The 115,343-nt window shown below is 29.3% G+C and carries 102 protein-coding genes, 6 tRNA genes and 2 pseudogenes (2 of these 110 only partly in view); 57 read left to right on the forward strand and 53 right to left on the reverse strand.

Translation table 4 applies throughout. The features are described from left to right. The 4 genes in view from infB to KQ878_RS00975 are tightly spaced (at most 8 nt apart) and all read right to left on the reverse strand, a layout consistent with a single transcriptional unit that may run on beyond the window. Positions 1–1,264, reverse strand: the 5' portion of a protein-coding gene (gene infB, locus KQ878_RS00960; protein ID WP_216567760.1) for a translation initiation factor IF-2. 539 nt of this gene lie to the left of the window's left edge; 1,264 of the gene's 1,803 nt are visible here — the first part of the coding sequence; its start codon is at positions 1,262–1,264; its stop codon lies beyond the left edge, outside the window. Beyond that, the gene (locus KQ878_RS00965; RefSeq protein WP_216505257.1) at positions 1,243–1,524 is read right to left on the reverse strand and encodes a YlxR family protein; all 282 of its coding nucleotides are present in this window, start codon (positions 1,522–1,524) and stop codon (positions 1,243–1,245) included. Before KQ878_RS00965 ends, infB begins: the two co-directional genes overlap by 22 nt. Positions 1,525–1,527: 3 nt before the next feature. After that, positions 1,528–3,165 (reverse strand): hypothetical protein, encoded by a 1,638-nt coding sequence (locus tag KQ878_RS04340; protein WP_216505258.1) that lies wholly within the window; start codon positions 3,163–3,165, stop codon positions 1,528–1,530. 8 nt (positions 3,166–3,173) lie between these two features. Next, complete coding sequence (locus KQ878_RS00975; RefSeq protein ID WP_216505259.1) at positions 3,174–3,695, reverse strand: LSm family protein; 522 nt, start codon at positions 3,693–3,695, stop codon at positions 3,174–3,176. Between the two features lie 623 nt (positions 3,696–4,318). Between KQ878_RS00975 and rpsT the strand changes: the two genes are divergently transcribed. Further along, a complete protein-coding gene (gene rpsT, locus KQ878_RS00980) occupies positions 4,319–4,594 on the forward strand; it encodes a 30S ribosomal protein S20 (protein ID WP_216505260.1) in 276 nt (91 codons plus the stop codon). A 101-nt stretch (positions 4,595–4,695) separates the two neighbouring features. Here rpsT and KQ878_RS00985 read toward each other — a convergent pair whose 3' ends face one another. From KQ878_RS00985 to lpdA, 4 genes are all read right to left on the reverse strand, one after another. Further along, on the reverse strand, positions 4,696–5,682 hold the full coding sequence (locus KQ878_RS00985) for an alpha-ketoacid dehydrogenase subunit beta (RefSeq protein WP_216505261.1): 987 nt from the start codon (positions 5,680–5,682) through the stop codon (positions 4,696–4,698). 25 nt (positions 5,683–5,707) lie between these two features. Next, positions 5,708–6,793, reverse strand: a complete 1,086-nt coding sequence (locus KQ878_RS00990; RefSeq protein WP_216505262.1) for a thiamine pyrophosphate-dependent enzyme — start codon at positions 6,791–6,793, stop codon at positions 5,708–5,710. Between the two features lie 412 nt (positions 6,794–7,205). Next, a complete protein-coding gene (locus KQ878_RS00995) occupies positions 7,206–8,636 on the reverse strand; it encodes a hypothetical protein (protein WP_216567761.1) in 1,431 nt (476 codons plus the stop codon). Positions 8,637–8,752: 116 nt separating this feature from the next. Further along, a complete protein-coding gene (lpdA, locus tag KQ878_RS01000; RefSeq protein WP_216505264.1) occupies positions 8,753–10,213 on the reverse strand; it encodes a dihydrolipoyl dehydrogenase in 1,461 nt (486 codons plus the stop codon). Between the two features lie 158 nt (positions 10,214–10,371). On the opposite strand from lpdA, the gene KQ878_RS01005 reads away from it, so the two are divergent. Further along, positions 10,372–10,929 carry an inorganic diphosphatase gene (locus KQ878_RS01005; protein ID WP_216505265.1) on the forward strand — a complete coding sequence of 186 codons (558 nt, stop codon included), beginning with the start codon at positions 10,372–10,374 and terminating at the stop codon, positions 10,927–10,929. A 159-nt stretch (positions 10,930–11,088) separates the two neighbouring features. Beyond that, positions 11,089–11,430, forward strand: coding sequence for a 30S ribosome-binding factor RbfA (gene rbfA, locus KQ878_RS01010; RefSeq protein WP_216505266.1), 342 nt, complete (start codon positions 11,089–11,091; stop codon positions 11,428–11,430). 42 nt (positions 11,431–11,472) lie between these two features. On the opposite strand, the gene KQ878_RS01015 is transcribed toward rbfA, so the two are convergent. From KQ878_RS01015 to KQ878_RS01025, 3 genes are read right to left on the reverse strand one after another with little or no spacing between them, the layout of a single operon-like run. Continuing rightward, positions 11,473–12,246 carry an MAG0920 family protein gene (locus KQ878_RS01015; RefSeq protein WP_216567762.1) on the reverse strand — a complete coding sequence of 258 codons (774 nt, stop codon included), beginning with the start codon at positions 12,244–12,246 and terminating at the stop codon, positions 11,473–11,475. Next, complete coding sequence (locus KQ878_RS01020) at positions 12,233–12,529, reverse strand: hypothetical protein (protein WP_216567763.1); 297 nt, start codon at positions 12,527–12,529, stop codon at positions 12,233–12,235. The genes KQ878_RS01015 and KQ878_RS01020 overlap by 14 nt, the downstream gene beginning before the upstream one ends. Before the next feature lie 38 nt (positions 12,530–12,567). Further along, on the reverse strand, positions 12,568–12,969 hold the full coding sequence (locus KQ878_RS01025) for a hypothetical protein (RefSeq protein WP_216505269.1): 402 nt from the start codon (positions 12,967–12,969) through the stop codon (positions 12,568–12,570). Between the two features lie 1,305 nt (positions 12,970–14,274). Here KQ878_RS01025 and KQ878_RS04510 point away from each other — a divergent pair. Next, a complete protein-coding gene (locus KQ878_RS04510) occupies positions 14,275–14,502 on the forward strand; it encodes a hypothetical protein (RefSeq protein ID WP_444850762.1) in 228 nt (75 codons plus the stop codon). Between the two features lie 1,404 nt (positions 14,503–15,906). Here the strand turns inward: KQ878_RS04510 and KQ878_RS01035 are convergent. Further along, a complete protein-coding gene (locus KQ878_RS01035; protein ID WP_216567764.1) occupies positions 15,907–17,316 on the reverse strand; it encodes an MATE family Na+-driven efflux transporter in 1,410 nt (469 codons plus the stop codon). Between the two features lie 321 nt (positions 17,317–17,637). Here KQ878_RS01035 and KQ878_RS01040 point away from each other — a divergent pair, with 321 nt between their 5' ends. Continuing rightward, positions 17,638–18,852, forward strand: coding sequence for a PDDEXK-like family protein (locus KQ878_RS01040; RefSeq protein WP_216567765.1), 1,215 nt, complete (start codon positions 17,638–17,640; stop codon positions 18,850–18,852). 287 nt (positions 18,853–19,139) lie between these two features. Here KQ878_RS01040 and parC read toward each other — a convergent pair whose 3' ends face one another. Both parC and parE read right to left on the reverse strand, forming a co-directional pair. Continuing rightward, positions 19,140–21,719, reverse strand: coding sequence for a DNA topoisomerase IV subunit A (gene parC, locus KQ878_RS01045; RefSeq protein WP_216567766.1), 2,580 nt, complete (start codon positions 21,717–21,719; stop codon positions 19,140–19,142). Positions 21,720–21,727: 8 nt separating this feature from the next. After that, positions 21,728–23,641 carry a DNA topoisomerase IV subunit B gene (parE, locus tag KQ878_RS01050; protein WP_216505273.1) on the reverse strand — a complete coding sequence of 638 codons (1,914 nt, stop codon included), beginning with the start codon at positions 23,639–23,641 and terminating at the stop codon, positions 21,728–21,730. 294 nt (positions 23,642–23,935) lie between these two features. Here parE and KQ878_RS01055 point away from each other — a divergent pair, with 294 nt between their 5' ends. The 6 genes from KQ878_RS01055 to nusG all read left to right on the forward strand — a co-directional run bounded on the left by KQ878_RS01055 (position 23,936) and on the right by nusG (position 27,537). After that, positions 23,936–25,168, forward strand: a complete 1,233-nt coding sequence (locus KQ878_RS01055) for a class I tRNA ligase family protein (RefSeq protein ID WP_216505274.1) — start codon at positions 23,936–23,938, stop codon at positions 25,166–25,168. Positions 25,169–25,212: 44 nt separating this feature from the next. Next, positions 25,213–25,908, forward strand: coding sequence for a 23S rRNA (guanosine(2251)-2'-O)-methyltransferase RlmB (gene rlmB, locus KQ878_RS01060; protein WP_216567767.1), 696 nt, complete (start codon positions 25,213–25,215; stop codon positions 25,906–25,908). Positions 25,909–25,911: 3 nt separating this feature from the next. Next, positions 25,912–26,496, forward strand: coding sequence for a hypothetical protein (locus tag KQ878_RS01065; RefSeq protein WP_216505276.1), 585 nt, complete (start codon positions 25,912–25,914; stop codon positions 26,494–26,496). Between the two features lie 63 nt (positions 26,497–26,559). Beyond that, positions 26,560–26,709, forward strand: coding sequence for a 50S ribosomal protein L33 (rpmG, locus tag KQ878_RS01070; RefSeq protein ID WP_216567768.1), 150 nt, complete (start codon positions 26,560–26,562; stop codon positions 26,707–26,709). Then, positions 26,709–26,912 carry a preprotein translocase subunit SecE gene (gene secE, locus KQ878_RS01075; protein WP_216567769.1) on the forward strand — a complete coding sequence of 68 codons (204 nt, stop codon included), beginning with the start codon at positions 26,709–26,711 and terminating at the stop codon, positions 26,910–26,912. Before rpmG ends, secE begins: the two co-directional genes overlap by 1 nt. A gap of 19 nt (positions 26,913–26,931) precedes the next feature. After that, entirely contained in the window at positions 26,932–27,537 is a 606-nt protein-coding gene (gene nusG / locus KQ878_RS01080) for a transcription termination/antitermination protein NusG (protein WP_216505278.1), read from the forward strand. Positions 27,538–27,580: 43 nt separating this feature from the next. Here the strand turns inward: nusG and serS are convergent, their stop codons facing one another. Then, positions 27,581–28,846: a serine--tRNA ligase gene (serS, locus tag KQ878_RS01085; RefSeq protein WP_216505279.1), complete on the reverse strand. Its 1,266-nt coding sequence runs from the start codon at positions 28,844–28,846 to the stop codon at positions 27,581–27,583. A gap of 356 nt (positions 28,847–29,202) precedes the next feature. Between serS and rpmH the strand changes: the two genes are divergently transcribed. The 6 genes from rpmH (at position 29,203) to KQ878_RS01115 (ending at position 34,263) form a co-directional block, all read left to right on the forward strand. Beyond that, complete coding sequence (rpmH, locus tag KQ878_RS01090; RefSeq protein ID WP_171111374.1) at positions 29,203–29,352, forward strand: 50S ribosomal protein L34; 150 nt, start codon at positions 29,203–29,205, stop codon at positions 29,350–29,352. Between the two features lie 21 nt (positions 29,353–29,373). Next, positions 29,374–29,700 (forward strand): ribonuclease P protein component, encoded by a 327-nt coding sequence (gene rnpA / locus KQ878_RS01095; RefSeq protein WP_216567770.1) that lies wholly within the window; start codon positions 29,374–29,376, stop codon positions 29,698–29,700. Next, positions 29,690–31,600, forward strand: a complete 1,911-nt coding sequence (gene yidC, locus KQ878_RS04345) for a membrane protein insertase YidC (protein WP_216567771.1) — start codon at positions 29,690–29,692, stop codon at positions 31,598–31,600. The genes rnpA and yidC overlap by 11 nt, the downstream gene beginning before the upstream one ends. 102 nt (positions 31,601–31,702) lie before the next feature. After that, entirely contained in the window at positions 31,703–32,683 is a 981-nt protein-coding gene (lplA, locus tag KQ878_RS01105) for a lipoate--protein ligase (protein WP_216505282.1), read from the forward strand. 3 nt (positions 32,684–32,686) lie between these two features. Beyond that, the gene (locus KQ878_RS01110) at positions 32,687–33,514 is read left to right on the forward strand and encodes an alpha/beta fold hydrolase (protein WP_216505283.1); all 828 of its coding nucleotides are present in this window, start codon (positions 32,687–32,689) and stop codon (positions 33,512–33,514) included. Next, positions 33,514–34,263: a PQ-loop repeat-containing protein gene (locus tag KQ878_RS01115; protein ID WP_216505284.1), complete on the forward strand. Its 750-nt coding sequence runs from the start codon at positions 33,514–33,516 to the stop codon at positions 34,261–34,263. The genes KQ878_RS01110 and KQ878_RS01115 overlap by 1 nt, the downstream gene beginning before the upstream one ends. Positions 34,264–34,315: 52 nt before the next feature. Here the strand turns inward: KQ878_RS01115 and KQ878_RS01120 are convergent, their stop codons facing one another. From KQ878_RS01120 to dnaA, 4 genes are all read right to left on the reverse strand, one after another. Then, a complete protein-coding gene (locus KQ878_RS01120; protein ID WP_373422570.1) occupies positions 34,316–35,650 on the reverse strand; it encodes an IdeS/Mac family cysteine endopeptidase in 1,335 nt (444 codons plus the stop codon). Between the two features lie 84 nt (positions 35,651–35,734). Continuing rightward, positions 35,735–35,950, reverse strand: coding sequence for an RNA-binding S4 domain-containing protein (locus KQ878_RS01125; protein ID WP_216505286.1), 216 nt, complete (start codon positions 35,948–35,950; stop codon positions 35,735–35,737). A gap of 1 nt (position 35,951) precedes the next feature. After that, the gene (locus KQ878_RS01130; protein WP_216567773.1) at positions 35,952–37,058 is read right to left on the reverse strand and encodes a DNA polymerase III subunit beta; all 1,107 of its coding nucleotides are present in this window, start codon (positions 37,056–37,058) and stop codon (positions 35,952–35,954) included. 129 nt (positions 37,059–37,187) lie between these two features. Continuing rightward, complete coding sequence (gene dnaA, locus KQ878_RS01135) at positions 37,188–38,603, reverse strand: chromosomal replication initiator protein DnaA (protein WP_216505288.1); 1,416 nt, start codon at positions 38,601–38,603, stop codon at positions 37,188–37,190. A gap of 266 nt (positions 38,604–38,869) precedes the next feature. Between dnaA and KQ878_RS04350 the strand changes: the two genes are divergently transcribed. Genes KQ878_RS04350 through ftsH form a run of 4 tightly spaced genes read left to right on the forward strand, consistent with a single transcriptional unit; the run spans position 38,870 to position 44,569 of the window. Next, on the forward strand, positions 38,870–41,032 hold the full coding sequence (locus tag KQ878_RS04350; RefSeq protein WP_216505289.1) for an ATP-dependent DNA helicase: 2,163 nt from the start codon (positions 38,870–38,872) through the stop codon (positions 41,030–41,032). After that, complete coding sequence (gene pth / locus KQ878_RS01145) at positions 41,032–41,589, forward strand: aminoacyl-tRNA hydrolase (protein ID WP_216505290.1); 558 nt, start codon at positions 41,032–41,034, stop codon at positions 41,587–41,589. Before KQ878_RS04350 ends, pth begins: the two co-directional genes overlap by 1 nt. Then, on the forward strand, positions 41,573–42,460 hold the full coding sequence (gene tilS, locus KQ878_RS01150; protein ID WP_216505291.1) for a tRNA lysidine(34) synthetase TilS: 888 nt from the start codon (positions 41,573–41,575) through the stop codon (positions 42,458–42,460). Before pth ends, tilS begins: the two co-directional genes overlap by 17 nt. Before the next feature lie 42 nt (positions 42,461–42,502). Beyond that, positions 42,503–44,569: an ATP-dependent zinc metalloprotease FtsH gene (gene ftsH / locus KQ878_RS01155; protein ID WP_216567774.1), complete on the forward strand. Its 2,067-nt coding sequence runs from the start codon at positions 42,503–42,505 to the stop codon at positions 44,567–44,569. Between the two features lie 50 nt (positions 44,570–44,619). On the opposite strand, the gene KQ878_RS01160 is transcribed toward ftsH, so the two are convergent. Further along, the gene (locus KQ878_RS01160; RefSeq protein ID WP_216567775.1) at positions 44,620–45,813 is read right to left on the reverse strand and encodes an AEC family transporter; all 1,194 of its coding nucleotides are present in this window, start codon (positions 45,811–45,813) and stop codon (positions 44,620–44,622) included. A 410-nt stretch (positions 45,814–46,223) separates the two neighbouring features. Between KQ878_RS01160 and KQ878_RS01165 the strand changes: the two genes are divergently transcribed. Continuing rightward, positions 46,224–47,147 (forward strand): Cof-type HAD-IIB family hydrolase, encoded by a 924-nt coding sequence (locus KQ878_RS01165; protein WP_216505294.1) that lies wholly within the window; start codon positions 46,224–46,226, stop codon positions 47,145–47,147. Continuing rightward, positions 47,147–47,836: a ribonuclease HIII gene (rnhC, locus tag KQ878_RS01170; protein WP_216505295.1), complete on the forward strand. Its 690-nt coding sequence runs from the start codon at positions 47,147–47,149 to the stop codon at positions 47,834–47,836. The genes KQ878_RS01165 and rnhC overlap by 1 nt, the downstream gene beginning before the upstream one ends. Before the next feature lie 88 nt (positions 47,837–47,924). On the opposite strand, the gene KQ878_RS01175 is transcribed toward rnhC, so the two are convergent. After that, positions 47,925–49,355 (reverse strand): hexose phosphate transporter, encoded by a 1,431-nt coding sequence (locus KQ878_RS01175; protein WP_216505296.1) that lies wholly within the window; start codon positions 49,353–49,355, stop codon positions 47,925–47,927. Between the two features lie 250 nt (positions 49,356–49,605). Continuing rightward, positions 49,606–52,521 (reverse strand): lysylphosphatidylglycerol synthase transmembrane domain-containing protein, encoded by a 2,916-nt coding sequence (locus tag KQ878_RS01180; protein ID WP_216567776.1) that lies wholly within the window; start codon positions 52,519–52,521, stop codon positions 49,606–49,608. A gap of 91 nt (positions 52,522–52,612) precedes the next feature. Between KQ878_RS01180 and fmt the strand changes: the two genes are divergently transcribed. Then, positions 52,613–53,452 carry a methionyl-tRNA formyltransferase gene (fmt, locus tag KQ878_RS01185; protein WP_216567777.1) on the forward strand — a complete coding sequence of 280 codons (840 nt, stop codon included), beginning with the start codon at positions 52,613–52,615 and terminating at the stop codon, positions 53,450–53,452. A gap of 19 nt (positions 53,453–53,471) precedes the next feature. Here the strand turns inward: fmt and KQ878_RS01190 are convergent. The 5 genes from KQ878_RS01190 to KQ878_RS01210 all read right to left on the reverse strand — a co-directional run bounded on the left by KQ878_RS01190 (position 53,472) and on the right by KQ878_RS01210 (position 57,046). Next, positions 53,472–53,547: transfer RNA gene (locus KQ878_RS01190), tRNA-Thr, on the reverse strand. A 77-nt stretch (positions 53,548–53,624) separates the two neighbouring features. Next, positions 53,625–53,915, reverse strand: coding sequence for a hypothetical protein (locus tag KQ878_RS01195; protein WP_216505299.1), 291 nt, complete (start codon positions 53,913–53,915; stop codon positions 53,625–53,627). Further along, positions 53,908–55,614, reverse strand: a complete 1,707-nt coding sequence (locus tag KQ878_RS01200) for an ATP-binding protein (protein ID WP_216505300.1) — start codon at positions 55,612–55,614, stop codon at positions 53,908–53,910. Before KQ878_RS01200 ends, KQ878_RS01195 begins: the two co-directional genes overlap by 8 nt. Then, complete coding sequence (locus tag KQ878_RS01205; RefSeq protein WP_216505301.1) at positions 55,614–56,309, reverse strand: PHP domain-containing protein; 696 nt, start codon at positions 56,307–56,309, stop codon at positions 55,614–55,616. Before KQ878_RS01205 ends, KQ878_RS01200 begins: the two co-directional genes overlap by 1 nt. 95 nt (positions 56,310–56,404) lie before the next feature. Continuing rightward, entirely contained in the window at positions 56,405–57,046 is a 642-nt protein-coding gene (locus KQ878_RS01210) for a hypothetical protein (RefSeq protein WP_216505302.1), read from the reverse strand. Positions 57,047–57,122: 76 nt separating this feature from the next. Here KQ878_RS01210 and KQ878_RS01215 point away from each other — a divergent pair. Beyond that, positions 57,123–57,197, forward strand: a tRNA-Trp gene (locus KQ878_RS01215). A 36-nt stretch (positions 57,198–57,233) separates the two neighbouring features. Here the strand turns inward: KQ878_RS01215 and KQ878_RS01220 are convergent. Beyond that, on the reverse strand, positions 57,234–58,133 hold the full coding sequence (locus tag KQ878_RS01220) for a DegV family protein (RefSeq protein ID WP_216505303.1): 900 nt from the start codon (positions 58,131–58,133) through the stop codon (positions 57,234–57,236). Positions 58,134–58,249: 116 nt separating this feature from the next. Between KQ878_RS01220 and tapR the strand changes: the two genes are divergently transcribed. From tapR to KQ878_RS01235, 3 genes are all read left to right on the forward strand, one after another. Beyond that, entirely contained in the window at positions 58,250–58,900 is a 651-nt protein-coding gene (gene tapR / locus KQ878_RS01225; RefSeq protein WP_216567778.1) for a TyrS-associated PheT N-terminal domain-related protein TapR, read from the forward strand. Positions 58,901–58,914: 14 nt separating this feature from the next. After that, positions 58,915–60,150 carry a tyrosine--tRNA ligase gene (gene tyrS / locus KQ878_RS01230; protein WP_216567779.1) on the forward strand — a complete coding sequence of 412 codons (1,236 nt, stop codon included), beginning with the start codon at positions 58,915–58,917 and terminating at the stop codon, positions 60,148–60,150. 11 nt (positions 60,151–60,161) lie between these two features. Beyond that, positions 60,162–60,235, forward strand: a tRNA-Thr gene (locus tag KQ878_RS01235). 33 nt (positions 60,236–60,268) lie between these two features. On the opposite strand, the gene KQ878_RS01240 is transcribed toward KQ878_RS01235, so the two are convergent. The 3 genes from KQ878_RS01240 to KQ878_RS01250 all read right to left on the reverse strand — a co-directional run bounded on the left by KQ878_RS01240 (position 60,269) and on the right by KQ878_RS01250 (position 63,395). Then, positions 60,269–61,150, reverse strand: a complete 882-nt coding sequence (locus tag KQ878_RS01240; protein WP_216567780.1) for an ion transporter — start codon at positions 61,148–61,150, stop codon at positions 60,269–60,271. A gap of 87 nt (positions 61,151–61,237) precedes the next feature. Continuing rightward, positions 61,238–62,428, reverse strand: coding sequence for an acetate/propionate family kinase (locus KQ878_RS01245; protein WP_216567781.1), 1,191 nt, complete (start codon positions 62,426–62,428; stop codon positions 61,238–61,240). A gap of 1 nt (position 62,429) precedes the next feature. Further along, complete coding sequence (locus tag KQ878_RS01250) at positions 62,430–63,395, reverse strand: phosphate acyltransferase (RefSeq protein WP_216505308.1); 966 nt, start codon at positions 63,393–63,395, stop codon at positions 62,430–62,432. 521 nt (positions 63,396–63,916) lie between these two features. Between KQ878_RS01250 and KQ878_RS01255 the strand changes: the two genes are divergently transcribed. From KQ878_RS01255 to KQ878_RS01275, 5 genes and pseudogenes are all read left to right on the forward strand, one after another. After that, entirely contained in the window at positions 63,917–64,114 is a 198-nt protein-coding gene (locus KQ878_RS01255; protein ID WP_171111435.1) for a hypothetical protein, read from the forward strand. Positions 64,115–64,119: 5 nt separating this feature from the next. Then, positions 64,120–64,851, forward strand: coding sequence for a 2-oxo acid dehydrogenase subunit E2 (locus tag KQ878_RS01260; RefSeq protein ID WP_216567782.1), 732 nt, complete (start codon positions 64,120–64,122; stop codon positions 64,849–64,851). A gap of 2 nt (positions 64,852–64,853) precedes the next feature. Next, positions 64,854–65,084, forward strand: a pseudogene (locus tag KQ878_RS01265) (biotin/lipoyl-containing protein); the annotation flags it as partial. A gap of 153 nt (positions 65,085–65,237) precedes the next feature. After that, positions 65,238–73,247: an ABC transporter permease gene (locus KQ878_RS01270; protein ID WP_216567783.1), complete on the forward strand. Its 8,010-nt coding sequence runs from the start codon at positions 65,238–65,240 to the stop codon at positions 73,245–73,247. Continuing rightward, positions 73,247–74,221: an ABC transporter ATP-binding protein gene (locus tag KQ878_RS01275; protein ID WP_216505312.1), complete on the forward strand. Its 975-nt coding sequence runs from the start codon at positions 73,247–73,249 to the stop codon at positions 74,219–74,221. The genes KQ878_RS01270 and KQ878_RS01275 overlap by 1 nt, the downstream gene beginning before the upstream one ends. Positions 74,222–74,273: 52 nt before the next feature. On the opposite strand, the gene KQ878_RS01280 is transcribed toward KQ878_RS01275, so the two are convergent. The 10 genes from KQ878_RS01280 to mnmG form a co-directional block, all read right to left on the reverse strand. Continuing rightward, on the reverse strand, positions 74,274–74,837 hold the full coding sequence (locus KQ878_RS01280) for a cytochrome b family protein (protein WP_216505313.1): 564 nt from the start codon (positions 74,835–74,837) through the stop codon (positions 74,274–74,276). 12 nt (positions 74,838–74,849) lie between these two features. Continuing rightward, a complete protein-coding gene (ylqF, locus tag KQ878_RS01285; protein WP_216505314.1) occupies positions 74,850–75,710 on the reverse strand; it encodes a ribosome biogenesis GTPase YlqF in 861 nt (286 codons plus the stop codon). Beyond that, positions 75,710–75,946: an MAG0865 family DivIVA-related protein gene (locus KQ878_RS01290; protein ID WP_216505315.1), complete on the reverse strand. Its 237-nt coding sequence runs from the start codon at positions 75,944–75,946 to the stop codon at positions 75,710–75,712. Before KQ878_RS01290 ends, ylqF begins: the two co-directional genes overlap by 1 nt. After that, complete coding sequence (locus KQ878_RS01295) at positions 75,939–76,655, reverse strand: TrmH family RNA methyltransferase (protein WP_216567784.1); 717 nt, start codon at positions 76,653–76,655, stop codon at positions 75,939–75,941. The genes KQ878_RS01290 and KQ878_RS01295 overlap by 8 nt, the downstream gene beginning before the upstream one ends. After that, entirely contained in the window at positions 76,639–77,178 is a 540-nt protein-coding gene (locus KQ878_RS01300; RefSeq protein ID WP_216505317.1) for a tRNA (cytidine(34)-2'-O)-methyltransferase, read from the reverse strand. Before KQ878_RS01300 ends, KQ878_RS01295 begins: the two co-directional genes overlap by 17 nt. Positions 77,179–77,234: 56 nt before the next feature. After that, positions 77,235–78,743, reverse strand: a complete 1,509-nt coding sequence (gene tig, locus KQ878_RS01305; protein ID WP_216505318.1) for a trigger factor — start codon at positions 78,741–78,743, stop codon at positions 77,235–77,237. Between the two features lie 137 nt (positions 78,744–78,880). Further along, positions 78,881–80,149, reverse strand: a complete 1,269-nt coding sequence (locus KQ878_RS01310; protein ID WP_216567785.1) for an HAD family acid phosphatase — start codon at positions 80,147–80,149, stop codon at positions 78,881–78,883. Between the two features lie 182 nt (positions 80,150–80,331). After that, positions 80,332–81,693, reverse strand: coding sequence for an HAD family acid phosphatase (locus KQ878_RS01315; protein ID WP_216567786.1), 1,362 nt, complete (start codon positions 81,691–81,693; stop codon positions 80,332–80,334). 204 nt (positions 81,694–81,897) lie between these two features. Further along, on the reverse strand, positions 81,898–82,344 hold the full coding sequence (locus KQ878_RS01320; protein WP_216505321.1) for a 23S rRNA (pseudouridine(1915)-N(3))-methyltransferase RlmH: 447 nt from the start codon (positions 82,342–82,344) through the stop codon (positions 81,898–81,900). Continuing rightward, positions 82,331–84,169 carry a tRNA uridine-5-carboxymethylaminomethyl(34) synthesis enzyme MnmG gene (mnmG, locus tag KQ878_RS01325; RefSeq protein ID WP_216567787.1) on the reverse strand — a complete coding sequence of 613 codons (1,839 nt, stop codon included), beginning with the start codon at positions 84,167–84,169 and terminating at the stop codon, positions 82,331–82,333. Before mnmG ends, KQ878_RS01320 begins: the two co-directional genes overlap by 14 nt. Positions 84,170–84,353: 184 nt before the next feature. On the opposite strand from mnmG, the gene KQ878_RS01330 reads away from it, so the two are divergent. The 11 genes from KQ878_RS01330 to rplS all read left to right on the forward strand — a co-directional run bounded on the left by KQ878_RS01330 (position 84,354) and on the right by rplS (position 94,392). Beyond that, positions 84,354–85,571 carry an ATP-binding cassette domain-containing protein gene (locus KQ878_RS01330; RefSeq protein WP_216505323.1) on the forward strand — a complete coding sequence of 406 codons (1,218 nt, stop codon included), beginning with the start codon at positions 84,354–84,356 and terminating at the stop codon, positions 85,569–85,571. Next, positions 85,558–86,517, forward strand: coding sequence for a carbohydrate ABC transporter permease (locus KQ878_RS01335; RefSeq protein ID WP_216567788.1), 960 nt, complete (start codon positions 85,558–85,560; stop codon positions 86,515–86,517). Before KQ878_RS01330 ends, KQ878_RS01335 begins: the two co-directional genes overlap by 14 nt. Further along, complete coding sequence (locus KQ878_RS01340; RefSeq protein WP_216505325.1) at positions 86,510–87,313, forward strand: ABC transporter permease subunit; 804 nt, start codon at positions 86,510–86,512, stop codon at positions 87,311–87,313. Before KQ878_RS01335 ends, KQ878_RS01340 begins: the two co-directional genes overlap by 8 nt. Positions 87,314–87,506: 193 nt before the next feature. Beyond that, the gene (locus KQ878_RS01345; RefSeq protein WP_216505326.1) at positions 87,507–89,324 is read left to right on the forward strand and encodes a P68 family surface lipoprotein; all 1,818 of its coding nucleotides are present in this window, start codon (positions 87,507–87,509) and stop codon (positions 89,322–89,324) included. A gap of 74 nt (positions 89,325–89,398) precedes the next feature. Beyond that, the gene (locus tag KQ878_RS01350; protein ID WP_216505327.1) at positions 89,399–90,208 is read left to right on the forward strand and encodes a Cof-type HAD-IIB family hydrolase; all 810 of its coding nucleotides are present in this window, start codon (positions 89,399–89,401) and stop codon (positions 90,206–90,208) included. Between the two features lie 8 nt (positions 90,209–90,216). Further along, the gene (locus tag KQ878_RS01355) at positions 90,217–91,539 is read left to right on the forward strand and encodes a C1 family peptidase (RefSeq protein ID WP_216567789.1); all 1,323 of its coding nucleotides are present in this window, start codon (positions 90,217–90,219) and stop codon (positions 91,537–91,539) included. 99 nt (positions 91,540–91,638) lie between these two features. Next, positions 91,639–92,457 (forward strand): HAD-IIB family hydrolase, encoded by an 819-nt coding sequence (locus KQ878_RS01360; protein WP_216505329.1) that lies wholly within the window; start codon positions 91,639–91,641, stop codon positions 92,455–92,457. Positions 92,458–92,694: 237 nt separating this feature from the next. Continuing rightward, a complete protein-coding gene (locus tag KQ878_RS04515) occupies positions 92,695–92,871 on the forward strand; it encodes a TM2 domain-containing protein (RefSeq protein WP_373422548.1) in 177 nt (58 codons plus the stop codon). A 222-nt stretch (positions 92,872–93,093) separates the two neighbouring features. After that, the gene (rpsP, locus tag KQ878_RS01365; RefSeq protein ID WP_216505330.1) at positions 93,094–93,363 is read left to right on the forward strand and encodes a 30S ribosomal protein S16; all 270 of its coding nucleotides are present in this window, start codon (positions 93,094–93,096) and stop codon (positions 93,361–93,363) included. After that, entirely contained in the window at positions 93,363–94,046 is a 684-nt protein-coding gene (trmD, locus tag KQ878_RS01370; protein WP_216505331.1) for a tRNA (guanosine(37)-N1)-methyltransferase TrmD, read from the forward strand. Before rpsP ends, trmD begins: the two co-directional genes overlap by 1 nt. Further along, on the forward strand, positions 94,036–94,392 hold the full coding sequence (gene rplS, locus KQ878_RS01375) for a 50S ribosomal protein L19 (RefSeq protein ID WP_171111485.1): 357 nt from the start codon (positions 94,036–94,038) through the stop codon (positions 94,390–94,392). The genes trmD and rplS overlap by 11 nt, the downstream gene beginning before the upstream one ends. 60 nt (positions 94,393–94,452) lie before the next feature. On the opposite strand, the gene KQ878_RS01380 is transcribed toward rplS, so the two are convergent. Together KQ878_RS01380 and KQ878_RS01385 are read right to left on the reverse strand one after the other, a co-directional pair. Beyond that, positions 94,453–95,241 (reverse strand): MAGa3780 family membrane protein, encoded by a 789-nt coding sequence (locus tag KQ878_RS01380; protein WP_216505332.1) that lies wholly within the window; start codon positions 95,239–95,241, stop codon positions 94,453–94,455. A gap of 57 nt (positions 95,242–95,298) precedes the next feature. Continuing rightward, positions 95,299–95,889, reverse strand: coding sequence for a hypothetical protein (locus KQ878_RS01385; RefSeq protein WP_216505333.1), 591 nt, complete (start codon positions 95,887–95,889; stop codon positions 95,299–95,301). A gap of 104 nt (positions 95,890–95,993) precedes the next feature. Between KQ878_RS01385 and KQ878_RS01390 the strand changes: the two genes are divergently transcribed. The 3 genes from KQ878_RS01390 to hinT are packed head-to-tail and all read left to right on the forward strand — an operon-like array spanning position 95,994 to position 99,857. Continuing rightward, positions 95,994–98,222, forward strand: coding sequence for a HinT-interacting membrane complex protein P80 (locus tag KQ878_RS01390; RefSeq protein ID WP_216567790.1), 2,229 nt, complete (start codon positions 95,994–95,996; stop codon positions 98,220–98,222). A 10-nt stretch (positions 98,223–98,232) separates the two neighbouring features. Next, entirely contained in the window at positions 98,233–99,540 is a 1,308-nt protein-coding gene (locus KQ878_RS01395) for a HinT-interacting membrane complex lipoprotein P60 (protein ID WP_216505335.1), read from the forward strand. Next, positions 99,540–99,857: a histidine triad protein HinT gene (gene hinT, locus KQ878_RS01400; RefSeq protein ID WP_216505336.1), complete on the forward strand. Its 318-nt coding sequence runs from the start codon at positions 99,540–99,542 to the stop codon at positions 99,855–99,857. Before KQ878_RS01395 ends, hinT begins: the two co-directional genes overlap by 1 nt. Positions 99,858–99,946: 89 nt before the next feature. Here the strand turns inward: hinT and KQ878_RS01405 are convergent, their stop codons facing one another. After that, positions 99,947–100,525, reverse strand: a complete 579-nt coding sequence (locus tag KQ878_RS01405) for a thymidine kinase (protein ID WP_216505337.1) — start codon at positions 100,523–100,525, stop codon at positions 99,947–99,949. A 160-nt stretch (positions 100,526–100,685) separates the two neighbouring features. On the opposite strand from KQ878_RS01405, the gene KQ878_RS01410 reads away from it, so the two are divergent. From KQ878_RS01410 to KQ878_RS01420, 3 genes are all read left to right on the forward strand, one after another. Further along, entirely contained in the window at positions 100,686–100,874 is a 189-nt protein-coding gene (locus tag KQ878_RS01410) for a hypothetical protein (RefSeq protein ID WP_216567791.1), read from the forward strand. 111 nt (positions 100,875–100,985) lie between these two features. Beyond that, positions 100,986–101,321: a hypothetical protein gene (locus KQ878_RS01415; RefSeq protein ID WP_216567792.1), complete on the forward strand. Its 336-nt coding sequence runs from the start codon at positions 100,986–100,988 to the stop codon at positions 101,319–101,321. Next, positions 101,273–101,950, forward strand: coding sequence for an AEC family transporter (locus KQ878_RS01420; RefSeq protein WP_216505339.1), 678 nt, complete (start codon positions 101,273–101,275; stop codon positions 101,948–101,950). The genes KQ878_RS01415 and KQ878_RS01420 overlap by 49 nt, the downstream gene beginning before the upstream one ends. A gap of 88 nt (positions 101,951–102,038) precedes the next feature. Here KQ878_RS01420 and KQ878_RS01425 read toward each other — a convergent pair whose 3' ends face one another. The 6 genes and pseudogenes from KQ878_RS01425 to KQ878_RS04355 all read right to left on the reverse strand — a co-directional run bounded on the left by KQ878_RS01425 (position 102,039) and on the right by KQ878_RS04355 (position 107,454). Beyond that, the gene (locus KQ878_RS01425) at positions 102,039–102,266 is read right to left on the reverse strand and encodes a TM2 domain-containing protein (RefSeq protein WP_246526025.1); all 228 of its coding nucleotides are present in this window, start codon (positions 102,264–102,266) and stop codon (positions 102,039–102,041) included. Positions 102,267–102,416: 150 nt separating this feature from the next. After that, positions 102,417–102,605: pseudogene (locus KQ878_RS01430) on the reverse strand (leucyl aminopeptidase family protein); the annotation flags it as partial. A gap of 225 nt (positions 102,606–102,830) precedes the next feature. Continuing rightward, entirely contained in the window at positions 102,831–103,280 is a 450-nt protein-coding gene (locus KQ878_RS01435) for a hypothetical protein (RefSeq protein ID WP_216567793.1), read from the reverse strand. A 151-nt stretch (positions 103,281–103,431) separates the two neighbouring features. Beyond that, the gene (locus KQ878_RS01440) at positions 103,432–104,796 is read right to left on the reverse strand and encodes a M17 family metallopeptidase (protein ID WP_216505340.1); all 1,365 of its coding nucleotides are present in this window, start codon (positions 104,794–104,796) and stop codon (positions 103,432–103,434) included. Between the two features lie 107 nt (positions 104,797–104,903). Beyond that, positions 104,904–105,854 (reverse strand): DMT family transporter, encoded by a 951-nt coding sequence (locus tag KQ878_RS01445; protein WP_216505341.1) that lies wholly within the window; start codon positions 105,852–105,854, stop codon positions 104,904–104,906. Continuing rightward, the gene (locus KQ878_RS04355) at positions 105,841–107,454 is read right to left on the reverse strand and encodes a phosphotransferase (protein WP_216505342.1); all 1,614 of its coding nucleotides are present in this window, start codon (positions 107,452–107,454) and stop codon (positions 105,841–105,843) included. Before KQ878_RS04355 ends, KQ878_RS01445 begins: the two co-directional genes overlap by 14 nt. Positions 107,455–107,631: 177 nt before the next feature. Between KQ878_RS04355 and KQ878_RS04360 the strand changes: the two genes are divergently transcribed. The 3 genes from KQ878_RS04360 (at position 107,632) to KQ878_RS01465 (ending at position 110,789) form a co-directional block, all read left to right on the forward strand. Further along, entirely contained in the window at positions 107,632–108,627 is a 996-nt protein-coding gene (locus tag KQ878_RS04360) for an ECF transporter S component (protein WP_216505343.1), read from the forward strand. 53 nt (positions 108,628–108,680) lie between these two features. After that, complete coding sequence (locus KQ878_RS04365) at positions 108,681–110,477, forward strand: S41 family peptidase (RefSeq protein ID WP_216505344.1); 1,797 nt, start codon at positions 108,681–108,683, stop codon at positions 110,475–110,477. A gap of 235 nt (positions 110,478–110,712) precedes the next feature. Beyond that, positions 110,713–110,789, forward strand: a tRNA-Arg gene (locus KQ878_RS01465). A 70-nt stretch (positions 110,790–110,859) separates the two neighbouring features. Here KQ878_RS01465 and KQ878_RS01470 read toward each other — a convergent pair. From KQ878_RS01470 to KQ878_RS01480, 3 genes are all read right to left on the reverse strand, one after another. Further along, positions 110,860–111,570 (reverse strand): MAG0110 family membrane protein, encoded by a 711-nt coding sequence (locus KQ878_RS01470; protein WP_216505345.1) that lies wholly within the window; start codon positions 111,568–111,570, stop codon positions 110,860–110,862. A 50-nt stretch (positions 111,571–111,620) separates the two neighbouring features. Then, positions 111,621–111,695 (reverse strand) — tRNA-Gln (locus tag KQ878_RS01475). Between the two features lie 3 nt (positions 111,696–111,698). Next, positions 111,699–111,782, reverse strand: a tRNA-Tyr gene (locus KQ878_RS01480). A gap of 370 nt (positions 111,783–112,152) precedes the next feature. Between KQ878_RS01480 and KQ878_RS01485 the strand changes: the two genes are divergently transcribed. The 4 genes from KQ878_RS01485 to KQ878_RS01500 form a co-directional block, all read left to right on the forward strand. Then, positions 112,153–113,124: a ribose-phosphate pyrophosphokinase gene (locus tag KQ878_RS01485; protein WP_216505346.1), complete on the forward strand. Its 972-nt coding sequence runs from the start codon at positions 112,153–112,155 to the stop codon at positions 113,122–113,124. Then, positions 113,124–113,768, forward strand: a complete 645-nt coding sequence (gene rsmG, locus KQ878_RS01490) for a 16S rRNA (guanine(527)-N(7))-methyltransferase RsmG (protein ID WP_258451675.1) — start codon at positions 113,124–113,126, stop codon at positions 113,766–113,768. Before KQ878_RS01485 ends, rsmG begins: the two co-directional genes overlap by 1 nt. A gap of 116 nt (positions 113,769–113,884) precedes the next feature. Beyond that, positions 113,885–114,223 (forward strand): MG284/MPN403 family protein, encoded by a 339-nt coding sequence (locus KQ878_RS01495; protein ID WP_216505347.1) that lies wholly within the window; start codon positions 113,885–113,887, stop codon positions 114,221–114,223. A gap of 37 nt (positions 114,224–114,260) precedes the next feature. After that, positions 114,261–115,343, forward strand: the 5' portion of a protein-coding gene (locus tag KQ878_RS01500) for an MHO_1580 family protein (RefSeq protein WP_216567795.1). It continues 225 nt past the right edge of the window; 1,083 of the gene's 1,308 nt are visible here — the first part of the coding sequence; the start codon lies at positions 114,261–114,263; the stop codon falls past the right edge of the window.

Here is a 115,343-nt window from a genome sequence, read left to right on the forward strand (position 1 = left end):
CTAATTTAGATTTTAGAGCTTCAGAAGTTCCTTGAACATCCGACCGAATAATTACGTTTAATATTTTCTTGCCATCTTCGTCAGAAGTTTGAGCACGATTAAATAAATCAAATTTCTTATCCATTTGTTGTTTTTCTTGTGCTATTTTTTTAGCAAATTTTTCATCCTCAAAAGAAATAAATCTGTCTCCAGCTAACGGAGAGGTGTTTAAACCAGAAACAACAACAGGCATACCAGGAGTAGCGCTTTCTAATGTTTTACCGGTTGTTGACTTAATTGATTTTATTCTACCGTATGATGAACCAGCCACCATAAAGTCGCCTTTATATAAGGTTCCATTAGCAATAATTAAGGTAGCAACGACACCCACACCTTTATCAGCTCTTGATTCTAAAACAATTCCTGATGGGTAACGGTTTTTGTTCGCTTTTAAATCCATCAAATCTGAAAGAGTAATAATATTGTCTAATAATTCGTCAATACCTTCACCAGTTTTAGCTGATCCGGTAATCATTGGTACGTCTCCACCGTATTCTTCGATAATAACATCGTTTTCAGCTAATTCGCGTTTAACACGTTCTAAATCTTTAGTTTGTTTGTCTATTTTATTAACAAAAACAATCATTGGAGCATTAGCTGCTCTTGTATGTTGGATTGCTTCTTTTGTTTGTGGCATAACGCCATCATCGGCAGCAACAACTAGAATGACAATGTCGGTAACTTGAGCACCACGCGAACGCATTTCAGTAAATACTTCATGTCCAGGCGTATCAATAAATGTTATTGTGCCTTTATCATGAAATACTTGATATGCACCAACGTGTTGTGTGATACCACTAGATTCACTTTCGGCCACCTTGCTTTCACGAATATAATCCAATAGAGTTGTTTTACCATGGTCTACATGTCCCATAATTGTGATTACAGGAGGTCTTTTAGACAGCAATTTTTCGTCATCTATAAATTCGACAGTGTTTAAAAAGTTTGAAGCATCAACACTTTGTTCTTTTTTAAAGTCTAAATTTTGTTCTAAACATACCTCAGCAATTTCTTCTTCTTCAAGAATGTGGTTGATTTGGTACATTTTTCCTTTCATCATAAAACTTTTAATTAAGTCATTTGGGTTCATTCCAATTTTTGTAGCAAATTCCCCTAATGGAAGTGTATTTGTAAAAATAAACACACCGTTTTTGACTTCTGTTTTAATGTCGTTCAATTGAGCTTGAACGTCATCTTGATTTGTTAATCTATTCTTTTTAGACATTTTGCCTCCTTTAATTCTTTTTCGATTGCCTCATAAATGTTTTTAGTGACATTTGTGCGAAAACTTTTGTTTAATGCTTTTGTTTTTAAAATTAAATTTCAATTTTCATTGTTTGCAACAAAATAACAACCACGACCTTTTTTTGTTTTTTCAAGGTCAAGACTTATTATTCCGGTTTTCTTGTCATAGTCTACTCGCGTTAAACAATTGACAGGTAAAATTTGACCGGTTACAATACATTTTCTATTGGTATGGTTCATTTATTAATCTTCTCAATCCTCGTCATCTAAAAACTCATCTAGGTCGAACTCGTCAAGTCCATAGCTTGATAAATCGTCATCTACCTTGAAATCTTTCAGGGCTTCTTTAACTTTTTTATAATCTTCAACATCATTTCTTACTTGATGTTGATTTTTGCTTTCTTCTTCTAATTGTTGTGCGATTTCATCAACTGTTTGAGGTTGTTCCGCCTTAATCTCTTCAGGTGTTGTGTGTTTTTTAAATAATTCCTCAAAATCTAGGTCAAAACTTGATGTATCAATGTCAGCAAATTCTTGTTCTTGAAAATTTAGCACGTCGGTATCAAATGAATCGGCACTAACTTTAATTTTGTCAAGGTCAACATCAAAGCCAAATGCTTTTTTGTTGTTTCTTGCATTTCTACGAATTGGACTTCTTTTTATTTCCTCTGCATTAGAATAGTCAAATTTAATTCCTTGTTCTAAAGCATCTTTTTCAGAAATGACATCTAAATTACATTTTGTTAAGTTTGAAGCTAACGATACATTAATCCCTCTACGACCAATAGCTGGTGTAAGCCCATCCTTAGCAACTATTACTCAGTAAACGTTGCGCGAAGGATTTTGGCCTTCTCCTGTTTTTTCAACAACATCGATAATTCTTGCTGGCGACATTGCATTTCTGATGAATTTCTTAGGATCTTCATCATATAGAATGACATCAATTTTTTCGCCAATTTCTTGATTAATAGCTGTAATTCTTTGCCCATTTGGACCAATAATTGAACCGAAAACATCAAAATCAGCAGGGGCCAACAAGCTAGCTTTAAATGCAACCTTAGTTCTTTCACCCGGTTGACGTACGGTTTCTACAATTTCGATAATACCTTCATTTATTTCTGGGATCGAACGTTTTAACAATTCTTCAACATTTTCCTTAGAATCCATCGAAACTTGCACTTGACTTAATTTCGCTTCTTCTTCCACACTCAAAATTGTTGCAAAGGCATATTGACCAGCTTTAATTTCTCTTCTTGAACTTATATGGTTTGATGGGAGATAAGCTGTTGTTGGCGCATCGTGTTCATCTGTAATCTGAACATTTCATGAACCATCAGCGTTTCTGGCATTAAATTGAATTCTAACTCTTTCGCCAATTTTATCTTTGAATGTTTCGAAAACTTTTTGTTTTCTAAGCGATGACATTCCTTGTTTAATTGACGAGTGAATGGTTTTTAACAAATTAGGGTATTTTGTATTTTTTACCGCTTCAGATAAACGTTCAAGATCCAATACACGTTCAACAGTATCTCCTTCTTCAAGAGATTTATCAATTGCTTTTGCATCAGAAAGTGAAATGTATGTGATGTGCATTAACAACACATCGCTTTCTCTACCAGGGGTCATACTTGAATTTATATACCCTTGAGCTTCCTCATCGCTAATTACAATCATTGATTTGATTACTGGTGTTAATGTTTGATTTTCTTCGTTTAAAATATATTCAACTTCTACTTCGGGGTCGATTTTAGATAAAATCTTTGTTGTTTCTTCACTGAATACATTGACAATATCACTCAAGTTTAGTTTTTGATTTTCTTCAAAAGATTTTACAATTTCGTAAAAGCTGTGTGACATACTAACTTTTTCTGTTTTTGACATAATAACTCCTAAAATTTAATGAATTTTTCAACACTTAAAATGTTTGATTTATCCACTTTAATTTTTCTTATATTTCCTTTTTGATTTCACTTAATAATAATATCTGCATCATTAAACTGTAATAATGTACAGATATATTCATTTACTTTGTTTTCAGTTTTATGAAGTTTTATTAATAAATTTTCACCAATATGATTATTTAATTCATTAACTTCATAACTCAAGTTAATACCAGGCGAATGAACTTCGAGGCCGTCAAAACGATCGATGTTTTCATTATCAAATCACTCATTTATTTTGCAACTTAGTTCATTAACTTTTTGCATATCTGTGTACTTTACAGTAACTTCCAGCAAAATAAATCCATCACTAGATGTTTCTTTGGCTGATAAAATATCATCACCAAATACTTCTTTTAGTTTTAAATCTCAATTCAAATTTTTCTCCTTAAAAACAACAAAGAGTTGCGGGCGCAACTCAATATTATTTGACTTGATGTTAACATTATATCACAATACGAAGTTTTTCATTTTTACTCATTAAATTTTATTCAACTTTTTTAATTTGTTTAATTCAGATATTTACCTACTTTTTAGTGCTTTTGTAAAAGTATAGTGCATGAACAAAAAGTCAAAAAATAATCTTCCATTTTTTTTCATTAAAAAATATTTTGTGGCGAATAAAAAAGTTGTAACATAATATGAAAATAATTATCAAAACACCGTTAATGACTGAACGTTAAGTGTATCGGCGCACAAGCTTAGAATTGGGTCATTTAACGGGCGCCGTATTCCAGTCAAAATTAATTCTTTTGAGTCTCGCATTGCTCCTTTTATTAAACATTGTTTTAAGTTTATGTTTTTTTCTTATAACGGTTAGGTCTTTGTGTATTATTAATAAAAGCGGTTCGCTTACGCCTTAATATAATAATAATGCAACCTAACACTAAGTATCATTTTGTACTATTTTTGTTTCTTCCATTTCATCATAGTACTTATAATAAATAATGCGAAACAAGAGGTCCCCCCTCTTGTTTTCTTTATAAAATAATGAATATTAATAAAATTTTTGATTATCAAGATTTTATAATATAATAATTAGGATTTTTTCAGTTCGTTAGATAGAACTAAACACGAAAAAAGAGGAGGCTTATATGGCAAATATTAAATCAAAAGTTAAACACATCGCTAAATCTGAACAAAACAGAGTAAAAAATGCAGCGATGAAAACAAGAGTGCGTAAAGCAATTAGAGCTGCAAGAGAAGCTGTTTTAGCAAAAGCTGAAAACGCAAGTGAACTTGTAAATAATGCACACTCAATTATTGCTACTGCAGTACAAAAAGGTGTTTTCCACCCAAACAAAGGTTCTAGAAAATCATCACGTTTAGACAAATTTGTTAACTTGCAAAACGCTATTGTTGAGGCATAATAAGCATCCATTCATTTAAAACGGGAAACCGTTTTTTTATTTTTATAAACATAAAAATTTTAAAGAAAAAAACCCGTGTGGGTTTTTTCATTATTGTTAAATTATTTTAGAATTTCTTTAATAACTGTAGCAATTTTGTCTTTGTTTACCATGAATAAACCTTCTAATGCAGGTAGAGGCATAGTAACATCCGGTCCGTTTAGACGAACTGGGGCAACTTTCAAGTCGTCAAATGCTTTTTCGTTAACACGAGCGATAACTTCAGCTGTAATTGAACCTGATTGTACAGATTCTGAAATAGCTAATAGACGTCCTGTTTTCTTAACTGAGTTGACAACAGTTTCAGTGTCTAAAGGTTTTAAGGTTCTTAAGTCAACTACTTCGATTGAGTAATCTTTTCCTTCAGCTGCTAATTGTTTAATAGCTGCGAACGTTTCGTGAACCATGTGACCGTAAGTAACAATTGTTAAATCATCACCTTCAGCTTTAACATCTGCTTTACCAATTGGTACTGTATAGTATCCAGCAGGAATTTCTTGTTTAAATGCACGGTAGTCGTGTTTGTGTTCCAAGAATACAACTGGGTCATTATCTTCAATAGCTGAAATTAATAAACCTTTTGAGTCGTAAGGTGTAGCTGGCATAACTACTTTAAGTCCTGGAATGTGGCAGAACAATGCTTCGATTGATTCTGAGTGGTGTTCTAGAGCTCTAACTCCTCCACCACAAGGCATTCTTAACACCATTGGTACTGATAATTTACCACGTGAACGGTTTCTTAAACGTGCTGCATTACCAAATAATTGACCCAACCCATAAAACACGAATCCTGAAAATTGAATTTCTGCTACTGGTCTTAGACCTGCAACGGCTGAACCTATTGCTGAACCAACGATTGCCGATTCCGCAATTGGAGCGTCAAAACATCTATCTACACCATATTTCTTTTGTAGTCCTTGCGTTGCACGGAATACACCACCTTCGAACCCTGCGTCTTCACCATAAACGATAACTGATTTATCTCTCTCCATCATAATGTCTAATGCATTAGTGATGGCTGCGATGTTATTTACTTGAATTTTTTCCATAATATTATCTCCTTGAATGTGAATCCTATTTAATAAATCTTCTGAATGATTCTTGTTGTTCAACTAGTTCTTCAGGTAGAGTTTCGTAGGTGTATTTGAATATGTCGTCGTAGCCTTCTGTGGCAATAATTTCAGTAGATTTATCGTATGCAAGTTTAGCAGCTTCAGTTGCTTCTTCAGTTCAGGTTTCTTTTTCTTTTTCAGTAACAATTCCATTGTCAAATAAGTATTTTTCAATACGGTGGAATGGTTCTCATTTTTCGTGTTCAATTTCTTCTTCTCTTGTACGGTATACACGTGGATCATCACTTGTAGTGTGTTGTCCTTGACGTCATGTAACCATTTCAATTAGAACTGGACCGTGTCCTTCTCTTGCTCATTCTGCAGCTTCTGCTAGAACTTCGTGAGCAGCCAACAAGTCGTTACCATCAACACGTAGTCCTGGTAATCCGTAACTCATAGCTCTTTGTGAAAGTGTTTTAACTTTGTAGCTATTATGTTCAGGAACAGAAATAGCTCATCTGTTGTTTGAGATTACAAATACAACTGGTAAATTGAATAGTGATGCTCAGTTTAATCCTTCGTGGAATTCACCCTCATTTGTACCACCATTACCGATAGTTGTGAAAGCAACTTGTCCTTTTCCAGCAACCTTAAGAGCTTTAGCAACACCAGCTGCTTGAGAAATTTGTGAACCAATGATAACTTGCATTGGAACGATGTTTGATTTGAATTTAGAACCTAATTCTGAACCTCTTCAGTATAGGTAAACTGATTCTAATGATTCTCCACGTGCTAGTAATGTAGCTAACACACGGTAGTGAGGAATGAATCAGTCATCTTTTTTCATAACAAAACCTAAAGCTGTTAAGAAAGCTTCTTCCCCTAGCATAGGAGCAAATGTTCCTAAACGTCCGGTTTTTTGTAGTGTTAGTGCATAGTTGTCTCATGAACGTGAGCGGATCATGTTTTTATACATGTCTCTTAGCAGTTCTTTTGACGCTGTTGGTTTGTATGATTTATCAATTAGATCACCATTGATGTCTAAGTGACGAATCATTGCATCTGGGCAATTCATTACTTTGCCCTCTTCGATGAATTTAAATTTCATATGCGTATCCTTTCATAGATTTGTATATTTCATACGTTTATATTATATATAAATAACTTTTTGGTAAAAAAAATATATTTTTAAATGTGAAAATTAAAAAAATGGTTTTTTATGGTAAAAAAACAATAAAATCCTACTTTTTGGTAAAAAAACAGTACTTATACACAAAAAAAATACGTTAAATATCTCAAATTTTGTGAAATTGTTTTTCTATATACTTATATTATGAGTCATTTTCCTTTATCTCCTTGTCTAACGTCTTTTTCGTAAAATTAGGTATAAATATAGAGTAAAAAATTTTTTAAAAAATGTGTAAAGATTTCCATAAATAATAGTATTTAAAAATAATATTGGAACAAATATTGTTTAAATTAAGCGCTCTTTCTTGTTTTAATAAAAATGTAGCCTTTTGCTACATAGTTTTAGATTTATATAAATCTATAAATTCAATTAATGGATCAACAGTTTTTAGTAAGTATTCAGACATGTTTGCTCCAAAGATAGATAAATCGTATGCAGCGCACAATAATTGGAACAAGTTAATATTTATTTCTTGAATGTCTGTTAATTTAGTTTCCTCAAATTCCAATGTTGTTTTATTGGTTTGAGCGTTATATAAAGGTACAGCCTTATTGAAATCTAATGCGTGTTGAACCGGTATTTTTTTATCTGGGTATGACAAAATTGCATACATTTTATTTTGAATAGATCAAATAGACGAACTTTCGATACTGTAATGTTCACCAAACAAAACATTGTTTCTTAATGCATTTAAAGATTTTCCCAATAGACTTACGGTATGAGACGGAACATCCATTGTCTTCAACTTGAAAGTTAAATCGAAGTCGTTGTCTTGAAATTTTCGATCTTTAAAATTACGTTTGTTCGTGTTAGCAATTTCGTTAAAGTAGTTAAATATTACAAAATCGGGCATTCTAACTGTTGCCGTTGAAAGGTGTGCTCCAAAATCAAATGTAATATATTTTAACCATTGAATCTCATCAGAAATTTTAGGTTTCAAGATTTGACGAGAGTCATTAGTTAATTTTTGTTTGTCTAATGCCGAATATGTTGAAGTTTTATCTAAGACATCAACGTCTTGAAGTTCCATTGTGTAACCATTAACTTTATATTCATAACAAAAACCGACGTCTTGCAATGTTTTATCGTGCGAAATATCTGGATAACTAAATCTATTCAAAATCTTTTTAGAAGCTTTTGTTGAAATATATTTAACATTAAATGTACCATCTAATATAGTTTTTTTAATAGACTCATTGTCAAATTTAATATTTGTGAAATGATCATAGATAGAAATGTAAATTTCATTGTTTAAGTATACTAATGATTTATTTGCTTTTTGTTTCAATGAAACGCCGACCAATATAAAAATCAACCCCAAACCACACAACCCGCCTAATGTTGGATATGCGATATTTGTGTACTTCACAAATATCGTTTTCAATGGATTATCAACAAAAACTAGCAAAATGAATGCTATTAAAACCAAGGTAAATAACACAAATATTACAGATGAAATACTTGTTAGTATAGAAAATGACTTATTCTTTTTATTCAGGTTTTTTCTCTGTGATGAAAATTCTGCAGCTTTTCCGTGATTGAAACTTCCAACAGTTTTAGTTAACAAGTTAAAATAAATTTTTTCAGCAAGTAAGTTTTCTTCGGACTTGTTTTTGGAATATTTTTTTAATTTGTGTCATTCAGGTATACTACCTTGATAATTTTGACACGTTTCTATCATGTCCTCATTAATTTCTTTATTAATTGTTTCGTACATTAATTTACCAATTGACGTTTTTTGTTTTAGTAATTCTTTTTCCATTCTTTTCTCCTTAACAATAGTATATGAATTATAGTTGATAATCAGAATAATAATACAAATGAAGCTGTTTAAAGTGCAAAAAAAGCTGATATACAGCTTTTTTCAACATGATTTTTTTAGTGTTTTGCTTTTTCTAATTCTAGTTTTAGATGTGCATTACGTGCAGCTTCTCAAACAATTTCATTAAATGTTGGGTGTGGATGAGTTGTAAATGTAACATCTGACACAGTCAATTTATGTTGCATTGCCATCCCGATTTCAGTGATATAATCAGTTGCATTCGCCCCAATAATCGATGCTCCTAAAATGTATCCTGTAGCACGATCAACAACAATTTTACAGAAACCTGCAGTATCTTTTGTTGCGATTGATTTTCCCAAGTATCCAAATGAGTATTTTGATGAAAAAGCATCATATCCTAGCTCTTTAGCTTTTTCTTCAGTAATACCGACTATCGAAATTTCAGGGTGTGTATAAATACATCCTGGAACTGGTTTGGTCAATTCATATTTAACATCGTGACCCATAATATGTGCAACTGCTGTTAAAGCGTGTTGGTAAGCAACGTGTGCCAACATATTTTGTGCTGTAATATCACCAATAGCATAAACATTTTCAACATTAGTACGCATAAATTCATCAACAAGAATTTCTTTTCTTGCTCCTAATTCAACACCTGTATTTTCAAGGTTTTCAGTTGCTGGAATACGTCCAACAGCAATCAAGTAAACATCACTTAAAATGGTTCTTTGTTCACCATTCATTTCGTACATTAGTTCTTTTTTGTCGTTTAAACCATTTGTTGATGCACCATAAATGATTTCAATTCCGGCTGCAACTAGATGTTTAGTAATTTCTTTAATAACATCTTTGTCCATACCTGTTAGTAATGAGTCGGTGTTTTGAATAATTGTAACTTTCGAACCTGCAGCAGCAAATACTTGTGCAAATTCAACCCCAATAACACCACCACCAACGATGGTAATTGTTTCAGGTAGTTCTTTGTCATAGTTAATCGCTTCACGAGATGATAACAATTTAAAATCTTTATATCCTTGTTCGAAACCATTTAATTGTTTCAATCTACGAGCGTGGCTACCCATTGCCATAATAATGCTTTGTCCTTTATAAACTTTACCATTTACCTTAACAACGTGCGAACCAAGTCATTCAGCCTCACCTTCTTCGATAGCAGCTTTTGAACCTTTCATAAGCATTTTTACCCCGCCTGAAATTTGTTTAACTACAGCAGCTTTTCTTTCATGCATTTTCTTTCAAGTGGCTTGACTATCAACTTTGATGTCTTCTAAGTTTGCAACAACTCCATAACTTGCAGCATTTTTTAATGTTTCAAGAACATGAACTGAAGCTAGCATTGCTTTAGTTGGAATACATCCAATGTTCAAGCAAACACCACCTCAGAATTCTTTTTCAATAATTAAAACTTTTTTGCCAGATTTACCTAATTCTTCGGCCGCTAAATATCCCCCAGGACCAGCACCTACTACGATTACGTCAAATTCAGCGTCAATTTGTCCGGTGTATACAACACCTTTTTCGCTAAAAGCTTTTTTCATAAATTTATTTCCCTTCATTATTTCAACATTTGTTGATTTTGATATTGATATTATAAAAAAAGAAATTATTTCTATAATTAAATTTAAATTTTTTTTATTAATTGAAGCTAATTTATGAAATAAAAATGCAAACAGCGTTTTATGCTTATAATTAAGATATGTCAAATAATATAGTAGAAATTAAAATTGAGATTCAAAAAGGATCAAATATTAAATATGAATATGACCGTGCTGATGGTCAAATACACGTGGATAGAATATTAAGAGGAGATTTTGTCTATCCAGCAAACTACGGATTTATTCCAAACGCTTTAGACTGAGATGGAGATGAATTAGACGTTTTACTTTATTCTCAAGAAAAATTCGTTCCTGGCGTACTATTAAACGCGCGTATTATTGGAGCAATGAAAATGATAGACTCTGGAGAAACTGACACTAAGTTAATTGCGGTTCACGCAGATGATTACAGATTAGACTCAATCACTTCTATTGAACAGTTGCCAGAACCATTTTTAAAAGATGTTGAAACTTTCTTCAATAATTATAAAAATTGAAAAAAACCTGGAGCATCAAAAGTTACTGGTTTTGAAGGCTTAAAATGAGCTTTAGATGAGCTAGAAGAATGCAAAAACTTAATGATTGAATATGGCAAAATGCCTAAAAAAGAATTTGTTGCATTAATGATGAAAAAACACCCAGAAAAATACGAAGAATAAGGTATTGCCTTATTTTTCTTTTTTTACACATATTCAATATATTTCGCAAAAATCAAATGAATGAAAATTTATATATACTCTTGTATTTTTAAAATATAGGTAAAATAAGATTTATAATTATAATAGGAGATAAAAACTTGCTCCTTGAAAGGAAGAATTATGAATAAAAGCATTAATACATTAAGAAAAGAAAGTCAGTTAAAAACAATGATCGCACAAATTGTTACGACAGAATTAACAAACACAAACATTATTAATCCGACCGTTATAGACTGCGAACTTTCTGCAGATTCTTCACACGCAAAGGTTTTTGTCACATTCAGTGAAAAATCAGATGATGGAATTGAAGCAATCAGAAACGCTTCAGGTTTCATTAGAAAATCACTATCAAAAAATTTAAATTGAAGAAAAGTTCCTGAAATACACTTTGAACTAGACCACGTTATCGATGACGCTATGAAAATTGAAAAAATTCTAGCAAAAATCAAAACTGATGAATAATTCAAATTAAAAACTTAATAAAAAATTAACATTTCGCAAATGTTAATTTTTTTCATTTAGCAACGAATCTTTATTCTGAAATATGAATGCATAATCATTAAGTTTATAAAATGCTTCGTTAAGCGGAATCTCTTCATAATTAAATATTAATAAATAATAAAACTCATCGATTAACTTTTGATTATTAAATTTTAAAATTTTCTTTTTTCAATTCCGATAGAGAAATTTAACAACACTAGCTTCTTGATATTTGAATTTCCCCTTAGGTGCAACAGTAATAATAAACATAAGATGTTCGTGGTCGTTAAATTCATTGTAAATTTGATTGTTTGGGGCTGTAATAATATTTTCAAATAGAGTGAAATTATTGTCTTGATTTTTTGCTCTCCATTCTTTGATTTCTTTGCCAATTTTTAACATTTTAATCGTAAGCATTGTAATTATTATTAAGAGAACAAAGGCCGTTAAAACGCTTAATTCGGGCACCATTAAGGAAATCAATCTATAGTAAAAACCATTATAGCCTCATTGTATTTGGGTTAAAAATGCAATATCAACAATAAAAGCAACAGAAAAAATAATAAGGAATGATATAAAAAATCTTAAAATTAAATTTTGTTTTTTAAAATAAAGATCAAAAAATGTTTCGTTAACCTTTACTTTGTTTTTTACAAATACTTGAGAAACACCTTTTTTAAGAATAATTTCTCTTCAAGGATATGAAAATACTGTAATATAAATTATGAAAAAAGCAATACCTAAAATAAAGGAAAAAAGTCAGGAAACGACATTAGCGATTTCACTATTGAATCTCATTGTTAACAATATCCTTAATTAAATTTACGTAACATTGTGGGTCATAAGTGACATTATTAATTTGGATTTCCGGATAATCCAAAAGTAGAAAATAAATAAATTCATCTTTATCTAATTGACCATTCTTATTGAACAAATTTTTAATTTTTGATAATTTCGTTTTTGCGAAAACTTTTTCTAAATTACGATTTCAAGTTAATTTAATGTCAAAATCTAGACTTAAAACAATGTTTTTAAATTCTGAATAATTCTCGGGTTCTTGTATTGTCTGGTCAACCAACATATCTTTATTTTCTTTATTTCATTGTTTAATTTGCGATTTTATTCGAATATTATTTTTGAATAATGTAACTTCCCTTTTATACCAAGTATTGATGCTAAAAATGGAAGTATTAATAAGATTGACTGTTCGTCAATGACGTTAACTTTTTGGGTAATAATAACAACTATTTGAATAATAATATAACTTAAATTAAATAAGGTGTAATAAACAATCAATATATAGCCTAAAATAAAAGCATTTTTTATGTCTTTATTAAATCGATTAAATACATATTCTGGAATTTTTACTTTCGAAAGTAAATATGTTTTAGATTGAAGTTTATGATTTTTAATATGCTCAAGATACTTATTTTTCTTAGGAATTAAGTAAACTTCCAAAACTAACGATATTGTTAAACTTATTGCTATGTAAACAATTGCAACAATTAAAAAAGTGTTCATATCACCCCCTTGTTTAAATATTCTGATCAATTTCATTAAACAAAACAAAAAACAATAATTATTGCCATAGTGTTAAATTTTATTTAAAAATCTGTTTATTTCGATAATATTGTGGCCATATTGAATACATTTAAATTATAAGGGTTAATTGACAAAACTGGAGAATTCTATTCAATCGATTAATAAACCACAAAAAATATACCGAAAGTTTAAACAAATTACAAAAAAATTATATCTGTTTAATGTTTAACATTGATATTTCATCTATTAATTGAATATAGTACTCATAAGTGTAATACGAACTATTTATTTTAGTTTTATCATAGTCGAAAAGCAAAAAATAAATCAACTCATCGGAATCTAAATTTCCATTGTTATAGAAAGATTTTGTTTCTTTAGTGTATTTTTTTTACAAAATTCTCTATATGATTTGTTACAGTTGAAAAACCTAAAGTGAATGTTTCATTAAGTATAATGTTTTTAAAACGCTCATAATCATCAAGGTCTATTTTTTTATTTCATTCAATTTCAATATTTTTATTTTGATTATTTCAAATATCAATCTGTTTTTTAACCGTAAATCCTTTATGTATTGAGGAAATTAGAATTCAAAGAATATAAATCAATAGGAAAATAGGAAGAGATATTAAAATTAATTCTAATTCAAATCAATAAAATTTGAGCTTAAATTTAAAATAAAGAGCAAACTCTGCTGCAATATATCCTATAAGCAAAAGAACCAAACAGCAAAGAGAAATAAATAAAAACTTTAAAATCTTATGAATGTTTTGACGAAATAATTGAAAAACCTTTGTGGGTAGTTTAATTTTACCTAATAAGTAAGATTTGGCTTTTAGTTTATTGTAGTTAATATAACTAATATCGTATCTAGTTTTTGGAATTAAACGAAATTTGAACACAAATCAAAGAATAGTTGTAAGTATTGCGCAAAAACTCGCTAATGAATAAAAAGCCCACATATTAACCTAATTTTACCTTAAAATATTTGATTTATAAACAAAATGCTTCTCAGTATTTTTACTAATTTACTCGTTTTTCAGTAGAATTAGTAAATAAAACAAAAATCAACAGTTAAGAAAGACATTTTTAAATGTTAGATTATCCAGTCGTTAAGAACAAAAATAAAAATTAACATCCTTTAAATGTTAATTGCTCACTTGAACTTTTTAATATAAAAAAAGGCCCACAAGTACTGAAGGGACCTATATTTATTATACAGTCGAAAAATATAAACATATTTCAAAAGAGGAAAGATTTTTTATTCAAAAATCATTTGAAAATCACATGTACGCGAGATTTATAGCAAGAGAATTAAAAAGAAGTGCTTCGTCAATATCAAGGGAAATTAAAAAAATTCCAGTTTTAACAACATTTATGAGCATGATAAAGCGGACAAAAAATCAAAAATTAGACATCACCATAAATGTATGTTTAGATTTAGTGTTAATTTTGAATATGAAGAATTTACGAAAATATTTAAAAAAATATATGACAAAATTTTTGTGGCGTTAAAGTCATTTACCATCATATTAAAGGCGTTAAAATGCCTGCCCTAAGAACGATTTTCAATTGAATTAAAAGAAATAAAATGAAAGGATAGACAAAGAAAATAGTTGGCAAAAGGCGAGCATTAGTATTAAAGAGATTTATAAAGAGCCGTCTATGTCTTCCCAATATGAATTAGGCAAAAGCACACAGATTTAAGATAAGAATACGGCCATTGAGAAGCTGATCCAATCCTAAAAAAGACTACTAGATACAAAAATATTTTGACTCACACCAAAAGGATGATTAGGATTAGTTTTGCCATATTTGTCTCTAGTAAAGGCTCATTTGAAATAAACGCTAAATTAAAAGAGTTAATTAAACATAATAACTTGCTTATAAACTATGACAATTGATAATGGACTTGAATTTGAAAAATAGGAATACCAGCCAACTAACAAGATATAAGAATTTACAGAGCAGAACCATATGTTACATTTCAAAGAAGTTCTTGATGCTGTCAAAATATCTTGTGGAAAAATAAAAAAATGGCAAGAGAACTGTTGTCATGAAGTCGTTCTGAAGATTTACTTATGGTAAAAACTTTGGTTTAATAAAAATAAAATGAATTTCAAAATGAAAAACGTAAATAAAAGTATTGGGAAATAGTTTTGGTTTTTAAGTTTTAATTCAACAACTCAAATTTACATTTTCTGACTTAGAATTCTTTCCTGCTCCCCATAAATTAAAAATTTTATTTGATTCATAGTATGTTTAATCTCACCCCAACTCCTGTTGTAAGACCTTTTAACTCCAACCCCAAAATCATTAGGGGAGATTTAATATTTTAAAAAATAAATTGTTATCACTTCTAAAAGATATTTCATTAAATTAGTTTTATTAAAGAAATATAATAAAAATACCAAACGTATTTGTGTTGCGCTTGATTTTTAGTTTTGTGAGGTAGCGGAAACGCTATCTTTTTAATATAATTAAATCATCAATAATATTAACAGTATGAAGATTAGGTCATATTGATTATAATAGATACAAAATATAAATTTAAAAATAGCAGTTTTGTTAAACTAAGCTTTACATTTTTAATTTGCATAAAACATCACATAAAAAGTTGTTTATAGGAACAACACAATTTTTAAAATTTATTTTCTTTTATTTTTTTTAAAAAAATGTTCTAGTCCATCAATTAATTTGTTTTGATAATAGTTGAATATATTCAAATATATTTGTTTAATGTTTAACATTGATATTTAATCCGTTAATTGAATATAATGCTCATAAATGTAATGTAAACTATTTATTTTGGTCTTATCATGGTGGAAAAGCAAAAAATAAATCAGCTCATCGGAATCTAAAATTCCATTCTTATAAAATGATTAGTTCATTAAGAATGGAATTTCTTTAATAATTTTATTATTGAGAATAACGACTAATAACTTGAGTATCGTCTTTATTTATAACTGTTTTATCATTCTCATCTCCTGATTTGTAATCCTTTTTTAATATTTTGAAAATATTTATTTTATTCTTTTTAAGCGTTACGGCAAATATAATATATGTCAATATTGAATCAATTGAAATTCCACCCGCAAACATTAAAGTAATTGAGTAAAGCGTTGGAGTTCATACTCCTGTTTTATAAAGAATAAACATAATAACAAAGAATGAACAATTCACTGCTATAGATTGGTATAACATATAATCCGTTCTACCCAGACCATAAAATATACCATCAATAATGGCGTTAAAAGCAAAGGTTATATAGAAAAATAAGCTAATTAATGCTAGTTTATATACAACATTATAAGTATCTAGTCCCATAACATTTTTTAAAAAAGGTTTTCATAAAGGTATTGTAATCAACCAAATCATTACAATAATTGTAACAATTGCAAAATATCCTAAGGTATTCTCCTTAATGGTTTTGTTTTTACCGATTCCTACTTCAGCTTTTACAACCTCTGCAAGTTGCAGTACAGGCAATAATAATCAACCTCAAATAAAATTATTGGTAACTCAAAATGTGCCTTGTTCACCAACCATATTAATCATTTTAACAATCATAAACATAAAAAACAAGTTTCTGATTAATGTTTCTAAACCTGAAATAGCACTAATCGGTAAAAAACGTTTAAATCATCTAAAGTCCATTTTTTCTAAAGTTCAAATATTAATTTTTTCAATTTCTAATAAAACTAAACTTATAATCAGCATTGCACTAGAAACAATAATATTAGATATAGCGATTCCATTTACACCCAATTTTAAAGACACACTCAAATTAGAAACAAAGAATATGTCAAGGATAATAGTCAATATCAATTGCAAAATTAATGGGATATAAATATTTTTGTCTTTTTTTATTGTTATGAGGGCAACCAAAATAAATTTAAACATAATATTTATTATGCTTGATATAGATTCTAATCTTATATAATAAACTGCCTTATCAATTATAGAAGGGCTGTTAGACATTAATATTGTGAGAGACTTTGCGGCTGAAATGATTACTATTGTTAATATTAAATAAATCGAAAAAGCAAAAATTATGCCGGTTCTCAATCTGTTTTCTAACTCTTTTTTGTTAGCAATAACGCCTCCCACAAAAAAGAAAAGAGGCAATATAAAAGATTCTTGTAATACTTCGTATAACAAGCCCACTCACTGCATTTGAGAAGCAATAGAAAAACTTCAGGTATCGGGTATTTGACCTATTCAATAAATTCTTATTGTAGTATAGACAGTCGGTAATGCTCCAAAAAATAATAAAGCCATAAACATTCTCATATCTATTTTCTTAAATATATTTTTAATGTTAATCATTGTAACTTCCTTATTTGATTATAATAATTATACTTAATACTGTTTATACTTTTTTGCTGATTTTTGCTTTATTTTTTTATAAAACAAGAATTATGCCACATATATTGAATATTAAGTATTTTAGTAAATCAACTCAAACCACAAAATTTTATCTCTTTTATAGGTGGCTATTTTGTTTAATATTTCATATGAACATTTAATTAAAATAATTACATTAATATGTCTATTTGAATTTAGTACAGTATGATGTAAAATACAAGTAAGTAAATAATTATTTTCAAGGGGTACTTGAGCATGTGCAAGCAAATTATTCTAAACAAAATGTACGTTGGAGATTTTTTACACGAAGACGGAAATATCGGGCATGAAATAATTAACTTATGCAAAGCTGATGATGGCAATAATTATATATACTTAGGTTCACGAGGGTATTTAAATAAGAATAGAACAAAATATGAAAGTACAATTTTATTAGTGAGACCAGCTGGTAAACATTTATATAAAGTTTTAGCAAAAGCACTAGGATTACATATATTGAGTGGCGTTATTAAAGAACATTATTCCGATGAAGTAGAAAGATATAAAGTTCAAAAAGAATTGAATATAAAATATGGAGAAGTTTCACTATCTGACATATTTTCCGATAACAAATACAAAAATTTTGCAGAAGGCAATCCAGGTACATACGCAACTTATAAAGCTGACGAAGTGTATTTACCAAACCAAGATATTTTCATAACCGATAAAGAAGAATTAAAAAAGGATAATATTTATTACATTAGAACCGATAAAGGTTTTAGCAAACAATCATTAAGACAATATTTTGAAAAAGAAATCAAATTAGAGTCCTATAAGGATTTAAATGGATTAATCAGTAATAAAGAGTTATGACATAGTGAAAACAAAACTTTGAAAATCAGTGATCTAAATGAAGAAATTAAAAAAAATAATGATAAAAATTCTTTTTTGAAAATAATCAAAAAAGAAAATGATGAATTAGTCTTTTCTAACTTAATTAGTCACTTTTTAAATATTAACCAAGATTTGTTTAAAAGTTTTGTCGAAAAAGTTTTAGAAATTAGGTCGGAAGGAAATTTTGTTTTATGGCGCGAATTTAAAAATATAGATATTTTAATAAAAGATAAAATGAATCTAATAATAATTGAAAACAAAATAAAATCCGATATTAACAGCAAAGATAAAAAAAGTGAAGTTGCAACATCTCAACTTTCAAAGTATTATGAAAATACTCAAAGCGATAATAGGTTCGACGGTCTTAACAAACATTATTATATTTTTGTTCCAAACTACAATCCAATAGATAAAAGCAAATTAAAGTTTGGTGATAAATACAAGATTGTTTATTATGATAAAATCCTTAAATTCTTTGAAGATAACCTCAATGTTTATTCAAAATATGATTACTTTAATGAATTTAAATTAGGTTTAGAAAAGCATGCGAGGGAATACGACAACGAACTTGAAGAAAAGATGAAAATTTTGTTTGTTAATAAAATTGATAATCTTAAGAAATAAAATTCGTTTAAATTTATTTAAATCGTGTTAATTAACTTTGTTATTAATTTTAATATTGTTGCATTTAAATAAGTTGGGCAAAGGTAATTGAGTAAATTTTATGTGCATTTTCATTTAAATCACAAGTTGTCGATAATAATATTGTTAACTTATTTATAATCTTATAAGACATGCCTTTGAATTTTTCCATTATGAAAATTCTTTATTTAACTTTTTTTAATGACGCTTGTATTGCCGGTCATTTGGTACAAAAAATTAACATTCACAAAAACGTTAATTTTTTTTATTTACTTAATTGAGTATTTTTTTAAAATTGCTTCAACATCCATATCCAATAAATTATCAACTTGTTTTTGGGCATTATCGATAATTTTTTCTTCTTTGTCAGTCGATTTTTCGTAAGATTTTTCAATATTTTGAATTTCATCAGATGTCTCGTCATTTGATTTAAATGATAAATTAGCAACATCTTCAACTTTAATTTTTGAAAAGCCTTCTTTAATTGTCGTTATAGGATACTCTGAAACTTTTTCCAAAGTTAATTCATTATTACTGTTCTTAACAAAAATTTCATTAGATAAATTTGTTGACATTGCATCAGTTACCACGTATGGTTTTGTTTTAAATTGATTGAATAGTGGCTTACCTAAATGTTTTTTACTTATTTTGGTTATGTCATTCACCTTTATTCTTTTAACAAATTTATCATTGGCCAGTAATGTGACCACATCATCAGATTCTACTGGACAAAATGCCACAATACTATCAATAGGTGGTAAAAAACAAGATTTAGTACCGTTCGCTTTGGTTCCATAAATTTGTACATCATTTTCAGTGTAAAGAGAAGCCAAACCACGTTCTGTAATAATTAAAATATCTTTGTAACCATTTGATAATTTTGCCCCAACTAGTTGATCTCCAGCACGCAATTTCATTGCGGTAAATGTTTTATTGTTTCTTGAAACATAAAAATCTTTTAATAAAACTCTTTTTCCTTGACCTTCTTTTGTAAATAAACAAACATAGTTAAGAGTTTCAAAGTCTTTTACGTTAATAACTGAAACCAATTCTTCACCCGATTGTAATTCAACAAATTCAGATAGATGCGAGCCGAACTCTTTTCACTTGCTTTCTTGAATTTTATAAACCGGAACTAACGCATAATTACCAAGATTGGTAAAAGTTAATATACTGTCTGTTGTATTAACCTTGCCATAAAATTGAATTCTGTCTTCTTCTTTAATGCCAAATGTTGTTCAGTCATTCGCTTCATTTACTCTTGTAGAGAATCTCTTGATATAGCCATGTTTGGTGATGCTTAAAATTACATCTTCGCTCACAACTAGGTCAGCTTCATCATATTTAATTTTAATTTCTTCTTGGTTTATAGTCGTTTTTCTAGGTATGCCGAATTCTTTTTTAATTTCCTTTAGAACCTCAATGATTCAATCATTAAATTGACCAGAATCACTCAAAAGTAACTCGCAACGCTTAATTAATTCCTCTAATTCTAATTTTTCTGACAGAAATGCTTCTTTATCAGTTTTTGACAATCTATATAATCTTAACTCTGCAATCGCCGTTGCTTGATTAATAGTAAAATCAAAAACACTTACTAAATTATCAATTACGCCTTGTTTACCATTTTCACTTTTTCTAATTACTTCAATAACTTTGTCAGTAATTTCTGAAACTTTAATAAAACCTTCTACAAGTTCTAATCTAGTTTTATATTTAGCAAGATCAAATTGTAAAGTTTTAGTTTTTATATCTTTAACATGGCCGACGTATTCATTCAAAAGTTGTTGTAAACCGCATAATCTAGGTGAATTATTTACGATAGCAACATTATTAATATTGTAGTATACTTGCATTTCAGTTTTTTGCAGTAAAAAGTTTAATATTGTTTCTTCATTAGCATTCAAATCAAGAGTTATTAAAATACTGATACCATCTCTGTCAGACATATCTTTTACTTCTAATAGCCCATTAATATTTTCATTAGTTATTAGTAAATCTATGTCTCTGACTAATTTTGATTTAATTACACCATAAGGTATTTCTGTAATTTCAATATATTTATTTTTCTTGTCTTCATAAACTTTATATCTTGATACAAGAGTGATACGACCTCTACCAAGCTCAAATGCTTCGTAAATTCCTTGATTCCCGTATACAATTCCACCGGTTGGGAAGTCAGGGCCTTGAATATATTTCATTAATTGTTTTAATGAAATTTCAGGATTTTTAATTTTTGCAATTGCGGCGTCTATAATTTCATTTAAATTGTGTGGTGGCATATCAGTAGCAAAACCAGAAGCAATACCTCTTGCTCCGTTTAATAATAAATTAGGAATTATAGATGGTAAAACAATTGGTTCTTTTTCACTATCGTCAAAGTTAGGGGCAAATTTAACAGTGTTTTTTTTCAAATCTCCTAAGATGTATTCGCTGATTTTAGCCAATCTAACTTCTGTGTAACGCATCGCGGCTGCTGGGTCATCATCAATACTACCAACATTACCGTGCATTTCAATTAACGTGTGGCCAATTTTTCAATCTTGTGCCATTCTAACCATTGCTTCATAAATTGAACTATCACCATGCGGGTGGTATTTACCAATAACATCACCAACAACTCTCGCTGATTTTTTGAATGGTTTATTGGAAAATAAACCTAATTCACTCATTGAATAAAGAATTCTACGTTGAACTGGTTTCAAACCATCTCTAACATCAGGTAGCGCTCTTTGTTGAATTATATATTTTGAATAACGACTAAAACGATCCGCCATAATTGAATCAATATTTTCAGCAACAATTTTTTCGACAATTTGGTCGATTTTAAGTTTATTTTTTGATGTCATTAGGCCTCCTAAATTTCATAGTCGTCTTCAAGACTAAATTCTACGTTTGCGTTAATTCATTCTTTTCTTGGTTCAGCATTGTCACCCATTAATGTTGAAACACGTCTTTCAGCTAAAGTAACGTCATTAATTTTTACTTGAATCAAAGTTCTAGTTTCGGGATTCATTGTTGTCTCTCAAATCTGGTCTGCATTCATTTCACCAAGACCTTTATAACGCTGTATTTCGGCATTTTTAAAGTTCGGTTGTTGCAGAATATCTTTTAGTTCTAATTCGTCTCAAGCATAAATAATTTCTTTTTTACCTCTAGTACTCGTAACTTTAAATAGAGGTGGCAATGCGATATAAACCATACCAGCATCTACAAGTTCTCTCATATGTCTGAAGAAAAATGTTAAAAGTAATATTTGTATGTGCGCCCCATCTGTGTCGGCGTCAGTCATAATTACTACTTTGCCATACTGAGCTTTTTTAATGTCAAAATCATCACCAACACCGGCCCCAATAGTATTTATAATTGTTGCAATTTCTTCATTTTTTAATATTTCATAAAGTCTAGCTTTTTCAGTGTTTAGAACTTTACCTCTTAAAGGCAAGATTGCCTGAAACTTGCGATCACGACCTTTTTTAGCGGTACCTCCAGCAGAATCGCCCTCAACTAAAAATAATTCTTTTTCGGATGCATTTCTTGATTGGGCGGGTGTTAATTTACCGCTTAAAATTTGTTTTTCTTTTAAAGCATTTTTGGTTGAACGAGCTTCGGCTCTTGCTTTACGTGCACTAGCTCGAGCTTCGGCAGCTTTTTTAATTTTGTCTAATATTTTTTTAACTAATGGTTTATTTTCTACCGATCAAATTTTAAGATGCTTAAGGGCGACTTCTTCGACAACACTTTTAGCTTCAGGGGTTCCAAGTTTATCTTTGGTTTGACTCACAAATTCAAGATATTTTTCAGGTATCTTAACACTGATTATAATTGTTAGACCTTCGCGAATATCATCTCCATCAAAAGTATTTTTACCTTTGATCATTTTTTCATCCATTGCTATCTCATTGAATGTTTTAGTTAATGCTGATTTCAATCCCGATTCATGCGTTCCACCGTCTTTAGTTTTAACATTGTTAACAAAAGACAGAATTGTTTCATTATAACTATCAGTATATTGAAAACCGCACTCTACCTCAATATCTCGTTTAGTTTCTCGGAATGTAAAAACATCTCCAATTGCGTTTTTAGAGTCGTTCATGAACTCTACAAACGCACTTATACCATTCTCGTACTGAAATTCGTCTCTTTGATCTCTTATCTCATCAATTAAAATAATTTTTAAACCAGCAATTAAAAAACTACTTTCTCTTAATCTTTCAGATATTTTTTCGTAACTCAATTTTGAGCGTTTAAATACTTCATAATTAGGTCAAAATTCAACTATTGTTCCATTTTCTTTTGTTTTACCAATTAGTTTAGTTTTTTGTGTTATTTCACCGCCATTTTCAAAAACAGTTTCATAAATTCCGCCGTCTTTATGAACTGTGGCTATTAACTTTGTACTCAATGCATTTACTACAGAAGCACCAACACCATGTAGACCCCCAGATGTCTTATAAGCGCTTTCATCAAATTTACCACCAGTGTGTAGTTCAGTAAATACTCTTTCAACTGCAGTTTTTCCCGTTTGGGTTTTACCGACCGGTACCCCACGACCATTATCTTTTACTATTACAGAACCTGATTTGGTTAAAATAACTGAAATTACATTGGCTGCACCAGCCAACGCCTCATCGATTGAGTTATCAACTATCTCTCAAACTAAGTGGTGTAATCCATTAACGTCAGTACTTCCAATGTACATACCAGGACGTTTACGCACCGCTTCTAAACCTTTTAATTGTTGAATACTATTTTCATCATATTTTTGCATATATCAATAATACTATTTTTTATACTTAATCTCTATATATAATTTAGTAATAAGGTAAAAAATTAGCCATTTTTTAATGATTTTTAATGCATCGCTACAAATACAAAGGAGTTACTTTACATTATTTTTTATTTCAGTAATTTTACCTATTCCATTGTAAAATGTGTGAATTAGCAATCAATTTTCTTAAAATTAATAATTGTGATTTATTTTTTTACAAAATAAAAAATTTTTTTCCTAGATTCAACATAACATATATATCAAATACAAATTTAAATATGTATAATTAATATCATGATTAAATTATATATTTGTGGACCGACAGTTTATAACAACCCTCATATCGGAAACTTAAGAGCAATAGTCACATTTGACCTAATTTTAAAAGCAATGCGTTTTTTAAAAAAAGATTTTTGTTTAGTTCATAACATAACTGACATCGATGACAAAATCATTAACAAAGCTATTGAATCAAATAAAACAGAGAAAGAAATTTCGGAAAAATATACCGCAGTTTATTTCGATTTATTAAAAATGTTAAATGTTGACACTATTACATGTGTTGAAAAAGTTACTGATAATATGGACGTAATTACAAAATATATTCAAAGACTGATTGATACTGGTAATGCATATTCTGATTCAGAAGGGAATGTTTGATTCGATGTTAAAAAAAATGCTGATTCTTATGGTAGTGTTTCGGGACAAAAAATTGAAAAAATGGCTTTTGAGGAACAAAACATCAATAAAAAATTCCCTGCCGATTTTGCCCTTTGAAAAAATACAAAAGTAGGTATAAAATACGATTCTCCATTTGGACAAGGTAGACCGGGCTGACATACTGAATGTTGTGCCCTAATAGATAAACATTTTTCTTCTCAAGGAGTTGATATTCATAGTGGCGGAATGGATTTAACATTTCCCCACCATGAAAATGAAAATATACAACATTTTGCATTGCATAATAAACACTTGGCAAGTGAATGATTGAGAACGGGACAAATTAATCTCGAAGGTGTAAAAATGTCAAAATCACTTGGAAACGTTATTTCTCCTGAAGAATTTTTTAATAAATATGGAGTTGAAATTTATAAATTAATGATTTTAACCGCTAAATTTAGTGCGCCAATAAATATCACGGAAGAATTATTTAAGAATCTTAAATCAGTTGAATCAAAATATATTAAAGTGATTTTTCAAATCTTTTTAAATCACGGCAATAATTTTGGCCAGTCATCTGCATCTGAAGAATCAATTAAAATTTTTGAAGCATTAGCTAATTATGATTTCGCAAAATATAATATGTTATTAAATGAAGAAATCAAAAAATATAATAAATATAAATCTTATGAAGTTGCGCAAACAATAATCACTGTTTTAAACATTTTGCACCCAACATTAACTAATTACAAAAACTATCTGGAATCAATAAAACTTTTTGACGAATGGCGTTCATTTGTAGAGAAAAAAGACTATTTAAATGCTGATATTTGTAGAGAAAAATTAATGAAAACAGGACATTATTAACACAAACTAAAACGGAAAAATTAATAATAATTAAAGGACATAATATGGAAAAATTAATATTGTGAGGAAGAAATTCTGTAAACGATGCAATAAACGCTAAATTGCCCATTATGGTTATTTATGTTAACAACGAAAATCTTGCTCAAAAAATAAAAACCCAAACAACTGTAAAAGTGGTCGTTGAAGATAATAAGTTTTTTGACCAAATTACAAGAGAAAATCACCAAGGAATTATTGCGGTTTTAAAAGATTTCCCTATTTATGATCTTGCAATAATCGAAAAAGAAAAACCAAATAACGTTTTGGTATTAGATAAAATTCAAGACCCCCATAATTTGGGAGCTATTTTAAGAACTGCTAACGCTTTAGGTATTAAACACATTATATTGTCCAAAGACAGATCAGCAGGAATTACTTCCACTGTATTAAAGGTAAGCTCTGGTGGTTTTGTTGGTGTTAAGGTCGTAAAAGTCAACAATCTTGTTGCTGCCTTGAAAAGACTTAAAAAAGCAGGATACTGAGTTTACTCATCAGCATTAAGCGAAAATGCTCAACACTTCGATAAAGTCGAATACAACAAACCAACTATTCTTCTTATAGGAAATGAAGGCTCGGGTGTATCACAACCAGTTTTAAATGAGTCTGATGTTATTATCTATATTCCACAAAAGGGAACGGTGCAATCTTTAAATGTTTCAGTTGCTGCAGGTTTATTAATAAATCAAATAACCAAGGAGTAGCCTATGAATTTAATTTCAAAATTCAACCAACTAAATCAAAGTGAAGTTGGTAGTTTTTTATCATCACTTAGTTTTAAAAAACAAGTATATTTAATTGATTGCTTATACAAACAAGAATTGATAATTACATTTAAATCAATTCTTAGCAGAAAATTCGATATCCCGCTTTCTTATGAAGATATCTATAATGAATTTTTACTAAAAATACCATTAATTATTAAGAATTTTAGAACAGATAAAGGAGCATCATTCAAAACTTTTTTGATTTCTTCTAGTAAATTTTTTTGCTTAACAAAAATAAATTACTGGCTAAGAAATAAAAGAAAAATAAATATTTCTCCAATACCTGTTGAAGAATTATTTAATCTTAAAGACGATTATGCAGAATTGAATTTTGATAATTTTATATACCAATACGATATAAAATTATTTATTAATAATAAACTGAAATTTGACGAAATATATAGAAATATGTGTAAATTAGAAAATGATAAAAATAAAATTATGTTTATGACCGGAAATAAAAAAAATGACTATTTGCATCATATTAAAAAATCTTTTAATTGCTACATAGATGGTGTAAAATAGTAGTTAGTGCGAGGCACTTTTTTATTTACCGTTAAATAAGGAGAATAAATTATAATTATAAATATGAAAAAAGTAAAAATTACCTTAAGTTGTTCGGAATGTCGTTCAATGAACTATTCAACAAACAAAGGGTCTGGGAACCCGGCAAGAATAGAAATCAAAAAACATTGTCCAAAATGTAAAACACACACATTACATAAAGAGGAAAAATAATGCCTGAGAACAAAACAAAAAAAGTTAAAAAGTACAGGGTTAGACGTTTTGTTAAAGAAATGAAACGAGTTAGATGACCTAGCCAAAAGACAAACTGAACATCATTTTTAAAGGTAGTAATTTTTACTTTATTATTCACGACAGTTGTGGTGCTTTTTGCAACATTAATCACTCTAATTTGAACTAAATTAGGATTAAATTAAATACACAGTAGGAGAAAATATGGAAGAAAAAAAATTTTTATGATACATGATCAGCACAGTATCTGGTAAAGAGGATTTGGTTGTTGAATCATTAAGAAATAGAATAATTAGTGAACAAGTCGACGACTGTTTCAACAACGAAGCTACAGAAGATGGTGCATTTAAAATCTTCAAAAAACCTAGCCTTACAGCCAAAGAGGCGGAAAAGAAACTTAACGGAGAACCTTATACAGTCAAAATGATCAACATGTACAGTGGTTATATTTTTATTAATATGTATATGAGTGATAAAGCTTGATTTGTTATCCGTAACACACAGTATGTAACAGGTTTAATCGGTTCATCTGGTAAAGGGGCAAAACCAACACCAGTAACAAGTCGTGAAATAAGAAAATGTTTTAAATCCGAAGAAAAAATGTTGAAAGATTTCTACGAAGGAAAGCTTGAAACAAAATTTTCTGTCGGCGAAATTGTAGAAATCATTGATGGGCCATTTAAAGGTCAAAGTGGTAAAGTTATTGAAGCAAGCGACACTAAAAAAATGGTTTCCGTTGAAGTTGAATATTTCGGAAGAAATGTTCCTACTGATTTCGACTATGATGTAATTAAAAGTCAAGAGAAATAATAATGCAAAAAAACATAATCGCCCGATTATGTTTTTTAAATCATTATTTGATAATTTCCGTCCCCATATATGGAACAAGTTTTTTAGGGACTGTTATAGTTCCGTCTGCGTTTTGATAATTTTCTAAAATAGAAGCTACAAGTCTATCAATAGCTAAACCAGAACCGTTCATAGTGTGTGCATATTGATTTGTGCCGTTTTCATCTTTGTATCTTATCATTGCTCTTCTTGCTTGAAAATCACCCATATATGAAACTGATGAAATTTCTCTGAATTGAATTTCTGAAGGTAGTCAAACTTCCAAATCAATAGTTTTTCTAGATGAAAAACCTGTGTCACCAGTACATAATAATAACTCTCTATATGGTAATTCTAACAATTCAAGTACTTTTTTTGCTTGCAAAAGCATTTGATCAAATTCTGCAATAGCATCTTTACCATTTGTGATTTTAACCAATTCAACTTTTTTAAATTGGTGCAATCTTATTATCCCCTTAGTGTCTTTACCGCCACTGCCCGCTTCAGATCTAAAACATTCAGTAAACGCCGTATAACGATGAGGTACTGATAAATCGACTATTTCATTATTCAATAAGTTTGTTAATGTAACCTCTGCTGTTGGTATTAAATATCAATCATTACCATCTACCGAGAATAAATCTTCTTTAAATTTAGGTAACTGCCCAGTTCCAAAAAGTATATTAGGCTTAGTAATTACAGGGGTTGAGAATTCAGTATAACCATCAGAGGTGTGAAGGTCAAGTAAAAAGTTTTGAATTGCTCTCGTTAATCTTGCTCCTAATCCTTTGTAAACAACAAATCTGGTACCAGAAAGTTTTACGCCACGTTCAAAATCAATAATGTCCAAGTCTTTAGCAATCTCATAATGTGGTTTTGCTTTAGCTACCAAACCTCTACCTAATTTATCGTGCGTAGCCAAAACAATATTTTGTTTGTCAGTTTCTCCAAAAGGGACCTCATCTAAACAAATATTGGGTATTGTTCACAATAATTCGTTTGTTTTTTGGTCGATTTCGTTAGCTTTTGCCTCAAGTTTGTTTTGTTCTGCTTTAATTTTCGCAGCTTCTTTCCTCAATTCATCTAATTTATTTTTATCATTTTTAGCTTCAGCAAATTCTTTACTAAATTTACTCAATTCTGCTTTTTTAGATTGAGATTGGTGCATTAACTTACCGCGTTTATCTAACAATACTATTAGTTCGTCATAAATTTCAATATTAAAATTACGCTTTTGCAATGCTTCACGTACTTTCATCTTATTTTCTTGAATATACTTTATGTTCAACATGTTAACTCCTAATTTAAGTATTAATTGTCTAATTATACCACTAATTAAATGGCAAATATTACTCACTATTAATTCCATATTAAAAATACTTTATTCATATATGTTTTACTCTTTATTTGAAACACCTATTTCAATTGTAAATCGTGTGTTTTCGTTAAAAAAACAGCTTTTATTTCACTTAATAAATAACCTAATATTATTGTTAATAAATTGTGGATAAACAATAAATTAGCAGTGCATATTATCTGTCAAGTAGTTTTTTTCTATTTTTTTTTGTTCAGTTGTATATAATAGAAAAGCGTTTTATTAATATATATTTATATATGATAGAACATTTAAACACACAGGAGGTTACAATGAGTTTAAGAACATACCAACCAAACAAAAGAAAACACGTTAAAACACATGGTTTTCGCGCAAGAATGGCTACAGCTAACGGACGTAAAGTTTTAGCCGCTAGAAGAGCTAAAGGTAGAGCTAGATTAACTGTATCGGACAATAACTAATTTATCTATTTAGGTTTTAAAATGAAAAAAGAATTTAGATTACAAAAGAGTTGAGAATTTGACAATGTCATCAAAGGTAAAAAGCAAATTATTAACAAATATTTAATAATTTACTATCAACCAGCCAATGACTTTAAAGTGGGAATTACTATTCCTAAGAAATTCTGCAATGCAGTATATAGAAACTTCTATAAGCGTCAATTAAAATCAGTAATTCATTCTTTGGGATTATATGATTGAAAGTATCACTTTGTTGTTATCTTACGTAAAGAATTTTTAAACCAAAAATATCAAACAAAATTAGAAACAACCGAAAGGTTATTTAAAAAAATAAATCATGAGAGATAGATCAAATAACTTTGATTTCTTCAAAGGCAAGAATAACAATCAAGGACCAAGCAAAAAGAAAGCAGTCTGAAAGAAAGTTTGACTTGTAATTAAAATCATCTTATACGTATTGTTGTTTGCATTAACCTTAACAGGTTGCATTCAAACTATGGTTATTAAAAGTTCAAATTATACAGGTGCTGGTACTGAATTTTATGATTCACAAGCTAAAATATCACCAACAGTTTCGACTTTTATCAAAAAAACCGCAAAAAATGACACCAACAATATGAAAACCGGAGAATACTATGAAATCACTTATTCTCCAGAGTCTAACTACCACTTGGCTTACAAAAACTACAGCGATGTTATCGAATCACTAAGAAAACAAGCAGTACAAGATGGCGGTAAATATGGTGAAAATGGGGAATTTTCTTCATCAATCAGATATGTTGATGAAAATTTAAATGAAACGCCTATTGTTACCGGTGAGACACCAAATAGATATCTATACATCAACAGTACCGCTAAAAATTATCAATCTATTTACAAAAATTGAACAAGCTTTAAATATTTAGATACCGATTTTTCTTTAAAGGCAATCATTGGTGAAAAACAAGAAGATGGATTATATCTAATTAATAATAAATCTTTAGCAATATACCACCCCGAAAATAAAAAACTAGTAGTTAAGAAAGCTTCGTTATTTACCGTATATAATGACCAAGAAGGATACCAAAACCTTCCATTCCAAAAATATGGACGTGATGTTTTGGAATTCTTATACCGTAATACTTTTGTAAACAACAAATACTATGATGATGCGTTTAATGGCAAAACATATGCTGAATTTATGCAATCTATTATTGATGGCAAAAAGACCACTCTAACTAAAAAAGAATATGTGGCTCTTACAAGATACCATAAAGTAATGGACTCATATTTAGATGCTACATTACTAAAACACACAAACACCAAATTACCATTAATTGATAAATTCGGTGTACAACTTTATGATGAAAATGGTCAAAAGAAAATTTCTAGTTTGAGTACGCCTGAATCTGTGATTGGCGCACCTTCGTATGCAGTTAAAAACACAATTCCATATGCTGCAGCTGAACCACAAATTTCTTTCTACTCATTTAAATCGACTTTAAGCTATGGTCCTTTCTTTTCATTTGTAATCTGGCCAATAGCCTGACTAACATTCTCTGTTAGAACCCCATTGCCTGACGCTCATGGGTGAAGTACATTCCTAGTGCTTTTAATTGCAGTTATTATCACACGTTTAATAGTTTTAGCAATTACATGAAAAGCAACAATGTCACAATCAATTCAAGAAGAATTACGTGTACGTAAAGCTAAAATTGATGCAAAATATGCCGAATTCAAAGGCAATAAAGAAATGAAAATGAGACAACAACAAGAAATATCAGAATTGTACAAGAAAAATGGCGTAAGCCCAATGGATGCAATATTATCTATGGTTATTTCATTCCCTATTTTTATTGCTATGTGACGTGTAATTCAGTCAGTGCCCGAGCTAAAATCAACACAATTTCTAGGTTTTGACTTTGCTGCAGTTTCATATAAGAGACTGTTCGCAGGTGAATATCTATATCTAATATTATTAATACTAACTGCCGGGACACAATTTATGTCAATGTTTGTTCCAAGGTTGTTAAACAAAAGAAAAACAAAACATTTAAGCATCGAACAACGAGCTGCGATGAAAAAAAGCGATAAAATGCAATGAATAATGATGGTTGTGTTTGTATTCATTACCTTAATCTTCACTGCTGGTGTTCAAATTTATTGATTCTTAACTAGTGCTTGGTCAATACTCCAAGCTGTTGCAATTCATTTCTTCAAGAAATCGAATTTCTATAAAAAAAGATACAATAAAAAAATAATTGCTTAAAAAACAAGCGTTTCAAATGCTTGTTTTTTTCTTAAATACTTAATTATCAGCACAAAACATTAAAAAATAGGTGGTAAAATTTACTTATAGAAAAGAGGAAAAATGAAAATTTATAGAATTAAAGAAACTAGTCCTTACATCACATTGCCTTTAGAAAATATTATTCTTAACGATCCTGATGTAACTGGAGATGTATTAATACTTTATCAACACGATAATGCGATAATAATCGGAAATAACCAAAATGCACACGAAGAAATTAATAGACAATATGTTATTGACAATAACATTAAATTAGCACGTCGTAAATCGGGTGGTGGCGCTGTTTACCACGATATGGGTAATATCAACTTTAGCTTTATTACTGATTACAATAATCAAGGTGGCTACGAACGTTTTTTAGCACCAATTATTGACTTTTTGAAATCGCTCGGTTTAAATGCTGAATTCCACGGTAGAAATGATGTTCATGTTAATGGTTGCAAAATAAGTGGAAACGCCCAATATTTAAGTAAAAATAGAATTGTGAGCCACGGAACAATACTTTACAATGTAGATTTGACTAAACTTTCAAATGCTCTAAACCCAGCTAGAATCAAATACGAGTCAAAAGGTATTCAATCAGTTCGAGCGCGTGTCACAAATGTTTATGATGAACTACAAGAAAAAATGGATGTTGAAACTTTCATAACTAAGTTAATTGATTATTTTGTTAAAAATTCTGGAGGTATTTTAATGGATATCCCTTATGATAAATACCAAAAACAATTAGATGAAATGTATGAAAAAGTAAGTTCAGAAGACTGAATTTTTAACAAAGCTGCTACTTTTACCTTTAGAAGCGGTAACAAATTTAAAGGCGGTATTGTAACCATTAAAGGAAATATCGAAAAAGGAATCATTAAAGAATTAAGATTCGAAGGTGATTTCTTGAGTAAAAAAGATATTCATGAGATTGAACCAAAATTCAATAATTTACCGCTAAAAGAAGAAGCAATAAGAAAAGTCTTTAACGAAATTGAATTTCAAGAGTACTTTGGCACCATAACTCCAGACGAAGTTATAAAACTAATCTTAGGATAAATAATGATTAGAAAATTTATTGAACTAGATAATGAAACAATTTCTTATTTAGTTGATGAAGAATTAACCAACATAGTTGTTTTATTTCTTCATGGTTTTGGAGATGAAGCACAGCGTGCTTTATCTCTTTTTAAAATTAAAAACAGAATGTACTCAATTATTGCTCCCGATATGCCCGGATGTGGTCAATCAACTAATAACATAGAAACACCAACTATGGAGTACTATTGCGAAATAGTACAAGAATTTATTGAAAAAACATTGAAAAATAAACACATTTACGTTGTCGCCCATTCATTAGGAACAGCGGCCGGTCTTTATAACGCAACTTTTAATGAAAATATAAAATTAGTTTTTGGTGTAACACCATTAATGCCTAGAGATGAGTCTCGAGAGTCAATAAAAATCAGATCTAAATGAATGCTTCCCTCTACTCCTAAAGAACTTTATGAATCACAATTAAACCTATTTTCTGAGTATGATGATACATGGATTAAAACCGAATCTGTTAAGCAAAAAATCCTCCAAACACCTCCTGAATTCTATATTGAACGAAAAAAAAGATTTACTGTTTTAGCTAACGAAATATTTGAAACTAGCAAAATTAAGAAGATTTACGAGAATTTTTATAATAAAAAATCAAATTTTATTGCAATTATCAGTAGAAATGACCATTATTTCGATTTTTCTAGGGCAGAAAAATATATAAATCTATATAATATTAACACGTATGAACTAAACGACTCCGGTCACGCTATGTTCTACAAAAATACGGACAAAATACACAAATATATCAATAATTTTATTATAAAGAAAGAAGGATTTTATTAATGGATCAAAACACAGTTTTAGGGTTTTTAAACCTGACTAGTGCAAAACCAATTTCAGCCTGATTCACATGGCTGTTTGGCATGACATCGCTAATTTTTACCGTCCTTATTGGGCTTCCTCAATTAATTCACTTAATTAAAACTAAGAAAACTAGTCCAGAGGTTAAATATTACTCATTCTGATTATTCTTTTCAGGAATTGTCGGGTGAATGATTTTAGGTTCTTGAGATGTAACGAACCCAAAAATGTTAGCCACAGCATATTCTAATATGGCTGCATCATATATATTCTCACTAACTTTATTCTTTTTATATTTATACTCTCCAGACAAGTCGAGAAGAAAACATGCTTGATTAGTGTTAGTTATTTCAATGGCGATTGCTATCGCATCAACTGTCTTATCATTATTCGGAATAATCCAAGATAGACACATGAATCCAAAACTAATGGTTGTTGCCGTTACGATATTTCCAATGTTGACAACATTTAGCTTTTTACCAAGTGTAATTAGATCATTTGAAAACAGAAAATTTGATGGTATGTCAGTTCCAATGTTAATTTGCATGGTATGCGTTAACTTCTTCTGATTATTATACTGAGTAACTCTAGCTATTAATAGAGGCGACTTAGATTCGAATATATTATCTGCAATGATGTGACAAACAATATCATTCTTGATTTACTTCTCACAATTTATGCTGGTTGTTATTTCACATTTTAAAAGTAAAAAAATAAAAGGGACTGTTTAGTTACAAATAAAAACATCTTTTTAAGCGAAGATGTTTTTATTTGTATTTAACATTAATTAACTTTTTTGAAAAAATCTTTTCAATAACTGTTTCCGTCTTGAATAGAGTATATATGTCAAATATCAACACCTTTTCCTTCTTCAGTATGACCACTTAATTTTGCATTACCGGAAGAATAATCAATTCTTAATCTGGTCATTCCAACTCTTTCGTATTCACCGTCTTTTGATACTCTCATCTTATCGTCTTTATTATCAGAATCGCTAATGTAAACAGCCAGAACATTGCCATCGTTATCGAAATCAGCACCTCAAATTGTAACTATGTGTCCCTTATTACCCGAACCAAATGAAATAGCTAATGCCCGGCCTTGCTTAATTCAACTTCTTATGTTCATTGATAGTGCTTCTTTCGAGCCAGATCTAACAAACGAAGTTAGGGTATGATATTTGAACACATCTTTAAAAAATCCTCTTGAGTCAGCAGGATTATAATTATTTTCATTATTAAAATAATAGTTATCAGAAATATATTTATAGCCATTTATAAACATATCTATTAATTTATTTGGAAATAACGTTTTATTTGGAAATAACTCAACGAAATAGTCAAAAATTCTACTTCTGTCATAGTAATTATTTTCATCTGGGAAGTTCACTTTAATATCTTTTAGTTTTTTTGTGATATCTCCCACTTTAATCACTGCTTTATCAGGAAATTCCTTGATATATCTATTTACATATTCTTGGTTTCTATCTAATCATCAGTGCAATCAATTTGTTGCAACAACAGCCGAACATAATGACCAATCTCCATTCTCTAAACGTTTATTTATATCGTATCAGCCTTCATTTTTAGAGTTTTTTAGTGAATATTCATAAATTTTTAATGACGGATCATTTTGTTTTCTGAAATTTTCAACATTTATATTAACACCATTAACCCATAGTGTTTCAGTAACCTTATTTCTTAAAGAAGGAATAATTTTGCTTGTATCTGCTTGAAATTTTGGTTCATTATCGTTTTTAATCAAATTATTATTTTTTATATCTTTGTCATTGTCGGTATTATTTTTATTAGTAGTTTTGATACCATTCTCCGATTTTAAGTTATTTTCAATAATGCTGGTATTTTTATTTATTGTAGAACTGTTCTCATTGACTGCTTCGCTTTTAGAATTTTTGATGTTTCTTTTTTCTGCTTCCGTTTGAACTAAACCGCTTTCTTTTTCTTGTTTTGAGTTCTTTGAAATTTTTATATTTAATTTTGTTTCGTGATTATCTTTTTTTGTCGAAGAGATGAAACTAGGATAGGAAACGAAGAGAAGGTTAATAATAAAGGTACTATTTTTTTTATTTTCATATGAACTATTGTACCAAAGAATTATCTTTTAAACTCAAATAGCGATATTTGAGTTTAATTTATTTATATGCATAAAAAAACTTCGATTTTGTACGAAGTTTAATTAAATTTATTTTTCTTTAATGTAATAAACTAAATTATTGACTCAAACTACATCACCAATAAAAACTTTTGTGTTCCGCCCTATCGGAGTTTTATCATTGATTTTTACTCGATTGTTTGTTAAATAATATTTAGCTTGACCTCCAGTATCAACCAAACCAACTTTCTTTAACAATTGGCCAATTGTTATAAAACCTTCATTTATAAAAACTATATTATTCATTTTATCTTCTTAATGGAGTAATCAATTGTTTTGAACTTACATTTGAAGGGGAAAGAATTAGAATTTTTTTAACTTGATCGTCAATTAAAATAGAGATATCATCTTCAAAAACTGAAATAGCGTCCTTTAGGAAATTAAAATTTAAATCAAATTCAACAGTTTTGCCTTCAAATTTAAAATTTTGTGTTTTTGCTACTGAGCTTCCAATTTCAGCAATATTATTTATTAATGTTAAATTATTGTTTGTCAATGATACTTCAATTCTATTTTGTTTATCTCCGTTACTTAGTCACACCTTATTCAATAATTCATTTAATTCTGCTTTTGAAATTTGTAAATTGTATTTAATATTCATATCAGCTAAAATTGGTTCAGTATCTCTAAATGGAACTGATACAATACGCGAAATAATAATTGTATTATCATACTTAATACCAACTTTTATATCGTTGTAGAAAAAAGTTATTTTTTTAGGTGCATCTGAAGGAATTAAATCTTTTAAATCTTTAGCATTTACTGAAATGTCAATATTTTCTTCTAGAGGTGTATTTGTTTTCATTTGATAAAGAGCCAATCTATAAGAGTCAGTCGCTGTAAAGTTAATACAATTATTTTTATAACGCATATTTATACATCTATAGATTAAGTTATTATCTGCACTCGATGCATGAATGACATTTTTAATTGCTTTTTTAAATTCATTTGTATCTAATTCAAATTGTTTTGTGTTGATTAAATTATCAATTACGGGAAATTGATTCGATTGTAGTGTTGAAAGTTGATACCTTGAATTTCCTTCAATTATTTCTAATAAAGCGTTTGGTGTTTGCTGTATAGTGATTTCCCCAGATAATTTTTTGATAATTGTTTTAAAAATGTTGGCTTGAATTAAAAATTCACCAGTTTGCTCTACTTTAATTAGTACATCGTCTACAGGCAGCTTTTTAACAATACTTGTTGCATCATTAGCTGCTTTTAAAGTGATAAATTCGTTGTCGACAATTATCATAATTCCTCTGAAACTATAAAAAGTACTAATTGGGTCAACGTATTTTGAAACAATTTCAATCGAATCATCGAGAATTTTTTTGTTTATATGTAATTTCATGATTCCTCCTTAAAAGTAAATATGATTAATATATTTTGTTGTTTTGTTGATAACAATTAAAAACAAAAATTTAATGTTATTTTTCAATTGTTTTTATGGTTTTTGGTTGATTTTGTTATGTTGATAACTTTAGGTTAACTTGTATATTTCTTCAGAAATAGCCGAAATAGCTCTGTTATACGATTGATCCGCTTCTTCGCATCCGCGTTCAATCTTCTTGATAGCGTTTATTATTGTTGAGTGATCTCTATTTCCGAATAATTGACCGATTTTTTCTAGTGGCAAACCCATTTCTTCTCTAATAATGAATATTGCTATATGTCTCGCCATAACAACATCACGCTGTCTACCTTTTCCTAAAATCTCTTTTTTAGAGACTTTGTAGTATTTTGCAACATATTCAATCACGGATTCAGGGGTAACAGATTCTTTATTTAGGGTCATTGATGAAAGTATTCTATTTACGACAACGAGCGAATATTTAGCATTGGCTTTACTTGCGATTTCTTTGTCATAAAAACTTAGTCTTGTAATTGCTCCTAATAAATTTCTTATTGAATTTTGGAAATTTCGAGCTATAAACTGTTTTGCTTCTAATTCTCAATTATTAGGATGCATATTCTTTATCTTTATAAAATAGTTAAGAACTTTTATAAGGTCATCTTGTCTCGGTTGTTTTATTTCTAATTGTAATCCCATTGTTAATCTGGTTATTAATCTGTGATCAAACATCGAATTTAATGCAGTAATTGATTTATCAGAAGTAAAAATTGTTAAATTATTATTATTTATTCTGCTATCTAATATTTGATTTATAACATGCAATGTAGATTTTTTGTTTCCTTGCCCATAATTTTGAAAATCGTCAAACATAACAACATCTGCATTTATTAAAGAATCAACTCTTTCTTTAATTTTAGATTGATTATTTTCTTGAAGTAACAATGAAATATCTGTAACGAAATCACCGGGGTTAATATACTGTACTGACCTACCTAATTTGACTAATTCATTACCAATTGCGTGTAATAAGTGGGTTTTACCCAATCCTGATTTAGAAAAAATAAACACAGGATTATATTCTTGACCCCCATCAGCAATATATCTTCCAATTCTGATTGCTTCTTTATTAAACTCACCTTCAACATAAGTATCAAATGTTAAATCATTTTTAAACACGGAAACATTTTTCTTTAATGTTTTTGTAATGTTTTTTTGAATTTGTTTTACTTTAGTATCCTGATTTAAATCAATTTGTTTAGTGCTTTCAGCAGTACTGATAAAAGTGTAAGTACAAGGATGTCCAAGAGTCTCCTCAAGTGCTTTGCTAACTTTATCGTTCATGCTTGCTCTTATGATGTTCATACTATCTTTACTTAAGTTTGATTCTATAGTAACATGATAATCAGAGTTAATTTTAGTTATTTTTAAAGGCAGAAAAAAATTTTTATACAACATTTTATCCGTAACTTCCAACATTAAGCAGTGTAAAAAAGTCTCAGTTAAAGCTAACAATTTGTTTTTTTCAATTTCTTGTTTCCTCATAAATCTCCTAATTAATAATTAAATCATAATTTAACTTATATTATAAGACAGTTAAATTGTTAAATAAACAAGTTATCCATAAGTTATTAACAATGTTATCAACAACTTATTACTCTTATTTAAAGTCTTAAAAGTTAAAATTAACAACTTATTTACACAGTATTTTAAAAATGTGTATAACTTGTTTGTGAAACTGGTTATCTTAGCCCAATTTCACCAAAAACAAAAACCTTAAAATAAATAGATAATTCAATATAATGTAATATATGAATGACATTTACAGTAAAAAGACATACACACAACATAAATTATTCAGAGCTCGTGGAAGATTTTTGAAAGTTTTAAGTGGCGGCGAGAAAGTAGATTGAAAATATACATTAGCGATTTTTGAAACTGATAATCGTGAAAATTTTTCAATTTTTATTACCGATAAAAAAATCAAATTACTATCTTTTTACGATATAGAGTATACAAATAACACAAACAGTAAGTATAATTCCAAAAAATTAATATCTCTAGCAATCAGTAAACCAAAAAATGATGAAGAGTTCGAAAGAGTATTAATTAACACGGTAAAAGGGGTTGGTAAAAGAACAATAGAAATTCTTAAAGAAAAGTTTGGTGACGATTGAGCCAAAAAATTCAAACAAGAACCTATGGTGTTTGAAGGTTTGGTTTCACCAAAACTTTTCAAATCTCTTAAAGAGTTTTTTGTTAGTTATGATGATGAGACATATAGTTTTTTTGTAAATAACGGACTTGAACGCCTTTATGATGTTCTTAAAATTGAATTTGGAGAAGAAGAGTTACTAAAAAAACTCAAGGAGATAAATCCCTACTCTTTGGTGTATGATTTTGATTACAAGTTTGAAATTATTGATAAATTAGGAATTTGTATGGACTTAGACGAGTCCGATAAAAGACTTTATGCTTTGATATATTACAACATAACGAAATTGATGAATAATAATTCAACATTAGTAGATTTTATTGAGCTATACGACGCTATTAAAAAAGACCGTAAAAGCTATTCAGAAATAATGGTTATTGAAGCTATACAAAAATTAGTGAACGAATCAATTTTGTTTTTTGATACAGTCCAAAATAGAATTTCAACTGCTAAAATGTTAATTAAAGAAAAATATATTGCTGACGAATTATTGAGATTAAATAGATATAAAAACAATAATTCTGTTACTCAAACTTCGTGTGTTTTATCACCGTTACAACAAGAAGCATTTAATAATGGAGTTAATAAAAAAGTATCTGTGATTTCAGGATTTCCGGGAACAGGTAAATCTTATGTAATTAAATATTTAATTGATTATTTTGTTGATAATAAAATATATAAAAAATCTGAAATTGCTGTTGTTGCACCGACAGGTCGAGCTTCAACAAATCTAAAAAATAAGCTAGATGTCGATGCGAAAACAATTCACTCTTTATTCAGAATTGCGCAAGAGCCATTTAAAAACATACAATTAGCAAGCTACACCGATTTAGATCATAAGGTTTTAATTGTTGATGAATTTTCAATGGTTACAGTTGATTTATTATTTATAATTCTCAACAATTTACCTAGACTTGAAAAAATCATCTTTGTTGGCGATGCCGATCAATTGCCTTGTATTGGTCCAGGGAACATGCTTGAAGACATAGTTAAATCTGGCAAAATAGCAACAACTATTCTTACAGATATATTTAGAACCGACAAAAAAGAAATTTGTGATCATTTTTTATCAATAAAAAATAAAAAAACACCTTCTTTAAAAACCGAATCAATTAAATGACATGAAATAAGTGAGGCAGAATTTACTGAAAAAATTGTTGAACAATACCAGCTTTCTGTTGAAAAGTATGGAATCGAAAATGTAGCAGTATTGATACCAATTCATAAAAGCGAAGTGGGTATAAAGGCAGTAAATGATATACTTCAACAATGAAATCTATTGAGAAACCAATTGAAAATGAAAAACATTGATTCAATTTCGTACGGCCACGGAGAAACTAGCAGGTTATTTTATGTTGGCGATCGAGTTGTACAATTAGAAAATGATTATGAGTTAGACGCCTATAATGGGGAAATTGGAACTATAACCAAAATTAATGGAAATAGCGAAGTTACAGTTGATTTTGGTTATAAATCAATTACATACTCTAGAGAAGAATTTGGTTCATATGTTTCATTAGGGTATGCGTTATCAATACATAAATTTCAGGGTTCGGAATCTATGTGTGTAATTATGCCTGTTTTTGACGCTTATGATTGAATGATGACGACTAAACTAATGTATACCGGAACATCAAGAGCAAAAGAAGAATTAATAATCATTGGAAATTTAAATTTTTATATTTGAAAAATAAAAAATAATAATCGAGATATAAAAGCTTATACTTCGTTCGGTGCTTTTATTGAAAAAGGAGAATAATGAAACTTATAGTTGGGTTAGGAAATATTGGGCAAGAATATAAATTTACACGCCATAATGCAGGCTTTTTAGTTATTGACAAAATATCTGAAAAAACTGGGATTAAGCTTAATAAAGACAAATTCAATGGTAAATTTGGAATTGGAGATGATTTTATTATTGCTAAACCTTCAACCTATATGAATCGTTCTGGGGAATTTATTCAGTCAATTTGCCACTTTTATAAAATTTCACCATCAGATGTAATGATAATTTACGATGAAAAAGATTTTAACTTAGGCCAAGCCTCAATAAAAATTGGTGGTTCAAGTGCGGGACATAACGGGGTGCAAAATGTAATCGATAATTTAATTTCTAACGACTTTAAAAGATTAAGAATTGGTATCGGTCGCGACAAAAATTATGAATTAAAAGACTGAGTTTTAAGTAATTTTAAACCTGATGAAATTGTCATTGTTGAACAAGTTGCTGATGTAGCAGCGGAAGCGGCATTATCGTTTGTATATAACGACATAAAGATTGTTATTGAGAAGTTTAATAGTGAAAACAAAAAATAAAAAATTAATTGCCGTGAGTGGCGGCCCAGATTCCATGTTTCTTTTAAAAAAAAGCATAGATAATTATGGCGCCGAAAATTTAGTTGTGGCTCACATAAACTACAAAACTCGTCCTGAAAGCGATTATGAAACAGAGTTAATTAAAAAATTTTGTGAGTTAAATAAAGTTTCGTTTTTCTTTAAAATTTGCGATTATACACAATGCAAAGGCAATTTCGAAAATTGAGCAAGAACAAAAAGGTATGAATTTTTTAAATCTGTTTATGACAGCGAAAATTGCGATTTACTAATTATGGGTCATCATAAGGATGATTTTTTAGAGACAGCCTTAATGCAAAAAAACTCTAATAGAGATGTGCTGTTTTTTGGTATAAAAGACAAAAATGTCAATTTTGGTATGAATATCTATAGACCTTTTATCAACCGATACTTTAAGGATGAAATACTTCACGAAATTAAGAATTTAGATATTACATATAGCGTTGATTCAACTAATTTATTGCCGGTTTGTGAAAGAAATAAAATTCGTCTCGAGTTACAAAAATACTCACTGGTGGAAAAAAGCGAATTAATTAGTAATTTTTACAAAAAAAATTCTTTTTTAAAGAAAACAGAAGAAAAAATACTTAATGAATTTGAAAGCTGGAAGGATTGTGAATATAGCCAAGATTGTTTTGAATTTTACAAGTATAAAGCACAAATAATCTATAAATTCATTCATGAAAACTTTTGTGCAATTAAACTTTCGAAAAATAAGATTGATTCAATTATTCAGTGATATTTGTCAAAAAACCGCACTTCCGAATACATTTTGAAAGACAATATTAAATTAATCAAAAAAAGAGGTAAATTAACGAATATTTCATATTAGTAATTAATATATAATTGAATTATTCAAACTGAAAGGAGTTTTATGAGAGACAATAAAACAAATCAACCAAAAAGATCGAAATTAACAGCAGTGTTATTAACTATATTAGGAGTTATTGTTGCAGCAGTACTGATATGGATGCTGTGAGAAAAATTCAAACCAACACCTGCAGAGGTTGATATTAATGCTTGACATGCTCATATATCTAAAGCTATAGCTAATACAGGCGATAACACATACATAAGATATGCAAATTGAGATACTTATAATGGACTTGTAAACTATGAATTTGTTGACAATGGAAAAAGTGCATTATACACTGCTAAGATAGGCCGCGAAAACATTGCTCAGTGATTTAGTCAAAATGAAACGATAGGTGCCTTGGCCCAAAATCATGCCGGGTTTGGTCCAGAAACAAAAACCTTTGCTTCATTGTTAAATGCCGCTACACAAGGTTCGGATTTTACAGCAAGCGGCAAAGCGCTTATTTATTCTGGACTGCCATCAAATAAAACATCTATTTTAGAAGTTGTTATTCGTTCAGCGTTACCATTAATTATTTTCATACTTATTGGTTGACTATTTACTAGATCCTTATTTAAAGGTGGTATGGTCGGAATGGCCGGCGAAGATAAAAGTGTAGCCCAAAAAGTTAAAAGTGATAAGAAATTTAAAGACATTGCAGGAAACAAAGAAGCAATTGAAGAAATTTCTGAGATTGTAGATTATTTAAAAGATCCTAAAAAATACGTTAAAGCTGGCGCAAGAATGCCACACGGAATTTTATTAGGTGGTCCTCCAGGAACAGGTAAAACATTGCTTGCTAAAGCGACTGCCGGTGAGGCAAATGTTCCATTCTACTTTATATCTGCATCAAATTTTGTTGAAATGTATGTTGGACTAGGTGCTAAACGTGTTAGAAATGTTGTTGCGGAAGCGCGTAAAAACGCACCAGCAATCATATTCATAGATGAACTTGATGCAATTGGGCGTACAAGAGGTGCTGGTCTAGGCGGTGGACACGATGAACGTGAACAAACATTAAACCAATTACTTGTTGAAATGGATGGTATGACAGAAAATACTGGTTTGTTATTCTTCGCTGCAACAAACCGTACTGATGTCTTAGACCCAGCTTTAATTAGACCAGGACGTTTTGACCGTCAAATTACTGTCGGTTTACCCGATGTTAAAGAAAGAGCTGAAATTCTAGAATTACACGCAAAAGGAAAAAGAATTGCACCAAATGTTAATTTAGCAAAAGTTGCTAAAAGAACTCCAGGATATTCGGGGGCTCAATTAGAAAACGTTATTAATGAAGCAAGTTTATTAGCTGTGCGTTTCAACCATGATGTTATTACATTAGAAGATATTGATGAGGCAATCGACAGAGTTATGTCGGGTCCTGCTAAAAAGAACAGAGTTATATCTGAGAAGGAATTAACAATGGTTGCTTACCACGAAGCTGGTCACGCGGTTGTAGGTATAAAAGTGCCCGGTGGTAATAAAGTTCAAAAAATTACAATTATCCCTAGAGGGCAAGCCGGTGGTTACAATTTAATGACTCCTGAAGAAGAAAAATACAACATGTCCAAACAAGAACTAATTTCAATGATTACTTCATTTATGGGTGGTAGAGCTGCCGAAGAAATAATATATGGAGCAGAAAATATTTCTACAGGTGCCAGTGACGATATTCAAAAAGCAACAAAAATAGCTAGAAAAATGGTTACGGAATGAGGAATGTCTGGTCTTGGACCAATTCAGTACGAAGCGGACGAAGGTTCTCCTTTCTTAGGAAGAGATTATTTAAAATCAGCTACTTTTTCACCTGAAGTTGGACGTGAGATAGATTTAGAAGTTAGAAAAATAGTATTAGAAGCTCAAAAAAGAGCTCATGAAGTTATCAACAATAATAGAGAACTTTTAGAGTTAATTAAAACAGCGCTACTAGATAAAGAAACAATAGTTGCAGAGGAAATTGAATATATAGCAGAACATATGCAACTTCCTCCAAAATCAGAAATCACTCACAACGAAACTATTACAAATCTTTCATTTGACGATTTATTAAATGAAACAAACATATCAGATAATAATTCAGATTAATAATAAAAAACTAAAATAGTCGCACATGCGACTATTTTAGTTTCCAAATATTAAGCAACTAATGCGTTGAAGATTCCATAGCTAGCAACAGTTCAAACTGGTAGAGCAATTAAACTCACCAATGTTGATAGAGATGAAACTTGTGCAGTATATGGTGTATGTTCGTGTTTGAACGCTACAGAGAAAATAATTGTAACTGCAGCAGGAGGACAAGCACCTAAGATAACTAATAATGTACCAGTAGATACTGAAAGTAATTCAAATTTAACGAATGGTAGACAAACTAGTAACATAACAACAGGAATTGTTAATGCTTTTCTAATTGTTGTAATTCAAACTTCTTTATCTTTAGCAGCTTCTTTTAAGTTTGATGTTGCCAATGAACCACCGATTACGATTCATGCTAATGGCGAAATAACACCTACCATTGATTTAATTGGTGTGAAAATCATTGGGATTTGTAAACCGAATGCGTGTCAGAATTGTAGTGTACCGTTTGTGGTATCTGAATATCATTTTCCGGCAGCGTTGAATTTAGGAATTGCTGGAATGAATTGTAATGCTCATAAAATTGCTGAGACATATAGACAAATCATCATTGGGTTGAAAATTGCATTTAAAATAGGTTTAATTTGATTTCTAGAGAATTTTTGTCCCGAGTAAGCCATTTTACAATATGTGAAAGCACCAATCATAAATGGTAAGTTCCATACTTGCAAAAGTGCTGTTGCGCTTTCATTGAAGACAACCTTGTCTAATACTGATACTAAAGGAACAGCAAAGAATTGCAATGATGCATATGATAACATCATTTGTGAAGTTAATAGTTTTTGTGCGTAGCTATTGATTTGCGCTTCTCTGAATTGAGCAGGTGATTGTGATTTATCTGATTGTTCATACATCTTTTCAGCTCGAGCTCTAATTTTTGCTGAAACCAGTCTTGATCTAGGTACTAACTTAATGATTAAGGTACTGTATACCGCAATTAAAATGTAGAATGCGGCAGATAGTCCAATTACAATACCAACTTCTTTAGCGACGTCTGCTTTGGCTGGAGCCATAAACGCAACTATACACAAGAAAGGCAGTGCTCATTGTAGTAAAAATGTTGATATTTTACCGTTAATTTCTTTAGTAAAAATACCTTTTTTAGTTACGAAGAAACCAACAAGAACAAAAAACATTGTTGCTATAACAGCACCATATAAGTTCTGTGATTTTAGTAATTTAACTAAATTTTCCATATTATCCTTTCGTAATATTTTATATTAATATAAATATTAATTGGCAACGATAACATTTTGAATATAGTTGTTATTGTGTACCGATTAAATTATATACTTTATATTACTTAATACTCTACATATGGTACTTATATGTAAATTATGATATAAAACAATTTAATAAATTTTTCGCTAATATTTTTACCAAAAAACACATTTCTAAGCTATTTTTGTCAAATTGTATCGTAATGTTTCCATATGGTTACATTACCACATTATGGAAATACAGTTCCACTATTGTTTATATTATAAGTAAAACACATATCAGACTGTTTTTCAATAGCAACGGTAAAATCAACTTATATTTGGACATTTTGAAATACTGGTAATTGGTTTATAATTGTTAATATATTAAATTCTTAAGGAGAATTATGCAAGAAAAAGAAAAATATTTGTTTGCAATTGATTTAGATGGTACACTTCTTTCATCTAGTTCAGAAGGAACTATTCATGAAGTTGCAATGAAAGCAATCGAAAGAGCAAAAAACGAGGGACATATAGTTTGTTTGGTAACCGGTAGACCATGAAGATCGACTCGTCCTATTTACAACATGTTAGGACTGGATACTGTAGTTACAAACTACAATGGTGCTCAAATTCATAACCCCAGTGACGAAAACTTCATTCCTTTAATTAAATATTTAAACTTGAACGAAATGCTTTACATTTTAGGTGATCCAAAAGTTAAACAAGAAATTAGCAATGTTGCTATTGAAGGACCTGGATGAGTTCAGTTACAAAGAAGAGATGAAGCACTTGAGAGAGTCTTTGGTTTTAAAGAAAACCCTAAATTTAAGGTGGGATTAGATTTTAATAAAATTCCATTGAGACCTACAGGAATTATATTTGATGTTAAAGAAACTACAGATCCAGATGATTTAAGAGATTATCTAAGAGCAAAATATGGAGATTTAGGTGAATTTTCATATTGGTCGAAAGGAGAAGGTTTAACACCTGTTTTCGATATCACTAATGTGTCAGTAAACAAAGGACGTGCTATTTCATTATTAAGTCGTTATTACGATATTCCACTAGAAAATATCGTAGCATTTGGTGACGGTCACAACGACATTTCAATGTTTAAGGTAGCTAAAACTGCTGTGGTTATGAAAAACGCTCCAGAACCAGTTAAAAAGCACGCAACTGTTAGAATTAATAAGAAAAATACTGAAGGGGCCGTAGGTTTCTACATCAATAAATTCCTTGATAACCCAGAAGAAGAAAAAGCAAAAAGTTTAAGAGTTCGTTCTAAAATGAAGAAGAATTCATATGTTAATACAGAAGCAGATGATTAATGAATTTTATAGAATTTAACTCATCGTTGAATGTTGTCGATAAAAGAGTTATCGGAGTTGACGAAGTAGGAGTTGGAGATTATTTTGGTCCACTAGTGTCAGCGGCGGTTTTAATACCGCAAGAAAATAAAGAAAAACTCATTAAATTGGGTGTTATTGATTCCAAAAAGATTAGCGACACCAAAATAAAGGTGTTAGCTCCCCAAATAAGAAAATTATGTGTTTATGGCGTTTATGTTTTGTCGCCTAAAGGTTTTAACAATATGAGCAAAATGCATAACGGAAATGAATTAAAAATGTTTACTCATTTAAGCTCCATTGATAAGGTTCTAGTTAAAAATAACGAATATGATTTTATTTTTATTGACAAATATTCAACAACTAATTGTATCCAAAAATACTATGACAAATTTATGAATAGTAACTTTTTTGTCAAATTTACGACAATCAAAAAGGATATTATATTAGCAAATAAAGCTGAAGATATTTCACTAGAAGTTGCCTGTGCTTCAATATTGGCAAGAGAGACCTTTTTGTATAAAATGGAAGAAATGAATCAAAAATATGGTATCCAATTTCCTTTTGGGGCTTCACAAAAAGTTAAAGAATTTGCGAAAGAACTATTTGAGAAACGTAGCGATATAGTTATTACTGATATCTGTAAAACAACATTTAAAATGGAAATATAATTTTCTAAAATACTCGTTTTGAGTATTTTAGAAAATTGACTAATGATTAAAAATAATAAAAATTCAAGGGTTTAACCTTGAATTTTTATTATTTTTTAGATCAACTTGGGAATGTCTTAGCATCGGGTGAAGGTTCTTTTATCAATAGAGCACCGATTACTGCTATTAATGACATTAGGACTATTAGACAAGTTCCAATTAATGCGTATGTAAAGTTATTGCCTGAATTTGTTGCGCCACCCACAAGAGGTACACATGATATTATGATTAAACATAATGTAAAGAACATATATCCAAATCCTCATATTAAACTAAACATTCAGCCAACTGTTTTTGGATTTGTATCTTTATATTCATGAGGTAGATTCAGGATTACACCTTGGATGCCTCATAAGCAAAGACCGGCCAAGAATCCAAACACATAAAAGAAAATGAAACTTGTAATACGAACAGCACTACCGTTAGGCTGCTTAGCGATACCAAAAATAAATATTATTGTTGATAGTACATAGAATAGTATTCCACCGCCGATGATAGTTGCGACAAATCATCTACGTTTTAAGTTATATCTAGATCATAAACCAACAGATATTGGTCCTATAAATACCGCCGCTAAAAACAAAATGTATCAGATCCGAATTTCTTTAGTGAATAATGATCTTTTAACTCCTGCTAAATCAGCAAAGAAATTAATTGATAAACTGGTTGGGAAAACTACCGCAGCCAATCATCCGCCAAAAAGCATTACTCATACATAAGTTTGTTTTTGTTTCAAATAACCTAAAAGAATTTTTCCGGCATTTTCTTCTTTGGTTTTAGATTGTTGTGTTTTATTTGTGACATCAAATTTTGAACCCATGAAAATAAATATTAGTAAAGGAATTATATTAAGTGCGGCTAGTACTGTAAATATAACCTGTCAATTATTTTGGATTGTGTCCAATTTTGAAATAAAAACAAATGGAACAATAGATATTATTGTACCTAACGGGTAAAACCAAATACCAAATTGAGAAGCTATTGATTTTTGTTTCTTTGTAAAGAAATTTGCAACTATAGGTTGAGTAAGAATTATCATCATAGTTCCACCAATAGCCATTAGTGTTCTTAATAATAAATATAAAACATAACCATATGGTGCAGCCGGCATGAATTGAGCCAGTATACCAAATAGTGTAAGTATTAAGGCAATGATTGTTGTCTTTTTATGCGCGAAACGCACCAATAATAGAGCAACCATCACAGAACCAATTCCACGACCAAATGTTATTGCTCAGTTAGTAGCGCTATTGTTTAATGCAAACGAAGTATCGCTGACAATCTTGAAATGCCCCAGGACACCGGCATGTGTTACACCATCTTTAATTCCGCTGCCGTTTAAACCAATTGAAAAACCTCAATTGATAACGAATAGTAGATATGCAAACGAAATTACAGCTCAAAGAAAAATACCGTAAAGTGTTTTATTTTTCCTCGGAGAACTGGTTGGAGTAGTTGTGTTATTTTGTGAATTATTCATTCAATTCTCCTTTCAATTTATTACATCTAATTAATTTTAAATGCATTTTTATTATAAAGGAAAAAAGAACTAAATAGGTATGGAATTAGAAACAAAAAGACTTATTTTTCTATATTTTTAGTAAAACGGAACATTTGATATTATTTTTAACTACCATTTCACTTTAATCATTATTCTTGAAAATTTTATAAGCAACCATATTAAAAGTTTTGTAATATTTTTGATAAAAAAAGCAACTCATTAAGCGCTTTTATCAATTCACAAAAACAAAACTTAATATTATTAATGTTAAAACTATAGTTAATAAAGAAAAACTTATTTTATAAAATTTTGTTTTTGTTTCGCTGATTTGGTTTAAATTTTCGTTATTAATTAATTTTAAGTTTTTGTTCCTTGCATTATGGATATCAACTCTTCTTTCACCAATAAAAACTAGCAATAAAATGATTGCAGATAGAAGTGTTGGAATAATTACTTCCCCAATACCCTTAATAGATGTAAGCAGTGATGAACGAGCAGCTATATCTAAGTGACTTGAAGGTTTTATTATAAATTCATAAATAGTTTTGCTAATTATATCATTTGTGCCAGTACCACCAGGTGTTGGAGAAATTGAGTTAATGTTTCTAATTAATACACTTCCAACCATCATATTAAAATATGAACCACCTATAATTGGTGATTGTAACATATCGGTTGACAAAGCAAATCAAGCTAATGGAACATAGGCTCAAGGCAATATTTTTCAGATTAATAATTCAATAAATTTATACCATTTTTTAATAACAGTTTTTAATCCGTGCCGTACTTTATAAAATTCGTATTGAAGTTTAGCGCGTTTATTATCTGCATCGTAAATCGAAACAAAGGGTAACCATTCAAGGAAATTAATTAATTTATTTAAAATTCAATTTTGTATTTTTTTATTTAAAGCCAGTAGTAAAAAACCAATTGCTAGAACTGAGTCTATTGTTATTCCCAATATTAAGGAAATAAGCATAATTAAGGATGTTTTATCTGTTTTTACATTAGAAAAGAAATTACCATAAAAATAAATTCCAATTGGTAAAAACACAACGATTAAAAATATATTACTCATTTGCCAAATAAACGTATTTATAACAATTGAAGAAATAAGTTGTGGGCGCGGAACGTTTCTTCTTCTTAAAAATCAATATGTGGCAATATCACCACCGATAGATTTTGGAGTTACATTTTGGGAAACTAAAGAGATAAGTGAACCAGTCAATAGATCTGTGAATTTAACATTTATGTTCTGCCACTTCAAAAGTTTTTTGAAAATCATCGCGTTTGTGAAAGAATAAATCAAAAAACCACCTATTATCGCAATAAATGAAGCTCTGGAGTATACAGACGTATTTATTTGCGTTCACATACCATTAAATATTTCTTTAATATTGGCTGAACCTACCGAATTTGAACTCTTAAAGTTATAAACTGAGTGAAATAAGAACGCGAATATCCCGAATAAAATCAAAACAAAAAACACATATTTTAATACCGAAAAAGCATTTAATTTAGTAGTAGAAGATGTTTCTTTAAGCTCTAAAATACTATCTAACATATTATTTTCGCGAATTATCACACCCAACTTGCCATCTTCGTCAGTTTTACGAATTTTAACATCTGTAAAAATAGTCATTTTTTCATCTAATGAATTGTAGGTTATAACTGAATTATCTCCTTGTTCAAAACAAAGTTTTAAATAAATATTTGATTCAATAGCATGATCTTTAATTAATTTATAATTAACTAATTTTTGTTCGCCAACGTGTGTTGTATTTTTCAGTCTGTTTATGAAACTGCCAATACTTTTTTTAGGCATTTCATATGATTTGGTTTGCGTGTGCGAATAACCGTATTCACTGTAAATTTTATTCAAAATGTCAAAAAGCGTTAAACCTTTTTCTTTGTAAACAGATATCATTCTCATTAATTCTGCTGAAAATAAATAAGCATCAAATATGTAATTAGAAGAATTAAGCATATATTCAAAATTATTTGTGTGAGCAATTAGTAAGTTATTATTGTCTTTTAATTGCTTATATAGTGATGAATGATTGTGAAAAACTAATGTTTTTATGTTATATTTTTTAGCAACAACATCTAATAATGATGAAGAGTTAAAACTTCGTGCAACGAACGCATTAATTAAATTAGATTTATCAAAATCGGGATCATCATTCACTAAAAAATGAAGGTAAATAGCAGAAATTTGGTCAGGTTTTAGGTATTTATAAAGATGTTTGTGTTTTATTGATACACAAGCACCGCTTCCAGACCTATTGATCGCAAAATTCGCATCGTTTTTTCTGAACCAATACTTCATATTAAGACTATTCAACTGATTAAGATTTGATTTATATCAGTTTTTATTTGTTTTATTATCTCTGTATTTAACCTTAATATCCAGTTTATTATGTAAATTTTTAATGTATGAATATTGTTCGTGAGATGAAATATCAAAAGCAAATAAATTATTATTGATCTTTGAAAAGCCTTTTTTTCTTTTTATGAATTCCAGTGAATTATTAATGCATTCATCCATTGCTTCAATATAATTAACATTAATCTCATTTTCAGGTATTGAAATCATTAAATAGTTAACTTCGTTTAATTTCATTGAGATTTTAGTTATATCAGTTGCGTTGAAATTTTCTCCATCTCCTCAATAAAACGCAATTTGAATACTGTTTTTTACATTTTTGTATTTACCAATGTATACACGAACTGGTATTTTATATTTTTCTGTAATCGTTTTGTGCGTGATGCTAGGTACTTTTTCAGCATCTTTTATCGTATTGATTAAGTATCCTTTTTTATCTAGTACTCTACTCATAATACTTGTATAAAGTTTGCCGTGAAATGATTGGTCATTACCGAAAAATATTTGTTTAGAATCTAATTTTTGATCATCGAGCATGTTCCCTAACGATTCAGCAATAGCGGTAACGGTATATTCGTTAATAAGATTGGTTCCTACACCGATTTCAGCAATAACTTTATTACCAGTAAAAAACATGCTTCTGCTAAAAGCATAATTAATTTCCGCCTCTTTGTTTATTAAACCAAAAGACAGTATTTTTTTTGCAAACAATTTATCTTTCGATTCTTTTGCTCGTCATTTTTCAAAAACAGGATTCATATTCCTCCACTTAAATTAATTATATATAAAAAAATAATCCTTTCGTCCATAAAATCGTCGCGGAAATAGATTCCAATATTATAATGTTTATATGAAAAAAATATTATTAGCTGGTACTCCTGAGTTCGCAGTACCGATTTTTGAAGAGTTGATTAAAAATTTTGATGTTGTTGCCATTGTCTCTCAGCCAGACAGACCTTCTGTGAGAGGAAGAAAAATAATACCAACACCCACTAAAGAATTAGCTTTAAAATATAATATTAGATGCTTTCAACCTGAAAAGATTGTCGATATTTACGATGAGTTAAAATCATTAAATTATGATTATTTGATTACTGCTGCTTTTGGACAGTTTATACCATCTAAAATATTAGATTTGGCTAATAAACTTAATCTGAATATTCACGGTTCATTACTGCCAAAATATAGGGGAGCTGCTCCTATACAATATGCAGTTTTAAATGGAGATTCAGAAACTGGGATTAGTGTAATAGAGATGGTTAAACAAATGGATGCGGGAGATGTTTTTGTTCAAAAATTGATAAAAATAGACGAAAATGATACGTCAAAAGATGTTTTTGAAAAATTAAAAAAAATAGCTGCTGAAAATATTGTGTCTTGAATTAATGATATTGATAGTGGTAAATATAATAGAACTGCTCAAGATGAAAACTACGTTACTTTTAGTCCAAAATTGGAAAAAGAAGCTGGGGAAATAAAAAAAGACATGACTTGTAATCAAGCGTTGCGAATTATTAAAGCTTTTAATCCCAATCCATCAGCTTATTGCTTTATGGATAACAAGAGAGTAAAGGTGCATTTTGCCCAAAAAGAACAACTCAAAAATGCACCAACATTTGATTTATCCGATGGAAAACTTTATCTATCAGATTATAGTTTTGAAGGAAAAAAACGTGTAATTTTAAAATAAAAAACCCATTACGGGTATATGGTGCCGACTACAGGACTTGAACCTGCGACCCCATCCTTACCATGGATGTGCTCTACCGGCTGAGCTAAGACGGCGCAAAAGTATTATAATATAAATTTATATAAAATAAAATCATTTAAAAATTCCGCGGGACGGAATTTTTTATTATTTTTTATAGAGTTTTAAATCTTTCGACAAATTTTTTAAATAATTCAACAATTAATGAAACAGATGTATTGTCTTTCGATGCTTCAAACGTTTCGTCAGTAATTACCAATTCAACATTTTTATTATCTGATGAATGGTTTGCTACAAATTCAACAAGAAATTTATCAATTGCTTCTTTGTTTCATGTGTCTTTAGGATTATTTAAATAAATTTCTCATTTATTCTTACTCTTTGTGTCTTTTATTATTAATATAGACCCCTTGACTTCGTCTGTTTTAAAATCAATATTAATCATTCTTTTCTCCCTTTTTAAGTTTGTAATTTAATATTTTGCTTCGTTTATTTAGAGCCTCAAATCCACCTTCTAAATAATATGATTCAGCTGTTTCTTTTTTATTGATTATCTTGTTTTCAACTATTTTTTGGTCTAACTCTTTTTCCAAATCTATTGTAATCGAGTCACTTTCCAACAATGTACCAATATTAGCGTTATGTGTAACTATAAATAATTGCTTATTTGTGTTTTTAAATTCTTTTAGCAATTGTATTACTTTTGTGACCACTGTGTAATTATCAAGGTCGTCTTCAATTTGGTCAAGTAATAAATATTCGCCATTGTCTCCTGAATCAATATTTTCAATGGTGTGCATAATACCAAAAAGCGATTTTTCGCCATTTGACATCTGTTCATAGTTTTTATCACCGACACTCAGTTTAATATGTTCTTTTAACAACGTATTTACGACTTCTTCTTTCTTGCGTTGCGACATTAATGTATATTCATTTGAAGATGTTATTAAATCAATAATATTTTTTCTTCTATTAGCATTTAACCCAATAGTTTCTTTAATAATATCTTGGATGTTACCTTCATCTAAATCGAACGGTTCAACTTTCAAAAAAATTGCATCCTCATTTGGAATTTTCCATTTAAAATTTCAATTAACTGAATACGTATTTTTATTTTCATTATCAATAACGTTTTTATAAGCTTTATTGCAATTAAACAACTTTTCTGCAGATTTAGCAAAATAGTCGCACAGTTCATTATATTGACTCAAATTATTTTCGTTTTTATTTAATCTTTCTTTCGCTGCCTTCAAAGCATATTCATAACTTGACACAAAACTTTCTAGAGTATTTTTTAATATTTTATTTTTAACATTTAATTTTTTGGTTGCTACTTGAAAATCATTCAGTGATTTGGTTAAAATAACTAATTTTGAATTGAATTCGTCATGCTCTTTTTTGTAATAATCTTTATAATGATCCAAACTATCAATATTTTTTATTATGTCTAAATTTAATGAACCAATTAAATTAATTTGTCTTTTTATTTCATTTTCATTAGTCGTTAAATTATTGCTAAGACTCTCTAAATGCATTTTTTCTGCATTTCAATCAAACGTATTTGTCTGCAAGGTTGATAGTGAAGAATTGGTGTTTTTGGTTTTTTCTAATATAAATGGTATGTGATAATTTATGGTTTTTTTGCTTAAATCATTGTATTCACAAAAAGTTTTAGCCAAATCATCATAAGGTTGAAGAAATTCTGTATTTATCGGATCTTTAAGTATTTCTGATACATATATAGGTAGATTCTCTTTCACAAGTTTTTTAAATTTTGAAGAATAATCAATAGAAGATTTTCGCGAATCATTTTGTGTTATATAACAGCTAAATTTTTCTTGTAATTCATTTAAACCATCGGTATATTTATTTTGAGGCTTATTGAGATTTAGAAAATTGTTTGAATAGTATTCACCGGTTTCATCAATAACCTTTTCAATCGCCAGACAATATTTATTTTCGACAAAATCTTCTTTTTTGTTTCCTCTTTTAAATATGTTTGTTTTTGCTATTGATTCAGCAATAAGACGTAAAAACGTGCTCTTTCCTGAGCCTTTTTCTCCTAAGATAACATTTATTTTTCCAAAATTTACTTCTTTTGTTTCTCCGGTTACTGTATTTTTAAAAACTATTTTCTTAATCATTAATACTCCTTTATTTCTACTAATTTTTTATTTAAGGCTTCTTTGATAGTGTCAAAAGAAACATTGCCATTAACAGTTACATATGTTTGATATTTGGTATTATCATATGGATATTTTTTTCAATCATGAACATCGCTAAACATTACAACTGGAACATCAGTGAGAAATTTTGAAACTTTTTTTAGATTCGAGGAGTTAAAAGTTGTTGAATCTAAACCATCAACTTGACAATTTATCAAATCTTCTAATACTAAAAAATCTTTTCCCTTTCCGATGTGCGGAAATATCATAAATTTAAATCCTTTAAGAAGATTACACAAACTTTTGTAACTGTGGTTTTTTCTGTTCATGTGTGAAAAGTTAGAGTTTATAATTTTTTCGATTTTTTCTAAATTTTCATTAGGGTCAAAAACAATTACAGCTTGAGCAATTTTATTGCCCTTGTATGAAATTAGGTTAATTTCACACCCAGGCAATAACAATATATTTGCCTTCATTTCTTTTATTAATCCAAGTCTTCTTTTATAACTTTCTAAAAATAATTTGTCGTGATCTGAAAAGCAAGCGGCCGATACGTAATTACTAATTAATTTTTCAATCATTATTTGTTCATCAAAAATTGATACATTACTGCCTGAAATATTCGAGTCAGGAGAATGCATGTGTAAATCAATAATAATCTTTTTTTGTTGCATTATTCTCCTTTTTTATTATTATAAAGAATTATTTGTATTTGTTCAATTTAAATAAAATCAACATTTTTCAGTAAAAACGCAATAAAAAGATTGAATTATCACGATAAATTCAATCTTTCCAAGTATTTTTTTCTTATCTCAAGCAAAGGCAAATATGCTGCCAATCCAATTAATAAATTAAATAGCGGTTCACTAATTAAATTCACCGTGTGAGCAACCATTCATTCTAGCGGTGGCAAAATCCCTTTAATTTCGCCAATGAATTTATTATGAAAATATTGTGACCCAAGAACAAAAGCAGTATTTAAAAATGTCGCAGCTAAAATTAGTACTAAGAATTTTCACATTTTTGGTTTATTTTTCATATTTATAAGTATGTAAATTAAATACACAATTAAACTCATCATCACTCTAGGAACAACTGATAAATCAAAATTTTGGTATTTAATTACACCTAAAATAAATGCTGCAATAAAAGAAGAGAAACCAAAACCTAATCCAGAGATTAATGAACCATTGAAACCTAAGTGGACTGTAGCAATCACAACAATCAAAGGTAAATAGGTTAATTGAGTTGGTCCGAAAGGAATATAACCTAAAAATACAGATACGCCAGCAATAAGAAAAAATGCTAGGTAAACTGCTAAACAAACAATATGGTAAATTAGACCTGATCTTGTGTGTATTTTGGCATTTGATTTAGTTGGTTCTAAATTTGATTTAGATGTCTTAAGCATGCAAAAATTATAACTGAAAACAAAAAATGAGTTAAACTCTAAAAATGTTTGGTATAATAATTTAGCAATTTGAGCTAGGAGTGTAGTTCAATGGTAGAACAACGGGCTTCAACCCCGTGTGTTATGGGTTCGAGTCCTGTCACTCCTGCCATTTTTTTATACTTTTTTTGAATTAAAAAAATGACAGCTATGCCACCTTTTTAATAATTTCAAATTTTTCTTTAATTATTTTAATAATTTCTGGTTCTAAAACAAAAGCTAGAACAGCTAATGCTTCGGGACCTGTATGGATTGATACAACCGGACCAATCAAATCAACCACAGGTTTAACACCTAGGGTTTTTGTGATATTGTCGACAAAGTCAGTTAATTCTGGTTCTTTAGCCATAGAATGTAAGGCCATAGTGAATAATTCTTTATCTGTTTCAATAGGCAATAACACTTGTTTTCTTTCCACTGCTTTTAAGCAAGTTTTGAAAAAACTTCTTCCTACAGCTTCTTTTTTTAGAAAACCTTCTTCTCAACAAATCATTGGTACAATTTTGAATAATCTCGCAACCGAAGCGGCAGTGGGGTGTAAACGACCACCTTTAACAAGATATTGGTTGTATTTTGGTATTAATGTGATTGATTTTGTGTATCAACCGTTTTCCATCATATCTACATACTCATCGAATTTTGATGAATCCTTACACATTTGATATTCAAATCAAGCCAAATCCATTGTTATCATTTGCAAAACCTGAATTGATTGTACAACTCTAACATTTTCAAAATCGCGACTCAAAGCCGTTAAAGAATTGCAGGTTCCTGATAAGTTTTTTGAAATTGGGTACACTAAAACTTTGTCAAACTCTTTTGACAATTTAGTCAATAATTCCTCAGCGACCCCTAAATTTATTGCTGACGTTTTTGCTTCTTCTTTTGTACTATAAAACTCGAATAAGTTTGAACCATTGATGTCAATACCATCTCTGTATTCTTTACCGTTAATTGATATGTGTAATGGTAAATAATATCATCCTAATTTATCGGTTTGGTTTTTAGTTAAAGCAGAAGAAGAATCTACTACAATTGCATATTTCATAAGTTTATTATAATGCAAAAGCAATAAAAAAAATATTAATACTAAAATGTTTGTTCTATTTGTGAAATTAATATTTATTATTAAATTAAAAATTTAAAAGTATAATAAAAATTACTATGGCAATAATATTTAATTACAACAAAGAATTTAAAAATACAACCGAGGTAGTTTTTGACTCTACGGTTCTTGCTTCAGTTACAAAGACATTTGAAAAAGAAGGATTGTTTTATTCGGTTTTAGTAGAGAATAACCAGTCTTTGAAAGTTAGATCTGTATTTTGCAAAGAAAATTCAAGAAGTAATTTAAACATAATTTTTGGATTTGCTAGTGAAAGTTATTGTAGCTCATTAATCAATGAAATTAGTCAACTTACTGACGAAAAACTTAATTTTAACGATAATTCCAATGTTTTAGTAGGGCAAATAATCAAACGTGAACAACACCCAAAAAGTGAAAAATTATTTGTTCTTACTGTCAATTTTGGAGGTTTTAAGAAAACTATTATTACCAATACTCTTTATACTACCGAAGGCAAATATTTGGCGTGATATATGACCGGTTCAATAACGCCACAAGGACAAGAAATTAAAATTGGGGAAGTAATGGGAGTTACCAGCGAAGGAATGTTATGTAGTGCTTCTTCACTTGGCCTAGATAAATATAAAGATTCATTTGAGAATGACGTTTTAAGTTTTGCTACATCACACAAAAATGAGTATCTGGGTAAAAAAATACAGGATATATATCCTGAATTAATCTTTAAATAATTAATGGAGAAAATATGACTATTATAGAAGAATTAAAAGCACGGGGGATATTAAAACAAATTAGCAATGAAGATAAATTTAATAATTTAGACCCGAAAAAAGTTAGTGTGTATGGAGGTTTTGACCCTTCAGCAAAAAGTTTACACCTTGGCAATTACATAATTATGTCAACATTAAAAAGATTTAAGAATGCCGGTTTTAATGTTATCGCTTTAATCGGAGGGGCAACCGGAATGATTGGCGATCCTTCGTTCAAAGATTCTGAAAGAGTTTTACTAGACAATGAACAAGTTGTTATTAATAAAACAAAAATTAAATCGCAACTAGAGTCAGTTGGTTTAGAAGTTTTTGATAACTATTCAATATACAAGGATATGAATATTCTTACATTTCTAAGGGATGCTGGAAAGTTAATCAATGTGGCATATATGTTGGCCAAAGATTCTGTGTCATCACGTATTGAAAGAGGTTTATCGTTTACTGAATTTGCTTATCAAATGTTGCAAGGTTATGACTTTTTACATTTATATAAATCGAAAAATGTTCGAGTTCAAATAGGGGGTAGCGATCAATGAGGCAACATAACTACCGGTTTAGATATGATAACTAAAGATTTAGGCGAAAAAAGCGAAGCTGTTGCAATTACAATTGATTTATTAACTGATGAAAATGGTAAAAAAATTGGTAAGAGTACAGGTGGAGGATCACTTTGATTAGATAAAGAAATGTCTTCACCTTTCAACATGTATCAATACCTATACAACCAAAGTGACGCAATAGTTGAAAAATTATTAAACTGATTAACATTCATTTCTCTTGACGAAATTAAAAAAATAATGAACGAACATAACCAAAACACTGCTAAACGTGTTGCGCAGGAAAAATTAGCATTTTCAGTAGTTGAAGATATATTTGGTCGCAAGGAAGCTGTAAATGCTGTTAATATTACAAAATTTTTGTTTGATAAAAACTTTGATTTATTCCAATTATCTCCCGAGGATTTAAAAAATATGGAACCCTCTTTGCCAATTTGCGAAATATCTGTTGGAGAGAATGTTATTGACTGTTTAATTAACAAGGGATTCATTTCATCTAAGAGAGAAGCAAGGGAATTTATTCAAGCAACTGCACTGAAATTGGATGGTGAAAAAGTTGAAGAAAACAGTTTATTTAGTCCAAAATTTTATGATTCAAAATATGCTATTTTTAAAAAAGGTAAAAAACAAACAATTCTTTTAAAAACAATATAGAATTGTTTTATGCCGATTTCGCTTAGTGGTAAAGCAGCTGACTCGTAATCAGTAGCCACGAGTTCGATTCTCGTAATCGGCACCATATGAAAAAACCAACGCAGTTGTTGGTTTTTTGTTATTCATTGCTGTTTTCTTTCTTTCTTTCGGAAATTTGTGATTTTAATTCTGATATGAAACCACCAGCAATCACACCACTTGGTATCGCAAAAATTGCGATACCAATAATTGAAAGAACAATTACCATAACGCGCCCAATTTCTGTTGCTGGTGTTAAGTCGCCATATCCAATAGTGGTCATTGTAACTGTTGTAAAATATATTGCTTTTATAAATTGATTACCGTCAGGGACTGTTTGCCCTTCTTTTTGCATAAAAATTTTAGTAGTTGTGTTATATTCTTCACTATAAAAAATCAATGAAAATATAATAATTACAAATAACATAAATATGAATGTATAAATTAATACATATTTTTCTTTTTTAAAAACTCTAAAAAGTGCTGCAAAAGGACTAAATAATGAGAGTAACATGAAGACTCTTATAATTCTTACAAAGACAAAATAACGTAAAAAATACAATTTTGTACCTTTTCCGGAAAAGGTAATAATCAGTTCATTAACAGATGGTATTAAAATTAATATAAGTAAAATTCCCATAAAGGTAAAAGGATATTTTAATAAATTCAATCATGGTCTTTTGCCTTCAAATGAGATTATTCCCCACATAATAAAATCTATGAAAGCTATGACAATAACTAATATATGATTTATTCCTAATAAAGCTTTAATTCAATTGTTTTCGCTAATTGAGCTGTATCTAATTGTCAGTGTTAATATTGAAGCTAGATAGACAACAAAAATTATGGACATATAAACGTTTCTCAGTAATTTGGTAATTCAGTGAAATTTGTTATCTATGTTCGATAAATCTTTTGAGGAAGTAGCAATTACTTTTATAATGTTAAATCATGTTTTATTGGTTTTGTTTGTTTCGGTCATAATTGTATTATATATAAAGAAAACAAACTCCCAAATTATAAAAAACACATTTTAGTAATAAAAAAACGTGCATTAAACACATTTTTATTATTTATTTTTTTTCATTAAGTTTTTTACGTATCTTGCTATAACTACTTCTTCATCTGTTCTAACTTTATAAATAGGAAATTCTGAACCAGGGGTTGAAATTTCAAGGAAATCTTCGTATTTTTGAATGTTTTTAGGTGCAGAAAGTTTAACGTTGTAAGCATTAATTCCTTTAACGACCATATCTCTAATTATTGCGTCATTTTCACCAATACCAGCAGTAAAGACCAAGGCATCAATTCTTTTACCAACTTTGTTTAAGTAGTTAGCTATATAGTCTACAACTCTCGCAACAAACATGTCAATTGCCAATTTAGCAGAAGGTTCTTTGTCGTAAACTTTGTGTAAATCGCGAATATCATTTGAAATACCCGAGATTCCTAATAAACCAGATTTTTTAACCATCATATCCTGAACTTCTTGAACGTCTTGACCTTCAACTCTTACTAAGTAGTCGGTAATACCAGGGTCGATTCCTCCGGCACGAGTACCCATCATTAAACCATCATATGAACTGAAACCAACTGAAATATCATAAGATAGAGAATCTCTAACTGCACATACTGAGCTCCCTGAACCAAGGTGAGCGATTACGATATTAACTTTCTTTTTATTTAGGACTTTTTGCATTTTGTTTGTTATGTAGTCATGACTTAAACCGTGATATCCAAATTTGTAAATGTGGAATTTTTTTGCTCATTGTGCGTTTATTGCGAATGTTCTATTTACTACAGGTATAGATGCGTGGAAAGCAGTATCTTGACAAATTACTTTTTTAACATTTGGTAATGCAATATTGAATGCTTCAACAGCCGCTAGTGTAGCAGGAGCATGCAGCGGAATAAATTTTGCTGCTTCTTCTATTCCTTCTTTAACTTTATCATCGTAAATAACTGGTGATAAATAATCATGTCCGGCGTAAGGAGTTCTAAATCCCACAGCTTCAATTTCATCAAAATCGCGTACAACGCTATGAATTTCTCACAATTTTAATAATTCTTTTACTGCGACTGTGTGATTAGGCATATCCGCATTATGTTCTCAGGTTTTTCCGCCCATTTTAATGATGATGTTTCCATCTAAATTAATTCTTTCGCAAATACCTTTTGCAAGTAATTCCATTTTTGTATATGAGTATAGTGCTCATTTTAGACTTGAGCTACCCGCGTTAACTGTTAATATTTTTTTCATATTATAAAAATTCATATCCTTTCAAAATTGTTATTGATGTTACATCGATAACATCTTGAACAGTGGCTCCACGGCTAAAGTCATTTATTGCCCCATTAACTCCAACCATGATTGCACCAACAGCACCGTATCCACCCATACGTTGAGCAATTTTGCATCCAATATTGCAACTTTCTAGGTTCGGGAATACGAATACTCCAGCAGGCTCTTGAGGGGCAGTAGGAAATTTCTTACCTCTAACATTTAAGTCATATGCTGAGTCAAATTGCATTTCCCCGGGAATTACATTTAAGCCTTTTTTAACAGCCATTGCAACCGCTTCTCTTACCAAGTCTGGATTTTCACCTTTACCAGAGCCGTTTGTTGAGTATGTTAAGAATCCTGCTAGTGGATTCATATCCATTGATTTTGCAAAATCAATAGCATTTGCGGCTAAATCTACCAATTGATTAACATCAGGTTTTTGCACTGTGGAAGGGTCTGTGAATATAATTTTTTCTTCTCCTTTATGCATTACGATTACTGATGACATTGTTTTGATGCCTGGTTTTGGTCCCACACATTTAAATGCTGCTCTTAAGATATCTTGTGTTGAGTAAATTAAACCTCCTACAGCGCTATCGATGTCCTTATTTCTAATCATCATTGCTCCATAGTATGGACGATATGCAACTAGTTTACGACAAGTATCTAGATCTTCCTTGCCTTTTCTAATTTCTGCCATTTTTTGAGCGTATTTTTCTATTGATTCTTTTTCGTTTGATAAAACTATATTTTTTAAACCATCATTTACGATTTGTGTTTCGTCTTCTAAAAGCATAATGGGTTTTGCTAATCCGTTATTTTGTAAGAAAAGTGCTGCTTCTCTTGATCTTTTATCATCTCCATCAATAAATAATACAGATAACACTTTTTCTTGTGCTTTTCTTGTTAAAAGTGTTTGAATGTGTTCACTAAAATTTGCCATTTGTGGTTTCTCCTTCATTGAAATTTATTAATCTCTACTATATTTTAGTCTTTATGGTTAAAAAAGATAAATTTTTAAGCCTGTTTTTTTGCAACTTTTTTAATAAAAATTTTTTTTAAATTTTAAGGTGTTCCGAAAAAGCTTTATTTAAAGCATAATTCGTAAATTAAAAAAGAAAAAAAGTTCGTCTCGGAAATATGAAAAATATTATGGAAGTGATTTAAAATGATATTGTTTTCACAAAACAAGATATTTTTTTATGAAAACAGAGCAAATAATTCTAATTTTATTGTTCTTTTTATTGTGTAATTAGCAGCATTAAATTTTACGAAAACAATTCAAATATAGTCATATTAGTAAAATTTGTTAATATCATATTATTTTTTTCTATAATTTTTTTTATATTATAATTAAAACAGCAATTTAATAATTTAAATCTTGATGCATAGGTTAGTGAATTATTAATTTTGCTAAATGAATAAATTCGAATTTATAAATTTACAACCTTAAGGAGGCTTAAAATGTCAGATAAAGACAAAGAACAAGAAAGCGCCCCAGCAGTAGTTGGAATTATCAAAGTTTCAGACGAATTGCTAGATTTCTCATCTTTCAAAAAAACTAAGAAATCATGCGAAGGCCCTAAATGCGAAAGCAAAAAAGAAGGTGAATTAACACCTCGTGAAAAAGCGATTCTAGAAAGAAAAGCACAAGCTAAATAATCATTATGTCAGATATGATTCAAGCAAAAGAATTGGTAGCTAAAACAGAAGCTATCACCCCAATCCGTAAAGCAATTGCTAAGAACTTAAAACAAGTTGTTGACAATATTGCCTATTGTGCTCTAACACAAAAAACGGATGCTAGCGCATTATGAAATTTTCGTAAACAAGTAGTAGCAAGTGTTCAAGAAAAAGAAGGAGTTAAATTAACATTCCTTTCATGAATTATTAAAGCTACCGCAATCGCATTGACCGAATTCCCTGCATTTGCAGCAAAATGAGATGGAGAAAAAGGCGAAGTTTCTTATCCAAAAACAATCAACATTAATATTGCAGTCGACACACCATATGGTTTAGTTGTGCCTGTAATTAGAAATGTTGAAAAATTAAGCATTGTTGAAATCCAAAAGGAAATTGTTCGTCTAGCGCAATTAGCACAAGACAAAAAACTAACAATGAAAGACATGTCGGGAGGGAACTTTACAGTTACTAACGTAGGTTCTATGGGTGTTCTATTTGGTTCACCAATTCCTAACCTAGGACAAACTGCTATATTAGCCGTTGGTTCAATTGTTGACGGAGTTAAGGCAGATAAAAGCGGTGCATTTTCACTGATTAAAGAACTATACTTAACTATCGCAGCTGATCACCGTTGAGTAGATGGCGGAGACATGGGTCGTCTAAACAACAGAATCATGCAATTATTACAAACACCAGAATTATTAGGAGAATTATAATTATGTTTTCAATGAAATTTACAGACATCGGAGAAGGTCTACACGAAGGAAAAGTAGCCGAAGTTTTCGTTAAAGTAGGAGATTCAGTTAAAGAAGGAGACAACTTATTTTCAGTTGAAACCGATAAAATGACTTCAGAAATCCCTGCTCCAGTTACAGGTGTAATCGCTAAAGTTCTAATCGAACCAGGAAGCGAAATCACTGTTGGTGACGAAATTTTTGTTATCGAAGAAAAATAAAAATAAAAATTTAAACATTGCGAGAGCAATGTTTTTTTGTCCAATAATATTCAAATTAAGCCTCTATGGCAAAATAGTGAGTGTTTTTTTTCACACATATATTTATTTAATATTGATATAAAATATACATATACATAAAGGAGAATTATGTGAAGACTGTTTAAAGAAGTGTTTAAATCGCTAAGCAAGAACAAGGTTGTTGTTATCGGTTTAAGTATTTTGGTGTTTTTAACTTCTGCTATATTTACATTGCTTTCAAGCGTGCGGAATGTTATAGTTGGTGGTTTTGACAACTATAAAAATGTTTCAAAATTGCATGATGTATCTGTGGATTTAAACCTTCCTACCCAAGGGAGTGCATTTAATCAAGGATATTTTGTTAACGGTGAAAGTGGCGAAACACTGGCTGCAAAAGGGTTAAAACAATATCAACCGATTGTATACTATGTGGATCATGGTCCTTATTTACAATATGAAAAAATTGCTGATGAATATTTAAATAATATCAGCAACGAATTAAATTTAAATTCCGAAAAAGATTATTTGCCTTTTTCTGTTTTAGGTATAGATAATACAAATGCTCTTTACGATTACTTTTTTGCAAAAGAGGATTTATCTAAACTTTATTCTATTTATAAAGCTGAAAAAAACTCAAATATACCCCACACCGTTGAATTCAATTTAGATGATCCCAATAATGCAAAATTTACAATTAAAGACCCATCTAGAAATATACGAATTTATAAAAAAGATGGCGATAAATACTCTCAATTAACAATTAGTCACATAGTTAAACCTTCAGATACTATAAAATTTGATAAAGAGATAAAACTCGGAGAATTATTATCGCTAAAGAATATAGATAATAAATTATATGCAACACAAATTTCTAATATTTATGTTAACAGCGTTACAAAAGAGGCGACCATAGATTATGGTAAGGGAATTGACTGAATTGATGATAAAGTTGGTTTCAGAATTAAACCAAATCAAATTACAAAAGCTCTTAACTTTGCCCCTTCAATAGTCGATGGCGAAGTTAGTTCCATAATTTTTGAGCAGAAATTATCCAATTTTGACTACTCGCAAATTTTAATAAATGCTGCAACCAATAAACTTGATGAATCGTTATCATTAAAAACACAAATTCAATTAAATGCTTTCATCGATAATGAATTGACAACAAATCAGCTACAATTGCAACCCTGACCTGCAAATATTGAATTAAAAATTTCTGGTGGCTGAATAAACAAAAATGAAACTAGTACAGTGTTTTTAAGAAATCACTATTACACCTCGTATGCGGAACACGAAAATGGAAAATCTAAGTGACAAGGAGCTTTCAAAACCTATATTGATTCACTAGGAAATCCGAGAAAAGACAAAAGAAATAGTGAATGAGATTCATTAGAAACATTCTCATATTGAAAGAAACAAAAACAAAGTAAAATTACTGGCTATAAATTAGATGAAAATACACATAAATGAGTATTGGACGAAGATAAAACTTTAATTAGAAACATTGAGTTGCCGCTTAGTTCTAGTTTTAATTATACTGATTTAAATACTGTAAAACTTTGAACAAATGATTCAAGAATTTCTCCTCTGAATCAACCATATGCAATACCGATCGCTAATTCCAAAACGATTAACGATATTGAAAAAAGAAATTTATTCGGTGAAGCACAAAGAGAGTTTAACGAACTTGATGATAAACATAAATTAGATATTTTGAATAACGAAAATCAAATAAACGAAAAATATACAATCATTAATTCAAAAGCTTATGAAGCAACTAAAAAATTAATTGTTGACAGTATCAAAGAAAAAGTAGGTGCTGAAAACATTGGTTTGAGACAAACTATTACTGTTAATGGTATCAATGATGAAACAGGCAAACAAAACGTTTTTCACTTTATTAACACAGGTGATCAAAATTATGAAATTACGGGAATTAAATTAAATGTTGGTGGTTTGTTTGATGAATCAGCAAACAAAACAGCTTTAAGTAATTTAGGCACTAATTCATCAACCATATACAACTCAACGCAGCTAAACCCATATGTTTCTTCAATGTTGATTCAATCAATATTTAAAAATTTATATCCGGATCCAAATTATATTGAACCTATTTATCAATTTGCGTTGGTTAAAGATTACAATATCAATACCGGTGTTGATAGAATCTACGATAATGCAAAAATTGTTATGTTAGCTGATTATAAAAACGATAATAAAGATTATTCTAAACAAAGTACCAATTACGGTATCTTGTCAATTGCTAACAAATATAAATTAGTTGAAAGAACTAACAATACTGGATATTTTGAGGTTAAATATACAAACAATATGCCAACCGATGGCATGGATGTTGGTTTATTAAGCAAATTCCTTGATAAACATAAACTAACAATAGCTACTAATTTCATACGCACCGAAGGTGATGGATGAGTTAAAAACGACAAGGAATTTGAAAACGTTTATTATATTCCTATTTATTATTTAGCACCTAGATCACAATTAATGTATGATGTTTTATCAAATGGAAAAATTGATATTCTTGCTCAAACCATTGAAAAATATCTATTAAATTCCGACTTGGTCAAAAAACAATTTTTAACGAGTGAACAAATAATTGAAATAGCTAAAATTCTTAAAAAAGTATTAAATCAGCATAATTTTGCAGCGATTTTTGCCAACGGCAAAATGAATCAAGGAATTATGGCCGAATTAGGGTTCGACTTTATTTATGAATTAAGTCATCATGAAAACGGCGATTTATTAAAATCTATATTATTTGGTGTATTACAGCAAGTGGTTAAAGATATTAAAAGTCGTGGAAATATTTTTGAACAAAGAAAATATTTAATTAGCCAAGTAAATAATTTATTTGCAAATATTAAGACATTAACCAATTTCGATTTGAGTCAGTATATAACTGCCGAAGCTTTAGTTAATTCTTCTAAAGACCCAATTAAAGTTGTTGAATCATTTATTAAAATTGTAAATTCTATTGATTTGAAAAAAATGAGTGAGTTATCTCGCGAATGATTCAAAACAAAAAATAATCAAGTTATTAAAGACTCTGATAATATCTATTACACAACTAAGTTATCGTCTGGAACAATAATAAAATGAGTCTTTTCATCAATTAATCAAAAATATTTAAAAGAAGGCTTAACAGACTTAATTGACAATTTAGATTTAACTAAAGCCCTTAATCTTGATAATCCAAAATCCTTGTTATTTATTTTATTATCAAACTTAGCGCCTGATTTGGTAGTTCCTCTAAAACCTATAATCAATAAGATGGACTCTCGTCAAGGCAATGAGGCGTTCGATAATGTTAAGGAAGGTTTAATTAATATTATTAAAGGTGTTGATTTTAACATTTTGAATCAAGAGTTATTAAAATCAAGCAAAACAAAATTCGTTAAATATACCGAAGATGTTTTCAACTTAGAAACAGGTAAAAACGAAACCAAACAATATAATGTTGTTCTTGACGCAATTTCCCCAAAAGACGGAATAATGTCTTTCCTTAAATCTATGTTTTCATTGCAGGGCTCAAATAGAACATTTAAAGACAACTTAATAAAAATGTTCAATCTATCTGCGAAAACCAAAACAATCAAAATTTTAGATAAAACAATATTCTTGTCAGATGCTGATGAAGACAAAATTAGTTTCTTTGATTTCTTAGGTATTTTTACTTCATTATTGCAAGGAAAAGAAAATGTAATATTCAGAAATTATACTTTTGAAGTTCAACTTTATTCACTTAAAGAAGTTTTAAACAAAGCACATCCTGATGAAAAAGTTAATTTAAGTGATTTCAACATCAAAGAAATTCAATTTGTAAATAAATTTAATGTTTTCGACAAAAACTATACAAATAAAGATGCTTTAGAAAAAGTAAATAAACTAATTTTATTTATCAATCAAACTAAAGGTGGCACAAATATTTTTACTCCAGCAAATTCCAAGACAGGAGCTGATTTATTGTTTGACCTTTTAAAATTCCAAGATGGGAATACAACCTGACAATTAGTTAAATCTGCTATTGATTCTAGCGCAACCACACAAATTGACAACGAATATGCATTAGGAGCACAAACTTTTGATGTTTTTACACCTTATTTACAAATGTTTAAAAATAACGATGCTAATTTTGAACAAGCGAACATATTTGTTAAAGACTTCTTAAATTTCAGTATTAATCCTGAAGTGTTGAAATTATCACAAGCTAAATCAACTGGCGACAATATTCCTTTTGAAGAAAATCTTAATTGATATATAACCGAATATTTGCAAAACCCAGAATCTATAGATTTATTCAATCAAAATTCAAGTGGCGAATTTATCAACGAGAATGTTCGTGACTTGGTTAATCAAAATCCCCAATATAAAAAATGGATTGCGAATAATAAACAATTATTAATAAGAGAGTTGGGATTCATTGGTGCAAGCAAAAAATTCAGCTCCAATGATAATGATCAAAAAAATGGTATTTATCACCACACGATTTCTAAATTTGTTGAAAATTATTTATCAAAACATGAATTCTTTGACTACAAAGATACGATAACGGCATTGGCTGCGGCTTTAGGTCCAAATGTACCAGTTCAAGTGTTTGGTATATCTAAAGCTCTAATTAATCCTGTTTTAAGGGCAGTTTTCCCTGAAATCTCTATTACTTATCTAGCAGCACAAAAAACTCAGCCGGGCTTAATTAATGGAAACTTGCAATATTTAGTTCTTAATAAAATTAATAATTTAGAGTTATTGGTAAAAAACAATAGTGATGCGTATAATGATTTATCAAATCTATTGGATGCAACATTTGTTGATAATGACACATCGCTTGTACCGATCAATTTAGATAAAAATAAAAATCTAGTAATGGATGGACCGAGAATTAATGATTTAAAAGTTAAGTCGCAATCTATCCCTTCATTATTTGGTTTAAACATTGTCCAAATGATTCCAGAAATCATCTCTGATATTGTAGAACCTAAAGCTATTAAAGAAATAGTATTCAACTCTTCATCGAGTTTTGTTGCTAAAGCGAACTTTGCTTATCTATCTAAAAATAATAAAGAGATTTTTGATGGTGATATACCTTCAGATCCGTTAGAAATAAATAAATTTATAAACAATTTAGACAAAAAATACATTTTAGATGTGAATGGTATTAAATTCGTCATTGTAGGTCAAGAAACAACTGTGGACTATATGTACCCAATCGTTGACGAAAATAACTTGCAAGTTAATACTAAAAACCAAGCGTTAGTTTATGTTAATAAATGAGGATTTTCAAGAATTAAATTAGCTTATGCTGGAAATGTTATTAAGCAGGCATTATTAGTTAAAAACAATGGGCAGGTGTCGAACGAAGAACTTAAATCCGATATCACCGAAGTTGTTAACAAGTCAATTAGTGACTCAAATAAATTGCAAAGAGTATTCTACACAAATGAAATTGATCCAATTAACCCTGAACGTGCATTAAGATTAAATACTGTTGAGTCAGTAATTAAATTAATTTCAATTTCAACATTAGCAATCATGTCGGCATTAATGGTCGTGGTTGGTGTATCAATTATCTTTATTATCAAAAGATATATTTCAAACAAAAATAAAGTGTTGGGTATTTTGGTTGCTCAAGGTTACACCGCCACACAAATTGGTCTATCTCTAACTGTCTTTGCATTGGTAACTTCAATTATTGGAGGAGTGCTAGGATATGTTGTTGGTAATAGGCTTCAGTTATTATTGCTTAATGTTTTTTCAAGTTACTGGACCTTACCTAAAGAAACAGTAAAATTTGACTGAATAACAATGATAATTACAGTATTTGTTCCATTTATTGGAATGAGTTTATTAATTTATATTGTTTCATTAATCTCGTTGCGTTTTAAACCAAATGAATTAATCACAGGCGTTATTAATTTACCAAAAACAAAAGTTATTCAACAATACTATAAAGCAACCAAAAAAGCTAATGTAAAAGGTAGATTCTCATTTGTGTTAGCTTTCAGTAATTTTTGAAAATTAATTGCCTTTTCAGTTAGCGTAATGTTGACAAGCTCAGCAACACTATTTGGAATCGCATCGAATAATGTTTTTACCAAAACTATTGATAATACTTATCAAAACAGAAACTATAAATTTAAAATTGATATGGAAACCCCTACAATAGAGGGCGGACCATATAAGCTTTATAATGCAAATGATTTATATAAAAATATTTATACACCTATAGGTGAAAGTATTGAATCCCAAAGAGAAATACACGACTACTTTAGACCAGGTTATTCTTCGGTAATCAATAAAAATGGTAAAAACGGTATACCGTCTATAAATGATTCTCAATATGATTCACATATATTAACTCAGTTTTCAGCAGCAATAAAAGTTGATGCAGGTGTTTCAGCAGATCCTTGATTGGTTGCATACAATTCTATGCCTGACTCACAAAAGGCTAAAATTGATAAATTGAGAGATAAGGTTGGTATTACTCTTGAAAAAACTCAAGCCCAAAGCGACTTAAAATGAGTGATTGATAAAAAAACTCAAAATGTTTCATTAGTAAATAAAAATGATGAAAAAGTAAACTTCTTCAAATATTATCGCTCGCCATATGATAAGCAAGGTAATTTCACATATGCTGAGTGAGATGGCAAAGAATATCAAATGAAAACTATAACAACTGAACCTATATTGAGAAGTTCTTATAGAAACTTTTTAGTAAATGGATATAAAACTATTGAACAACGTATTAAACTTGAATCTCAAAATCCTGATTTGATAATTCGCCCTCCTAAAAATTTTGAAGAAAATTACAGCAAATATAATTATTGATTAAATGATGCTGGCCCTATTTATGGACCAACAGTAAACGATTATTTTATTAGTTTCGGTGGTGTGTATTTCAATCCAGATCATGATGAAGTTTATACTTATATTAAGTCAAATTACGATGGTAGAGACATAAAAATTTATGGCTACCAAAATAATTCTAAATACGTAAAATTGCTAAATGATAATGGTGATAATCTTTACGAAATTCTTTATAAATTCAATGATAAAAGTGTTTATCCTTTAATAATTAATGAGGTAGTAGCAAGACAAAATAATTTACGTGTAGGCAGTCAAATAAAACTTGATATCCAAAATAGCGTTTCAAGATTTAAAGAAAAAATTCTTTCTAAAATAGAAAATAAAACTATTGTAAATCAAAGTGCAACATTTAAAGTTGTAGCAATTAACCCAACGTATATTAATTCTGAATTCATAACTAGATATGATGTAGCAAATAAATTAATAGGCTTCGATGATTTAAAACTACCAGATAATTTTGTTAAATTCAATGGAGTGTTAACGAATAATGATACCCCACTTCAAGTAACTAATTCAACTGGTCTTTATTCGGTTAGTGGTTACTGATCAGGTATTGATAGTTTTGATGTATCTACAATGGCACCTGAAACAATGAAAGCAATGTTTGATCAAATATTTCATCCATCAAATGGAGTTTTATCGAAAACTCTAACACCTGATCAAATCATGAAATTCCTAGATCCCACAAAAGATAAATTTGACCAAAGTATCTATAATAATATTCGTGAACAACCCAAAGAAGCTATTAATAATTTTGCTCAAACTTATAATAATAAAATATATGTTGCGTTGTCTAGCGCTATCGATTCTAAAGATATTGAAGCTGGTTTTACCAGCCAAATCGGAAACACAATACAAACTCTAACTGTTGCTATTATTTCATTGAGTTTCATTATTTCGTTAGTAATCCTAATAATAATGTCAACGATAATGATTAGTGAAAACCAAAAAAATATCGCTATTTGATCAATACTGGGTTATGACCAAAAAGAAAAAATTAAGATGTATTTTTCAGTATATGTTCCGTTTATTCTTTTTGCTATATTGTTATCAATACCGATAGTAATGTTTGTTATGTATACATTCAACCTGTTCTTGTTATCGGTCTCATCTATAGCATTAACACTAACACTGAACCCAATACATGTTTTAACTACAACGGCACTAATATTTATGATATTCATTGTAACATCTCTAATTACATGAATTACCGTTAATAAAATGAAACCCGTCGATTTATTGAAAGGAAAATAATGGCTAAAGAAAAAAATAAAAAAAATCGTAGTATAAATAGGATTCACGAAGAAGAAAAATTATTAGATATTCAGTCACAAACTAATGAGTTTATACTTGACTCCAAAATTACGAAAGATAATATTTTTGAAGCTCTAGATTCAGTCGGAGATAAAAGAAATATAATCGTCCCTAAAAAAATGGCAAGATTCATTTCTCGTATCAGCAAAAGAAAAAGACGAAAAGATGGCGCCGAAAGCGCAATTAATTCAGGCGAGAACATTATTGAAGTAAGAGATGTTTCAAAATATTATGTTAACGGAAATGTAATTACTAAAGTTTTAAAACATGTAAATATAGAAATTAAAAAAGGTGAAATCGTTTTAATATTAGGTGTTAGTGGTGGTGGAAAATCCACGCTATTAAATCTAATTTCTGGTTTAGATAGACCTACAAGAGGCGATGTGATAATTTGCGACCAAAATCTACCATATATATCAGATAGATTAATTACAAAATTTAGACGCAAACATGTTAGTTTTATTTTCCAAAACTATAATTTGTTGGAGAATTTGAATGCATTCGACAATGTCATGACAGGTGCTTATTTACAAAATGATGAATCGCGCAAACTAGATTTAAGCGAATTATTTAAAACTTATGGAATGGAGGAAGAAATGACTAAATTTCCTCCTCAAATGTCTGGTGGGCAACAACAAAGAGTTTCTATTATGAGAGCTTTAGCAAAGAATGCTGAAATAATTTTTGCTGACGAACCAACCGGAGCCTTGGATGAACAAACCACAAGAATTGTTTTGAATTCATTATATAAAATGAATAAAGATAATGGTACCACAGTAGTTATGGTTAGCCACAATCCTACAATGTCGGCTATGGCACATAAAGTTATACATATTGTTAAGGGTGTAGTAAAAGAAGTGGAAATAAATAAAAATCCAGTTCATCCTGATGAAATTGGTTTATATAACGAATAATAAAAAAGTTCCATTTTAATATGGAGCTTTTTATTTGTTTAACAATCTAAATTTATTCTTTGTTTTCTTCGTTTATAAATTTGAATGAATTTTTATCATCATTATTATTGTCATTACTTTGAGCAACATCATTATTTACCTCTGTTATTTGAGCTTCTTCTTGTGTATTATTATTTTCTATTTTGTCACGCAATATTGACATTTCTTCTTCAGTGTCAACTGATTCAAGCAGATAACGATTAGGATATCTCACAAGACCAACTATTATTCATTTAGAAATGGTTGGTCTAACTTCCTCAGCGCTGTAGCCCTTAATAATCATATTAAGTGTCACCAATTGCATAATATTTGCGACCAGCCATCAAATTGAACCTAAAAATGCAATTACTAATAAAACAAGAGCAAAAATCTGATGTGCCGTATTATTATTTGAAGCTGGCGCAGCTGGTTTGGCAACTGATGCGTATATAAATAACCCTAGTACAAACCCAATAATAATTGTCATTAATGCCCCAGACTGTATTGATAGCTTAACTCTTGATTTCATGTGTTCGGCATTTGCCATTAGAACTTTTGTTCATGCTTCTACTTTGTCTTTGTGTTTATATTTACTCATGTGTACTCCTTATTAATCGTATGTCACGCTTTTTAATTCGCGAACTCAATTAATGAAATATTTATAGGCTCTATTAAGGTCAATCTTTCCATTAATTTTGTAACCACGATTATTTGAAATTTGCGAAAATATGTTGTGTTTTTCTACTTCACCTAGATTTTCGAATTCAGTTAGATTTATATTGAATTCAGTCAAAAATTTATCAGGGTAATACTCTGCAATTATTGATAAAAACGAGTAAGCCAAAAACATAATTGGGAATATTTTTGTTTCTATGGAACCAATCATTGCTAATTTTGTAGCTGATTTTTGATTATCTTGCTTTGGCAGTAGTATACCAGGCGTATCCATAAAATAGAAATTATCAACTGCCACCCATTGTTTATCCCTTGTAACTCCCGGATAGTTAGCAACTTTAAGAGATTTTTTTTGACTAATTAGATTTATTAATGTACTTTTGCCGGCATTGGGAACACCCAAAACAAAAGCCTTTATTTTAGAAACAAGCAAACCTTTTTCCTTGTCTCTTTTAATTTTTTCCGACATAATTTTTTGAATATTTTTAAGGATTATTCCACGACTTTTTTGTTTTCTTAAATCTAATCAAAGAATTTGAGAACCCTTAAATCTAGCTTCTATTTTTTGTTTTTTATTTTGATCCATTAAGTCGCTTTTGGTGATGATAAACAATCTAGGTTTATGTGAGGCTATTTTGTCAAAATCTTCATTATAGCTACTGATAGGACAGCGCGCGTCTAAAACAATGATAAATACATCTGCTAAAGTTGAATTTATTTTTATTTCTTTCATAGCTTTAGCCATGTGACCAGGATATCAATTTATTAAATTTTTGTGTTCGTCTGAAATTCTCATTATTTTTCCAACTTCATTAATTTTGTTTCAAATTCGGTTTTTTCTATTTGTGTTTCCAATTCTTGAATTCTATTAGTTTGTTTAGATATTGCATCATTTAAAATTTTAATTTCGGTTTCTAATTGCTCAATTAAATAAACAAAATCACTGATTATTGAATTGATTTGGTCAACAGAATATCCGTTTAATTCCCGCTTCGCTTTAGACAATTTATCTAATATTTTATCTTTATTCATTTAAACCTCCATTTGTCCTATTTAATATTATACCTGCTGCAACGGCAACATTTAAACTTTCAAATTTAATTGGAATATATATTTTTTTGTCTGCGTATTTGTATAAATTACTCGATATTCCATGTCCTTCATTGCCTAAAACAATTACTTTGTTCTGTGAAGGATATTTAACTGAATTAAAATCAACAGAATCCTCGTTTAATGAAGACATAAAGATTTTATGAGTTTTAGATAAATTTCTTAATTCGTTTTCGGCATCGTTGTAGTTTACTATATTAATCCTAAAAATAGCACCTTGAGTAGATCTTAAAATCTTAGGATTATAAGGATTGATATTAGTAAAAATTGTGTCATAACCAAACGCTATTGCCGTTCTGATTATTGTTCCAACATTTCCGGGGTCTTGCACGTTATCGCAAAAAACTATATTACTTCCAATGTTATTAAGATTTGGTTTTTTGCAAATAGCTACGCACCCTTCGGGATTTTTGGTTTGTGTTATTGAGTTAAGAACGTTTTTCGTTATTTTTGTTGAGTTTTCAAAATTGTTTTGATTTTCCAACTCTAACACTTGGATAACGGTTTCATCATTTTTTAAGGCTTCTTGAATGAAATTTTTTCCTTCAATGATAAATAAACTATTGTCCCCTTTTAATATTTTTTTAATATCTTTGATTAGTTGATTAGCAACGCTACTGATTAGTTTCATTTATATTCTCCAAAAAATCTTTGCCTTTTTGAGTTTCAAAAAAGTTCAATCCGTTAAAATTCAGATGTCTCATAATTTCGTAGCCAATTATACAAACGCAGTTCGCTAAATTTAAACTTCTCATAGCAGTAACCATTGGAATTCTTAAGCATCTATCTAAATTATCGTGAAGAATTTTTTTATCAATTCCTGTAGATTCCTTACCAAACATTACTCATATTTCTCCATCATTGTTCGCCACATTTTTGTAATCAGGTTCAGTATAAGAATGAGTACCGTATCTAGTAATGTAAAAAATCTTTTTGTTGCCATATTTTTTGAAAAAATCGTCGTATGAATTATGAACTTCGTGTTGAATATCGCTTAAAAGTCTTCCTGCTGCAGGGCGGGAAAGTTTTGATGGTAATAAGTCAAAACCTAATGGTTTGATAATGTGTAGTTTTGCGCCTAAAGCAAAACAAGTTCTTATTATGTTACCGGTATTAGGACAAATTTCAGGTTGGTATAGAACAATATTTAACATGATAAATTCCTTCCTTCTTTCGATAAAAATACTGCCTTGATTAGGCAGCAGTTTTATTATTTACTAGATTTTTTAGTTTTTTTGCTGATTCTTTTTTCAAGGTCTTCTTGTTTTTGTTCTGCATTTGCTACAGTTTCACTCATTTTAGCTGCTTTTAATTCCTCAGCTCTTTTATTTCATTCTTCAGCAATTTTAGCTGCATTTTCGTCTAATTCTTTTTCAAGTTTAGCTAATTTTTCACCGGCTTTTGGATCTTTTGCGGCTAGCAACGCCGATACGTGTTTTCTTTCTAAGATACGTTGGTTAATTTGTTCTTTATTTTGATTGTCGCTCATAAAGAATCCTGTTAGAAAGCTTGTTGGTAAACCAGTAGGCATTGAGGTTCTGTTTCCTCAGATAGTTAAGTCTTCTTCCGTAACTTCGTTACTGATACCTGTTTCTTTTAATAATTTTTGTGAAACAAGTGAGAAAGCAATTCCTGCTTTTTCTTCTTTAAATACCAATTCATTAAATTCTTGTTCTGTTTTGTCTAAAACTTTCAAGTATTCTTCAAATTTAATATTTTGTTGTTTTAATTGAGAAATAATTTGGTTACGTTTTTGTTCAACTTGGTATCAAACGAACATATCGTTAATTTTAATTTCGTTTTTATCAACAACATCTTGAACATATTTTTCAATAAATGTGTTCAAAGAAAGTTCGATTTTATTGTTTAGCAATACTCATTTAAGTACATTTTTAGCTTCGTCAAGAGTTTTAGCCGCTCCAGCTCTTAAAACATAAATATTTTCATCAGTTAATTTTGTTTCTTCCGGTCTTTTAGCTGCAACAATTTCAACTTTGAATGTTGCTTCTTTTCCAGCTAGCTTAGTTACTGGATATTCTTTAGGGAATGTAACAATAACATCACCTTTATAGCCAATTTTCTTGTCTAATAATTGTTCTTCGAATGTATCAATAAATGTCTTAGAACCCAATTTTAAATCAAAGTTTTCGGCTTGACCACCGTCAAATTCTTCACCATCAACAAAACCTTTGTAGTTCAATGTAACAGTGTCACCATTTTCGGTTTTTTGTTTTTCAGTAAGTGGCAATTGAAGTGCAGTTTCTTTTAATTTTGCTTCAATGTATTCATTGATGTCGGCATCTGTAACTTTAGGTAAGTCAAATTTAACTTTAACTGAGTCTAATTTTAAATTACTTAAATCAGTATCTAATGGGTAAGTTAATTCAATAACTGCTTCATTTTCATCTAGTTTTTCTAGATCTACACGAGGTCTAACAGCAATAACTCTATCTGATTCTTTTTTTACTTCTTCAAAAATTGAATCTAGTTTTTGTGACAAATATGTGCTCATAGCATTTTGTAAAATTTGTGCTTTTGAAACGTATTTTTCTGCAATGTTTGCTGGAACTTTACCTTTTCTAAAACCGTCAACTTTTAGGTTTTTTAGTAATTCAGCTTTTGATTTTTGTTGTAAATCTGTTCATTCTTGACCTTTAAGAACGAGTGTTTTTTTGATTTCAACTTTGTTTTCATCAATAACGATGTCTTTTTTTGCCATATTTAATCTCCTTAATATAACTTATAAATTAATATCTTAATTTTAATATAAAAATAATAATTTATGCGCAATTTCTTAAATAAGGTGTATTTTTTGTTTTCATAATATAAAAACGGGATAAACCCGTTATAAATTAATTATTTCGCTGAATCGTCTGTACTTTTTGAATAAATGTCATTTAATTCTTCTCAAAGACTACTGAATGACCCATATCCAAGACCTTTTGTTCAACTTCCATACATAGCATTTCCAGGAACTTGCAGGTTAAATTGGTGTCAAGCTAGTTTTTCTTTTTTAACCATTTTAGTCTTTTTATCAACAGTTATTTTAATACCTTCAGCTCCATTTACATCGGTAAAAATTGCTTTAATATCTTTGTTTGATTCGTCAAAGAAGAATTTATTTGTTATATCGAATTTAGCTTGTTTTTTGTATGCATCATCGTAGAAATCGCTTGCATCATCACCAATTTTCATAATAACTTTTGTTACTACTTTATCTCCAGCTCCTGTTTGTGATTTAGAAAAATCTCAACCAGCTGTATTGTCGCTAACAGCATTCATTCTTTGGTTTTTTGTTGAAACTTTTGAATTGTCTGTTTTATTTTCAAAATCATTGATAGCTTTAGCTCATGGGGCTGTTGCGAATGTACCATCTTCATTGTAAGGATTTACTCCCGAACATCAAAACATTCAATCGTGTAGATATTTAGCATCAACTCCTTCTTTAATTAAATTCTTTTTAATACCTTCAACTGAGTCTTTTAACTGTCTAATTCCCGAGTTAAACATAACGATACCGCCATTAGCATATACGTGTTTAATAAAGTTGATTGCACCAGCAACTGCTCTTCTGTTACCTTTAGCATCAACTGAGTCTTTTTTATCTTCGCTAAATCTACCATTATTTTCAGCAACCATTCAAGACTCAGTTTTTTCATTTATAAATACAGTTTCATCAACATCCATAAATACTACTGGTACACCATATCCGCTTTTAGGGTTAGAAACTACACCTGTTTCAACATTTAGCGCTGAATAGTCCATTTTATCTTCTTCTGCACGTTTCTTTAGATTGTCAAATGCTAGAGTAGCAAGAGTGTAGGCTTGTAATGATTGTAATTTTGCCTCAGCAGATCTCATATATCAAACAATAGCGCCGGTAATGCCAACACCTGAATTTAATTTACCAATGATTTGCGCTTTAGCATTTTTATCCAATTTAAGTTGCGAAACCAATTCGATTTGTTTTTCAACAGGTAATTTATTTATTTCTTCACTTAAATTTATTTTTTTAGTTGTTTTACTGTCATCCTTATTGTCATTATTATTGCATGCGGCAGCAACAATTGGGAAAGCAGATACAGCCGAAGTACCCACAAGTAACAATTTTAATTTTTTATTCATTTTATCTCCTTAAGTGTCCTTAACATATCCAAATTATGGATGGTTAAATTATACCTTTATTATTGATGAATAATTAGATATAGTAATCTCATGAAAAATAAAATAATGAGTATTGTTCTTAGAAAAATTACGAATTCAATTGAAAAATGTTTTTATACAAAAAATGGGTTTCCCCATTTAATTTATTTTGTTTCTGAAACATTATCTTTTGAGTTGTTTTTAATTTCATTAAGTAGTTTTCAAATCTTGTCATAAGTACCATAGTTAAGTCCCCTGGTTCAGCCACCATACATTGCGTTTCCAGGAACTTGAACGTTAAATTGGTGTCAGTCAACTTTATCTGTTTTAACATCCACTTTTGCGGTCTTACCTTCACCGGTCTTTGTTTTAGTTACTTTAACCCCTAGAGCCCCATTAATGTTTTCGAATAATTCTTTTAGATTTGCTTCGTAATATTCTCTGGTTTTATCCATGTTTTTAAGGTGTTTATAAGCATCGTCATAGAAGTCATTAAAGTCATCACCAATTCTCATAATTACTTTTGTTACAACTTTATCGCCGGCCTCATTTTGTGATTTTGAGAAATCTCAACCAGCTGTATTGTCATTAACAGCATTCATTCTTTCGTTTTTGCTTGTTGCTCATTGAGTTGTTTTTTCATTCTTAAATAATTCAACGGCGGTCTTTCACGGAGTTGGGTCATATTTGGTTTTTTTATCATCTAAAAATGGCTTAACCCCTGAGCATCAGAACATTCAGTCATGCACGTATTCTTTTTTAACTCCGGCATCAATTAAGTTTTTGCTGATTCCGTCAATGGCGGGTTGTAATTGTCTAATTCCTGAGTTAAACATAACGATTCCACCATTTTCAAATACATGGTTAATAAATTCGATTGCACCAGGAACGGCACGTCTTTTGCCTTTGGCGTCAACAGAGTCTTTAAAATCTTCGGCAGTAATATTTTTTTCTTTATCAACAACGCCTCAATCCATGTGTTCGTCTACAACCATTCATGATTCAACATATTCATTAACAAATACAGTTTCATCAACATCCATAAATACTACTGGTACTGATTTTCCAGTTTCAGGATTTTTTACTAATCCAGTTTTTTTATCAACCGCTTTGTAGTCCATTTTATCTGTATCAGCATATTTTTTAAGATTATCAAAAGCAATAGTTGCTAATTTGTATGCTTGAACTGCTTGTACTCTCGCTTCTGCGGATCTCATGTATCAGACAATTGCTCCTGCAATTCCAGCTCCACTATTCAATTTGTTAATTAGAGTAGCTTTTTCGTCTTTAGTTAAATCTAACTTAGAGATTAGTTCTAATTGTTCTTCCTTGTTTAATTTTTCAATTTCTTGTTTTAAACTAATATCTTTTTGTTTTGATTCATTAAGTTGTTTTTGTAAATCTTTAATTTGATTGTTTAATTTTTCAACTTCTTTATTGTCTTTATTGTTGCAGGCAGCAGCCAATGTTGGTACTGTTGTTAGTGTTGTAGCTCCAACAAGTAAAAATTTCATTTTTTTATTCATTTTGTTATATCTCCTATGATTAATTTCACATAGAAATTATACTTTATTACAATTCACTTGGAATCAATTTCACATAGAAAAACTGCTAAAAAACCCGAAATAATACTAGAGTTCATTAACTCTATTTCATATTTTTCTCACAATTTATTGATTTTTTCTGAAAATTCTATAAAAAGACTAAAAATAAAAACGCAAAATGTTGCGTTATTTATGATATTTTTTGTTATTTAAAATTGATGCTGCTCTATAAATTTGTTCACCTAACATAATTCTGAACAATTGGTGTGGAAAAGTTAGCTTAGAAAATGAAAATTTTATGTTTGAATTAATTAAAGTTTCATCCATTCCATCTGATCCACCGATTATGAATGTTATGTCATCGTGAGAGTTGATAATGTCGCTAAAATCAACTGAATCAAACTGTTTACCTTGTAATGAACACATCATAACAAACGAATCTTTTGGGATTAAATCTAAAATTAATTTAGTTTCTTTTGTTTTTTTAACCTCAATATTTTTTTCTTCGCTAAATTCTTTAACCTCAACAGTATTTATTTGATAATAGTGAGAAATTTGTTTTTGGTAATGTAAAAATAATTTTTTAAAATCGGGACTCAGTGAACCGACAGATATGATTTTAATTTTTTTCATTATTTTTACTTTCAATATGAAACATCAACATTTGTATATCGGCTGGATTTATTCCACTAATGCGAGAAGCCTGCCCAATTGTTTGAGGGCGTATTTTAATAAATTTTTGTTTAGCTTCAGTTGCGATGTTTTTAACATGTTCGTAATCGATATCTACTGGAATTTTTAAGTTTTCCAGTCGCACCATTTTTGAAGCATCAGTTTTTTGTTTTTCTATGTACCCGTGTAATCTAACCATAATAGTTAATTCTTTTTGAAATTCAAAATCTGGAATTATATCATTTGGGTCAACATCTGGTCTAGACAATACTTTTAGTAATGTAACCCCATCAAAAATTTGGTATTTTTGAGCAACTTCTGATTTTCCTGATAAATAAGTTGTATGAAGTCTTTGTATTTCATCGTCAATCATTTTGTATTTGTTAATAACTTTTTGGTATTGTTGTTCAGAAATAGTCTGAGCATATAAACCGTATTCAACTAAACGAATGTCGGCGTTATCATTTCTTAATAAAAGTCTATATTCTGCACGAGATGTCAACATTCTATATGGTTCTTTTGTACCTTTGGTTACTAAGTCATCAATTAATACACCTAAATAAGCGTGATTTCTTAAAATAATTATAGGGTCTTTATGTTCTAGTTTTAAACCGGCGTTAATTCCTGCTACTAACCCTTGACCAGCTGCTTCTTCATATCCGCTAGTACCGTTAATTTGACCAGCAGTAAATAAGTTTTCAACAACCTTTGTTTCTAATGAAGGTTTAAGTTGTAATGGGTCGATTGCATCATATTCAATAGCATATGCTCATTTTTGTACTCTTGCATTTTTTAAACCTGGAATTGTCCGAATAATTTTATCCTGCACATCAATTGGCAACGATGTTGAAAGTCCATTAACATATGTTATAGTTCCATCTGCTGTTTCTGGTTCAAAAAATATTTGGTGTCTTTCTTTCGATGCGAACTTAACAATTTTATCTTCAATTGAAGGACAATATCTAGGTCCTATTCCTTCAATTAATCCTGAATACATTGCACTTCTGTGTAGATTTTCATTGATAATTCTGTGTGTTTCTGCGTTAGTATATGTTAAATGGCAAGCAATTTGTGTAGGCACATTGACATGTGAACGAGAAGAGAAACTAAGATTTATGTCATCTAATATTTCTTGCTCGACTTCACTGTAATCTATTGAGTCCGATCAAATTCTAGGTGGTGTTCCAGTCTTTAATCTTTGAATAGTAAAGCCATGGTCTTTTAAAGATTTTGATAATGTTTTAGTTGTTCTTTCGTTATCGGGTCCGCTTTGTGTTGTTTCGTCACCGCGCAAAATTCTAGAATCCATATAAGTACCGGTTGTTATAACACAAACATCAGAATATATGCTTTGTCCATTATCTAATTTAACACCTACAAAACGGTTTTTATCTGTCAATATTTCTTCAACACCAGATTCCAACAAATCTAGGTATGGTTCTTTTTCAACTTCTTTTTCAATGATTTGAGAATATTTTTCTTTGTCAATTTGAGCCCTAAGTGCTCAAACAGCTGGTCCTTTTGACTGATTAAGCATTTTTAACTGAATTGTGGCTTGGTCGGCTCAAAATCCTTGCATACCTCCCAAGGCATCAATTTCGCGAGTAATTATTCCTTTTGCTGGGCCACCGATTGAAGGGTTACAAGGCATCATGCCAAGTCTATTTTTGTTGAATGAAATTAAAAGGGTTTTATGTTTTTTGTGCGCTAAAGCAAACGCAGCCTCAAGTCCTGCGTGCCCGCCACCAACAACAATTGCTTCATATTTATTAATCTTATTATTCATAGTTTTAATTTTATTGCAAAACAAAATAATCGAAATTTTTCTTAAACGAATTAGTTTTAATTACATTTTTTTGCTAATATTATTGAAAAACGTGTGAAATATTTAAAAATTTTTATTATTTTTTAATATAAAAAATTTATAAAAAATAATAATCTATTAATATAACAATTATAATTCATGTATTATGAATAAATCTATAAGCGATAAATATCATTTAATTAATATAAAAAATCTTAAATTTAAGTACAAAAAAAATCAAGATTTTTATGATTTGGATATTAATGAATTACGAATTAAAGGAAACCAAATTGTTTCATTGTTAGGTCCGTCCGGTTCAGGGAAAACGACTCTTTTAAATTTGTTGTTAGGTTATTTAAAACCAACAGAAGGTGAAATAATAATTAAAGATAATCCTAAAACACACGAAATAGCATATATCATGCAAGAAAATTCTATTTATGAAAACGTATCTGTTTTTGACAACATATTTTTAAGCGCAAAAAACTATCAAAAATGAGTTGATAGTGTTCGTATTGAGTATTTTGATGAATACTTTAGTGAGAATCAAAATGACAAGTTATTTGCCTTCTATTTGAACTATGTTAATTCAACAGTTGCTCCAATACAAAGAGAATATGTAAAAAAATGAAGATGATTCAAATTTGTTTGAAAACTATTTTGAGATAAAAAAGTTAAAAATAAATTTAAAATTTTGCATGATATAAAAATAAAAAATCTTTTCAAAAAAGAATTGAATATTGTTGCTAAAAAGTTAGGAATTGATGAACTACTTAATAAAAATGTTAATGAGCTTTCGGGTGGTCAAAAGCAACGGGTTGCTTTTGCAAAAGGAATAATTAAAAAAACAAAATTGGTACTAATGGATGAGCCATTTAGCGCCTTAGATGCCAAAATAAAAGAATCAACCATTGATTGATTATTGAAAATAAAGAAAGAGTTCAATTTAAGTATTGTTATTGTCACTCATGATCAACACGATGCTTTAAAAATAAGCGATAAGATTATTCTACTTGATAAAGGAGTTGTTCAACAATATAGCACCGGAGATAAAATGTACGAAAACCCGCAAAATCTTTTTGTTGCGAAATTTATCGGTTCTCCAGAAATTAATTTTATTGAAACTAAAGGTGATTACTCATACTATATTAGACAAAACAAAATCGAATTAAACGCTGTTAGAAATGGTAAATATAAAATAACAGGCAAAAAACATTTCGGAGATTCTGTTCTTTATTATGTCGAAATCGACCCAAATTTGGTATGACAAATTGTTTTGAAAAATGAAGATATTAGAATCAATCAAAGGGTAAATATCAAATATATGAATTCTGATGTGTTAGTTTTCAACAAAAACGGAGATAGAATCTATGGCAAAAACTAAATTTAAGAAAGAAACTATTTTCAAAGTTATTCAAATTATTCTTTTTATGCTTCCTTTACTAATTTGTATCTTGATGTTTACTATTTTGCCTATCGCTGATACATTTAGCAAATCGTTGCAATATCATCCATATGAATCAAATCAGACAATTACTACTATTAATTTTAAAAATTATGAAAAAGTGTTTATTGATCCTGATTTTCCTACTGCAATATTAAACTCAACAATGGTCCTGATTTTAGGAACGAGTATTTCAATTTTATTGGCGTTTGGTTTTGCAATCATTATTGAAACATTGATTCTTAAAACAGCACGAAATGTTTTTTTGTCTTTAATATATTCACAATTTTTTATTTCAAGTTTCGCTGTGGGCGTATCATTTATTTTCCTTTTTGGACCCAAAAACGTGTTCTTTCGTTTATTTGGATTTGATGGTGTTAGTTTTACTACTGGTTCCTATAAATTTCCAATTTGAGTTTATTATTCATTGTTTCAGATCTGAAGGTCATTACCATTCAATTTAATTTTGTTTGCTTCTGCAATAAACAAGGCAAACGCCAAATATTTTAAATTAATGAAAAACGATAATATCCGCTTATTTGAAATAATTAGACACATCTACATCAAAGAAGTTTCAAAAATATTTTTCACTATTATTTTTACTAATTTTATTTTTGCCAGTTTGTTATATCCACAAGCAATTTTAGACCAAACAACGTTTGATTTTTCAACAAATAAAGCCCACACAATCACTTCCTTTGTTTTAGATTTTATGGGAGCTGACAGGAAAATTTATAATCCGCAAAAAGCTTATGCTGCCGCTTTCTTTGGGTTTATATATTTACTATTTTTACTATTATTAATGTTGGTTTTTCGCCCAGCAAACATAAAAAGAATTATCTTTAAATTGAAAACAATTCGCTCAAAAAGAGGTAGTCATGTTTAAAAAAATAACAAAAGAGATAATTAAATACATTGTTATAGGTTTTTTATGTGTTTTGATTTTATTTCCTCTTTACTATTTACTATTGTTATCATTAAAATCTAATTCAGGAGTTATAGCTAACAATAATAGTTTGTTGATTTCTGAATTTACTTGATCAAATTTTGGTTTGGTTTTAAAAAACAATTTTCTTTGAGCATTTTTATACACTTTATTGTTTAGTTTTATATTAATAATAGTAAGAATAACTATTTATTCATTAGCAATTGCGGGTTTGTTAAAAATGAATAAAGTATTTCAAAAAACTTTTTTATACTTTTTTATAATGATAAGTTTAATTCCCGAGTTTACAATCTATTTAAGTTTGACTAAGTTATTAATTAAGTGAGATTTAAAACATACATTCTTTGCGGCAATAACAAATGCAATATTTTCATTCTTTGTCTTTACATATATATTTAATATTGCAAAAGATGTTAAAAATAATAAACATAAGCTGATGGTTAACGATAATTTAAAATGACATCAAAAAATCTGGTATGTATATTTTCCTAAACTTAGACTTGCATATGTATTATTAATTGTGTTTACTTTTATTAGTGTTTGAAATGATTATTTATGACCGTTGTTTCTCTTAAGGGGAACAAGTGTAACAAATATAACCATATGATATTTGAATGTAGGACACCAAGGAACATTTAATTTTCCAAATCTGCAAGCAGCTGGAGCGTTCCTGTCAATTATAATTCCCATTGCAATTTACGGTATTTTTGCAAAAAAAATTAATTCACTTAACTAAACACGGCTATAAGTCGTGTTTTAACTGGAATTTTTCCATAACTTTAGTTTCATATTATATATATTAATATTAATTAATGTACCTTTTTTAGGGAACTAATTCCAGTTTTTACTAATCAACGTATAAAACGTGTGTTTTAATTTAATTAATGGGGTTATAATAAAAAAGTAATTATTACGTTTAGGAGAAAAAAATGAAAACAAGAAATAAGATTTTATTTTCTGTATTACCAGTGATTTCAAGTGTGCCGGTATTAGCGGCATCTTGTTCTGGTAATGAACAAAAAACCGACAAAAAAGTAATTTTTTCAATGGCACATTCAAAAACATGGCCACTTCCATTGGCTTTAAATCCATTGATTGATTATTACAATGACTTTCATAAAAACGAAAAAGGATTCATAAAAGTTGAACCACTATACGCTGAAACAACCAAAATATATAAAGAATTTGATTTGATAAAAGATGTTAAACAAAATATTGAAACTGGTGAAATCAGTAAATTACCAAACCTTATTTTAGGAGCTCAAGCAAGTGCATACATTCTTAACCAAGGTAAAGATTTACTTGACTTAAATTCATACGGTGTTAATAAAGCATTATTCTCGACAAAAATTGCAAACCTACATGCAAAACTAGCAGGTCAAGATAATACGGACAAGATTTATAACATACCTTTTGACAATGCTGACACTGATGCATTGCTATTTAATTTAGACTTAATGAATTTAATCTTTGAGTTAATTAAACAAGGCGGAGGCCAAGTAGATGAAGCTTCGGATATTTATTTAAAAGCATTAGAAGCTTCCAAAAAAGGAAATGATGTTCCCACAAACAGTATCTTTAAAGCATTGAAGGTTAAAGAAAATGCATTTAAAGATTGAAAAGTTAATGATGAGACATTTAAATCAATTGAATCAATCAGAAAATTTAGTAAAAAATTTCATGATGGCGTTGAATTAGATTCATCAAAAATTAATAAAAAAACAATCGATGGTGAAGTTTTATCAATTGATTATCAAGATCAGGTATTTATTAAAGAATTGACCGAAAACAACAAAAATAAAAGTATTTTTTCATTAGAAAAAACAAACGATAAAAATGAACCTACTAAGGTCAAATACAATATTGTTACTGATGAAGGAATTAAATCTAACTTTACCAATTTATGAAACTCTTATAAAGACACTGTTGCAAGACAAGAATTTACCGAAGGTGAATCAAAACATTCATTTTACAGTATAAAATATATGAAAAATCAACTAGCAGAATGAGGAAACTGAGACATTTTACAATATAAAACAGCAATTAGTTTTGCTGCAAGCGTTGGCGCTAATATGTCAAAACAAACTGTCTGAGCTCACAAATACTTTGTTGAATTGGCTAAAGCAGCTACAGAAGAACAATACAAAACATTTTCGACTGATGATGATGTTCTTCTAAAAGGACAAGTATTGTCTACAGGTAAAAAAGTATTTAGTGAAGGCGGTTCAAGCTTAATTCCAATTAAGTCAAGCGATAACGAATTAAATGATGCAACCGCAAAATTTGTGAAATGATTATATAATGGTAAAAATGACTTATTACAAAAAGGGAAAATGGAAGATAACTGAAAAACATTCGCTAAAACTTCAGGCTATATAATTCCTTTAAAATCGGTAATTAATGAAGATGGTTTTGATTGAATCAACCAAGAAATTACTAACTTGACAAAAAGTGTTAAAGAAAATGAAACTAAATTGAGTACTCTCGATGAAAAGCAAAAAGCTAAATGAGTATCTGATTCATTAGCTATTAACTACTTAAAATCAGCAAAAGTTTCTCTAGAATCAATGTTACTATTTGAAAAAGAAAACGATATTGTCGCTGTGGATAATGCCTTAAACGATAAAACAAGCAGTATTATGAGTATTATCGACAAAGAATTATTGAAACAAACAAATAAGGATAAAGAAGACAGTAAATCAGCTGAAGAAATGATAGAAGCGTTTAAAACATCTATAGCAAAATAACGCCTAGCACACCAAAAGGTGTGCTTTTTGTTAAATTTATTTCTATTGATATATAAATAAGCTATATTTTTAATATGAATATAAATGCAATTGAAGGATATTTTATCGATTTAGACGGAACTATGCTAGACTCAACACCTGAGCAAGGTTACATTTCTGCTGAAAATTTGCAATTCCTAAAAGAATTACAAAAGACTAAACCGGTTGTAATTTCGACTGGAAGATCTCCTAAAGGTGCAGTTGAAGATATAATGAAATTGCTTGGTGCTTCATATGCTGTTTGTTCCACAGGATCTGTTATTGTCGATAAAAAAGGCAGAGAAATTCACAGTGTTTTTTTTGATAATTCGACCAAAACGTCATTACTTCAATACTTTATGTATAGAGGATTCAATTTCATTTTAAACGGAGTTGATAATATATATTACAAAGAAAACTTTAATTGAGATAAAAGGAATTGAGTAGTCCGATTTAATAAAGTGAAATATAATTTACTAGATATTAATCAACAAGTTCGTCAAATACTAGTGTTTGGACCAGAAATTGAAGAAATTACAAAACTAGCTGACTTTATCGAAGGTAATTGACCACAATTAAGCACTCATACAGTTTCTGGCGGTTATTCACTTGAGATAACTCATAATACTGCCACAAAAGGAACGGGAAATGAGTATGTCGCTAACCTACTCGGCTTAAATATCAAAAAATGTGTCCACATAGGTGATTCAAGAAACGATTTATTGGCCTTACCACAGACAGGAATTTTAGTCGCAATGGATAATGCTGAAGGAGAACTAAAAAATGTTGCCAACTTTATTGGTTTTGACTTTAAAAATGGTGGTCTTGCTAAAACTATAAAAAAATTTGAAAAAGAATATAAATAGGAGAAAATATGGAATTAGAAATGAAAAATGTAAAGAAATTTTACAAAAACTATAAAAAAAATAATACTAATAAATTAATTGAAAATGCCGTAACCAAAAACGGTGTCTTAAACGCTACATACAATAATGAAGTGAGAGCTTTCCACAACAATGAATTTAGTGATCAAACTAAAAAAGGTGGCATTACTAACCAAAAATCTTCGGGTAGATGTTGAATTTTTGCTGCCTTAAATGTTTTAAAACCAATAACAATGAAAAAATTAAATGTAGAAAGTTTTGAATATTCTCAAGCTTACACAATGTTCTGAGAAAAAATGGAAAAAGCCAATACTTATCTTTCATTAATAATTCAACACCCTGAATTAGATTTTCAAGATAGATTGTTTGAATTGTTTTTAGGATTTGGACATCAAGATGGGGGATATTGAGAATGAGCAGAAGCGCTAATTACTAAATATGGCGTTGTGCCAAAAAGTGTAATGCCCGAAACATTCAGCTCGTCTAACACTTCACAATTAAACGACGTTTTACAAATTTGTTTATATAACGCCACACTTGAATTGAGATCTTTAGTGAAAAACGGAGCTACCGAAAACGAAGCAAACTCAGTCAAAGAACAAGCACTAAACAAAGTTTTTGAAATATGTGCTAAAGCACTTGGTTTACCTCCGGTTGAATTTGACTTTGAGTACCGTGATAAAGATAAAAAATTCAAAAAAATATCAAAAATTACACCATTAAAATGACTAAAAAAATATACTTCGGAAGATTACAGAAAATTGGTAAATTTATATGCCGACCCGCGTGATATTTACCCTAAAAATACAATGTTAGCCGCTAAATACTTTAGGGGTCCGATTGAATCAAAAACTTTGTCATTTATTAATGTAGATATGAGCGAAATCAAATCTGCTCTAATAAAAAGTATTAAAGCTGGCGAACCAGTTTGATTTGCATGCGATATGGGGCCACAAATCGATTCTAAAGTTGGCATTATGGATACAAAACTTTATCAAATTGATGAAGCGTTCGGTTTGAATAATAAATTAACCAAAGCTGATAAATTAAACATGAAATTATCTGTCCCAAATCACGCAATGACTTTTGTTGGAGTTGACTTAGACGAAAATAATAACCCAATTAAATGAGAAGTAGAAAACTCATGAGGAGATGACAAGGGAGCTAAAGGATACTTTTCAATGTCTGATTCATGATTTAACGAATATGTTTACAGTATCATAGTTAATCCAAAATATGTTTCACAAGACACGTTAAATGCTCAATTAAAAGAACCAATTGAAATTGAACCTTGAGACCCTCTTTCAATGTAATTTGTTACAAAAAAGGTAGCCTAATACTATCTTTTTTTGTATTCATGTGTAAAAAAATATTATTATTATCTTTTTGTTTATAGGTATAATTTCGGCACTATGGAAAAAATAAAAAACAAAGCGAAAGCTTACTTCATTGATTTAGATGGAACCTTTTTAGATAAACCTTTTGGGCATGGTACGGTAAGTGATATTAATATACAAGTTGCCCATAAAGTTAACAAAACTAAACCAGTAATTTTTTCAACTGGGCGTGGAAATACTAAATTGACAATGGATATTGTTCATAAAGTTGGTTCTCCCTATGCCGTTTGTTTAAATGGGGCGTTAATAGTAGACAAAGACAACAATGTTTTATATCGAAAAACTATGGATAAAAATATTACGTTAGAAGTTTTAGATATTTTTAAGAAAAACAATATGTTTATTTTTGTTAATGGCATTATGACTATGTATCATTCTGGCAATTTAGACAGCGAATTTATGAAAGAATGAGCTATGAAATGTGAAAAAAAAGACTATTCAATGATTCCAAATGATATTGAATTTTCAAAATTATTAGTTTTTGGTTTAAATCGTGAAAATACAAAAATTTTGTGAGAACAGTTATCAAATAAATTTCCACAATTAGCATTTTATTTGGTTTCTAATGGTTGAACTATTGAAGTTGGTCCTCTAGATGCAAATAAAGGAATTGCTAATAGAGAAGTTTGCAATTATTTAAACATCAATCCGCAAGAAGCCTATCATATCGGCGATTCCGCTAACGATGTACCTGCAAAAAAATATTTAGGTAAATTTATAGCAATGAATGGTTCTCTTGATTTTGTTAAGAAGCAAGCTGATTATGTTGCTTGTGATTATATAGATGCGGGATTATCCAAAGTTTTAATTGAACTAGAGGATCTAGATAATTAAAAACAAGACTTAATTAAGTCTTGTTTTTTTGTTCGTTATGCGTTGCATAATCTTGAATGTTTTATATTTTTATGAAAATTTCCCAGATTTAAATCATTTTATATAAAAAATGATTTTTTTATAGTTTTTTGCTTCCTAAAAAAAAAAAAAAAAAAATGTATCATGTAGGTGTAAAAAAATAAAAAAGGAGAAAAAAATGCAAAAAAGTAGATTGGTATTATTTTTTTAGCTCTATTCTTGGGCTGATTAGGAATCGATAGATTTTACGCAGTGCGGCCAAAATATGCCTTTATAAAATTATTCACATTCGGATTATTTGGAATTTGATGAATTATTGATATTTTCATGGCTCTATTTGGGTGAATGAGAGACGGAAATGGTCAAATAATTCATAAATGAACATATAAGAAATAATATAAAATGGTAATTAATTTACCGAATATTAGTGAAATTAATTACCAACAACTTATTGATATTATATTTTATAATGTAAAGCAAAAATACTTTACATTTTTTCTTTTTATTTATAAATATTATATTAAAATATAAATGCAATTTGCTTGATGTCAAGCACTTGCGCTTGACAGTAATTGTCCAACAAATAAATAGATTTGTATAAAAATAAGGAGAAATCTTATGGTAAAAATTAGATTAAAAAGAACCGGATCTAAATTTAACGCACAATACAAAATTGTTGCCGCAGATGCGCGTTCACCACGTGACGGTAGATTTATTGAAGCATTAGGTCAATACAACCCTCACACAAAAGAATTCTTTATTAAAGAAGAATTAGTGCAAAAATGAGTAGATAATGGTGCTCAATTAACACAAGTTGTTCACGACTTATTCAGAAAACACGGCTTAAATGAAAAACTTGCTAAAAATTCAAAACACCAATCTAAATAATGAAAATTAATTTTTTGACTCTTTTCCCAAATTATTTCAAACCCTTTGTAGGGGAATCAATAATCTCCAAAGCAATAGCTAGAGGATTAATTGATATTGAAGTAATTGACTTTAGATTATTCAGCAAGGATAAACATCATAAGGTTGATGATGAAATTTATGGTGGAGGCCATGGCTTATTATTACAAGTTGAGCCAATTGATTTAGCTCTAGATTCACTCAAACAAAGAGGTGGTTATAAAATTTTGGTTACCCCTCAAGGAAAAAAATTTGACCAATCTATTGCTAATAGACTCGCAAACGAGAAAGAAATTACCTTTATTTCCGGACGTTATGAAGGATTTGACGAAAGAATTGTTGAATTGGTAGATGAAGAAATTTCAATTGGGGATTATGTTTTAACTGGAGGAGAATTACCTTCGATGGTTATGGCAGATTCAATAATTAGACTTGTACCTGGGGTAATCAAAGATGAATCCCATCAATTTGATTCATTTCAAAATGATGGGTTGTTAGATTATCCTCAATATACACGTCCACGAGAATATAAGGGAATGAAAGTACCTGAAGTATTATTCAATGGCAACCATGCTGAAATTCAAAAGTGAAAAAAAGAAGCTCAATACAACAAAACATTAAAAAATAGACCCGATATTATCGAAAGGATTAATAATGAGAAGTAAATTAATTGAATTAGTAGAACAAAGTCAATTACGTAAAGATCACCCAGATTTTCGTGTTGGCGATAATGTTAAAGTATATGTTCGTATCCGTGAAGGAGAAAAAGAACGTATTCAAATTTTTGAAGGTTTAGTAATTAGTAAAACTGAATCAGGAACTCGTGAAAACTTTACTGTTAGAAAAATATCATTTGGTATTGGGGTTGACAGAACATTCCCATTGCACTCACCATTTGTTGCACAAATCGAAGTTGTACGTTCAAACAAAGTTCGTCGTGCTAAATTAAACTACATTCGTCAAAGAAGCGGTAAATCAGCAAGACTTAAAGAAATTAAACGTAACAAATAATAACAATAATTACAACCATTTGGTTGTTTTTTTATATAAAAAATAACCATTTTCGAATGGCTATTTTTTACTAATGTGTCTTTTTTTCTGTATTTTAAAACAAATATTATTAGTATATTTGATTCGGTATACTGCTATCCAAAATAAACTAAATAGGACTGGTATAATTGCGCCTAGCACAAACATTAAAATGTCTAATATTATGATTAATAGAACATTTCCGCCTTTGTAGAATAGAGGGTTCACAAAATCAAGAAAACTATAAATAACCACACCTTTATTATTTTGATAAACATTGAAATTTGCGAAATAAACTATGAAGGCGAATAGGAAATATGCAAGAACTATACCTATCAATATACCAATGGTTTTGTTATTTACTGCAATTTCCTTTCTGACTAAATACAAGGTAATAAATCCTAATATTGGATTAATAGCATGTGTGATTAATGAGCGAATTGCACCATAAGGCTCAGATCAAGTTTTAGGGTTTCAAGATATTAATGCTCAATAAATTATAAAGGTTACTGTAATTAAAACTACGGACATAAAAAAGGCTTTTTTGAATTTTTGACTACCTTTAAAATGAGGAAACATTATCAACGTTATTCCTAAAAAGAAATTTGTTAGATAAGTAAAATAGAAAAAGGCATATACGTTTTTAAAAACTATTGAAATAACTGGTGTTCCATTATAACTGTCTTGACTGCTTGTATAAGTGAACGCATCTGCAATTGCAAAAGTTAATGATGTAATTAATACTATTAATCCAAATATTAAAAACAGTTTATTTAATTTATTTTTGTATAAGCAATTGTGTGAGTTTGTTTTATTATTGTTTTTTTTCATAATTGCATTATATAAATAAACCTTAAATTTAGAAATAATTATTCATTTTTAAATAAACTATCAAATGCTCATAATTTGTTTTTCGTTGAATGCTGTAAAATATGGTATTTTTTCATCAAACACTGAAATATAACTCATTTCGTTTCAATTAAGGTCTTTAAATAAACAAAATTTATAAATGTTTGAACTTGTTATTAATCATTCGGTTGGACGATCATGGTAAAAAATATTTACCAAGTCGAGTTGGCTTATTCATAGTGATTTTCTCGCTTTTAACCGTAACAACAGCGATTTGGTATTATCGCCTCAATACAATAATCTTTGATATGTTCTTTTGTCTATTTTTTTTATGATTTTCTCACTAGAGGTGCCAATAATTATGTGAATAGAAATTTTAATATTTTCAAATTCAAAATAAGGTAGTAAAGATTTATTTTTACTTTTATAGTTTGCAAATTTAAATAATTCAGGTTTTCTTGAGGAAAGTTCTAGAAAATCATTTCAATAAACACATATCGAAAAGAAATTTTCGGGATTAGTGCCTTGTTTAGATGCTTGATAGGCAGCAGGACTAAGTGATCATTTAATATGCTCTTCATTTAATATGGTAATTAATTGGTATATTGCATTTTTTCTTTCGATTTTCATACGAATATTATAAATCATAACTGGTAAAAGCATATTATGTCTATTAATATTAAGTTTAGTATATAATATTAAAATCTTAATATGGATATGAAAGGAAATAATATATGGGAAAGAAAAAAGAAACCTTTTTTGAACGTTTGACTAGAAAAAACGCTCAACAAGAGGAAAATGCTAATCCAAAAACAAGAAAAACAAGAAATTGAAAATTTTGAGTAATTTCGTCAGTTCTTGTTGCATCTGTTGTTGCGGGTATTACTATTCCACTTGCGGCTAATAGTTTGATTAAAAATTATAATGATGCAATTTCTGATGATACTGAAATTCTTTCTTTTGATGTTGAAGGCCAAAAAGATAAATCAATTAAATTCAATATGTCTTCACTTAAGGGTGAAAACAGTTTAGAAAATGCTCAAAACCCTAAAACAGTTCTTGAACAAGCCTTTAAGCAAGCTATTTTTTATTTATATAATGAGGAAGTTAAAGCATCTAAAGAATATCAAAGATTATGAAATTCATCACGTAGCGAAGACGACAAAGAAAGAAATGATATTGCGTTGAAGGATATCGATTCATTAAAACAAAAACACGAAAACTTATTATTGGATTACAAAGCGCAATTTGTAAAGTCTTTTGGATACTCAAAATGAGAGGCTGCCTTTAATGATTTTCTAATTAAAAATTACAATGGAGCCAAAACAATTCAAGAGGCTGTGGATCTTAAAGTTTATTCAGAAATTCAACACGACGCCCTACGTCGTTTCAGACTTAACTCGCAGTTCAACATTAAAGATATTGATAGAGTTGCATCAAATGATATTTATAAAATTGATGATTCGGGAAAACTAACAAACGAGATTCTATTCAAAAAAGGTGAAAGAGTATTTCCATTTTTCAAAAAAGATGTTAACTATTTTGAAATAAAAGATATTAAAGAAAAAATGACATTTATGACCGATAGTTATGTTGTGGCAGTTAATAATGACCCGAATAACTACAATAATGAATACAAGAATGCTGATAAATTTATCACTCATTTTTTAAGAAACAATAATCCATTCTTAGTTTCTCAATTTACATTCCCTGGTGTTGCCCCTGATAAAAAAGAATCAGACAAAGAAACAAAATGAACAATCGATAAGAAAACATTCAAAAAGATGATGTTTTACTGACCGGCAGCTGAACAAAAACCTTTTGACGGAGCAATTTCTTTTGAAAAAATTAATTTAGGATTTAAAAGTTATGATGAATATGTAAAAATGACCGAATCAGATAAAACAAACGAACTAAATAAGAAAATTGTTGAATTTAGTACCGTATTAAGCCACCTTTCATCTGATGATGAAGAAATTAAAAAGAATTGAGGTTCATCAGGGCTTACTTCTATAACAGAATTATTTAAAAAAGGTGGAGATGATACTCTTAAAGCATTTTCAACGCTTGACAATTTACTATATAACAATGAGCAAATTCCAGAAGTAGACTTATTTGGCACCTTCACAACTATTAGAAATAATATTATTAAGGAATTCAATATTACTAATCCAATTAGCGATATTAAATCAGCATCTGACAGACAAGCAGCACAAAATTTAATTGGCCAATTTAACGAAGAAATTAAGAAAGTCTTTGATGAAGCAAGCGATGTTAAAAAAATTGGCTTAACTACTGATAAATTTAATGATTTAGTGGTCAAACCTATAACAGAATTGTTTGAAAAAGACGGAAAAATTAGCACAGTTTACAAACTAAAAGGTGACAATAATACTCGTGTTATTCTTTCATCTAAAGGTATCACCTTGCTTAAAATGAAAAATATTGATGAATTTAAAACACAAGATTTAAATTCGCAAGAATTAGTAATTAAAGACATGATTAAGAAAGATTTCTATCTTTCAAATAAATACAAAAACAGTATTAATGGGAAAAAATACAATGCTTTAAGTTTGATTAATAATTCAATGACTTCACCAGACATTGTTTTAGGCCAAATGTTAAAGAATCCTGATTTTATAAATTATCTAAAACAACAAAATAATATATATGCAATCGATGAAAATGGTAATTTATTAGAAAATGTTAAATATTCAGACAAAGATATTAATGAGATTAAAGAACTAAATGAAAATATCGCTATTTCATTCAAGGCCAGAGAATCATTAGAATTAACAAAAGCTGTAGATAAATGAATGAAGGAAAGAGCCACGGCAAATTACGATGATTTATTTGAATTGAAAAATGATAAAGTTTACTTCAAAAAGAATAATTCAAATTACGGAAAAGATGCAAATTCAATGGTTTACGATGAATTATTGAAATTAAGAAAGGTTAAATAAGGTGATTAAAATGAAAAAAATTAATTTATTATTGGCTTCACCAGCTTTAGCTCTTCCGATTGCTGTAGTTTCTTGTGGACAAAATATTGATACAGCCGCAAAATTAAAACAAATAGAAGAAATCAAAAAATCAGCTCCTGAAATTTTAAAAAAAATATTCACTCATTCGACATTACTTTCACTTTATGATGTTAAAGTTGATGATTCGTCTAAAATTGAGGAAATTTACAAAAACACTTTTAACGATGAGGGTACTATCCTATTTAAAGACTCATGAAAAGCATTTCAGTTATATTCAAAAAATAAATTAGATGCAAATCCTTATTATTTTGCTGAAAAATTAAATGAATGAGTTGGTGATAAAACACTAAAAAATGATGAAATTCAAGTCCTTTCTGAATTCAAACCAGGGGATTTAGTACCGTTAAATAAATTTAAGATTTTGTGACTAAACGAAAAAACTGGAATTAGAGCTGATTTAGAAAAAATGTTAATTGTTAATAAGTACTTCCATATTAGCGATAAAGACAATTTAAAGAAAATTGACTCTAACTTTAAATATGATAAAGACTTAAAATTTGAATTAAATAATTATTTACTTTCTAAATATGCAGTCGATAAACAATATGCTCAAATCTGAACTAAAGACATTAGTGTAACAAATGATGACGACGATTTCTTCACCAACAAAAAAATAGCTACTGCTATTGATGGTGTTGATTCATTTAATACATTTTGAAAAGAGACCGACACAAAAAAACAACTTAATAGTGAAATTGAATTTGTGACTGGTCATGAAATAGACAAAAAACTATATGGGTACTCAGGGTTCAAACAACAAACTAACCAGTATTCATTAAAGTGAAGTTTTGATAGTTTGAAAACAAAACAACAAAAAGATTTATATGGTTTTTATGATGTTGTTAATGATCGTTTAGTTAATACTGAAATTGAATCTAATTTTGCATACAGTCCATATAAAAAGGAATCTACCGATAATAAAAAACCTGTTTTGGTTTATGTAAATCAAATCGCTCCGATTGGTGCAACAAACGAAACCGAACTTCCTAATACCGAAGCGGATGTAGATTCAAAAGATAAGAATAAAATGACAAAGGTTAAGTTACTTTCTTTTGAACAAACAATGTACAAGGATAAGTTAGATGTTTTAGCATATATTTTCTTCTTAAATGATTCTGAATTATTTGACAAGGCAATTAATAGCTTTGCAAAAATAGGCTACAAAATTAAAATTAATAAAACCAGCGAAGCTTTAAGAGAAATAGCTAAAGATATGCCATTTGTGGAGTTGATATAATGGATAATATTTTCTTAAACATAATCGAAGGAAAACTTGACGCCAAATTCTTATATAAAGATGAAAAGTGTGTAGCGTTCTATGATAAGTTCCCAGTTAATGAGGGTCACTTCTTAGTTGTTCCTAGAGTTAAATCTAAAAACATTACTGAGACAGATGATTCAACAGCAGCACACTTAATTAATGTTGCTCGTAAATTAGGAAAACAAGAAGTTCTTGATAAAGGTATTAGTGGGTTCAAAATTGTTATTAATACCGGCGCTTCAGCTGAACAATCAATTTTTCACACACATGTGCATGTTATTCCTTATAAGTAAAACAATAAAAAGTCGAATCTTAATTCGGCTTTTTATTATCCTATTTTGTGTAATTTTCTGTATGTTTAATAAAATTACAGATTCTTTAATTATTTATTATTTTTGGCCTTTTCCTTCTCACCTTTTATGTGGCATTGACGACATCGAGCCTCATATTCCGAATCTCCCAAAACATTTAAATCTTGGTTCGAAATCTTTCTGAATGAAAACCCAGCAGGTCTTTTGCAAACTACACAAACCGCTTTTAATTTACTTACTTCATCAGCAATGGCAATGATATGAGGCGTTATTCCAAATGGTTTTCTCAAAAAATCTAGATCCAAACCTGAAACCAGAACATTAACATCTTTGGCTAAAAGATATTCAATAACTTCTGGTAAATTTTCATCAAAAAAATTCATTTCGTCAATTGCAACCGCCCTATATTCAGGACTTCAAATTTCTAAAATTTCCTTAGAATTCTTAACATTTTGTGACTTTAATTTTGCTCCAGTTCGACTTACAAGTTCGCTATCACTGAATCTTGAATCAAATGTTGGTTTTATTACCAAAGTGTTAACTTCAGCTCATTTCAGTGTATTAACTCTTTTAAGCAATTCTTCCGTTTTTCCTGAAAACATTGGCCCAGTTATGACCTCTAATCAACCCTTTATATTTCCTCTATTCATAGTTTATCTATTATATGAAATGATTGACTAGATTTAACAAAATATTTTTTATATTTGAGCAGCGTGTATTTTTAAATTATTATATGAAAACATTTACGTTTTTCTTATTTATTAATTTCTATCTACTAAAATTAAATAAATAGACATTTTAGGAGGTCAAGTGCAACAATTTTTGAATATTATTACTTCACAGAGTATATATGGAGCGGTTTTTGCAACCTTAGTATTTGTTGGCATTGGTTTCGCCTGTTCTAAAAGTGGCTTAATCAGTTCTGAAATGAATATGAAACTTTCATTAACTACCATTAATTATTTTTTACCTGTGTTGTGTTTTGGTGCGTTTATGTAAAATGCTGAGTTTTCAAACATATCTACGATTCTAAAAGTTCTAATTACTGCTTTTGGATTCTATATTCTATTTGCCACATACGCAAAATTAGTCATAAATTATTGACCTAAATTGATTAGTAACAGAATCCAAAATAAAGCAATTTTAGCTTGAGAAAAAGCTGATAAACCTGGCGAATATAGCGCATATAAACAGGCTTATATAAGAAGTTATCAAGAAAGATTATTAGCGATTGAAATGATAATTGCTTATGGATCATTACAATACTTTGCGTTCCCATTAATTAAGAGTTTATCTGACACAAGCGGTGGGCAAAGTCTTATTTTTGAAGAATTTGCTATTGCATTATTGCAAATTTGAAATATTCCCTTTTTAATCGCCGTATCTACTCACATGCGATGTCTTACGCCGGTATTAAAATCAACAGAAAAGAACTTAAATCCTTAGGCAAAGCTTTATTGCACCCTATGTTGATTACGCTATATATCTCTTTAATTTGTTACTTATTACAATTTGTGTTCCGAACTCAATTCATTGAACCTAACGCAACACTTGATAAAAGTTTGAATATTTCAAATTATGGTTATTATCAATGTGTTTATAATCCCGTGATTCATAAATCAATACCGCAAGAATTTTTACATCATTTTTGAGCAGCATTTCCTAAACAATTTCCAATGTTTGGAATGACTATTGCACTGGGAGTTGGGATTGTATCGCCGATTGCTTGAATTAACACAGGTGTGTCGTTACATTGTTCAAACGTTAAATCTGGTATTAAATCATTATCTGTTTGAATGTGTGTTATTAGAAAATTAATTATAACTCCTTTAGTTATGCTTTTGGTAATTTCAATCCCTATGGTTTATACTAAATTTATTAACGTTTCGACTGGTGTCTTGTTTGTCTTGTTGATGGCCTGTCCTCCGGCAACTGCATGCGTTACCTACTCACTAGCGGCGAATCATAAAGAAATAGATTTCACTGCTCAGGTTTCATCACTCGCTACGTTATGTTGTCTACTTACTATTCCTTTGTGAGTTGTTAGTTCGTTCTGTGTTCTGTCAATTCTATAAATTTGAATGCAAAAACAGCTATGTATATAAATGTTAGCTGTTTTTATTATTTTGTTTGAATATTTTAAAATACTAATTGCCTATAAAATTATCATTTTCTGATAAATTTACGCTCACTATCTTTCATTCCACCAAAAATTGCTAGGAATCAATCAATTATTGCTCCAATTCCGAATCAACCACCCGTTAGTAATTTAAAGATGCCTAGTCAAACACGACCAGCGTAAATTCTATCCATTCCTAAAAATCCAAAAAAAGTCGATAATATAACTAATGCAGTACGACTTCTAAATGATGTTTGATTAATTTCATTCATAGTATATCCTTTCAAAATGTGTTTTGTTTATAAGTAATTAATTTTGATACTTAATTACTTACCACCATTTTAATGGTTCTGTAAAAAAAAAAAAAAAAGGAGGTTTTTCCTTTTTTTTGATTGTTTTTAGGTTAAATTTCCGGAAATAATTTAAATTAAAGCTAATTCTGTAAGTGTTTTAACCATAGGACTTTGAGGAACTTCGTTAATGTCTGCTGTACCGGTGATATCCATATGGATGTATTCAACACCTTCAGTGAATTCTTTCAAGAACATTGCAGCTGAACAAGACCCAGCTAAACCTGATAAATCAGTATTTTTTAGATCAGCAACTACAGATTTTTTGAGTCCTTCAGCGACGGTGTGTTACTTACCAATGTTAAATCATAAGAAATATGTTGTCCGATCATGTTGGAACATTGTGTTGTTAATTTGCATTTCTCTATGAATGTCGGTTCGTTCTGTGTTCTGTCAATTCTTTAAATTTGAAAATAAAAAACAACTATTCGTTTAAACGTTAGTTGTTTTAATTTATGATGATTTTGCAAAGTTAATATTCGTGTTTTAATTTTCAATTAATGTTTCTATATTTTCGGAAATTCCACCTTGAAGCTCAACTGCCATTTGGTAAATACTTTTTTGTTCTTCAATAGTTTTATTTAATTGGTCTTGAATGTTGCGTAGTTTCTTTTTAAAGACCATAATGTAAAGAACACCTGGAATTATTAAAAATAGTAATAGTATCAATACTGCCATTTTATTAATTTTTGTGTTTGATAATTGTTCTTTTAATGTTTTTTTGCGTTCCTCTAAATCAAGAAATTGTTGGAATAGACTTCCAAGTCTAATAGCGTTTTTATTGCTATCTGTATCAATAGTAAAGTCCAATTTTACATTTCCTTGTGAAATATCTTGTGAACCTTTTAATTCGAATCCAAAATGACCTGCAATTTCATTAAAATAATCTTCTCTACCAATTGAAGTTCTTAATGTTTTATTAATAAATTTAGCCATAACTTTCTCCTTATAATGTTTTATTTCTTTTACATATAATAATAATGAATTAATATACGTATCAGTATTTTATAGGTCTAGTAAAAAAAAAAAAAAAAAGGAGGTTTTTCCTTTTTTTTGATTGTTTTTAGGTTAAATTTCCGGAAATAATTTAAATTAAAGCTAATTCTGTAAGTGTTTTAACCATAGGACCTTGAGGAACTTCGTTAATGTCTGCTGTACCAGCAATATCCATATGGATGTATTCAACACCCTCAGTGAATTCTTTCAAGAACATTGCAGCTGAACAAGACCCAGCTAAACCTGATAAATCAGTATTTTTAAGATCAGCAACTACAGATTTTTTGATTCCTTCAGCAAATGCTTCATCAAAAGGCATTCTTCAAACAAGTTCGTGAGCGTTGTTTGCTGCTTGACTAACTTCATTTCATGCTCTTTCAGATGTTGCTCAAATACCAGTGTATGTGTGTCCTAAAGCAACAACGATTGCGCCAGTTAATGTTGCAACATCAATAATACGTGTAGCTTTTAGGTTTCTAACAGCATAGGTAATTCCATCAGCAAGAACTAGACGACCTTCAGCATCTGTGTTGTTGATTTCAACTGACTTGCCGTTCATTGATTTTCAAACTGAATCTGGTAATGATGCATCACCATTTACGCGGTTATCTGTAATACACATAACAGCAGAAAAGTTTTTCTTAGGTTGTAATTGAGCAATAGCTTTTAATGTAGAGGCAACAATTACAGAACCTGACATATCATATTTCATTCCTAACATTGAACGAGATGGTTTTAATGAATAACCACCAGAGTCAAATGTAATTCCTTTACCAACAAGAACTGTCTTGTCTTTCGATTCTGAATCTCCATTGTATTCAATTACGACAACACGAGCTTCATACATTGAACCACGGTTTACTGATAATAGCAATCCCATTTTCAACTCTTCGATTTGTTTTTTATCTAAAACAGTAACTTTTAGATTTTTATATTGTTTAAAATCTTTGGCGATTGTTTCTGCTAAAAGTTCAGAATTTAAAATGTTTGGTGGAGTTACTTGTAGATTACGCGCATAATTTGTTGCTTCTGCAAGAATCAATGCTTTTTCAATATCTGATTCTAACTCAGGGCTCACTTCTGATTTGAAAGGTTCAAGAGTGAATTCAGATTCTTTTTTATCTGATTTTTCATTGTAAAGTTTTGCTTTTGCAAAATATATACCACGAATAAATGCTTCCATAACTTTAGATGCTGAAAGTTTTTCGGTAACAAATGTATCAACATCAAATTGATAACTACGTGTTGCTGAAGTAGCTAATCCTTGGAAAAATTTAACAAGTGTATTAAATTCTACTTTCTCCTTTTCACCAAGATAAACGAATGCTTCATTATTGTTTAAGTATTCTGTGATTACTAGGTTTTTTTCGATTAAATGTTCGATTTTATCCGCACCTTTATAAGTTGCTTTCAATAAAACTTCATTTGATCTTTTTTGGTTTATTTTTTTGAACATATTTTTCTCCTTCTCATAATAATAATTATATTTTAGCATTATAACCATTACTTTTACTTAAATAGTGATTATTAATTTTAAGTAAAATAAAAATAGGAAAAACTCTATTATTTAGTCTTAATTCATATTTTGTCAGGTACGAGTGTTCACAATAGAGAAACTAAAATTAATGCGGATAATAAATAGTTATATCAATGATAAGTTTGTCAACCTTTGAAAAATATTACTTCAAGAATAACAGCAAACGCTGAATAAGAAATATTTAACCCGACAGCTAGCGAAATACCTAATTTATTAATCGAAAAGTAATAACAAATAAAACTTATCGCTCCAAAAAAAGACGCGGCTATTATTACTCAAATATTTTTATAATTTAAAAGCTGTGTTACATTTTCTGAATACGAATTTGTTGCAGGTGCAATGATACAACCTAATACAATTGCTGAAACAATATGTCTTATCATAATAGAAACTTGTGGATCTATATCACGATCCATCGAAATTGAAGATAAAAACGCTTCCATTCCTCACCCAGCAACACACAATATCGCAAAAATGTATCCTTTAAATGAGTGAGTTTTTGTTTCAATCTGTAAAATTCCGAAAGTTAATACACAAAGAAACGCAATTACAATACCTACTAAACCATTTTTGCTTGTTTTTTGTTTTAAAAAAATGAAAGCTAATACACTAGCTAAAATTACGTAACATATTGAAATTGAACTTGTTTGGCCAACTCCAATTTCCTTAATTGCAAGTATATACATTGTCATTCCGAAAGGAGCGCCTATAGTGGAACTTAAAAGCAAAATCCAAAGATTTTTGTTTTTAAAAGCAGATTTTATTTCTTTACTTTTTTTCATAATTAAAACAATTATAAATGCCCACAATATTGCAAATAAGTCATGAATTAATGTAACTAAGATGCCTAATTCTCAACTGTCTGTTGGCACTAGTTTTGTAAAGAATAATAGGAAAATTCCATCAATTGCCCAAAACAGGCCTGATAATAATCCTATAATGTTAGACATTCAATTATGTTTTTTAATCAAATTCATTTTCCAAAATCTCCGTATATTCTTTTGCGTAGCCTAACATTGTTTCTTTATAATCCGAGAAAAATAAATTCTGTTCTTCTTTAAAAATCGATCACAAGTATCATAGATATCCCTGGATAGCAATATAAGAATAATACACTTTTTTGTCTTCTTTTTTAATTTTACCGCCCAAGTATATTTTTAATAATTTATCGCATTGCTTTCTTGAATAATATGAATATAGGCATCATGCCGACAAATCAAAATATTTATCACCAGTACCTGAATATTCCCAATCTATGATTCTTATGTCATTATCATTATTGATTAACACATTATCACAAATAAAATCTACATGTATTAAATGTCTATCTCTGTCTTTTATTTTGTCATAAATTTTAATTAATTTGTTCTCTAATTCTATTGTTTTAGTTAAAACTTGCTTATTCAAAATTAGTGATTTATAGTAAGTCATTCTTTCAATAACATCAAACTCGTAGTTTGCATTGTATTTATTTTCATGAAATATTTTAATGGCTTCCAGTGCTTTTGTTACTTCGCTTCAATTTTTAGGATTAACTGTGCGATGATTATCGTGAAATAATGCAATTTTAGCACCGTATGTTTCTAACCCTTTATCTTTATTGTGTTCGTAATGAATTAGTATTTCTCTATTAGGAAGGTTAGTAGTAGTTTTATAAGTATTAAATTCATTTTCGCGGTTTATTAATTTATCGGAACCCAAACCAGGAATTCTGTAGATGTATACTTTATCGTTGATTTCAAAAGTGAATGAATCATTAGTCATGCCAGCCTTGACGGGTTTCATATTTTTTATTTCGGTTAAGTTAATTCCAAAAACTTTTTTAATCAAATTAAAATGCGGATTATTTTTTATAGATTTAACTTCGGGATTAAATTCAATAAGCTCGTCTATAGTATCTATTTCTAGTAATTTCCCAGATAAATTATAGGTGTGTAAATCAATGTGATTTAGTGCTTTGGCTAGAGCGTCTTCTCAGTATAAATTAGAATTCTTTTTGTAATTTTCAACAAGCATTTGTTTTATTGTTCTTGATAAAATTATAAAATCGCTTGTTTTAAAATAACTTATTCCAGTAATAAATTCGGAATAATTTTCATCTTTTTTCCCAATTTTAAATAATTTTATTGTCTTATTATCTTTTCTTTTGACTATGTTTCATTCTTTATTTGGTGAATATGAATTAATCGTATTTACTCAAGAATAATTCGTGTTTTTATTAAAAACATTTTCATTAAGGTAGCAGTCACTAGGAGCAATATAGAAAGCGTCATATTTATTTAAATCTATGTTTTTAGTTGCTTCATATACACTGATAATTGAGTTTGTTTGGGAATACTTCGGGTTTAGAATTTCCGTCATATTATATTTGGATATCATAGGTTTAAATAAATTTTTTTTGTAACCGGTAACTATATAGATATCTATTGAATCATCATTCGGAATATACTCCAACATTTTGTCTAAAAAGTTTCTATCTTGTTTATCAATTTTTAATAATGCTTTAGGAGTAAGGAGTGTTAAAGGTGTTAAGCGTGAACCAAACCCCGCAGCGAGAATTATTAATGCTTTTTTCATAAAACCTCCGGTGGTAGTTGTATTAATTATAATATGTAATTAAATTAACGTCAATTTGTTGTGATTTGCAATTAAGAAATACTATATTATTTGGGATAATGTTCAGATTTTTTAGCTAACTTTCAAGTATTTACTCTATTAAATATTAAATTTAAAATTATTGACTATAATAAATCTATGATAAATGAGTACGGAAATGACCAAGATTTCAAATTATTCACAAAATGGTCAATAAGAAAAATAACTTTTATCGGTATTCTAATCGCGATATCGGTTGCATTTTTCTTAATCGTTTTTCAATTTATGCCTTTTATATCATTGCCGGCATATAAAATAAGCGTAATTGGGTTACCAATTAAAATAACTGGGTTAATTTTTGGGCCTATTATCGGTGCTTTTGTAGGTGTTGTTTCAGACTTAATTTCCTTTTTATTCGTACCAAGTTTGTTTAACCCTTTATTTATTCTTGCTGCAGCATTAGACGGAATAATTCCGGGTATTATAGGTTTTGTCTTCCTGAAATTGCTTAAATTTCTTTTTGGAGGTAGATTTCAAGATAGCTATTATGCCGACATGATGGAAACATTATTCAAAAGATTAGATAAGCTTTATTTAGATCCAATAGTTAATGCACAAAAAATCAAGAAAATAGAAAATAGAATTATCAATTTATATTACAAACGAAAAGAATTGGTTCAAAAAAACAATAAAAAAAGAGACTTGTTAAACATCAATATGGTTGTTGGTACAACGGTTTTGGCAATTATTATGTTACTAGTCACATGATTAATTGGATTTAAAATTGATGAACACACGATACAAGGCGGTATTATAACCAATCGTTGAGTTTTGCTTGGAATAATGTTGTCTGGTTATGTTGCTATGTTGGTATTTATCGTTATTGCTCGGTTTAAATTAAAATCTTCACTTTATTTAATCATAGTTCCAATTGTAGTGTTTTCTGCTCTGATAGAACTTGCTAATGTTCCAATATTATCTCTCGCAGAAAAAAAGAGTATTGAACAATCTGGTTCAGCCGGATCGATATTTGTTTATATGTTCCAACATATTATTCTTAGTCCCGTCAAAATTTGGGGTAATATGTTTATAATATTTTTCACTTATAAAATAGTTTCGCCACTTATTTATAAAAATCACGACATCACTTATTAAGTAGGCATTGAAGCCTATTTTTCAATAGCATTTGGTAATCTGGAAAGGTAATTATGAAAAAAAATAACTACTTAAAACAACTATTAATATCTACTGCTGCAATCGCTGGAACATCTGTAATTAGTGCTTCATGTACTAATTTAGGAATTTTATTAGGGATTAATAAAAATCTTTATATTACAAAGCAAATTCCTGATAATTTACTTAGAATTGATTATCTCAAATTTAAAAATATAAGTCATGAATATGGTATAGCCAAAAATAACTACGTTGATATTTACCGCGAAAACGGTAATGAAGACTTGTATGTCAATGTCAATCAAATGTTTTCTGCAATGAATGGTTTTTTTAATCTAAAGATGATAAAAAATATAGATTATAACAACCAAAGCGTCAAGTTTAATTTTTGAAATGGCGAGCAAATATTATTTGATGCAGATAAAAACAAGATTTTCTATACATCTAGCGATGCTTTCTCGTTTTTGTTTAGAACGCAAATGACAGATTATGGTAGATATATTCATAATGTTGATTACAAGGTCAAAAATTTTAACGATAGTAACTCAGTTCCTAGTTTTGAATTAAACAATTATAATTACAAACTTTACATTGAAGATAGTAATGTTTTTATACCTTTTAGCTTATTCAATTTAATGTTTTGTTCTTCAAATTATTATAATCTCTACTATAACGGTAATGAATTAATCGGTGCTGATTATGAACAAACAAGAGTGCCAAATAACTATATGAATAGTTTTTATGCGAAAAATTCTGTTATCAACACCCAAAACACAAGAATAAACAATTATAATTTCATGTCATTTTTATTTGATAATTACTATGGGTTGGCCAATGAATTGTTTAAGGTACAACAAGTTAAGAATTTTGATGAGTATGCCACTAAAATTGGTATCAAAAATGATTTATTAAGTACTGATAATAAAGATTATAACGAAGCTTATTTTAAACTTTGATATAGTGATTTAAATGAGTTACATTCTAGAATTATTTCTTATAGTTTTCAGGATAAAAAGTATAAGAATACTGACGGTAAGAACTATTCTCAAAAAAATATCAGTTATCATGAACGACTAAAACAATTAAATGCTTTGAGAGAAAAAAAATCAAAAAATTCAAGAGTAGTGCACTTTGAAAGTCCTAATACTGCAAGAATAATATTAGATTCTTTTGACGTTGGCACATCAAGTCAACTTAATTCTGAGGAAAAATGAAGATATGATTCTTATTGATTAATGGATGCTGCAATTAAAAAAATTAGGACAGATCAAAGAGGTAAAAATATTAAAAATATAATTTTGGACATATCCCTAAATGGTGGTGGTTCAGCAGCTGCGATGGAAAAAGTATTAGGCTTCTTAACAAACAATCCGATAAATTTATTAGTACAAGACAAACTAAGCAAAACTGTATCGCTCAATCAATTCAATATAGACACGAATCAGGATTCAATAGTTAATAAAAATGATTCATACTCTGAATATAAATGATATGTTTTGACTGGAATTAATACTTTTAGTGCTGCCAATTTATTCGCACATATTGTTAAGACTCAACATATAGCTACAGTAATTGGAAATAAGACTGGTGGTGGAATGTTTTCGGTTCTACCAACAGTATTGCCTGATGGCTCTAATGTGGATATTTCCAGCACAAGTGGTTTTAGTGGATATGATGGTAATTGAAACAATATCACTTTGACTAATTTACCAATAACCGAAAACGGTGTTGAACCAGATATTTATTTAACCTACGACGATTATTATTCACCTAATATTATTAACAGAATCGAAAACTATAAACCTGATAATACTCACATTAGTATAGATTAAATTTCTACAAAAATTTAGTCTGCTTTTAAAAAAACACGAAATATTATTATGGTTTTCTAATTTATTTTAAAAAGCAGTTCAAAACATTTATTTTTATCCAAAAACTTGTGTTAAGCAAGTTTTTGTTTTGTAATATTTTCAGCACACAAACTAAGTGAAAAAAGAGTTTTTTAACAGTAAAAAAATAATTATTTCTTTTGCTTTTATCTTAAAATGTTATAAAATTATTTCACGTGGTCGCGTAGCTCAGCAGGATAGAGCACAAGCCTTCTAAGCTTGTTGTCAGAGGTTCGAATCCTCTCGTGATCGCCATTTTTTTATTCATTTTTCAGTATCATTCGTTAAATTTAATAAAAAAAATAGCTTTTAGTGAGCTATATTTTTATTTTCCAAAAAAGTTTGAAAGATATATAAATGCATATATATAATCAAAGGCTAAACGATAACCAAAGTAAATAGACCATTTTATTAATTCTCCAACTGATTGTTGTTCAGGTGTTAGCTTTTTAAAATTGTTATTGAATTTAATAATGATTAATCAATCAATAGCCATGTAGCAAAGTGTTAGAAGGAAACCAACACCACTTATTATGGTAAATATTAATTGATGAGATGAAAATCATGAAACCAACATTAAAACAATTATTGTTATGAATAAGGTAATCATAATCGGAGTTATTTTATTTATTTTTAATACATTAAAATACGCTAATGCCCCGATTAATACCATTGAAGCTGCAGGAATGAAGAAAATTGCTGTCAGTTTAATTAATTCATGGTTGCTTACAAATTGATTTATTCCGTATCCTAATCCATAAAATCCCAAGAGGAACATTGATATTGAGGCTAATGGGCCCAAAATATAAGCTTTCATTTTATGGCCAAAAACTAAAATTATAATAATGAGTGCAAAATCAAGAAGAGTTCCAGCCAAAATAACTCACAATTGTAAGCTAATATCGAATATGTAATTATAAAGTATGCCACCAGCTAGTGCTACTATAATAAAAAAAGCTAGTGATAATATTGATCCCCCAATAATTTTATTGTTTCTAATAATATGGTTTTTTAAGTCATTAGTTTGTGTGTTCATAATTTAATCATATCACTAAAAGCAAAATAAAAAATCACCAATAGGTGATATGGTTGCCCCAGTTAGATTCGAACTAACGCATGTCGGTACCAAAAACCGATGCCTTACCGCTTGGCTATGGGGCAAAATGGTGGAGAGGGAGGGATTCGAACCCCCGAACCGTTAGGAAGTGGGTTACAGCCACCCGCGTTTGGCCGCTTCGCTACCTCTCCATATATTTGCTAAAATTAGCATTACTATTATAATATAAAAATTTTGATAAATATAATTTTTTTATTTTTTTATATTAGTTTAGATTTTCTTACAATTTTTGCTTAATGACTAACTCAATATATTTTATAATCGCATTCAATAAATTAAATAATTTTTGACCAAAATACACGTTTTAAAACTGATATGTTTTTTAAAAAATAAAAATTATTTATGTTGCTTAAAAATATATGCTCTACAATTTAAAACCTTTATAACTAACTAATTATTGGTAAAAAAATCCCTAAAATGACCATTAATAAATAAATTAAAACAAAAAAGCAAATATAAATGAGTATACCTTTATAATATAAGTAACAAGGTAGGAGTATTATGAAGAAAGAAAATATTATGTTATTTGGTATGCCAAATTGTATCCCTTTGACTGAAAAAATAGCCAAAATTTTAGGTTTGCATGTTTCACCTATAACAAAAACATTATTTGCTGATGGTGAAAGAATGATAGTCAGCGAAGAAACTGTACGTAGTAAAGATGTCTATGTAGTAGCATCAACATCTAGACCAGTTAATGATAACTTAATGGATTTACTTTTATTTATAGATTCGTTAAAAAGGGCTAGTGCCAACTCAATTACAATTGCGCTTAGCTATTATGGCTACGCGCGTCAAGACCGTAAAGCCAGCGGTCGTCAACCCATAGGTGCGAAACTCGTTGCCGATTTAATTCAAACCGCCGGTGCAACAAAAATCATTGCAGTTGATTTACACAACCCTGCTATCCAAGGTTTTTTTGATATCCCAATCGATGATTTAAGAGGAGCGTATCCAATTGCCAAAGCAGTTAAACAACTAAAAGAACCTTTTACGGTTGTTTCTCCAGATCACGGTGGAACAATTCGTGCTAGAAAACTTGCAGAACTAATAGCAGATACTGTAAAGATTAGTATTATTGATAAACGTAGAACTGGAACCAATCAAACTGAAGTTATGGGCTTAATTGGTGGAGTTGAAGGTGAGAATGTTGTTATTATTGACGATATTATTGACACAGGTGGCACTATATTAAAAGCGGTAGATACTTTAAAAGCACACGGAGCAAAAAAAATTATTGTTGCAGCCACACATGGTATATTTACTAAAGGTTTTGAAATATTTGAAAACAACCCCAATTTATCAAGAGTAATTATTACCGATTCAATTGATAATTCAGACATAGAAGGAAAATTTAGCAAATTACAAGTTATATCATTAGACGAATTTATCGCCGGTGTAATTGAAGCTTCAATAACTGGTAAATCAGTATCTGATTTGTATGATGAATTTGCTAATGTTATTAAAAAATAATGAATGAAAAATTAGAAAAATTCGCAGAATTAATATTTGAATATAACAAAACAAAAAATATTACAGGTTTTAAAACCATTAATGATATCAAGGTAAATGGTATTGCTGATTCAATTCAGGCAATGGATGTAGCCAAAGAACTCGGATTTCAATATAATTCGGCAAAAATTGTTGATATTGGTGCAGGTGCTGGCTTCCCTTCATTACCCCATCTACTTTTAAATTGTAATTATAAGTTAACAATTATTGAAGGAATGCAAAGTCGTTGTAACTTTTTAAAAGATGTTAAGGAAAAACTTGATATTACCGATCTAGAAATTATAAATAAAAGATGCGAAGACACAAAAGCACTATCTGGTTTGTTTGATTTAGTAACTGCAAGGGCAGTATCAAGTATTAAGAATATGTATATGTTAACAAATCATTTGTTGAAAATTGGTGGATTGTTATATCTATTAAAAGGAAGAAATTATCAAAGTGAAATTGATGAATTTTTGGCTAATTTTCCTGAAGAATCTCAAAATATTACTGTTAAAAAATATAAAAATAAATTAAAAGATGATTCATATATAGTTGTTATAACCAAGGTAAAAAATACTCCAAAAAATTGACCTTTATCTTGAAAACAAATAAAAGAATTTTAAACGAAAAGCACAGTTGTTGCTTTTTTTTAAACATTTTTAAAGTAATTTTAATAGTTTTTTCCGTTTTTTTTGTAACGAAAATAAATGTGGTTAATAAATCATGAAAGGAGAAAAAAATGATAGATTTAAGAAGCCAATATTTTAATAGTTTTTTGACTAATCAGCAACGTTACAACGCGGTGAAATCTTTAGCATTATTAGATAAAGCTAATAAGAAAGCACAGTTAAAAATGACACTAAATAACCGAGTGAAAAATACGGAAATAAATAATTATTCTAAATTTGATCAAACTATTGAGATGTTAAACAAAAACAGCAAATTAATTATTGAAAATGAATTTGTTATTAAAAATCAAGATAAGGAATGATACGATATGCATTTTTCAAGAACAACATATTATAAAAAAAGAAGAAAAGCAATAGAGGAGTTTTTATATTTTTACCTTAACGAATAATATACCAGTTCAAAATCAACCGGCACAAATTAATAGGTTGAAAATCGATCCTTATCGCTTTATTTGTAAAAAAATATCAAGTAATGATAAATCAGAAGGACTAAATAAATATGATTTAAATTTATATTCGTATTCAACAGCTATTAGAGCTAAAGGAAATGTTCTGTTGATAAGAGGACGGGTTGAAATTAAAAGATTTTTTAAAGATGATAGATTTTATATATCATTCATATTTGCAACACCTGATTATTCCAAATATTCTAATTTGTTTGAATACAGTTTTAAAAACTTATTAATCTCTATAAATAATAAGCCGTTGGATAATAAAAAATTGTCATTTAGAGAGACAATCTATAATTTAAAAGATGAAGATGCTAAAAAATTAGATTCACTATTTAACTATGATAAATCATCGTTTAAGGCGAAACCCAAAGACAATATAAAAATATGTAATGTAATAATATCATCAGATTTATTGGGATTAAAATTTTCCGAATTAAATTCAATTACTGTACAAAACACTGGTTTCAAAAAAGAAATATGGGATATTAAAAAACAAAAAAACAATGTCTCTGAATATTTTATGGATGCTAAAAACAATTTTGCTGGATTCGACCTTGCAGAAAAATATCAGTTTGATTTTGGAGAATTAGATGGAGATATTTTAGGAACAAAAACGCAATATTTACACACTGATTTAGAATTTTCTAATTTCGGAATTAAAAGAATAGTTAATTTTGCAAAGGAAAAAATTCAAAGCGATGAAAATACAGGATGAAAACAAAAAAATAAATCTGGTTATACGTTCAAAAATTTTGATGATTATCGATTAATAATGAATATGAATCAATCTTTGTCTACTCATGGAATTAGTGAGATAGATTCAGACATATGTAACCATATTACAAAAAAACAAATTTCATCAAAAATTTATGAGAGTATTTATTCAACAGGCACTCAAAGATCCGAATACACTTTTGGCAATCCAACAACTTTTGATTATAAATCGGGATTAATCGTCGATTCTAAATCGTTTTCAGATGTAGGGTTATTTATCCCATATAATTTCAAAGGACAGTTAAATACGATTTACAAATATATTTTTGATAATGGAGGTTTA

The organism is Mycoplasma zalophidermidis (genome assembly GCF_018913985.1).
In the GTDB taxonomy this organism is placed as follows: Bacteria; Bacillota_I; Bacilli_A; order Mycoplasmatales; family Metamycoplasmataceae; genus Mycoplasmopsis; species Mycoplasmopsis zalophidermidis.